General features: G+C 58.4%; 106 protein-coding genes and 2 riboswitches (1 of these 108 only partly in view). Of the genes, 41 read left to right on the top strand and 65 right to left on the bottom strand.

Translation table 11 applies throughout. The features are described from left to right. Nucleotides 1–27: 27 nt before the first annotated feature. Nucleotides 28–104: riboswitch (cyclic di-GMP riboswitch) on the bottom strand. A 126-nt stretch (nt 105–230) separates the two neighbouring features. Further along, nucleotides 231–449: a hypothetical protein gene (locus LDN12_RS17750; protein WP_223923983.1), complete on the bottom strand. Its 219-nt coding sequence runs from the start codon at nt 447–449 to the stop codon at nt 231–233. Between the two features lie 351 nt (nt 450–800). On the opposite strand from LDN12_RS17750, the gene LDN12_RS17745 reads away from it, so the two are divergent. Then, nucleotides 801–1979: a methyl-accepting chemotaxis protein gene (locus LDN12_RS17745; protein WP_223923982.1), complete on the top strand. Its 1179-nt coding sequence runs from the start codon at nt 801–803 to the stop codon at nt 1977–1979. A gap of 134 nt (nt 1980–2113) precedes the next feature. Here the strand turns inward: LDN12_RS17745 and LDN12_RS17740 are convergent, their stop codons facing one another. The 3 genes from LDN12_RS17740 to LDN12_RS17730 form a co-directional block, all read right to left on the bottom strand. Next, the gene (locus LDN12_RS17740) at nt 2114–2692 is read right to left on the bottom strand and encodes a PEP-CTERM sorting domain-containing protein (RefSeq protein WP_223923981.1); all 579 of its coding nucleotides are present in this window, start codon (nt 2690–2692) and stop codon (nt 2114–2116) included. Between the two features lie 385 nt (nt 2693–3077). After that, nucleotides 3078–4751, bottom strand: coding sequence for a cyclic nucleotide-binding domain-containing thioredoxin-disulfide reductase (locus tag LDN12_RS17735; RefSeq protein ID WP_223923980.1), 1674 nt, complete (start codon nt 4749–4751; stop codon nt 3078–3080). Between the two features lie 233 nt (nt 4752–4984). Further along, entirely contained in the window at nt 4985–6244 is a 1260-nt protein-coding gene (locus tag LDN12_RS17730; protein WP_223923979.1) for an MFS transporter, read from the bottom strand. A gap of 151 nt (nt 6245–6395) precedes the next feature. On the opposite strand from LDN12_RS17730, the gene LDN12_RS17725 reads away from it, so the two are divergent. Further along, nucleotides 6396–7301 carry a LysR substrate-binding domain-containing protein gene (locus LDN12_RS17725; RefSeq protein WP_223923978.1) on the top strand — a complete coding sequence of 302 codons (906 nt, stop codon included), beginning with the start codon at nt 6396–6398 and terminating at the stop codon, nt 7299–7301. A 120-nt stretch (nt 7302–7421) separates the two neighbouring features. Here LDN12_RS17725 and LDN12_RS17720 read toward each other — a convergent pair whose 3' ends face one another. From LDN12_RS17720 to LDN12_RS17710, 3 genes are all read right to left on the bottom strand, one after another. Continuing rightward, a complete protein-coding gene (locus LDN12_RS17720) occupies nt 7422–8351 on the bottom strand; it encodes a DMT family transporter (protein WP_374045099.1) in 930 nt (309 codons plus the stop codon). A gap of 194 nt (nt 8352–8545) precedes the next feature. Beyond that, the gene (locus LDN12_RS17715; RefSeq protein WP_223923976.1) at nt 8546–12469 is read right to left on the bottom strand and encodes a PAS domain S-box protein; all 3924 of its coding nucleotides are present in this window, start codon (nt 12467–12469) and stop codon (nt 8546–8548) included. 173 nt (nt 12470–12642) lie between these two features. Beyond that, on the bottom strand, nt 12643–12975 hold the full coding sequence (locus LDN12_RS17710; RefSeq protein WP_223923975.1) for a hypothetical protein: 333 nt from the start codon (nt 12973–12975) through the stop codon (nt 12643–12645). A gap of 426 nt (nt 12976–13401) precedes the next feature. Here LDN12_RS17710 and LDN12_RS17705 point away from each other — a divergent pair, with 426 nt between their 5' ends. Next, entirely contained in the window at nt 13402–14403 is a 1002-nt protein-coding gene (locus LDN12_RS17705) for a metalloregulator ArsR/SmtB family transcription factor (RefSeq protein ID WP_223923974.1), read from the top strand. A 208-nt stretch (nt 14404–14611) separates the two neighbouring features. On the opposite strand, the gene LDN12_RS17700 is transcribed toward LDN12_RS17705, so the two are convergent. The 3 genes from LDN12_RS17700 to LDN12_RS17690 all read right to left on the bottom strand — a co-directional run bounded on the left by LDN12_RS17700 (nt 14612) and on the right by LDN12_RS17690 (nt 18283). Then, the gene (locus tag LDN12_RS17700; RefSeq protein WP_223923973.1) at nt 14612–15832 is read right to left on the bottom strand and encodes an EAL and HDOD domain-containing protein; all 1221 of its coding nucleotides are present in this window, start codon (nt 15830–15832) and stop codon (nt 14612–14614) included. A gap of 282 nt (nt 15833–16114) precedes the next feature. Next, nucleotides 16115–17731, bottom strand: a complete 1617-nt coding sequence (locus LDN12_RS17695; RefSeq protein WP_223923972.1) for a sensor domain-containing diguanylate cyclase — start codon at nt 17729–17731, stop codon at nt 16115–16117. Between the two features lie 237 nt (nt 17732–17968). Next, nucleotides 17969–18283: a hypothetical protein gene (locus tag LDN12_RS17690; protein ID WP_223923971.1), complete on the bottom strand. Its 315-nt coding sequence runs from the start codon at nt 18281–18283 to the stop codon at nt 17969–17971. A gap of 384 nt (nt 18284–18667) precedes the next feature. Between LDN12_RS17690 and LDN12_RS17685 the strand changes: the two genes are divergently transcribed. After that, nucleotides 18668–21286, top strand: coding sequence for a hybrid sensor histidine kinase/response regulator (locus tag LDN12_RS17685; protein ID WP_223923970.1), 2619 nt, complete (start codon nt 18668–18670; stop codon nt 21284–21286). Between the two features lie 9 nt (nt 21287–21295). Here the strand turns inward: LDN12_RS17685 and LDN12_RS17680 are convergent, their stop codons facing one another. From LDN12_RS17680 to LDN12_RS17640, 9 genes are all read right to left on the bottom strand, one after another. Further along, a complete protein-coding gene (locus LDN12_RS17680) occupies nt 21296–21859 on the bottom strand; it encodes a glutaredoxin domain-containing protein (protein WP_223923969.1) in 564 nt (187 codons plus the stop codon). Between the two features lie 512 nt (nt 21860–22371). Continuing rightward, the gene (locus tag LDN12_RS17675; protein WP_223923968.1) at nt 22372–24621 is read right to left on the bottom strand and encodes a PAS domain-containing sensor histidine kinase; all 2250 of its coding nucleotides are present in this window, start codon (nt 24619–24621) and stop codon (nt 22372–22374) included. Next, the gene (locus LDN12_RS17670; protein ID WP_223923967.1) at nt 24621–25457 is read right to left on the bottom strand and encodes an ABC transporter substrate-binding protein; all 837 of its coding nucleotides are present in this window, start codon (nt 25455–25457) and stop codon (nt 24621–24623) included. The genes LDN12_RS17675 and LDN12_RS17670 overlap by 1 nt, the downstream gene beginning before the upstream one ends. A gap of 692 nt (nt 25458–26149) precedes the next feature. Then, nucleotides 26150–27154 carry an OmpA family protein gene (locus LDN12_RS17665; RefSeq protein ID WP_223923966.1) on the bottom strand — a complete coding sequence of 335 codons (1005 nt, stop codon included), beginning with the start codon at nt 27152–27154 and terminating at the stop codon, nt 26150–26152. 243 nt (nt 27155–27397) lie between these two features. After that, nucleotides 27398–27865: a hypothetical protein gene (locus LDN12_RS17660; protein WP_223923965.1), complete on the bottom strand. Its 468-nt coding sequence runs from the start codon at nt 27863–27865 to the stop codon at nt 27398–27400. 165 nt (nt 27866–28030) lie between these two features. Further along, on the bottom strand, nt 28031–29503 hold the full coding sequence (locus LDN12_RS17655; protein ID WP_223923964.1) for a hypothetical protein: 1473 nt from the start codon (nt 29501–29503) through the stop codon (nt 28031–28033). Nucleotides 29504–29701: 198 nt separating this feature from the next. After that, nucleotides 29702–31639 (bottom strand): TIGR03768 family metallophosphoesterase, encoded by a 1938-nt coding sequence (locus LDN12_RS17650; protein ID WP_223923963.1) that lies wholly within the window; start codon nt 31637–31639, stop codon nt 29702–29704. A 421-nt stretch (nt 31640–32060) separates the two neighbouring features. Beyond that, complete coding sequence (locus LDN12_RS17645; RefSeq protein ID WP_223923962.1) at nt 32061–32330, bottom strand: hypothetical protein; 270 nt, start codon at nt 32328–32330, stop codon at nt 32061–32063. A gap of 65 nt (nt 32331–32395) precedes the next feature. Next, nucleotides 32396–32857 carry a bacteriohemerythrin gene (locus LDN12_RS17640; protein ID WP_223923961.1) on the bottom strand — a complete coding sequence of 154 codons (462 nt, stop codon included), beginning with the start codon at nt 32855–32857 and terminating at the stop codon, nt 32396–32398. Between the two features lie 480 nt (nt 32858–33337). Between LDN12_RS17640 and LDN12_RS17635 the strand changes: the two genes are divergently transcribed. The 5 genes from LDN12_RS17635 (at nt 33338) to LDN12_RS17615 (ending at nt 36181) form a co-directional block, all read left to right on the top strand. Continuing rightward, nucleotides 33338–33667, top strand: coding sequence for a helix-turn-helix transcriptional regulator (locus tag LDN12_RS17635; protein ID WP_223923960.1), 330 nt, complete (start codon nt 33338–33340; stop codon nt 33665–33667). After that, a complete protein-coding gene (locus tag LDN12_RS17630; RefSeq protein ID WP_223923959.1) occupies nt 33664–34128 on the top strand; it encodes an SRPBCC family protein in 465 nt (154 codons plus the stop codon). The genes LDN12_RS17635 and LDN12_RS17630 overlap by 4 nt, the downstream gene beginning before the upstream one ends. Nucleotides 34129–34307: 179 nt before the next feature. Beyond that, nucleotides 34308–34652, top strand: a complete 345-nt coding sequence (locus tag LDN12_RS17625) for a cupin domain-containing protein (RefSeq protein ID WP_223923958.1) — start codon at nt 34308–34310, stop codon at nt 34650–34652. A 279-nt stretch (nt 34653–34931) separates the two neighbouring features. After that, on the top strand, nt 34932–35354 hold the full coding sequence (locus LDN12_RS17620) for a cupin domain-containing protein (protein WP_223923957.1): 423 nt from the start codon (nt 34932–34934) through the stop codon (nt 35352–35354). 482 nt (nt 35355–35836) lie between these two features. After that, complete coding sequence (locus LDN12_RS17615) at nt 35837–36181, top strand: cupin domain-containing protein (protein ID WP_223923956.1); 345 nt, start codon at nt 35837–35839, stop codon at nt 36179–36181. A gap of 97 nt (nt 36182–36278) precedes the next feature. Here LDN12_RS17615 and LDN12_RS17610 read toward each other — a convergent pair whose 3' ends face one another. From LDN12_RS17610 to LDN12_RS17590, 5 genes are all read right to left on the bottom strand, one after another. After that, complete coding sequence (locus LDN12_RS17610) at nt 36279–36581, bottom strand: hypothetical protein (RefSeq protein WP_223923955.1); 303 nt, start codon at nt 36579–36581, stop codon at nt 36279–36281. A 156-nt stretch (nt 36582–36737) separates the two neighbouring features. Then, complete coding sequence (locus tag LDN12_RS17605) at nt 36738–37280, bottom strand: tetratricopeptide repeat protein (RefSeq protein ID WP_223923954.1); 543 nt, start codon at nt 37278–37280, stop codon at nt 36738–36740. Between the two features lie 285 nt (nt 37281–37565). Beyond that, nucleotides 37566–41264: a PAS domain S-box protein gene (locus tag LDN12_RS17600; RefSeq protein ID WP_223923953.1), complete on the bottom strand. Its 3699-nt coding sequence runs from the start codon at nt 41262–41264 to the stop codon at nt 37566–37568. Nucleotides 41265–41397: 133 nt separating this feature from the next. Then, nucleotides 41398–41559, bottom strand: a complete 162-nt coding sequence (locus LDN12_RS17595; RefSeq protein ID WP_223923952.1) for a hypothetical protein — start codon at nt 41557–41559, stop codon at nt 41398–41400. A 32-nt stretch (nt 41560–41591) separates the two neighbouring features. Beyond that, the gene (locus LDN12_RS17590) at nt 41592–43220 is read right to left on the bottom strand and encodes a methyl-accepting chemotaxis protein (RefSeq protein ID WP_223923951.1); all 1629 of its coding nucleotides are present in this window, start codon (nt 43218–43220) and stop codon (nt 41592–41594) included. Nucleotides 43221–43744: 524 nt separating this feature from the next. Between LDN12_RS17590 and LDN12_RS17585 the strand changes: the two genes are divergently transcribed. From LDN12_RS17585 to LDN12_RS17560, 6 genes are all read left to right on the top strand, one after another. Further along, nucleotides 43745–44005, top strand: coding sequence for a BrnT family toxin (locus LDN12_RS17585; protein ID WP_374045098.1), 261 nt, complete (start codon nt 43745–43747; stop codon nt 44003–44005). Next, nucleotides 43995–44219: a type II toxin-antitoxin system BrnA family antitoxin gene (gene brnA, locus LDN12_RS17580; RefSeq protein ID WP_223923949.1), complete on the top strand. Its 225-nt coding sequence runs from the start codon at nt 43995–43997 to the stop codon at nt 44217–44219. Before LDN12_RS17585 ends, brnA begins: the two co-directional genes overlap by 11 nt. Nucleotides 44220–44549: 330 nt before the next feature. Then, complete coding sequence (locus LDN12_RS17575; RefSeq protein WP_223923948.1) at nt 44550–45410, top strand: hypothetical protein; 861 nt, start codon at nt 44550–44552, stop codon at nt 45408–45410. A 404-nt stretch (nt 45411–45814) separates the two neighbouring features. After that, on the top strand, nt 45815–47134 hold the full coding sequence (locus LDN12_RS17570) for an ATP-dependent endonuclease (RefSeq protein ID WP_223923947.1): 1320 nt from the start codon (nt 45815–45817) through the stop codon (nt 47132–47134). A 303-nt stretch (nt 47135–47437) separates the two neighbouring features. Beyond that, nucleotides 47438–47728: a hypothetical protein gene (locus LDN12_RS17565; RefSeq protein WP_223923946.1), complete on the top strand. Its 291-nt coding sequence runs from the start codon at nt 47438–47440 to the stop codon at nt 47726–47728. Between the two features lie 119 nt (nt 47729–47847). Continuing rightward, nucleotides 47848–48372 carry a murein L,D-transpeptidase family protein gene (locus LDN12_RS17560; RefSeq protein ID WP_223923945.1) on the top strand — a complete coding sequence of 175 codons (525 nt, stop codon included), beginning with the start codon at nt 47848–47850 and terminating at the stop codon, nt 48370–48372. 283 nt (nt 48373–48655) lie between these two features. On the opposite strand, the gene LDN12_RS17555 is transcribed toward LDN12_RS17560, so the two are convergent. The 7 genes from LDN12_RS17555 to LDN12_RS17525 form a co-directional block, all read right to left on the bottom strand. Continuing rightward, nucleotides 48656–49150 (bottom strand): N-acetyltransferase family protein, encoded by a 495-nt coding sequence (locus tag LDN12_RS17555; RefSeq protein ID WP_374045097.1) that lies wholly within the window; start codon nt 49148–49150, stop codon nt 48656–48658. Between the two features lie 207 nt (nt 49151–49357). Continuing rightward, entirely contained in the window at nt 49358–49579 is a 222-nt protein-coding gene (locus LDN12_RS17550; RefSeq protein ID WP_223923943.1) for a helix-turn-helix domain-containing protein, read from the bottom strand. A gap of 235 nt (nt 49580–49814) precedes the next feature. Continuing rightward, nucleotides 49815–51332 carry a hypothetical protein gene (locus LDN12_RS17545; RefSeq protein WP_223923942.1) on the bottom strand — a complete coding sequence of 506 codons (1518 nt, stop codon included), beginning with the start codon at nt 51330–51332 and terminating at the stop codon, nt 49815–49817. Then, a complete protein-coding gene (locus LDN12_RS17540; RefSeq protein ID WP_223923941.1) occupies nt 51322–51744 on the bottom strand; it encodes a terminase small subunit in 423 nt (140 codons plus the stop codon). The genes LDN12_RS17545 and LDN12_RS17540 overlap by 11 nt, the downstream gene beginning before the upstream one ends. A 231-nt stretch (nt 51745–51975) precedes the next feature. After that, entirely contained in the window at nt 51976–52134 is a 159-nt protein-coding gene (locus LDN12_RS17535; protein ID WP_223923940.1) for a hypothetical protein, read from the bottom strand. A 35-nt stretch (nt 52135–52169) separates the two neighbouring features. After that, nucleotides 52170–52427, bottom strand: coding sequence for a hypothetical protein (locus LDN12_RS17530; RefSeq protein ID WP_223923939.1), 258 nt, complete (start codon nt 52425–52427; stop codon nt 52170–52172). A gap of 48 nt (nt 52428–52475) precedes the next feature. Next, on the bottom strand, nt 52476–52652 hold the full coding sequence (locus LDN12_RS17525) for a hypothetical protein (RefSeq protein ID WP_223923938.1): 177 nt from the start codon (nt 52650–52652) through the stop codon (nt 52476–52478). 138 nt (nt 52653–52790) lie between these two features. Here LDN12_RS17525 and LDN12_RS17520 point away from each other — a divergent pair, with 138 nt between their 5' ends. The 3 genes from LDN12_RS17520 to LDN12_RS17510 all read left to right on the top strand — a co-directional run bounded on the left by LDN12_RS17520 (nt 52791) and on the right by LDN12_RS17510 (nt 54416). Next, nucleotides 52791–53189: a helix-turn-helix domain-containing protein gene (locus tag LDN12_RS17520; protein WP_223923937.1), complete on the top strand. Its 399-nt coding sequence runs from the start codon at nt 52791–52793 to the stop codon at nt 53187–53189. 116 nt (nt 53190–53305) lie between these two features. Continuing rightward, a complete protein-coding gene (locus LDN12_RS17515; protein WP_223923936.1) occupies nt 53306–53629 on the top strand; it encodes a helix-turn-helix domain-containing protein in 324 nt (107 codons plus the stop codon). A 232-nt stretch (nt 53630–53861) separates the two neighbouring features. Further along, nucleotides 53862–54416 (top strand): four helix bundle suffix domain-containing protein, encoded by a 555-nt coding sequence (locus LDN12_RS17510; RefSeq protein ID WP_223923935.1) that lies wholly within the window; start codon nt 53862–53864, stop codon nt 54414–54416. A 145-nt stretch (nt 54417–54561) separates the two neighbouring features. Here the strand turns inward: LDN12_RS17510 and LDN12_RS17505 are convergent, their stop codons facing one another. The 9 genes from LDN12_RS17505 to LDN12_RS17465 form a co-directional block, all read right to left on the bottom strand. Next, a complete protein-coding gene (locus LDN12_RS17505; protein WP_223923934.1) occupies nt 54562–55665 on the bottom strand; it encodes an acyltransferase in 1104 nt (367 codons plus the stop codon). 188 nt (nt 55666–55853) lie between these two features. After that, complete coding sequence (locus LDN12_RS17500; RefSeq protein WP_374045096.1) at nt 55854–56276, bottom strand: DUF1499 domain-containing protein; 423 nt, start codon at nt 56274–56276, stop codon at nt 55854–55856. 186 nt (nt 56277–56462) lie between these two features. Then, on the bottom strand, nt 56463–58214 hold the full coding sequence (locus LDN12_RS17495) for a DUF262 domain-containing protein (protein WP_223923932.1): 1752 nt from the start codon (nt 58212–58214) through the stop codon (nt 56463–56465). 222 nt (nt 58215–58436) lie between these two features. Continuing rightward, the gene (locus LDN12_RS17490) at nt 58437–59069 is read right to left on the bottom strand and encodes a hypothetical protein (RefSeq protein WP_223923931.1); all 633 of its coding nucleotides are present in this window, start codon (nt 59067–59069) and stop codon (nt 58437–58439) included. Nucleotides 59070–59552: 483 nt separating this feature from the next. Next, nucleotides 59553–59631, bottom strand: a riboswitch (cyclic di-GMP riboswitch). 424 nt (nt 59632–60055) lie between these two features. Continuing rightward, the gene (locus LDN12_RS17485; protein WP_223923930.1) at nt 60056–60598 is read right to left on the bottom strand and encodes a glycine zipper 2TM domain-containing protein; all 543 of its coding nucleotides are present in this window, start codon (nt 60596–60598) and stop codon (nt 60056–60058) included. Nucleotides 60599–60903: 305 nt separating this feature from the next. Further along, complete coding sequence (locus LDN12_RS17480) at nt 60904–61821, bottom strand: hypothetical protein (RefSeq protein ID WP_223924103.1); 918 nt, start codon at nt 61819–61821, stop codon at nt 60904–60906. A 485-nt stretch (nt 61822–62306) separates the two neighbouring features. Continuing rightward, nucleotides 62307–62837 carry a hypothetical protein gene (locus LDN12_RS17475; protein ID WP_223923929.1) on the bottom strand — a complete coding sequence of 177 codons (531 nt, stop codon included), beginning with the start codon at nt 62835–62837 and terminating at the stop codon, nt 62307–62309. Beyond that, a complete protein-coding gene (locus LDN12_RS17470; protein WP_223923928.1) occupies nt 62810–63226 on the bottom strand; it encodes a hypothetical protein in 417 nt (138 codons plus the stop codon). Before LDN12_RS17470 ends, LDN12_RS17475 begins: the two co-directional genes overlap by 28 nt. A gap of 67 nt (nt 63227–63293) precedes the next feature. After that, a complete protein-coding gene (locus LDN12_RS17465) occupies nt 63294–63560 on the bottom strand; it encodes a hypothetical protein (protein ID WP_223923927.1) in 267 nt (88 codons plus the stop codon). 251 nt (nt 63561–63811) lie between these two features. Between LDN12_RS17465 and LDN12_RS17460 the strand changes: the two genes are divergently transcribed. The 4 genes from LDN12_RS17460 to LDN12_RS17445 all read left to right on the top strand — a co-directional run bounded on the left by LDN12_RS17460 (nt 63812) and on the right by LDN12_RS17445 (nt 67049). Continuing rightward, the gene (locus LDN12_RS17460; RefSeq protein ID WP_223923926.1) at nt 63812–64501 is read left to right on the top strand and encodes a phosphatase PAP2 family protein; all 690 of its coding nucleotides are present in this window, start codon (nt 63812–63814) and stop codon (nt 64499–64501) included. 150 nt (nt 64502–64651) lie between these two features. Further along, a complete protein-coding gene (locus tag LDN12_RS17455) occupies nt 64652–65857 on the top strand; it encodes an aldo/keto reductase (protein ID WP_223923925.1) in 1206 nt (401 codons plus the stop codon). Between the two features lie 271 nt (nt 65858–66128). After that, nucleotides 66129–66269: a hypothetical protein gene (locus LDN12_RS17450; RefSeq protein ID WP_223923924.1), complete on the top strand. Its 141-nt coding sequence runs from the start codon at nt 66129–66131 to the stop codon at nt 66267–66269. A 339-nt stretch (nt 66270–66608) separates the two neighbouring features. Next, complete coding sequence (locus LDN12_RS17445; RefSeq protein WP_223923923.1) at nt 66609–67049, top strand: MarR family winged helix-turn-helix transcriptional regulator; 441 nt, start codon at nt 66609–66611, stop codon at nt 67047–67049. A 793-nt stretch (nt 67050–67842) separates the two neighbouring features. On the opposite strand, the gene LDN12_RS17440 is transcribed toward LDN12_RS17445, so the two are convergent. Further along, a complete protein-coding gene (locus tag LDN12_RS17440; RefSeq protein WP_223923922.1) occupies nt 67843–69312 on the bottom strand; it encodes an ELWxxDGT repeat protein in 1470 nt (489 codons plus the stop codon). A gap of 561 nt (nt 69313–69873) precedes the next feature. On the opposite strand from LDN12_RS17440, the gene LDN12_RS17435 reads away from it, so the two are divergent. Continuing rightward, nucleotides 69874–75198 (top strand): PAS domain-containing protein, encoded by a 5325-nt coding sequence (locus tag LDN12_RS17435; RefSeq protein WP_223923921.1) that lies wholly within the window; start codon nt 69874–69876, stop codon nt 75196–75198. Nucleotides 75199–75291: 93 nt separating this feature from the next. On the opposite strand, the gene LDN12_RS17430 is transcribed toward LDN12_RS17435, so the two are convergent. The 3 genes from LDN12_RS17430 to LDN12_RS17420 form a co-directional block, all read right to left on the bottom strand. Further along, nucleotides 75292–75819: a glycine zipper family protein gene (locus LDN12_RS17430; protein WP_223923920.1), complete on the bottom strand. Its 528-nt coding sequence runs from the start codon at nt 75817–75819 to the stop codon at nt 75292–75294. Next, nucleotides 75816–76244 (bottom strand): hypothetical protein, encoded by a 429-nt coding sequence (locus LDN12_RS17425; RefSeq protein ID WP_223923919.1) that lies wholly within the window; start codon nt 76242–76244, stop codon nt 75816–75818. Before LDN12_RS17425 ends, LDN12_RS17430 begins: the two co-directional genes overlap by 4 nt. Nucleotides 76245–76420: 176 nt before the next feature. Further along, the gene (locus tag LDN12_RS17420; RefSeq protein ID WP_223923918.1) at nt 76421–76762 is read right to left on the bottom strand and encodes a DUF3024 domain-containing protein; all 342 of its coding nucleotides are present in this window, start codon (nt 76760–76762) and stop codon (nt 76421–76423) included. Nucleotides 76763–77017: 255 nt separating this feature from the next. On the opposite strand from LDN12_RS17420, the gene LDN12_RS17415 reads away from it, so the two are divergent. Then, nucleotides 77018–77770, top strand: a complete 753-nt coding sequence (locus tag LDN12_RS17415) for an SDR family NAD(P)-dependent oxidoreductase (RefSeq protein ID WP_223923917.1) — start codon at nt 77018–77020, stop codon at nt 77768–77770. Between the two features lie 89 nt (nt 77771–77859). Here LDN12_RS17415 and LDN12_RS17410 read toward each other — a convergent pair whose 3' ends face one another. Beyond that, nucleotides 77860–78153: an NIPSNAP family protein gene (locus LDN12_RS17410; protein ID WP_223923916.1), complete on the bottom strand. Its 294-nt coding sequence runs from the start codon at nt 78151–78153 to the stop codon at nt 77860–77862. Nucleotides 78154–78529: 376 nt separating this feature from the next. Here LDN12_RS17410 and LDN12_RS17405 point away from each other — a divergent pair, with 376 nt between their 5' ends. Next, complete coding sequence (locus LDN12_RS17405; RefSeq protein ID WP_223923915.1) at nt 78530–78721, top strand: hypothetical protein; 192 nt, start codon at nt 78530–78532, stop codon at nt 78719–78721. 32 nt (nt 78722–78753) lie between these two features. On the opposite strand, the gene LDN12_RS17400 is transcribed toward LDN12_RS17405, so the two are convergent. The 3 genes from LDN12_RS17400 to LDN12_RS17390 all read right to left on the bottom strand — a co-directional run bounded on the left by LDN12_RS17400 (nt 78754) and on the right by LDN12_RS17390 (nt 81487). Further along, on the bottom strand, nt 78754–79293 hold the full coding sequence (locus LDN12_RS17400) for a PilZ domain-containing protein (RefSeq protein ID WP_223923914.1): 540 nt from the start codon (nt 79291–79293) through the stop codon (nt 78754–78756). 223 nt (nt 79294–79516) lie between these two features. Then, nucleotides 79517–80905 carry a ParA family protein gene (locus LDN12_RS17395; protein WP_223923913.1) on the bottom strand — a complete coding sequence of 463 codons (1389 nt, stop codon included), beginning with the start codon at nt 80903–80905 and terminating at the stop codon, nt 79517–79519. Between the two features lie 138 nt (nt 80906–81043). Then, nucleotides 81044–81487 carry a thiol-disulfide oxidoreductase DCC family protein gene (locus LDN12_RS17390; RefSeq protein WP_223923912.1) on the bottom strand — a complete coding sequence of 148 codons (444 nt, stop codon included), beginning with the start codon at nt 81485–81487 and terminating at the stop codon, nt 81044–81046. A 176-nt stretch (nt 81488–81663) separates the two neighbouring features. Here LDN12_RS17390 and LDN12_RS17385 point away from each other — a divergent pair, with 176 nt between their 5' ends. The 3 genes from LDN12_RS17385 to LDN12_RS17375 all read left to right on the top strand — a co-directional run bounded on the left by LDN12_RS17385 (nt 81664) and on the right by LDN12_RS17375 (nt 82963). After that, a complete protein-coding gene (locus LDN12_RS17385; protein WP_223923911.1) occupies nt 81664–81855 on the top strand; it encodes a hypothetical protein in 192 nt (63 codons plus the stop codon). A gap of 155 nt (nt 81856–82010) precedes the next feature. Continuing rightward, nucleotides 82011–82364: a PilZ domain-containing protein gene (locus tag LDN12_RS17380; RefSeq protein ID WP_223923910.1), complete on the top strand. Its 354-nt coding sequence runs from the start codon at nt 82011–82013 to the stop codon at nt 82362–82364. Nucleotides 82365–82681: 317 nt separating this feature from the next. Then, nucleotides 82682–82963, top strand: a complete 282-nt coding sequence (locus LDN12_RS17375) for a hypothetical protein (RefSeq protein WP_223923909.1) — start codon at nt 82682–82684, stop codon at nt 82961–82963. A 217-nt stretch (nt 82964–83180) separates the two neighbouring features. Here LDN12_RS17375 and LDN12_RS17370 read toward each other — a convergent pair whose 3' ends face one another. Together LDN12_RS17370 and LDN12_RS17365 are read right to left on the bottom strand one after the other, a co-directional pair. Further along, nucleotides 83181–83603: a bacteriohemerythrin gene (locus LDN12_RS17370; protein WP_223923908.1), complete on the bottom strand. Its 423-nt coding sequence runs from the start codon at nt 83601–83603 to the stop codon at nt 83181–83183. A 375-nt stretch (nt 83604–83978) separates the two neighbouring features. Next, a complete protein-coding gene (locus tag LDN12_RS17365) occupies nt 83979–84968 on the bottom strand; it encodes a zinc-dependent alcohol dehydrogenase family protein (protein ID WP_223923907.1) in 990 nt (329 codons plus the stop codon). Between the two features lie 398 nt (nt 84969–85366). Here LDN12_RS17365 and LDN12_RS17360 point away from each other — a divergent pair, with 398 nt between their 5' ends. The 9 genes from LDN12_RS17360 to LDN12_RS17320 all read left to right on the top strand — a co-directional run bounded on the left by LDN12_RS17360 (nt 85367) and on the right by LDN12_RS17320 (nt 93027). Next, entirely contained in the window at nt 85367–85657 is a 291-nt protein-coding gene (locus LDN12_RS17360) for a coiled coil domain-containing protein (protein ID WP_223923906.1), read from the top strand. A 64-nt stretch (nt 85658–85721) separates the two neighbouring features. Continuing rightward, nucleotides 85722–86339 (top strand): outer membrane beta-barrel protein, encoded by a 618-nt coding sequence (locus LDN12_RS17355; RefSeq protein WP_223923905.1) that lies wholly within the window; start codon nt 85722–85724, stop codon nt 86337–86339. A 162-nt stretch (nt 86340–86501) separates the two neighbouring features. Then, a complete protein-coding gene (locus tag LDN12_RS17350; RefSeq protein ID WP_223923904.1) occupies nt 86502–87095 on the top strand; it encodes a nitroreductase family protein in 594 nt (197 codons plus the stop codon). A 68-nt stretch (nt 87096–87163) separates the two neighbouring features. Next, nucleotides 87164–87592 carry a hypothetical protein gene (locus LDN12_RS17345; RefSeq protein WP_223923903.1) on the top strand — a complete coding sequence of 143 codons (429 nt, stop codon included), beginning with the start codon at nt 87164–87166 and terminating at the stop codon, nt 87590–87592. Nucleotides 87593–87604: 12 nt separating this feature from the next. Continuing rightward, nucleotides 87605–88030: a bacteriohemerythrin gene (locus LDN12_RS17340; protein ID WP_223923902.1), complete on the top strand. Its 426-nt coding sequence runs from the start codon at nt 87605–87607 to the stop codon at nt 88028–88030. Further along, on the top strand, nt 88014–88178 hold the full coding sequence (locus LDN12_RS17335) for a hypothetical protein (RefSeq protein ID WP_223923901.1): 165 nt from the start codon (nt 88014–88016) through the stop codon (nt 88176–88178). Before LDN12_RS17340 ends, LDN12_RS17335 begins: the two co-directional genes overlap by 17 nt. Before the next feature lie 185 nt (nt 88179–88363). Continuing rightward, nucleotides 88364–88861, top strand: coding sequence for a TlpA disulfide reductase family protein (locus tag LDN12_RS17330; RefSeq protein WP_223923900.1), 498 nt, complete (start codon nt 88364–88366; stop codon nt 88859–88861). 43 nt (nt 88862–88904) lie between these two features. After that, on the top strand, nt 88905–89471 hold the full coding sequence (locus LDN12_RS17325) for a peroxiredoxin (protein ID WP_223923899.1): 567 nt from the start codon (nt 88905–88907) through the stop codon (nt 89469–89471). A gap of 877 nt (nt 89472–90348) precedes the next feature. Continuing rightward, a complete protein-coding gene (locus tag LDN12_RS17320; RefSeq protein WP_223923898.1) occupies nt 90349–93027 on the top strand; it encodes a GAF domain-containing protein in 2679 nt (892 codons plus the stop codon). 190 nt (nt 93028–93217) lie between these two features. Here LDN12_RS17320 and LDN12_RS17315 read toward each other — a convergent pair whose 3' ends face one another. The 3 genes from LDN12_RS17315 to LDN12_RS17305 all read right to left on the bottom strand — a co-directional run bounded on the left by LDN12_RS17315 (nt 93218) and on the right by LDN12_RS17305 (nt 98062). Further along, the gene (locus tag LDN12_RS17315) at nt 93218–93739 is read right to left on the bottom strand and encodes a glutaredoxin domain-containing protein (RefSeq protein ID WP_223923897.1); all 522 of its coding nucleotides are present in this window, start codon (nt 93737–93739) and stop codon (nt 93218–93220) included. A gap of 132 nt (nt 93740–93871) precedes the next feature. Then, the gene (locus LDN12_RS17310) at nt 93872–97135 is read right to left on the bottom strand and encodes a kelch repeat-containing protein (RefSeq protein WP_223923896.1); all 3264 of its coding nucleotides are present in this window, start codon (nt 97133–97135) and stop codon (nt 93872–93874) included. Between the two features lie 696 nt (nt 97136–97831). Further along, on the bottom strand, nt 97832–98062 hold the full coding sequence (locus LDN12_RS17305) for a hypothetical protein (RefSeq protein ID WP_223923895.1): 231 nt from the start codon (nt 98060–98062) through the stop codon (nt 97832–97834). Nucleotides 98063–98536: 474 nt separating this feature from the next. On the opposite strand from LDN12_RS17305, the gene LDN12_RS17300 reads away from it, so the two are divergent. Next, a complete protein-coding gene (locus tag LDN12_RS17300) occupies nt 98537–100072 on the top strand; it encodes an ATP-binding protein (RefSeq protein ID WP_223923894.1) in 1536 nt (511 codons plus the stop codon). Between the two features lie 102 nt (nt 100073–100174). Here the strand turns inward: LDN12_RS17300 and LDN12_RS17295 are convergent, their stop codons facing one another. Together LDN12_RS17295 and LDN12_RS17290 are read right to left on the bottom strand one after the other, a co-directional pair. After that, entirely contained in the window at nt 100175–100456 is a 282-nt protein-coding gene (locus LDN12_RS17295) for a hypothetical protein (protein WP_223923893.1), read from the bottom strand. Nucleotides 100457–100648: 192 nt separating this feature from the next. Beyond that, nucleotides 100649–101848, bottom strand: a complete 1200-nt coding sequence (locus LDN12_RS17290; RefSeq protein ID WP_223923892.1) for an HD-GYP domain-containing protein — start codon at nt 101846–101848, stop codon at nt 100649–100651. A gap of 361 nt (nt 101849–102209) precedes the next feature. Between LDN12_RS17290 and nhaA the strand changes: the two genes are divergently transcribed. Next, a complete protein-coding gene (nhaA, locus tag LDN12_RS17285; RefSeq protein ID WP_223923891.1) occupies nt 102210–103385 on the top strand; it encodes a Na+/H+ antiporter NhaA in 1176 nt (391 codons plus the stop codon). Nucleotides 103386–103443: 58 nt separating this feature from the next. Here the strand turns inward: nhaA and LDN12_RS17280 are convergent, their stop codons facing one another. Both LDN12_RS17280 and LDN12_RS17275 read right to left on the bottom strand, forming a co-directional pair. After that, complete coding sequence (locus LDN12_RS17280; protein ID WP_223923890.1) at nt 103444–104067, bottom strand: LysE family translocator; 624 nt, start codon at nt 104065–104067, stop codon at nt 103444–103446. Nucleotides 104068–104174: 107 nt separating this feature from the next. After that, a complete protein-coding gene (locus LDN12_RS17275) occupies nt 104175–104993 on the bottom strand; it encodes an AraC family transcriptional regulator (RefSeq protein WP_223923889.1) in 819 nt (272 codons plus the stop codon). A gap of 365 nt (nt 104994–105358) precedes the next feature. On the opposite strand from LDN12_RS17275, the gene fdxB reads away from it, so the two are divergent. Next, nucleotides 105359–105643, top strand: a complete 285-nt coding sequence (gene fdxB / locus LDN12_RS17270; RefSeq protein WP_223923888.1) for a ferredoxin III, nif-specific — start codon at nt 105359–105361, stop codon at nt 105641–105643. Nucleotides 105644–105712: 69 nt separating this feature from the next. Here the strand turns inward: fdxB and LDN12_RS17265 are convergent, their stop codons facing one another. Beyond that, nucleotides 105713–106924, bottom strand: coding sequence for a peptidoglycan DD-metalloendopeptidase family protein (locus tag LDN12_RS17265; protein WP_223923887.1), 1212 nt, complete (start codon nt 106922–106924; stop codon nt 105713–105715). Nucleotides 106925–107388: 464 nt separating this feature from the next. On the opposite strand from LDN12_RS17265, the gene LDN12_RS17260 reads away from it, so the two are divergent. Then, a complete protein-coding gene (locus LDN12_RS17260) occupies nt 107389–108648 on the top strand; it encodes a hypothetical protein (protein WP_223923886.1) in 1260 nt (419 codons plus the stop codon). Nucleotides 108649–108742: 94 nt separating this feature from the next. Here LDN12_RS17260 and LDN12_RS17255 read toward each other — a convergent pair whose 3' ends face one another. The 7 genes from LDN12_RS17255 to LDN12_RS17225 form a co-directional block, all read right to left on the bottom strand. Further along, a complete protein-coding gene (locus tag LDN12_RS17255) occupies nt 108743–109468 on the bottom strand; it encodes a hypothetical protein (protein WP_223923885.1) in 726 nt (241 codons plus the stop codon). Between the two features lie 47 nt (nt 109469–109515). Beyond that, nucleotides 109516–109986, bottom strand: coding sequence for an SET domain-containing protein-lysine N-methyltransferase (locus tag LDN12_RS17250; protein WP_223923884.1), 471 nt, complete (start codon nt 109984–109986; stop codon nt 109516–109518). Between the two features lie 84 nt (nt 109987–110070). Then, nucleotides 110071–110847: a molybdopterin-binding protein gene (locus tag LDN12_RS17245; RefSeq protein ID WP_223923883.1), complete on the bottom strand. Its 777-nt coding sequence runs from the start codon at nt 110845–110847 to the stop codon at nt 110071–110073. Then, nucleotides 110834–111805 carry a cytochrome b/b6 domain-containing protein gene (locus LDN12_RS17240; RefSeq protein WP_223923882.1) on the bottom strand — a complete coding sequence of 324 codons (972 nt, stop codon included), beginning with the start codon at nt 111803–111805 and terminating at the stop codon, nt 110834–110836. The genes LDN12_RS17245 and LDN12_RS17240 overlap by 14 nt, the downstream gene beginning before the upstream one ends. Before the next feature lie 155 nt (nt 111806–111960). Then, the gene (locus LDN12_RS17235; RefSeq protein ID WP_223923881.1) at nt 111961–112809 is read right to left on the bottom strand and encodes a hypothetical protein; all 849 of its coding nucleotides are present in this window, start codon (nt 112807–112809) and stop codon (nt 111961–111963) included. Beyond that, nucleotides 112806–113558 carry a ParA family protein gene (locus LDN12_RS17230; RefSeq protein ID WP_223923880.1) on the bottom strand — a complete coding sequence of 251 codons (753 nt, stop codon included), beginning with the start codon at nt 113556–113558 and terminating at the stop codon, nt 112806–112808. The genes LDN12_RS17235 and LDN12_RS17230 overlap by 4 nt, the downstream gene beginning before the upstream one ends. A 16-nt stretch (nt 113559–113574) precedes the next feature. Next, nucleotides 113575–114863: the 3' portion of a CHAD domain-containing protein gene (locus tag LDN12_RS17225; protein WP_223923879.1), read on the bottom strand. Its footprint extends 259 nt past the window's final position; the window shows 1289 of its 1548 coding nt (coding positions 260–1548); its start codon lies off the right edge, out of view — the gene reads right to left on this strand; its stop codon occupies nt 113575–113577.

Below are 114863 nucleotides of genomic sequence, written 5' to 3'. Positions count from 1 at the left end.
AAGCCGGGGCCGAATATCGTGTGATATTTCGGCGACCCGGCTGTCTCGGTGAGACCCTGTAGGCTTTCCGCCCCATCCTCGCGGATGGTTTAGTATTTTCGTGTATCCGGTGCTGCTCTGAAAACGATTTTGTTCAGGTTACAAAACCATACAAAAATAATCAAGAACTTTTTCAACTTTTGTTGACTCGGCGGCATAATGGCGGCGCGGCGACTGCTTTTCCCCCTACCCTATGCCTTGCCCCTGGCGGATTCGCTTACCTTTTCGGTGGCGCTTTCCTGGGCTTCCAGGGCCGCCGGGTCGCCGTCGCTGGCTAACTGCCGGGCTTGCGGGGAGATGGTGACCGTATCGGTTTTCGGCGCCTGTTGCGGGGCCCTGGCGGCCTGCTGCACCGCCGGAGCCGTGTAGGCGGCGGTCACGGTGCCGGTTGTTATGGGCGATATGGTCATGTGAATACCCTCCTTATGCTCCATTTATTAACGTGTATTTATCTTATCGGCATTCCAAACAGGATGTAAAGGACTTTTTTTATCTTTTTTGGTTTCGGCCAAAAGTCGCTTTCGGGAGCGCCGTCCAGAGAGTACGCGCACGTATACCGTATATACCCTGTTCCAAGGCATGCAACCTATTGTTTTTATGATCAATAAATGTTACACCGGTACCACATTGCGGTAGTAACGGGAGAGATGTCTGCGCGGCTGAGGACCGCTTCCCCGGCACCGCCGCGATATGACGCGCACTTACGTGATCGCCGTCAACATACGAACGCGGGAACTCCATCCGTGCGAGAGGTACACATCATGTCATTCCTGTTGAACATCTATTTGCGGTTCACCATACGGACCCGCATCCTGGTTCTCTGCATTTGTTACAGCTTCTGCATTATCGCCGCCGTTGTTCTCGGCCGCTCCTTTTCCCTGACCTTGTCCATCATCTCCACGGCAATATTCGTCGTGCTCGGCATGTTCTTTTGCTTTCTGCTCTTTTGGACGATTCATAACGGCTTGAGCAGGATAAACGGTTATCTGGCCAATATAACGGCGGGCGACCTGACGCAAACCATAGCCGCCCGGAACAACAACGAGATCAGCGTGATCATCAGGTCCATAAACAATTTGCAGGAGACCATGCGCACCATGATCTCGCAGATATCCCACACCTCCGAGCAGGTGGCGAACGCTTCGCACACCCTCAGCAGCAATGCCGCAAGAATCGCCTCAAGTTCCGAGCGGGTCGCTTCCCAGGCCGCGAGCGTCGCTTCCGCCAGCGGGGAAATATCCGCAACATCGTCCGAGATTTCCCAAAACTGCGTCAATGCCGCCGAAAACGCCGGCAAAGCCAGCGACACCGCCAACTCGGGCGGGGAGATCGTGACCCAAACCATCGACCGGATGATGAGTACCGCGGACCAGGTCAAAAAGGTCGCAACCTCCATAGAAGGCCTGGACTCGCTTTCGGGCCGGATCGGCCAGATCGTCGGCACCATCGACGACATTGCGGACCAAACCAACCTGCTGGCATTGAACGCCGCCATCGAAGCCGCGCGCGCCGGAGAATCGGGACGGGGCTTTGCGGTGGTGGCGGACGAGGTGCGGGCGCTTGCCGAACGGACGACGCGCGCCACCGGGGAGATCAGCGAGATGATAAAAGCCGTCCAGGCGGGAACCAAAGAGGCTCTCCTCGTTATGGAGGAGGGGGTCGGCGAGGTGGAACGGGGCACCGAATCGTCGCTTGAGTCCGGCAAGGCGCTGAAGATCATCCTCGCCCAGATCAACGACCTGAATATGCAAATCAGCCAGATCGCCACGGCAACCGAAGAACAGACCGCGACAACCGCGGAGATGTCGCATAATCTCCAGGAGATAACCGTAACCATTCAAGAGGCTGCCGAGGAGGCGACGCAAGCGGCCTCGTCCGCGTCTACACTTTATAACCAATCGGAATTGCTCCAATCCCTGATCGGCAATTTCAAGGTGTGAGGTGGCGGCGGGAGCGCGGGCACGATGAAGCGCAGGGTGCGGCAGGGTTTGGCCGCGGGGGAATGAAAAAAGGGCCTTCCTTGCGGAAAGCCCTTTCGGACGGCATGGCAATGTCGCCAAATCTTACAAGGGATCTATCCCTTGATGCTTCTCCGCAGCAGGACGACACCGACGAGACCGGCGCCGAAAAGAATCAGCGTGGAAGGCTCGGGCACCGGGGCCGCGCCTGAAGAAACATACCCCGTAAAGTGGGAGACATCCAGCGCGCCATTGCCGCCGTAACCGGCGTGCCAAAGGTCATAGGTGCTCCAGGAGCCGGTGAGGTCCGCCGGCAATACCTCATACATGGCGTAGGCATTGGCCGCCTTGACGACGTAAAAACTGATCGTGGTGGTGGCCGAGTTCGTGTTCCACGTGCCGGAAGCGCCGCCGGAACCCGTGATGGTCACATTGGCGTCCTGCGTCAGCGTAATGTTTTGTCCCAGAAAAGTGTTCAGCTTCGTCTGGACAAGCTGAAGGGTCGCCGCATTGCCCAGATTGTTCCCGGACGCGATGTACAGGAATTGACCGCTATTGGCATACGTCGAATAAATCGAACCGTTGGTGTGGTCTTCAAAGCCGTCGTTCGCCACATTGAAGATGGGGGTGGCACCGGCAATCGATGCGAACAGCGAGATGGCGCCTGCCAATGATAGTGCTAATGTCCGTTTCATATGATGCTCCTTTTACTGTGAACCACACCGCGTATCCAGCATGTATCCACTACCCGGAGAGTTTATTGTCGAATCATCACAGCGGCGGTGATGTCACTCAACAAAGTTTAGAATATCTTAAGCAACTAACGGGCCAAAATAAAATACGCAGCAATATCGCTTCATAACAAATAAAATAACGATTGACACATTAATGTGTATAAATTTCCGACAAAATGATCCTTTTACTGTTTCGCATGCCGCGTTTACCCTGGGTGGCAGCCCCCTGTGGCGGTGGCGACCCCAACGGGAGCAGGCTGCTTTATTTACTTTCTTTCAATCCCGGCCACCGCGAAGCAGCATGTTTTTATGGTCTCTCGGGGTTCTGACGCGGCATCGCGGACAACTATTCCTGAAGGACATGATAAACGAATGACAATGCAATTGATCCTTCACCCACAGCGGAGGCAACCCGTTTGATGCTACCGCTGCGAACATCGCCCACGGCAAAAATCCGGGGTAAACTGGTTTCCAGCAAGTACGGTGGTCGTGCAAGAGGCCAGTGGGCGGCGCTTAAATCTTCCGCTGTCAAGTCTGCTCCCGTTTTGATAAACCCTTCGGTATTGAGTGCGACGCAACCATCAAGCCAGCGCGTGTTGGGAACAGCCCCAATCATGATAAAGACATGTCGTATGTCATGTTTTTCGACGTGCCCCGTAGTGTTGTTTCTCCATTGAACGGCTTCGAGGTGGTTGTCTCCTGTAAGCGAGACGATCTCGGAGGACGTCCGCAATTCGATCACAGGAGACTCTTCGATGCGCCGGATGAGATAGCGTGACATGGTATCGGCCAGGCCTTCAGACCTGACAAGCATGTAGACCCTCTTGGCCTTTTGTGCGAGAAAGACCGCCGCTTGGCCTGCGGAGTTCCCGCCGCCGACAACGATCACTTCTTCTCCTTCACAACATTGCGCCTCAATGTACGTGGCGCCGTAGTAGACTCCCGCCCCCTCGAAGTTCGACAAGTTCTCCAACGGAGGCCGCCGATACTTTGCCCCGGAAGCAATCGCTACGGCGCGCGTGGAAATGCGGGCGCCATTCTCCAATTCAGCAACGTATATGTTGCCCTCGCTGATGAGCCGGGTTGCCTTGGTTGTCATGAGTTGAGCGCCGAACTTCAGCGCCTGGTTATACCCCCGATCTGCGAGTTCCTGGCCTGTGATGCCGGTTGGAAATCCAAAGTAATTTTCGATTCTTGAACTCGATCCGGCTTGGCCGCCCGGCGAGTTTGTTTCGATTACCAAGACATCAAGCCCATCCGCCGCGCCGTAAACGGCTGCCGACAGCCCGGCGGGACCGGCGCCTATGATGATCAGGTCGCGCAGCACGGTCTGGCTGATCGCTTCGTTAAAGCCGAGCGATTCGGCCAGTTGCCGGTTACTCGGGTTCCTGAGCACCGTCTGACCGGCGCAAATCACTACGGGTATCTCGCTAACGGCAAAATGAAAACCATCCATGAAGGTCTGTACATCCGAGTCGCGTTCGAGATCAATGTACGTGTACGGGTGGCCGTTGCGCATCAGAAATTCTTTAATTCGCAGTGTACCGGCGGAATGAGTCGATCCGATGAGCACAACATTTCCAATCCCTGCAGATACCAATTCCACCCTGCGGAGAATGAATGCGCGCATCAGAATCTCGCCGAGCTCGGCGTCGGTCTTCACCAAAGCCAGCATGTGCTTGCGTTCAAGCTCGATAACCTCCCCGGACTCGGCGACACGTATTTGATGGATAGCCGGGCGGCCGGAGAGCAAATTGACTTCCCCCGTAAACTGCCCGGACCCGTATTCTACGATAAGGGTATCGGCGGCGCCCGCCGGGCGCACGACCTGTATTTTACCTGAAACGACCAGAAAGAACGGTACCGTCGTATCTCCCGGTTCTACCAACACCTCTCCTTGCAGAATCGCCCTCTTGGTTCCGTGCTCTGCAATACGAAGAATCTGGGATGAAGTCACTACGGGGAAAATCTGCTCAGCGCGAGAGCTGGTCAGCTGAATGGTGGTGAGTGGTTCGCTCATAATCAGCCCTTCCTGTGCGGTGTCTTCTCACGGAGTGCCTTCGAGAACACCGCGTTGGGTACTGGTATAAACTGCTTTGGGGAGTCGCTTTCTTGTTGGAGAATGTGCCGAAAAAGTTCCTCTCCGCTTCAAACAAGATACATATTGTCTTTTTTATTACTATAACCCTGCCCGATATGAATGCAAATTAATTATCACCTTCAACCGTGCGGAATACCGGAGTATCTGGTGTTTTATCCTTTTTCGATTTTTTGGCGCGTGGCAGCGGGCCAGAGCCGCGTCGCCAACGCACCGATGGCCGTCGTCGTAGCCAGAGCCGTTACCGCCATCCAGCCCCATTGTGCCTGCAGCATGCTGCCCAGTGCCGAACCGGCGGCCATGCCGATGAACATGCCCACGAACATAATCGCATTGAGCCGGCTGCGTGCGCCGGGGTCGATGCCGTAAATAATGGTCTGATGGGCGATCAATGTGGCCTGCACCCCCAGGTCGAAGCCCACGGCACTGGCTGCGAAGAGCCACAACCGGGCATGGGGCGATAGCAGCGGTGAAAAGAACATGGCCGCGAACGACAGGGCAACAAGACCTGCTCCCAGACGCGTGACCTGCTCCGGCCCGCGCCGGTCGGCGAGGTGCCCCGCCAGGGGAGCGGCCATGGCACCCGCGGCACCGGCCAGACCAAAGGTACCGGCTGCGGCACTGCCCAGATGGAACGGCGCGGCATGCAGCATCACGGCCAGGGTGGACCAGAAGGCACTGAAACCGATCGACAACAGCCCTTGTGCCAGTGCCGCGCGGCGCAAGGCGCCGTGACGCCGCCACAGGTGGACCAGGGAGTTCAACAGCTCGCCGTAGGAATCCTGAATGGTCGGCCGGAAGCTCGGCAGGCTGCGCCAGGCACCAAAGCCGACCAGAACGATACTGGCGGCTGCACCGTAAAAAACAACGCGCCAGCCGAAGTGTTCCGCCATGTAGCCGCTCACCACGCGGGACAGTACGATCCCCAGCAGCAGCCCGGTCATCACCGTCCCCACCACCTTGCCGCGTTGCGCTTCCGGCGCCAGGTGGGCGGCCGAGGGCACGATATCCTGAGCCAGCGTGGCGGCAAGACCGATCACCAGGCTGGCCGCCAGCAGGGACCCGATGGACGGCGCAACGGCGGCTACGAAGAGCGCCAGAACCAGCACCGCCGCCTTGGCAAGGATAATGCGCCGCCGGTCGTAACGGTCACCCAGCGGGGCGAGGAGCAGAATACCCAGGGCATATCCCAGTTGGGTCAAGGTCGGCACCCAGCCCACGGCGCGATCCGAGGCGCCGATGTCCGCCCCCAGCACGCCGAGCATCGGCTGGCTGTAATATAGCGAGGCAACGGACAGGCCGGCCCCGGCCGCCAGAAACAGCACCAGAGCCGCAGGCAACCTCTCGGCTACGGCGTGGGGTGGGTCGAGCGCTGTGACGCCATCAAGGGTTTTCGTCGTATCGAGGGAACTCATACTAAAATCTCCTTTGTCTGTGAGGTTGTTCGTGCGAACGTCCGAGCAGGTGAGGTGCTCACCGTCTCTACTTCACATCCTAAAGAAGCCTTATATATTTGTGAAATATATAATTATTGTAACACTTATACGTTTTTGATATAAATAAGCCATGGAACTGCGACATCTTCGTTATTTCGTGGCCGTGGCGTCGGAGCTGAACTTCTCGAAAGCGGCCGAGAAACTTCTGGTGGCCCAACCGGCGCTGAGCACGCAGATCTCGGATCTGGAGCGGCATATCGGCACGCCGCTGTTGTTCCGCAACACCCGCTCCGTCCAGTTGACGGCGGCCGGGAAGGTTTTTCTGGCGGATGCGCAATCGATTCTGGCGGCTGCGGAATCGGCAAAAGACAGGGCGTTGCGCACGTCGCGGGGCGAGGAAGGCGAACTGTCCATCGGCTTTTTTGCGGCGCCGACCATGCACATGCTCCCGGAACTGATTCGTTGTTATCGGGCGCAGTATCCAAACGTCACCATACGGATGCATGAGTTGACGCCGAATCGGCAGTTGGAAGCCTTTGCCCGGGAGGAGATCGATATCGGCTTCACCCGTCCGCTGCCGCCGGGCCATCCCGACCTGGCGGTTCAGGTCTTGTTCCGGGAGAAGGTGCTGGCCGTGATGGCCGAGACGCACCCGCTGGCCTCACGTCAGCGGATAAAACTTTCCGAGCTGGCCCGGGAACCGTTCGTGCTTCTGGATCGAATGGTGGCGGTCGGCATGTACGACCACATCATTACCGCCTGTCGAACGGCGGGTTTTTCACCGTCGGTCGTTCACAGCCCCGACCTGATGGCAACGGTCCTGACGATGGTGGCCGCCGAGCTGGGCGTCAGCATCGTTCCCGAAGGGGTCAGGAATCTTCGCAGCAGACAGGTGGCTTTTGTGCCGATCTCGCCGGCGCTGGACCCCATACCGCTGGTCCTGTGCTGGCGCGCGAAGGCGGATTCTCCCCCCCGCGACGCTTTTTTGCGCCTGGTCCGGGAGCGGGCCTCTGCTATTCAAGATGAGGTGAGGTAGAGTGGGAATGTGGACGAAAGGAGGGGATCAGGCGGAGGAAAATACCTGCTTACAACCAATGCTTGACCGGAAAACCGGACTGGTGACGGATGAGAACCCAACCATATTGGTGCTGCCCCGTCAGGCCTTTCTGCCCCCGAACAGCTGCTGCAACCACCCGTAACCGCTCACCAGCACGATCCCCGCGATGACCAGCACCGCCCCCACCAGGAAGCTCGCCTCCAGCGGTTCGTGGAGCAGCCACACCCCGAAACCGATGCCGAAGAACGGCGTCATGAACGAGAACACCCCCAGGCGGGACGCCAGATACTTGTGCAGCAGCCAGAGCCAGGTGAGATAGCTGGCAAAGGAGACCACCAGCGCCTGGAACAGGATGCTCCCGAAGGCCAGGGGGGTGGGATTGAAGGAGGTCTCGCCCAGGCCCCTGGCCGCCGCCAGCAACAGGATAAAGGCGGCGATCAACTGGTACAGCAGGGCTTTGGTGGCGGATGTCCGGGCAAGGCTGGAGCAGCGCAGCACCACCGTGGTGGCGCCCCAGGCGGCCCCGGCCATGAGCCCCAGGAAATCGCCCAGGAGGATGTTGGTCGCCGCCCCGCCCGCCGGTTGGTGGCCGCGCCCGAAGAACGCCGTGACGATGCCGGCGAAGGCCAGCAGGATGCCGAACCACTGGAAGCGTTGCAGCCGTTCCGCCGGCAGGCGCCAATGGAGCCCCAGGGCGGCGAACGCGGGCGCGGTGTACAGGAAGACCGCCATGTGGGAGGCGTTGGTATAGCGCAACCCCTGGCCCACGAACAGAAACTCCAGGGAAAACAGCAGTCCCACCACCAGGCCGGGCCGCCACGTACCGTCCCCCAGGGCGATGCGCTCCCCCCGCAGGAACATGGCCAGCCCCACCAGCGCCGCCGAGATCCCGGAGCGGAGCGCCAACTGCAACAGCGGCGCAACATCCGGGGCCGCCGCTTTCAACGCCACCTGCTGCAACCCCCAGATCATGCACAGGAGCAGCATCAGCCCCATGGCCAGCCCGTCTATCGCCTTATGCGTATCGATGACCTTCTCCTTCGTCTGCCTGAATGGAAATTATAGAAGATAGCAGATGCGGGGGAGCAGTCAATGGATTTGCGGGTTCGGCGGGCCGGGGGGGAAATATGAAGCCGCCCTCCCCTGCGGGAAGGCGGCTTGTTTTCGGGTGCGCCGGTGGTGATGCCGTCATTTCTGCCGGGTCGGCGGCCTCCTGGACCGGTTCATTTCGCCCCTGGGGCCGACGGCGCACCTTCCAGTGCCTTCCTCAGAACTTCCCGCAACTGGTTCGGGTTGTACGGCTTGCTGATCATGCCCGCCATATGCTCGGCTCCTATCCTGGAGATGACCTCGGCATCACCGAAACCGCTGGAAACGATGATCGGCAATCCGGGATTGAGCTTTTTCAGCTCTCTGAACAACTGGCAGCCGTCCATTACCGGCATGCCCATGTCGGTTACTACGAGGGCAATGTCGGCAGCGTTCTGCCGATACAACTCCAACGCCACCTTGCCGTTCACCGCTTCCATGACGGTAAACCCGAACTGTTGCAGCATGATCCTGGCTATCTGCCGGATCATATCCTCGTCCTCGACCAAAAGGACGGTCCCGCTCCCCTGCCAGGCAACCGCGGGAGCAAGCCGGGCTTGCTCTTCCCCTGCCGCTACGTCGCTTGCCGGAACGGGGAGATAGATCTCAAAGGTCGTGCCCTGGCCCGGCCGGCTGAAGAGCTGCAATGCGCCGTCATGCGAGTTGATTATACCGAGGACCGCCGACATCCCAAGTCCGCGCCCGGCGAATTTGGTGGTGAAGAACGGCTCGAAGATGCGCCACCTCGTTTCTTCATCCATGCCGCAACCGGTGTCCGAGACGGTCAAACAGACATATTCGCCGGGCGGCACTTCTTTGCCGTTATAGTCCTTCACGGGTTGCGAGGCCATGACCTTTGTCTTGGCGAGCGCCACCTGAATTTCACCCTGCTCCGTGCCGATCGCCTCGGAGGCGTTGATGATCAGGTTCATGACCACCTGCCTGATCTGGCTGGCATCGGCGGAAATAAGGGGAATATTCTTTGCGAGGTCTGTTTTGATGACCGCATTTTGCGGCAGGGTCGCCTTCAGCATGGAGACCATTTCGTCAACCAGCAGCCACATATTGGTCCGCGCCATGGAGAGCTGCGTCTTTCCGGCGTAAGCCAGCATCTGGCGGCATAATCCCGCGGCGCGTTCCGCCGCTTTTTCGATCTCCTGAATATATTGCCCGGCTGTTTCATGGTTCATCTTCATCAGTTCGCAATAACCGATGATCACCGCAAGGATATTGTTGAAATCGTGGGCGATGCCGCCGGACAAAACGCCGAGGCTTTCCAGTTTCTGGGTATGTTGCAGCTGCTGTTCGAACAGTTCCCTGTCTTCCTCGGCTTTTTTGCGGTCGGTGATGTCGAGAATGCACGAAATGTACGCTTTCCCATCGTCATAATTGAAACTGGTACTCTGGATTTCTCCGTCGAATTCGCTGCCGTCAAGCTTGATGAATTTGAACTCGATTGCCGGTATGCTCTTTCCCTGGTCGGCACTGTTTTTCCTGGCCAGTGAGATCTGATGAAAGTCCTTGCGGATCAGGTCCAGGATCGGCTGGCCTACCAGATCATGGACATCCGAGGCGCCGAACGTTTTGACCGCGATGGGATTGGCATACAGAATGCTCCCGTCGCGATGAACGAGGGTGGAAATCGGCGTCCACTCGAGGATGGAGTGGAGAGCTTCCTCATGCTTTTTGCGGTCGGCGATGTCCAGGGCAATCCCCGACGTACCGACGATCCGGCCTTGCTCGCTGAAAATAGGGGTCTTGCAGTAGAAGTGCCAGCGCAGGCCGAGGGGCGACGGTATAAGGGCTTCCCCCTCCAATCGCTCGCCCGTGGCCATCACCGTGCGGTCGCCGGCAAGATAACCTTCAGCCAGATCACGGGGGAACAGCTCCAGATCCGTCTTGCCGATGCACTCGTCGATTGAACATCCACAGGCTTTCGCGTACGGCTCGTTTACCATTTCCAGGCGGCATTCGGTGTCCTTGAGCCATGCCATCATGGGCAGATTGTCCAGGATCGCCCGCTGGCGCAGCATGAATCGCGTCGTTACCGCCTCGGCCTGCTTGCGGTCGGTGATGTTGCGCACGAAGGAACAGACGAGCTGTCTGGTATCGAACTCTATGAGATTCGTGACGATTTCGACGGGGAAACGCCTGCCGTCTTTAGTCGCGTGCTCCGTTTCAAATGCCAGCGTGCTTTTTTCGTGGAGTTCGACCATATGCTGCCGCCAGGTTTCCCTATCGCAGGTCGGGTCGATGTCGGAAATGGCGAGCTGCAGCAATTCCTCCCGGGAATAGCCGAGGGAGCGGCATGCGGCTTCATTGACGTCGGTGATGCGCGAATCCGGGGTCATCCAGAAAATACCGTCCGAGGAGTGGTCTATCGAGAACCGGGTAATGCGAAGGGATTCCACCATCCTCTTTTGCTCGGTAACGTCGATGATGAAATTGAGACTGCTCGGTTTTCCGCCAATTTCGATCAATTCACTGGAAACCAGAAAATTCCGCACCTCGCCATTGCGCATGCGAAAGTCGATTTCATAGTCCCGTAACGAGCCACGCCTATTCAAATCATCCAAATATTTTTGCCGGTCGCCGGGGCCCAGCCAGAAACCCAGCTCCGTTGACGTGCGACCGATCACCTCCCCTCTCCGGTAGCCGGTTGTTGCGTAAAAAACATCGTTAACGTCGATGTATCTGCCGTCATCCATCGTGGATATGGTGATTAATGCGGGACAGGCGCGGAATGCCTTGGAGAATTTATCCTCGCTTGCTCTTATGGCCTCTTCGGCAAGTTTGCGATCGGTTATGTCATAAAACACCGTGGCGAATTTTCCCGGTTCGGGCGAATAGGCCTTGACATGAAAATATCTGCCTAGGTCCCCGCTGAAATTCTCATAGCTGACGGATTCACCGGTCAACGCCACTTTTCCGTAAGTTTCGGCCCAGTACGGCTCGGAATTCGGCATGATCTCCAATTGCGTTTTGCCGATGAGATCGGCGGCCTTAAGGCCCGTCAGCCTTTCATAGGCGGGATTGATCTCCAGGAACCGGTAGTCGCAGGGCTTGCCTTCCTCATCGACAACAATTTCATGGAGGGCGAAACCCGTGGGCAGGTTATGGAAGAGTTGGCGATATTTTTTTTCACTCTCCGACAGCGTCCTTTCGGCACGTAACTTTTCCGTGATATCCCGGATAAAGGAGACCATCCTCCCGCCCTCGTCCGAATGGTACTGGGCACAGACTTCAACATCCATTACCGTTCCGTTCCTGCGGCGGTGCCTCGACACAAAATGCGCATGGCCGTGCGTCATGAGCATGCGGATACGGCGGGCGGTCTCCTGAGGCGTTTCTTCATCCTCAAGGTCGGAGATGCACATGGTCAACAGTTCCTGCTCGCTGTAGCCGCTCATCCGGCAATACGCCTCGTTGACCTCCAGCAGCCGGCCCTGGACATCCACCAGCCAAATGCCGTCAATGGCCGTAGAGAGGATCGAGCGGTGATGCTTATCGCTCAAACGCAACGCCTTCTCGGCTTCGAGCAGCCGTTTAAGCTGTAGCCCCTGTTCCGCCAGCATCTGCGCGAGGCTGTGAATAAAACCCAGGTACTTGCGAAGCATCTCCTCGGGGATGTACGGGACCTTGCGCATGGCCTCCAGGTACCCGGCCTCGTCGAAACCATACTTTCCGGCCTGTTCGACGAAGTGTTCCTCGTCGGGCGGCTCCATGAATACCTGGCCGCTGAAAACGTTGCCGAGGTGTTGCCCTTCTATGATTATGGGCATTGCCGCATCGACAAGCCCCATGGGGCATCGGTAGACGACATATGTTTTGTCCTTGTCGAGCTCGCCGCCGATATGGGTATCGCTCTTGATGCACATCCGTTCGGTTTCAGGGTTTACGCGGTGGAATTTCGTGCAGATGTCCTGCCAGGCGGTGGCGGTGAGGATATCCCCCTCCATGTCGACAATAGCCGAGGGCATGCGGTGAATTTCGTCCATGGCATCGAGCAATTGCCGTAACCTGGGGACATCAAGCAGTTCTTTCAGTGTGTATTTCATGCCGCCACCTCGCATAGCCCCTGCATGCCGGTAATGAAGACCAACTTTCGGTAAAACGGGAGGGGCGCCATACCCCTTTTCCGGCTCGCTGCTTTCCCTGGTATGGTGCCCCTCACTCGATTCACTACCATCATTGGTATGGTGTCCCGCAATGTCTTAGTGTTTCCCTGAAATCAGGGGATGCCGCTGCTGCTCACGATATCGGTTATCCAGCACGGCTCGGCCGGGACTGTTTTTGCCGTCTGGCCGCTCGCGGCCTTGTCGGGCTTGATGCCCAGGTATTTATCGACCGTTTTTACATCCACCCCCATCTGCTGCGCGATCTGCTGCGGATTTTGTCCCTGGAGCTTGAGCGATTTGGCACGGGCTGCGCCGGAAATCCTGACGGTATCCTGGGCGGTTTTGGGCGATGGGGCATTCCCCGGAACCGATCTTCCTTCCGCTAGCGGAGACCTGCCGACTATGGCATTTGAACCTGCCCCACCGGATATGGAAACGACACCCATGACGTTCTCCCCACGCTCCAACCGTTACGAACCAAACAACGCTCCCGCCTGACCCTCAACGACTCCGCACGTATTCTCCGGGGCGCTTCCCCCCGATTCCGAAGAAACGGAGCACGCGCCCCTCCCCCTGGCGAATACCGGCCGTGCTGGCCTTTATCGCAGGGAAACGGTACGTTCTGACTCTATTATTATCAATAGTAAATTATAATCCAATAATTTGAAAGCGGTTTAAGGGCACCCGCCGCATGCCGCTTTTACCGCCAATTACCGGGGGACGCCATCCCTCTTGTCCGGCGGCATGCCGCAACCGGCATGCCGCCGCTCGATCCGCACAATTTATTTCGATAATCATAAAAACATATTGACAGGCGGCCGGAGAGACCGTATATTTTATTTCGATACTTATCAAAACAGGAGCAGATCACCATGAACGCCGAACAAAGCCTTGCCATCATGAAAGCCCTGGCCGACGAATCCCGCCTGGCCATCGTCAGCTCGCTGCTGGAGCATCCCCAATACGTGGAGGAGTTGGCCAAACGCCACGCCCTGGCCCCCTCCACGGTATCGTTCCATCTCAAAAAACTGGAACAGGCCGGGCTGATCAGCAGCCGGAAGGAGCAATACTATGTGATGGTGGCGGCCAACGAGCCGGTGCTGGACACCACCCTGAAAGAACTGGTGGCGGCGTGCGCCACCGGCAAGGCGTTGCAGGATGAGCGCATCGACGCGTACCGCGCCAAGGTGATCGGCACCTTCTTCCCCCACGGGATGCTGGAAAAACTGCCGGCACAGCATAAAAAGCGCCTGATCGTGCTCGAACAGTTCGCGCTCCGCTTCGAGGCGGGGCGGCGCTATTCGGAGACCGAGGTTACCGGCCTGATACGGCCGTTGTTCGACGATTATTGTGCGATCCGCCGCTTTTTGGTGGATGAAGGGATGATCCGCCGGGACGACGGCAGCTACTGGCGGGAGGCGGGAGCCGCCGAAGCGGCGCCGCTGCCGGTGCCGAAGGCGGCCAAACCGGAAAGCGCCGCCACGCAGGCATCGCGGGGGCGGCGGGCGGAGTTGAAGCGCGCCTGCAAGGAACAGCGGCCTGCCATGGGGATTTACCAGATCAGGAACAAGGTGAACGGCAAACTGTTCGTCGATGGCAGTACGAACCTGGCCGGCAGCAAAACCAGCAGGGAGTTCCAACTGCGCATGGGGAAGATTCCGTCCAGTCCGGCCCTGCAAAAGGAGTTGGCCGCCTATGGTGCGGAGGCCTTCGAGGTGACGGTGCTGGAGGAGTTACCGCCCCCGCAGCCGGGAGAGCAGGCAGAACGGCTCCTGAGGGCCGCCAAGCTGCGCTGGCAGGAAAAGCTGCAACCTTTCGGCGATCACGGTTACAACAACCGCAAAGGGTTCGAGAGGGAAAAGGAACTGCCGTAAGCGGTCCGGCGCATTATCCGGATGGAGGGGTACCGTCGCGGCAAGCGTAAAAAGCAGATACCTGGGAGGGACACCACAGCCGTTCCGGACCTCTTTCCGGAACCCTGCGGCATCACACAAAAAAAGGCCCCCGGATTATCTCCGGGAGCCCTGTTTTGTATCATTTTATCCCACATTATTGGGTACTTGCGGCCGCCCTCCTCTGCCCTTACACCCCGAAACGCCAGCTATAGGCCTTCTTCTGGCAGTCCAGCACCGACAGAAGCGGTATCTCGAGCGCTTCCAGGCGTTCGGCGGCCTCCTCGAACTCCAGGTTTTCCACCAGTTCCACCAGGCTGAGCAGGCGGCCGTAATCCCCTTCCCGGCGCAACAGGGCGTCGATGGCCTCGTCGGGCAGGTGCAGGTTCCCCAGGATCTCCTCCATGGAGATGTCGAACACCTTGGTGAGGATGGACAGGATGCCGATCATGTATCCCTCGTCCGGGGCATGGCGGTCCTTGCGCACCAGGGGGGTCAGCTTCACCAGCTCTTCCAGGAACACCGCCCGCACCGCGGCCAGGTCCATAACCGGGTCGTTCAGGCAGGTATCCTCGTCCGTGGCGAAGACCGCCAGTTGGACCCAGCGCCTGAGCTGCCGCAGCCCGATCATCACGATGGCGTGGCGGAGGCTGGAGATCTTGGACCGCAGCCCCATGGAGATGGAGTTGACCAGGACCAGGAGTTTGTAGACCAGGGGCGGGCTTTCCTTGATGGTCCGCTCCACCTCGTCCAGATCGGCGTCGTCGGTAAGCTGCTGCATCAGCTTGAAGATGACGGAGGCCGAGCCGTCCCAGCGCCGTTTCTTCATGACCGACGGCTGGGAGAAGACATACCCCTGGAACAGGTCGAACCCCAGGCGCTGGCACTCCTGATAGCGTTCCGTGGTGTCCACCTTTTCCGCCAGGAGCTTCACGGGATACTCCCGGAGGCGCTCCATCGCGGCCGGCAGGGCGTTCAGGTCCGTCTCCAGCATGTCGATCTTTACGACGCTCACCACGCCGTCGTACAGCTCGTTGAAGCGGGGATCGTAGGTGTGGTCGTCCAGGGCCAGAACATATCCCTTGGCCTTGAGCTCGCGGCAGCGGTCGATCACCTGGGGGGTGATGTCCATGGTTTCCAGCAGTTCCAGCCCGAACAGGGAGGGGGGCAGGATCTCCAGGGCGTCGCTCATGAGCAGTTCCGCGTCCACGTTGACGAAGCCCCGGTGCCGCCCCATGACGGATTTGGTGCCGAAGCCGGAAAGGGCGTGCATGATCGTGTTGGACGTTGCCTGGACGTCGTCCTGCACATCGGCCCAGGCCGGGGATTGGGTCGTCCTGAACAGGAGTTCGTAGGCCACGACCTCCTCCGTCCTGCTCACGATGGCCTGTCTGCCGATCATATATTCCATTGTGTCGTATCTCCGTTCAAGGGAAACGCTGTGCGGCGCGCGCCCCAGGTGCCGCCGTAACGGCGCAGCCGGCGCAGGGAGCGCCGTGTTGCGCAAGCGGAATCGATTGCTTTACCGGAAACCGGCGGCGGCGACGGTTCCAGAGGAATAATTAAAAATATCTATAGCTGTTTTATCAATCGTATACTCAATTTTCAACGATAAAATCGATATGTGATTTTTTTGCCGCTCTCTCCGCAAGGATAAAAAAACCGGCCCGTCGGCAACCGCTGTCATTATGCCTCATCCCCGGAGGCCGGGGGGGGCGCCGGGAGCCGGCTCCGCCGGCGGCGCCAGGCAGACCCGGTTGCGGCCGCCCTTCTTGGCTTCGTAGAGCGCCTCGTCGGCGCGGGCCACGGCGTCCTGAAGGTCGCCAATATTTTCGGCAACATAGACCCCGATGCTGACGGTGGTTACGGACAGGACGTCGCCGGCCGCGCAGACGGGGGTGTCCTGGATGGTGCGCCTGATGCGCTCCGCCGCTTCCAGTGCCTCTTCCGTCGTGATCAGGGGCAAAAGCACCAGGAATTCCTCGCCGCCGTAACGCACCACCAGGTCGTAGGGGCGCACCGCTTTCCGCAGGACCACGCCGATATGGACCAGGACCGCATCCCCGGCCTCGTGGCCGTAGCTGTCGTTGACCTGCTTGAAGCGGTCCACGTCCACCATCAAAAGGGCGCTTGCGCCGTTTTCCCGTTCGGCCAGGGTCAAGAGCCGCGGCCCTTCCAGTTCCAGGTGGCGCCGGTTGAAGAGCCCGGTCAGGTGGTCGGTGCGCGTCAACTCCTCAAGCTGCTGGTGGGTCTCGTCCAGCTCCCCCATGAGGCCGTTGAAGGCGCTGGCCAGAAGGTTCACCTCGCCGCTCCCCTCGATGCGGATCTCGTGCCCCTCCTCGGGGTGTTCCCTGATGCGGCGGACCTGGTCGGTGAAGCTGGCGAGGCCGGCGGTGACTCTTCCGGTCAACAGCCACACCAGGACGATGGAGAAGAGGGTGACCAGGGCTGCGGCGCCGAGCAGGTAGGAACGCAGGTGCCTGATGGGGGCGTAGGCTTCGGCCTGGGGATAGGCGCTGGCCAGGATCCAGTCCACGGTCCTCAGGCGCTTGAACGAGACGATCTGGGGAACCCCCCGCGAGTTGATGGTCTCGCCGCTCCCCTCGAACCCCCGGATGGCCTGGTCGTAGAGTTTGTTGGCGCCCGGCGGGACGTCCCGCTTCATGATGCGTTTCTTGTCCGGGTGGATGATCATGGTGCGGTCGGTGTTGAACAGGTACAGGTAGCCGGTCTTGCCGATCTTGTAGCCCATGAGCTCTTCGACGAAGTAATCCTCGTTCAGGTTGATGCTCCCCACCAGGAAGCCCCGCGGCACGTCGTCGGGGCCGCAGACCGGGGAGGCCATGGCGATGGCCGGGGTTCCGGTCTTGGGAGAGAGATAGGGATTGGAGATGTCGGGGAAATTGTTTTTTTTCACGCTTTCCAGGAACGCCCGCAACCGCACCGCCCTGGTCTCCCGCCGTTCCTCGAAGACGGGTACCTCGGCCTTTAAGGTGTAGTCGGTGCCGAACAGGTAGATGCCGTTGTCGAAGATGCCGAGCAGGGCGCGGTGATTTTCCAGGAAGGTCCGGGCCTTTTCCGGGTCGTTGAGAATGCGGGGGTCGGCCTCCGCAGATATCATGGCGATGGTTGCCAGGTAGGTCCCCAGCTTGTCGTCGATGCTGCGGGCGATCAGCTCGGTCATGGCGAACTGCTGTTTCTGGATGTTGTCGCGGGTCAGACGGACCGAATAGGAGAGGAAACCCCACACGATGAGCGCAAAGACGACGATCAGAAAAGCGCTGAAGGTCAGCGCAAACCTCTTTTGCATACCGAGTCTCATGTCGCCCGCTCCCGAAGAGGCTGTTTCCATTATCCTGCTATAATGAATCGTGCTTAAATTTCTATTGTACACATATTCGGCGGGTCTGAGAAGTATTTGCGAGAGGTTTCGGATAAAAATGCGGGGACGTGCAAGGGGATATGGCGGCGGATCGGGGAAGGAACGGGGGGGACGGCCCCCAACCCCTTGAGTACGAGGGGGCTGGGGGCCGTCGGGGTCCGTTCCCTATTTCAGCTTGCTCAGCACGCTCTTGGTGCCTTCGATGCGCAGCTTGTTGTTGGTGAGTTTCAGGTAGAAGACCTTGCGGTCGGGGTCGGTGACCTGAACCCTGCCGTCCGCCAGGACGACCCAGGCAAAGGGCTGTTTCTTGTTTCTGAAATCGACGATCCCCACATGGTTCTCCGAGAAGGTGACGTAAAAACTCTCGCCGTCTTCCTTCCATTCGCCGCGCAGCTTTTGCTCCAGGCTGCCGCCGCCCTTCTCGCACCCCGCCAGAACCAGAAACATACCTGCCAGCAGCAATGAAATCCATGTACGCATCGGATGCCTTCTCCCCGCCTGTAATAGTGCGCATATCATACCATGTTATGCGGGAAATGACATGAATTCTTTCCCGCCCCGTCATCTTGCACCGATCCGGCGGGTTTTGCAAGACAGGCGGGCCGCCCGCATGCTCCCCACGCGCCATTTCCCCGTTTATTGTCATTTTGCCGCCGATAACGGCGCCCGCGGAACCCGGCACCTCCCCCGTCAGGCCGTTTCCGCCTTGCCCGGCCGTGGCGCTCCCCATTAAATTGTCTTTAACCGGCGGCGGAATTATGCTATTGACTGTCTTGTTTACAAGCCTTGTGCCCCGAACGGGGCGGTGGGGGGACCTTGCCCCGCCATACCCGTTGACCTTTTCCCTGGAGGCGATCAGAGGATATGGCCGAGACAACCGCCACGACAAAAGCCATGCCTTTCAACCGCCGCGACTTCATCGCCAGGCTTGCGGCCGGGGTGCTGGCCATCAACCTGATGGTTGCCGGACTGGCGGGATTTCACCTCCAACGGAGCCGGCAGCAGTACGAAAACCGCGCCACCACCCAGATCCAGAACCTTGCCCAATCCCTCAGCATCACCCTCGACAATCTCGTGGACCGGGCCAATCTGGCCATCTTCTCGGTGTCCCAGGAAGCGGAGCGGCAGCTCCGGCAGGGGGGCATCGACGGCCGCTCCCTGAACGCCTACATCCTCCGCCACAAGGAACGCCTGTTCGAGTTGGACGGCCTGAGGGTCGCCAACGCCCGCGGGGAGATCGTCTATGGCGACGGCGTGATACCCGAATTGCGCCGCAGCATGGCCACCCGCGACTACTTCATATACCTCAGGGACCATCCCCGGTCCGACTATGTCCTGACCAAGCCGCTGTTCGGCCTGGTGTCCAAAAAATGGGTCTTCGAGATCGTCCGGCGCATCGACAACCCGGACGGCAGCTTTGCCGGCGTCGTCTATGCCGCCATCTCCATAGATTACCTCCAGAAGATCTTTTCCTCCTTCGACCTGGGGAAAGACGGCGTCATCACCCTGCGCGACGCCGAGCTGACCGTCATCGCACGCTACCCGGAGTCGCACAGCATCGGCAGCAATACCGTATCCCCGCAGATGCGGGCGCTGGTCCGGGCGGGACGCACCTCCGCAACCTATCTGAGCCACGGCAGCATCGACACCACGGCGCGGATCTTCTCCTACCGCAAGGTGGACAACTATCCCCTGTACGTCAACGTGGGGCGCGCCCCCGACGTATTCATGGCCCCCTGGCGCGCCGAGGCCAAGGCCATAACCTTTCTGGTGGCGGTCTTTGCCGCGGGGACGCTGATGACGGCCCGGCTGATGTACCGCAACCGCAGGCGCGAAGCGGAAACCCAGGCCGAGTTGCTCCACCATCAGGAATGCCTGGAGGAGACGGTGCACAAGCGCACCGCCGAGCTGGAGGCCGGCAACGCCCGGCTCACCGGGGAGATCGCCCTGCGCAGGCAGGCGGAGGCCGATCTGAAGAGGGCGGCCGTCATCATGGACCGGATGCAGGACGCGGTGGACTGGCTCTCCCGGGACGGCACGTATCTCTACGTCAACGACGCCGCCTGCAGGATGCACGGGTACAGCCGCGAAGAGATGCTCGCCCTGTCGGTGTGGGATGTGGCCCCCCGGTTCCCGTCCGAGGCGTGGCCGGCCCACTGGGAGGAGTTGAAGCGGGAGGGACACCTTCATTTCGAGACCGTGAACCGGCGGCGGGACGGCCATGAGTTCCCGGTGGAGGTCTCGGCGAATTACCTGGAGATCGACGGCAGGGAATACAACTGCGCCATCATACGCGACATCTCGGAGCGCAAGGCGGCCGAGGCCGAGCGGCAGACCCTCATGACGCAACTGGGCCAGTCCCAGAAGATCGAATCCATCGGCCGTCTGGCCGGCGGCATCGCCCACGACTTCAACAACCTGCTGACGCCCATCCTGGTCTACGCCGAGATGGTCAGAAACCGCGTGCCGGACGGCACCCGCGACGCCGAACGGCTGGAGGGCATCATCCAGGCAGCCGACAAGGCCAGGATGCTCACCCAGCAACTCTTGAGCTTCGGCCGCAAGCAGGTCCTGGAGATGAAGATCCTGGACCTGAACAAGGTCATCCGCGCCTTCCACGACATCCTGCGCCGGACCATCCGGGAAAACATCGCCATCCACCTGCATCTGGCCGAGGGGGAGTACGGCATCCGCGCCGACCACAACCAGGTGGAGCAGATCATCATGAACCTGGCGATCAACGCCCAGGACGCCATGGACGACAAGGGTTCCATCGCCATCGAGACCGCGCCGGTGACCCTGGACGACGACTATGCCCGCCTGCATGCCGGCGTGACGCCGGGCCGGTACCTGATGCTCGCCGTTACCGACACCGGCAGCGGCATGTCCCCGGAAACCCTCGACCACCTGTTCGAGCCGTTCTTCACCACCAAGCCCGTGGGCAAGGGCACGGGCCTGGGGCTGGCCACGGTGTACGGCCTGGTCAGGCAGCATGAGGGGCACATCTGGGTCTACAGCGAGGTCGGCCGCGGCACGGTTTTCAAGATCTACTTCCCCCTGGCCGACGGGGCGCCGGCGGAGGAGGAAACACCCGCCGCCGACTTCGGGATGGTGCATGCCGGCGACCACGCCATCCTTCTGGTGGAGGACAACGACATGGTCCGGCAACTGGTGTGCGACCTGCTGAACACCTGCGGCTGCCAGGTGATCGTCGCGGAAGGCCCCCGGCAGGCGCTGGCCCTGAGCGCCGGCCGGCCGGTGGACCTGCTCCTGACCGACGTGGTCATGCCCGGCATGAACGGCCCGGAACTGTACCGCACGCTCCTGGAAACCCATAACGGCCTGAAGGTCCTGTACATGTCCGGCTACACCGACAACGCCATCGTCCACCACGGGGTGCTGGACGAGGGGATCAACTTCATCCAGAAGCCCTTCACCGTGAAAGACCTGGCCAGAAAGATCGACGCGGTGCTGCGGAGTTGACCCCCTCCGTCACTTCCACAGCCCCTTGGACTTGAGCACCTCCGTCAGCACCGCCTCGTCGTACCCCACCACCTTGCTGTCCGCCACCACCAGGATCGGCGTGCCCGCCGCGCCCAGTTTCTGGAAATCATCTTTCCCCCGCTCGCTGGTGATGACGTCGATCTCCTCGAAGTCGATCCCGTGCCGCTGGAGGAACTCCCGGGCCTTGTCGCAATAACCGCACCCGGCGCGGGAATAGAGGAGCACCGTCTTGTCCGGCGCCGCCACGGGGCTGGCCGCCACCATGCCGTTGGCGGTCTCGCTGGTGACGGCGGCGTTGTTGAAAAAGGCGTAGCCGAAATACGAGAGCCCACCCAGGAGCGCCACCACGATCACGACCTTGAGGCCCCACCACGACCCGGCCTCCCGCGGCGGATCGACGGCTCGGGCGGAAGAGGTAAACGCCCCCCGGTTCGCCGGCTCGAACGCCTTCTTGAGCGCCGCCTTCTCATACACCACCTGGCAGGCGGGACATTGCCATTCCGGGGCCAGATCCTCCGGCTTCCGCAGGTAACCACAGCTCGGGCAGCGCATGGGGGCTCCTTTTTCACAGGGCTCGACCGGTTCGGGTGCACCGCCGGACGCTCATGTCGGGGAAAGGCGGCGGGCGGCCCCGACTCCCTCCGTCCGGGCCCCCCGCGCAACAACAATCCCCCCTTGCAAGTCAATGACACCGCAAGGCACGAACAACCTTCTACGCCTTGTAAACACACATTTCAACAGCAATTTCAAAATGTTAAAAATATTAACACTCTTTTAAAAATGTTAAAAAAAGTAACATAAAAGGACTATTCCGGCCCGCTTCCCAAAAGGCCGCGTTATCACACGGCAATAGACAACCGGAACGCACGGGTTGTGTCGTTTCGACACAAAACGGCCCCATCCACCGCCCCCGCCCCAATCCAAAAGATTTGTGGTATCGCCCCTGATATGCCTGCTGGCTGTCCCCCTGCCGTTTTCACACAAAAAAAGGCCCCCGGAACGCCTCCGGGAACCTCCGATCATATCGTTTTCGCCCGTTCCCCCGGAAAGAGACCGGGGCTTGCCTACCCGTCCAGCGCTTCCCGCACCTTTACGGCCAGGTCGGACAGCGTGAACGGCTTCTGGATGAAATGGACACCGGGGTCCAGCACGCCGTGGGGGGCGATCACGTCGGCGGTATAGCCGGACGTGAACAGGCACCTGAGGTGCGGGTGCAGGGTCTGAAGGCTCTGCGCCAGATCCCGGCCGTTCATCTCCGGCATGACCACATCGGTCATGAGCAGGTGGATCTCCCCCCCGCTCTCCCCGGCGACCCGGATGGCCTCGCCCGGCAGATTCGCCTGGAGCACCGTATAGCCCAGGCTGGAGAGTATCATGGCGGCCATCTCCAGGATGGCCGGTTCGTCCTCCACCAGCAAAATGGTCTCCCGGCCGCCCGGCAACTCCGCTTCCACCGCATCCTGCGGGGCTTGCCCGGCTTCCCCCACATGCCGGGGGAGATGGATCGTGAACTTCGTTCCCATGCCCGGTTCGCTGTAGACCGTGACGAACCCGCCGTTTTGCTTCACGGCGCCGTACACCGTGGCCAGGCCGAGGCCGGTCCCCTCCCCCACCCCCTTGGTTGTGAAGAACGGTTCGAAGATGTGCTCCAGGGTCTCTTTGTCCATGCCGCAGCCGCTGTCGAGCACGGTGATGGCTACATACTCGCCGGGGGCTGCGTCCGGGTTATGGGCGCAGTAGTGTTCGTCGATGACGCAGTTTTTCGTTGCGATGTCGATCGTGCCCATGCCGGAGATGGAATCGCGGGCATTGACGCACAGGTTGGCCAGGATTTGATCGATCTGGGACGGATCGGCCTTGACGGGCCGGAGATCCGCCGCGGGCCGCCAGGTGAGCTGGATCTCCTCGCCGATCAGCCGTTGCAGCATGTTGAGCATCCCGCCCACGGTTTCGTTCAGGTCCACCACCTTCGGGCATATGGTCTGTTTGCGGGCAAAGGCCAGAAGCTGCCGGGTCAGGTCGGCGGAATGTTCCGCCGCCTTGCAGATCTCCTCCAGCTTGGCGTGGAGCGGCCGGTCCGGGTCCACTTCCCTGAGGGCGAGGCTGGTATAGCCCAAAATGACGCTCAGCATGTTATTGAAATCATGGGCCACGCCGCCCGCCAGGCGCCCCACCGATTCGATCCGCTGGGCCTGGTGGAGCTGGCCCTCCAGCTTGGCCCGCTCCTCCTCGCCCCGCCTGATCTCGCCGATATCCCGGCCGACCCCCAGGATGCCGATCAAAACGCCCCCATCGTCGTACATGGGGATCTTCGTGGTGTACAGCAGGGCTCTCTGCCCGGTGTCGGCAAACGTGACCCATTCCTCGTTGCTGCTGGGACCGCCCGCCGCCGCGGCCTTGCGGTCGTGCTCGCGGAAGAAGTCGGCCAGCTCCTTGTCCACGAAGTCGTAGTCGGTCTTGCCGACAATATCCGCCTCCCTGGCGCCGTAGAGGCGTTCGAAGGGCCGGTTGCAGGAGAGGTACACGCCGTCGGCATCCTTCAGCCAGATCAGATCGGGGATGGTATCCATCAGGCTGCGAAAGCGGTTCTCGCTCTCGCTGAAACGCCGGGCCTCCTGCTGAAGCTCGGCATAGCGGCTTTCCAGCAGCGTGACCATGTTTTCCATGGACGAACGGAGCACCTCCATCTCCCCGCTAAAGGAGAAACGGCCCAGGTCGGCCCCCTCCTTATCGCCGTTACACACGGAGACGGCGCAGGTTTCCAGGGTTCTCAGCGGCCTGAGAATGATCCGGTTCAGGAGCAGGTACAGGGAGGCGATCAGGACCAGGTCCATCAGCAGGATGTTGGCGGCCAGAGCATAATTGTCGCTTTTAAGCCTGTCGTTCATGAACCGGGTGGTGGCAGAGAGGGTCATGGTCCCCAGGGCATGCCCGGCATAGACGATATCCTCGGTATGGGAGATGTGCCCGGCCGTGTTTGCGGCAGGCTCGCGGGAAACCGGCTCCCAGTCGTCGTTCCGCGTCCTGGCGTACACCTTGCCGCCCGATTTCACCACGATCCCGGTCAGCGTCGTGTCCTTCATCCCCCCGTCCAGCACCCGGTCGAGCTGGTTCAGGTCGAAATTCCACAAGGCCGAGGCCGCCGCGGTCTGAAGCTGCTCCGCCGTCACGGCGAGCCGGGCGTCGAGCGCCGCCGTCTCCTGGCTGCGGTGCAGATGGGAACGCACGACCGCATAGACCGACAGGATGAAGGTCGTGCTCACCACCAGCGCGGCGATCACCTGGACCGTCAGGGAACGCTTCAAGGGGGGCATCACTTCCCTCCAGGCATGGCCGGATGTCCGGGAACATCCGGCGCCGAGCCGCGATAACGTTGCAAATACTTTTGCAGGAGCCTTTCGGGCGTTCCCGCGCCATCGAGTTCCGCAAGCCGCCGGCTCACGTACTCCGCAAGCGGTGCGCAGGCGGAGCGCTTGCTGAAACCGAAATGGATATCGAACGACGATATGGCCGGGGACAGGGGGACGATCACATGCGCCGGCGGGAACTTTGCCAGATACGCCTCCCCGGCATAACGGCTGGTGACGAAATAATCGATCCGCCCGCTGTCCAGTTTTTGGAAATTTTCACGCATGGTGGGGGCTTCCTCCACGGTCAGGGATGCACGCCAATACTCGTCGAAACCGCCGCCGAACGTATCGCCCGCGCTGATGCCCCCCCGCAGCCCTTTCAGGTCGTGCCGGGAGGCATAAGGGAACTTCCGGTCCTTGCGCGCAAAGACGACGATGGGGTTCGGGAAGGCCCGGTGGGGGGCGAACACGAGGTAGCGGGACCGTTCGGGGGTGATCCGCAGGCTGACCACCAGGTCTATCTCCCCCTGTTTGGCCAGATACAGGACGCGCTTCCAGGGGTAGACCGCCGGTCTCAGGGGCAGTCCCGGCGGCATGGCCATCCTGAGCAGTTCGATGCTCGCCCCGTCGAACCCGCCGGGGATTCCCCAGTCATAGGGGGGGTACTGGGGATTGGTCGAATAGACCACCTCGCGGCACCCCTCGGGGATAACCGGCTTTGCGGCGGCGGACGCCGCCCCGGACCCGATACCCAGGATGAACGAGGCCGCAATGGCTATGTACGTCATCAGCCGGATCATCTTCGCTCCCGAGAGGCATATCACAGGGAAAGCCCGTACAGAGGGGCTTTGGTACAAGTATCGCCCGAACGGACGAAAAATGCAAATATTGGCATAATTCAATTTGTAACGTCTTATAATGGCGGATAAAAAAGCGGATCGACGATTCGCCGGTCCGGGCAAACCGCACAAATGGTGGTATAATTAAGATGTCTATGGTGTGAATGGCCGGTTAAGCCACGGTCGGCGGGTAGACCGGGGAGAGTACAGCGCAACGGAGCGGGCGGGCGGTTCGGTTTGCCCGGAGCCGAACAGGGTCCGCACGGGGAATCTTGTGGGAGGGACACCATGCCGTTATCCCGGATTTCTCTTTATGTGATCATAGCACTGATCGCCGCGGTGATAGGGATTTCTTACCTGCACTGCGAAACAAAGGCCGACAGGAACTGCCCTGTCAATGTCATCCAGCTTTTCACAAAATATTAGCGAGCCGCACTTCATCCGGCCACGGGAAGAGAAAGTGCCCCCCCCGGTTCCACCGCGAACCGCGGGGATGCCGCCAGGGGACTACCCGTATCTCGTGAAGGCCGATACGGGAACATAATGAAAGGGGCATCCATACCTGATTTTCCGACTGCATGCGTCGCCAGGTATGGTGCCCCTCGATTATTCACAAAAGCGTCCGCGGATCAGTCATGCCGCAGACTCGCGATTTACTTGCCTGCGCAGGTGAAATTGGACTCGATGCGGCGGTTTTGCTGTTTGCCCGCGGCGGTCTTGTTGTCCGCAACCGGCCTGTCGGGACCGAAACCCTTGGCGCCGATGCGCTCCGAAGCTATCCCGAAATGCTTGATGAGATACGTGCGAACGCTGTCGGCGCGGCGCTGGGAGAGCTTAATGTTCATTTCCCGCCCGCCGACGTTGTCGGTATAGCCCTCGATAACGCCCCTGGCCTCGGGGAACTCCTTGAGGAAATCGGCCAGTTTTTTCAGTTCTTCATGATACCGGGGTTTGATGTCTGCTTTGCCCGTATCGAACTTGATATCGATGACCGTGGGGCTGCACAGCTTGGCCGGGACCGGTACGGGAGCGGGGACGATCACGGCAACATGGGCCGTGCTCTCAGCCGCACCGCCCTCGCCGTTGCAGGTCAGGGTATAGGTGGTCGTGTCCTGAGGCGTTATCGCCTGGGAACCCTCGGGGGCCACCGGGCCCACATCCGGCTGGATGGCGCATTTATCCGCGTTCTTCGATGTCCATGCGAGCGTTGCCGGCTGGCCCTTCATCACCGAATCGGGGGCTATGGTCAACCGGCTCGAAGGAGCAGGAGGCGCCGGGGCCGGGGCGGGAGCCGGAGCCGGGATAACCGGTGCGGGCATTTCCTTGACCGCCTGGGGAGGACACAGGGCGTTGGCTTTCGCCGTTGCCTCTTTTGCCAGCGCCACGCCCTCCTCGGTGTGACATGCCCTGAAAACATCATAGGCCTTGTTCCTGGCATCCTCGGCAGCCTTGAATTCAGCGGGGCAGGTCTTGTCCTTTCCGGCCTGCCGCGCGGCCTCCACGGCCCGATCCGCTTCCTGCATCTCGGCGCGGATATAGCGGCCCGGAACATTACCCCGGCCGGTGTTCACTTCGTAATGGGCACACCCGGACAACGCCCCCAATGAGGTCACCGCGACAAGAAAAGATGCCGCCTTCAACATTTTCGACAGACTCATGTTCGCCTCCTGTAATGAATGAATCACCCCGCCGCACCCAGCGGGGTATCTGTAACCCTGGTCGATAGTTTGGATCGCCCCAAGGGGCGGGAGATTGGACACCGCGAGATTAGTTTTTTTAAACCCTATCATCAAAAAATAGTTTGTCAATTACGGAATTAGGGAATTTGAGTCTTATTGGTCCGATTGGGGTGCCTTCCCGAAGGCCCGGCCCGGCTTTCGGCGCTGCACGGCCGGGACCGTCTACGGAAGTTTTTTCGCCCCGCAGAGTTCCCCCAGGTGCACAAAGGCCTTGAACAATACGGTTGCGCTTGCATCGTCGAAGGTATTGATCACGACGGAATGGATGGGGGTGTCGGTCCCGTTGATCCGGTATATGGCCGGTGCGGTGAAGTTCAATATGACGAACGCGGTGTAATCGTGGCCGGTTTCCGACAGGCGGGGATTCAGGCTCGCGAAGTCGATCCCGCTGAACCGTATGTCGTACGGGGTGCCGACCGGGAACGTCCCCAGGACCCGGTAGTCCATCACGCATGCGTCGATTTTTATGGAGGCATAGCGTTCCTGCCGGGCGACGGAGGTATTAGCCGCCATGGTCCGGGCGATCAAAGCGACGGTGGCGTCATGGGAAAGAGCGTCCCCGGCGCGGGCAATGCCACCCATGGCCAAAAACGACACGACAACGACAAGTGCGCGGCCTGCACGCTTCATGCAACCTCCAGGGCGCCGGGCCCGTACTGCTCATGTGCTTCGAGTGGGGATATCCGTCGGGATCTCCGTTCAGTCGTTTCCGCTTTCATTCCGCAACCGGGGCGCAGGGGCTTCCGCCAAAGAAGCGCAATCCCGTGCCAGGCGCGAGCCTTGTTGCGGAGAACGTCAGAACGCCGGCGGCATCTCCGGCAAAGCGGAAGAACTGATACCTTCGCATTGCGAAAAATCTGCCGTCAGGTTTCCGGCAGCATCTATCGTGATAACCCACAGGGAGTCGTAGTCAAAAGGAGACCACCCCGGAGCGGTCGGTGCGCCGCCGTTCGGAAAATAACTTGAGAGCAGCGCATTAACTATCAATGGGTTCTGCGTGTACATCCATCCGACGAGCAGCTTGTGGTTGGAGAACGTGCCGCCCGTGAAAAAATAATCACTGATGTTCGCCGGCGCCGACGATAAACCGGTATCGATAGACGATACCAGATTGAACGGGAGGCCGTTCGCGATCGCATACGGCTGCACCGTCAGGGCGGGCGCGACGCTCGACCACTGGGACAGGCCCGTGGCGCTCACCGTGCCGACACTCGACTGGGCGGGGTCCACCGACCACACCTGATCGGGAGCGATCTTGCCAAGTAGCGCAGACGGGAGATCCAAGGCCCGCCATTGGCCGGCGCCCACATAATTGTTGTCGGACCAATACCCGTGAGGATGCGCTTCGGCGTGCCGCACAAGATAGATCGTCTCATTCTTGTTGATATTCGCCGGGACCACGGCCCCGCCAACGCCGCCCGTTATGGTTATGGCGGCCGGCGACGGTGTTGAGCATGCCGCGCTCACGAACGCCGACGGCTCCAATTTCGGGTACGCGGGTGACGGCATAATCCGGCTGTCGTAGGTGGCAAGGCGCGGCGTTCCCGTAGCGGGCGCGATTGAAAGCGCATAAACATGGTTTGGGCTTACATAGCCGGCCGGAACGGACAAATTATAGTTGTGATCCGTATTCAGCTTCGCAAGCAAGCTGCTGACGGTCTTCCAGGGCGCGGCAAAAACGTAGAATCCAGGGGTCCCCGCGCCGATGATGCCGTTGACCAGCGCCTCGTTGTTTCCGTTGGTATCGTTATAATCAAGACCCTGGCACGTCGGGTAAAACTGGGCCGGTACCGCAACGCCGTCCGGCACGGCGCCGGAAGCGTACGAGACGTTAATCGGGTAGTTCTGGCCGGTATACGGAGAACCGCCCGCAAGGTCGCTCGACAGCGTGATTTGGTTAAGAAGCGCGAACTGTTGCACGGACATGAGCGCATTCAGGTCCGGGTAATGGTTTGCGGTTTGCAGGTGAGTCGTCGGTTCGAGAGCATAAATCGCCGTGACGTTGTTTCCTCCCAAAACCGAGTTCCGCAAAAAGGCACCCATGGCCAGCGACCGCTGCAATCCTTGATTGGTCAGGGTTGCGGTGACCGGGTTGACATCGCCCTGCCCGGAATGATCCAGATCTTCGCTGACGACGAATACCAGGTTGACGTCGCTTGCGAGTAACGGGGACGGATTCGACGCCGGCGGGGAGGAACCGCATCCGGCGCATAACGCCGCAATAGACAATACCAGGTTTTTCGCAGCTCTGCCCAACGATAGCTTCATACTCCCCTCCATAGCGGATTGCCGCAGTGCCGAAGCGAATAAATCATTTTCCCCAAGGTGGAATAAACGTCTCCTCGTGTGCCGTCCGGTCAGTTGTCGGAAATAATTCCCGGCTATTCTGCCTGATGCCAAGGCGCGGCGACGCAGGCGGCAGGCAAAAGAGCCGGAATTACGACAACGGATTAACCGGACAGTCCACTAGGCGGGAAATTGTTTCTGCAATGCGGCTGTCATGGCCGGGCTAAGCTGCTTGAACAGTTCCGCATTGTACGAACCGGTCGGCATCGGGCGGATGCTTGGATCGACCACGCCCGTTGAAGCCTGGGTGACCGGGTCCACCAGGCAGTTGGTGGACACATCGGCTTGGTAGATGCCCGCCGACTTGACTATCTGCTGCGCCGCGACGGCATATTTCAGCGACTTCGCGGCCGGCGTTCCGTCCTTGACCGCCGGGTCCACGTTGGTCGTGACGATCGAAACGGAGTAGTCGCTGTTGAGGTTGATGTCGAATGTGCGGAACTGCTGCGGGAAATCGTGGAGCGATGAGGTCTCGACCTGCCAGAATCCGTTCTCGGGGGCGCTCGGGTCGGGTGACGCAAACGCTTTCACGGCATTGACATGGCGATGCCCGGCGATCCACATCAGGAGGTTCGGGTGGCTATGGAGTTCCGCGAGCAAGTCCGCCAGCGTCACGGCGTTGGCCATTGGGGACGGGCTGGCGGGAGAAGCGGGAGCGGCCGTATTGTCGAACCACTCCATCCAGGTGCCTGCTTTCTGGACGCTGATGGGTATATGGGCTGCAATGATCATCAACTGGCCGGCGTCGGTGGCGGTGGCATCTCCAGCGGCAAGCTCGGCCTTGAGCCAGTCCCAGCGCGCCTGGTCGAGGAAGCCGTGCCCGTGGATGCTTATCGAACCGTCGTCCTCCCGCTGGGTATTGTCCAGGACAATGACCTTGATCGGGATGTCGGATTTCGGGACGAAGCTGTAGCAGGCGAAACCGGCCTCCTGGCCGGCCGGGACCAGATTGAAACCGTGCCCCGCCGGGCGGGTGGACGTATTGAAGAATTCCCTGACCCACTCGGCGGAAGCGAGCGATCGGCGGTCCGGGTCGGCAACGACCTTGGGGGGGCTGCTTAAGCCGGAGACGGCGCCATACTTGATGATGTTGCCGTTTGGCGTCGAACCGTCGATGACCCCCATGTAATACTGGGGCCACGAGGTATTGTAGATATTGTTGGGGCTGGCGAGAAGGTCGACTATGGCGAGAACTTCATCACTCGCGCAGGAGCCGCGCAGGCTGCGGCCATTGCCGTCTTGGACATCGGGGGGGACCGAGCCGAGCCAGAAACTGTCGTGATTGCCCCTGGCCTGATACCAGGGGATCGACGGGTCGAGCCCCGCTGCTTTGAACGGCTTCTGGTAGTCAATGGTGCCGGTACCGGCATGGGCGCCGGAGCTGGGGTCGATGACCTTGCCGTCGATGACGTCAATGTACCACCGCAACTCATTGTACTGGGTACTGTTGCAACTGTCGCCGAGGGAGATGCCGAAATCGATCGGGTCCTGTTTATGGAGGGCATTTACCGTCTGGATGACGGCATCAAGCATCTGGGTCGTGTACATCATCGTCGGCGAATAGACCGACGTGACGCCGGCTTCGACGCCGTATTTGTCCAGCGGCTGCATGTAGATCAACTGGGAAGGCGATTCCTTGTCCGTGATGTGGACATCCGTCATGGCGAAGAATCGCAAAAGCTTTGCCGGGTTGTTGATTGCCGGGGCCTGATAGGCCGGCGGCATGATGTCGGTGCGCTTCTCGCTGGGGAGAGGGGCTCCATACGACCACTCGCCATAGCCATTCTGGTCGTAAAGCGAAATCTGGTTCAGGTACGGGGGTGCGAGCGCTCCGGTGGTCGTACCGGGCACAATCGTTTTCTGAAGCGTCGTGTAGGCGGTGGAACTGATCGGGTACCCCGCAACCTGAGACCCGCCACTCGTACCGCAGCCAAACAGCACCGGACTGATGGAAGCGCATGCAAGCGCGCCGGCGGAAACCTTGATGAACTCCCGCCGATTCACGCTGCTGTTGAAGGTTGAATCGATGCTGTCGTGTGCCGGATCATCCTTTACCATGTGGGCTCCCTCTCGTTCTTTGGCAGATGAATGGTGCAATTAATGAGCACCGAATCCATTGGATTTACCATATTCTTTCACGATTGTCCGGTATATTTTGCGGGCACCGGGGTACGCCGGAGACATAATCCAACGATTGCCTTGACGAGAGAATTAATCCGGGGACCGTATACTTAATTCTCAGCCCGCAAGCCTTACCCCAAAAACGCCCCGCCAACCTTCTCCATCCCATCCCCCCTTCTACTCCCTGAAATCGCAAATTTCAATTGTAAAATCAACGTGTTAAAAATATTAACGCCGTCCCGGAAATGTTAATTTTTTTAACATTTTCCCGTCCTCCCCGAACCTGCCGATATTGCAAGAAAAAAGGCCCCCGGATCGCCTCCGGAGGCCTTTTTTGTATCGTTTTGACCCACCCGCCCTAACAGATCTCCGCAACCTCCAGGGTCCAGGTGAACGCTTTCGTATTGAGGGCCAGGACGTATTTGTTGGCCCCGTCCCACACGGCGAAGCTGATGACCTTGGCCGCACCCTCCATGTGGTCCCACAGGGAGCAGACCTCTTTGATGAAGATCCGTTCGCGGCTCAGCCGGTCGGTCTGCTCGAACCAGACCGGTTTGATCCTGCCCTGCTCGATGACCACGGCAACCCGGATCGGGCCGGGGAGTTGTATCGTTTTTACGGTAGGCATGATTACAGGTTGCCATATGACTACCATATCATGTCAATTGTTTTTTTCCGGGACCCTGCCCCGCGTCAGTCCCGGTCCGCCATGAACAGGGCCAGGTACGGCACGTAGCGCCGGTCCTCGTTCTCCAGATGGTCCACCCACCAGTTTCGCAAAAAGGTCAGCAACTCCAGGGAGAGGTCGTCGCGATCATCGAGACCGGCCTCGCAGATGGCCTGCGTCTTTTGCGCCATCCCGTAATGGACTTCCTGGTGCTCGGTAAACTTGGGATAGCCCACAAGGCGGAGAAGCCCCTCCTCGTCGGCGAAATGGGTCCTGGTGTACAACAGCAGATCGTTCAGGATGTTTTCCAGATCGAGCGGGCCGGCCTTTTCCTTCCGGTAGTTGTGGATGTCGTTGAGGATGTTGATGATCTTCATGTGCTGCTTGTCGAGCTTTTTGACGCCGACGCTGTACTCGTGCTTCCAAGCGATGAATTGCGTTTCGTCCTCCGGCTGCTCCCGGCTTGCGTCGATCTCCGGCATTTCCATGGCACCTCCAGTTTATGCGGGCGGCCTCGCCGAATCCGGGGTCCGGAGGCCAATCGGGGGACGGGACATGAAACTCAAGCAGATTACTATCCCCGGCATCCCTTTGTTCTTTATAAAATCAGTTTAGTAACCCCTTCCCATCTTACCCGTACAGCCGCAAACTTCAACAACAAAATCAATATGTTAAAATATTTAACACAATCCCGGAAATGTTAAAAAAATTACCATAAAAAGACCATTTCAGCCGTCTTCACCGAACCGGCCGTTATCACACGCAAAAAAACCACGGAACACCTCCGGGGGCCGCCGACTGTATCATTATGACCCATTCCCGCTGCGCCCCATCGAACCGGCCCGGCACAAAAAACCACGGATCGGCCGGGGCTCGGACACGTGCCGCGTCATTCCCCAAGACCCCGCCTGCCGCCGTGCGGCACGCCGCTCTTGACATGTAACCATGTGGTTACATATAATGAAGTCATGGACACGGATACCCTCTTCAAAGCGCTTGCGCACCAGAGCCGCAGGAAACTGCTGGACGCCCTGTGCGAGCGGAACGGCCAGACGCTCGGAGAGTTGTGCGAGCATCTGAGCACGAGCAGGCAGGCGGTGATGAAACACCTGGCGATCCTGGAGGATGCGAACCTCGTCACCGTGAAGTGGGAGGGGCGGGAGAAGTTCCACTTCCTGAACCCGGCCCCGATCCAGGAGACCTATGGCCGCTGGGTGGATAAATTCCAGCGGCACCGGGTGCAGGCCCTGGACTCTTTGAAGCGGAACCTTGAAGCAGAGAAAGGAGCATTACCATGAACAGCCCGATATTTCTGTACGTGAGCTATATCAGAACGACCCCCGAGGAGCTCTGGGAGGCCCTGACCAGCTCGGAATTCACCCGCGAATACTGGATGGGACTCACGGTGGAATCCGACTGGAAAACCGGCTCTTCCGTCCGCTTCATCAAGCCGGACGGCAGCAGCGTCCTCAGCGGCGCCATCCTCGCCGCCGAAAAGCCCCAGGTGCTCTCCTACACCTGGAGCTACCAGGGGACCGAGCAGGCGCGGGCCGAAAAACCCTCGCGGGTCACGTTTCTTCTGGAGCGCTTCGAGCCCGATCCGAACCTCGTGAAGCTCACGGTCACCCACGACGAGTTCCCGGAAAACACCACGGTGTTCAAGGACATCAGCAACGGCTGGCCGATGGTGCTGAGCAGCCTGAAGACCCTGCTCGAAACGAAACAGGCGATGCATTTTACGGGCAACTGCGGCAAATAACCGCAGCAGCAAGAACCGCACAGGGGCCGCGCCGGCATCTTTCCCTTCGGGGGGGAAGGCAGGCCCGGCCCCAAAGGCATCTGGTCCCCCCCGTTCCGGGCGCCGGGCGGGTGTGGGCATGCGGGACGATTTGCGGTACACTGTGGGAAAGGAGTCGAACGGCACAAGGAGGCGACGCTATGGATAGCGGGCAGGCGGCACTCGAAACGAAAGGCGTTACGGTAAAGTTACTGTCAACGGTCGACCTCGGCCCCGAGATCGAGGGCATGGAGGGGCGCCAACTGCGGATGCGCATGGTGACCATCGAACCCGGCGGCGTCTTCGGCCCGGTGCACGACCACAAGGACCGGCCGGGCACCGTCTATATCCTGCAGGGAACGATCACCGACCACCGGGATGGGGTCGCCACGGACTACGGGCCGGGGGTGGGCTGGCCCGAGGACCGGAACACCCTGCACTGGCTGGAGAACCGGGGAACGGTTCCGGCGGTGGAGATCTCGGTGGATATCGTCAGGCGATGGTAGGCGCAGGCGGGATGGGGAAGCCGAATTACCGGGGCATCATGCCTGTTTTTCCGGCGGCATGGATCAACCGGCGTGGTGTCCCTCTGTTCTTCCTACGCTACTTGAGTTATGATATATTTAAAAAAAGTAAGCTGAATATTAGCTGTTATAAAGTGACTAGCCATATGTTCCCGATTTGGGAATCTAAGTTCAGGGAGATATGCTCTCAGTCCCTAATCTGGCTTTTACTTTATGTGTGCCGGCTAGTTTCACTTTTACAGCCGAAAGGATGTGAAGGTGATGAAAGCACGTAACTTGTTTTACTCGTTCATGGTATCTGTGGGCTTGTTGCTTTTCTGCGGATACCCGGCAGCCAATTCCCAGGAAACGGCTCCCAGGGGCAATAAGGATTTTAAAGCGGAAGTAAAACAGGCAGTCGATCTGGGACCGGAAATTGAAGGTATGAACGGCCGCCAGTTGCGCATGCGGACTCTGACGATAGAACCAGGCGGATACATTGGGATTCATAGTCACAAAGACCGGCCGGCCGTTGTTTATTTCCTGCATGGCGAAGACACGGTAACTTCCGAAGACGGCACCGTAAAGGTCTTTCACCCTGGCGACACCTCTTCCGCAGACAAGGATACGATACATTGGCACCGTAACGATGGAAAAGAGCCGGTAACGCTCATTGCCGTCGATGTGTTTCATAAGGTAAAATGAACACACATCCGCATATGTATTGACCAAAACACATTGGCTTTCAGACCGCTACGGGGAGAGGCCCCTTAGTGGCGCCGTTGCCGCCTGTTTGGTGACTGCCGCTTTATCGGCTCCGGCATGTTGGCTCCTTAATAAGCAGCGTGTCCTCATATTCCCGCCTGTATCTCTTCCGGCCGGTAATTCCCCTGTCGCGGCCCGCCATATATGGTGGCTATGCCACATATGATGGATAGCGCTGACGGCTTCCCCCTCGCCACACCCCCATTTTATCCATTTATCCCTGTATAATCAGATTCTTGCATCCGAGGTTACTATTTGTTCCCTTCGGCATGTTCATTGCGATACACCTTTTCTGGAGACTCAAGATCAATCTGTTGGGATCAGACCTGCAAATTTCAAATTTTCTGCGAGAACCAGTGAACATTTTTGAAATTTGCAGACCTGACCCCTGGACTTTTTACTGTGGAAAAGGAGGCGACACTATGGATAGCGGGCAGGCGGCACCCGAGACGAAAGGCGTTACGGTGAAGTTACTGACAACGGTCCACCTTGGCCCCGAGGTCGAGGGCATGGCGGGGCGCCAACTGCGGATGCGCATGGTGACCATAGAACCCGGCGGCATCTTCGGCCCGGTGCACGACAATAAGGACCTGCCGGGCACCGCCTATGTCGTGCAGGGAACGATCACCGCGCACCGGGATGGGGTCGCCACGGACTACGGGCCGGGGGCGGGCTGGCCCGAGGACCGGAACACCATGCACTGGCTGGAGAACAGGGGAACGGTTCCGGCGGTGGAGATCTCGGTGGATATCGTCAGGCGATGGTAGACGCAGGCGGGATAGGGAAGCCGAATTACCGGGGCATCATGCCTGCTTTCCCGCGGCATGGATCAACCGGCGTGGCGTCCCACAATTCTTCCGTTTCCTACTTTCCCTTATAGGCGACTATGGTGCCCGCCTCAATGCGGACCGAGGGCCCAAGCACCGAACCCAGGCGGTCCTTCACCCAGAGCCTTGCTTTCTCGTTCGCGTTTATCGCCTCGGAAAGCGATTTGAAGATGGTAAGGGACATCATTGCGCCATCTCCCAGATCGATCCAGAAATATTCGACGAACCCCGGCAAAGAGGATATGAGCGGCACAAACACCTCATCCACCTTCTTCGCAGCGGCTTCCGGGTCCTTCACCCCTTCATAACGTCTCGCGGTGGCAAACATATTCCGTTTCATACTGCCCTCCCCCAACATTCCCCTGCGTTCCCGGACAGTATTACTCTACCACGGGGGGGCAAATATGAGAACAGGGGATTTGGCGACGTTTCTGTGGCTTGTTTGGTGATTGCCGCCTTATTCTGTTCCAGCGGTTGGGTTACAAGTCCTCTCAGCCTATAGCTCAGATGCCTTCTTCTCGAAGGTTGAAGCCAGATCATGTTGATTTGTTTTACGCAACTGATCTGCGTATTGACGCAAAACTTCGGACGTCCAGGTACGGTCCTGTCCCTCAAACTGCTTGGCTATTGGCAGAACTCGCTCAAGTAAGCGAGAACCATCCGTCCATTTCCCTTGTGCTGCAAGATTTACTGAGAGTTCTACCTCTCGCCGGCCAATCCTCAAGCTTGATGGCTGCGAAAACCTCTCTTCTATTGTTAACGATTGATTCAACAAGTCCTCAGCTTCTTGGAACTTGGCCAGCCTCCGTTTTATGAGAGCCAGATTGTAAAGCCTTTGAGATTTCAGCTCCTGTCCAAGATCACCCCAGTCAACATTTACAAGGGCTCGATAACAAGCTTGTTCCGCGTCATCCAATTGGCCCTCACTCATCGCTATATGGCATATTTCTGCGTAATTGTCGGATGTTGCACGGTTAATCGGATTTGCACATCCAGCGATCAAAAGTGTGAAAAGTAAGATAATGAGTGCATTTTTCATATGTATCCTATTTACCCAACGTCGTTGGAAGAATTTGTTAGGCTCAGGCCTACGAACTTCAAATTTTCAGCGAGAACCAGTGGACATTTTGAAATTTGTAGGCCTGATCCCTGGGTTTTCATTAACTAAAAAGGTTGTTTAAAATTAGATCAATAATTTAAAACTTGGGGGTGCACCAGCGGTGCGGGTTCATCGTGCCGACTCTGGGTAATCCACGAGGGGTCAGGTCTACACTCTACACAAAATGAAAAATACAGCCCCCGGCAACCTCCACTATGCCCCATCTCACTCCCCATCCAACACCTCGCGCACCTTTACCGCCAGCTCCTGGGCCGAGAAGGGCTTGGAAATGAAGTTCACCCCTTTGTCCAGCACCCCGTGATGGGCGATCACATTGGCCGTGTATCCCGACATGAACAGGCTTTTCCGCACCAGACCCAGGCTTCTCAGCTCATCTGCCAGTTCCCTGCCGTTCATCTCGGGCATGACCACGTCCGTCAGCAGCAGGCTGATCACGCCGTCGTATGCTTTGGCCAGCGCGATCGCCTTGCCCGGCGTTCCCGCCGTCAGCACCGTGTAACCGAACTTTTCGAGCAGGGCCTTGGTCATGCTCAGGATACCCGCCTCGTCTTCCACCAGCAGGATGCATTCGTGTCCGTGCGAGGGGAGCAAAACCGGGGCTTTGTCCTGATCCTGCCCGGCGTCGCCCGTATAGCGCGGCAGATAGATCTTGAACGTGGTGCCCTGCCCCGGCTCGCTGTATACCTTGATGAAGCCGTTGTTCTGCCTGACGATGCCGTAGACCATGGCCAGCCCCAGGCCGGTCCCTTCACCGAGCGCCTTGGTCGTGAAAAACGGCTCGAAAATATGCGCCTGGGTTTCCCTGTCCATGCCGCACCCGTCGTCGCTCACCACGAGCAGCACATAATCGCCCGGGATGAATCCCAGGTTGGCGGCGCAATACTCCGCGTCGTAGCTGCCGTTTGCGGTCTCGATGGTGATCTTGCCGGTGTCCTTGATGGCGTCGCGGGCGTTGACGCACAGGTTCGCCAGGATCTGGTCGATCTGGGTCGGGTCCATATGGACCTTCCAAAGCTCGGCCGCCGGATGCCATTTGAGCTGGACATCCTCGCCGATGAGCCGTTGGAGCATCTTGAGCAGGCTTGCCGTGGTCCCGTTCAGGTCCACCACCTTGGGGGCGATGGTCTGCCTGCGGGCGAAGGCCAGGAGTTGTCCCGTCAGTTCGGCCGAACGCTGCGCCGTTTTCGAGATCTCCGTGAAGTCGGCGCGCGCGGGATGATCCAGCCCCAGACGCATGAGCCCCAGCTCCGCATGGCCTAAGATGATGGTCAGCATATTGTTGAAGTCATGGGCCACGCCGCCGGCCAGACGGCCGATGGACTCCATCTTCTGGGCCTGGTTGAGCTGGGCTTCGAGCCGGGATTTCTCCGCCTCCGCGAGCACAATATCCGTGACATCGGCATTGACGCCGATCATGCGCACCGCCGTGCCGTCCCTATCCCGTATGACGATGGCATTGCCCTTGATATGCCTGACCGTGCCGTCCGGGCGGCGGATGCGGAACACGATGTCGAACTCGCCCGTACCGTCCAGCGCGGCCTGCCGTGCGGCAAGAGCCGTTTCCCGGTCCTCCGGGTGGATTCCCGCCAGCCACGGGTCGACACCTTCCGCGTAGGTATCGCGGGTAATGCCGTACATTTCGTACAGCCGGTCGTCCCAGAGTTTATGGTTGTCGCGGATATTCCAGTCCCAGATCCCCAGGCCGGCGGACGAGGTCGCCAATTGCAGCCGCTGGGAGATGTTCGTCAACTGCTCGAAGGTGCGCTTGCGCTCCGTGATGTCCGAAAAGGTTATGACGGCCCCGTGCAACTCGCCGTCGTCCAGGATGGGATACGAAGAGTATTCGACGGGAAAGAACGTGCCGTCGCGGCGCCACAGCACTTCATTGTCCACGCGGCACCCTTCGCCGCCCAGGCTCGCGGGATGAAAGATCGGGCAGTTTACGATCGGGTACGGCCGGCCGTCGGCACGGCGATGGTGAATGAGGGCGTGTATGTTCTTGCCGATGCACTCATCCGACTCATAGCCCAGCATCGTAAGGGCCGACCGGTTGATGAAGGTGCAGGTTCCGGCCGGGTCGATGCCGTAGATGCCCTGGTCCGTATTCTGGAGCAGGTTCAGGATCAGTTCGTTGCTCTCTTTCAGCTTCTCCTCGGCCTGCTTGCGCAGCATGGACTCGCCGATATTTTCGGCGACTTTTTCCAGGCTTTCTATTCCTTCGAGGGTGAAACGCCCTTTCCTGCGGTCGTTCAATTGGAGCAGACCGGCAATGCGCCCCTTGGCCCGGATCGGGATCAGTGCTATGGATGCGTACCCTTGATGTATGCACTCGTTGCGGGGATTGGTCCGGGGGTCGTCGTCGGCCGGCACGTGAAGAAAGGGGAAGGAGTCGTTCGTCCAGGCGCTGCCGCCTTTGGTGAAAAGGGGATTGGTTGGGTCGGTCCTGCACGTGACGACCAGCCCGCAGGTGCATTCCAGGCAGATGTTGCCGCACTCGTCCCGGCAAATCCCCCCGTCCTTCGCCCTGGCCAGCAATGAATTCTCTCTTAGCAGAAAGTCCTGGGGGAACCCCTCCTGGTAGAAATAGGGGTAGTCGTCCTCATCCTGGAGGCGGATACCCACGGCATCGACGCCCGTTGCCGATTTGATTATTTCGATGACACCCTGGATTGCCGCTTTCCGGTCGTTCTTTTCATTCAATACCAGCAGGATATCCTGCCCCATGTTGCGATAGGCTTCCGCCCGCTTGAGCCCGGTGATGTCGCGGCAGGTGACGACCGACCCGATGATCAGGCCGTCGTTGTTCCGGATGGGCCCGAAACTGAAACTGCCGGCCCAGGTCTCGCCGGTGTCTTTGCGGCGGAGGGTATATTCGGCGTTTTTGACCGTTTCCCCCCGGAGCGCCCGCGGGACCGCCCACATGTCCAGCGGCGCCAATTCGCCATTATCCATGAAGACGTCGATAAGGTCCGGGTAGTCGGCAAGCCTTTTCGAACACTCCTCCTTGTCCCCGAACCGGTGGAAGGTGGCAAAGGCTTCATTCAACTCGATAAACTCGCCGTCCGCATTGGAGATGAAGACCGCATCGGTCATACTGGACAGCGCCGCTTCCAGAAAGACCTTTTTCTCCAGCAGGTCGTCTTCGGCCTTCTTGCGTTTGGATATATCGACCGCAACGCCGAAAATGCGGGTCACCTTTCCGGAAGGGTCGAAATAGGCCTGCGCCTTTACCTCCAATGTCACCTGATTCCCATCGCTCAGCACGAGCCTGACCTCGGCCGTGTAGGTGTCCGCGCCCGGCTTCAGGCCGCCGATGGCCTTCTCAAGCTTCGGCCGGTCGTCGGGGTGGACATATTCGAAGAATTTCCGGGCGGTGGCCTTGGCCAATACCTCGTGATCGACGCCGAAGACATTCCGGCAACTCTCGGAGCGGAGCACGGTGTCCGCGGCCATGTCCCAGTCGAAGGTGAACAGGTTGGAAACGCTCAATACCTGCTGGGTTACGCTCTCGTTCTCCTGCAACCTTTTCTGGATGCGTACCCGCTCGGTGATATCGAACGAATAGTGGAAATAAAGATCGTCCGTGACCGGCACCCAGTGCGCTTCGAATACCCTGGAGCCCACTTCTATTTCTATGCACTGCTCCTTCCCGGTGGCCCACAGGTCCTCAGCCAGACACCAGGAACAGGGGGCTTCTTTCTTCCGCCAGGACTCGAAGCATGTCGAGCCGCCGACCATGCCGATCTCCTTTGCGGCCCGGTTCGACAGGACGACCTCCCGCGTCGCCTTTCTCAGAAGGCCCGCAACGCCGGGGAAATGGTCCAGCAATAACTGGTATCCCCTCATTTCGCCCGGGAGGCGATCATCGGCGCCGGCGGCGGGCGCGAACAAGTTTGTGGACATGATTGCCTCCAGAACTACCTGCCGGGGGAGCGGCAAGCCCCCCTCTGCCGCACACCGGCATCCCGGACCGGCAAGGGGATACGCTGCTTATCCGCCCCTCTCCGGTCCGCCGCGGCTTGCCCGCGACCGTACGCTAGTGCTCCCCCCGGGCCAGTACGGCCAGGGCCGTGAGCGAAACACAGACCTTCGCAATTACCGGCTCGGCGGGGCTTGTGCCAAGCACCCCCACGCCGGCTACGATCAGCAGGGTGATACCCACACCCGCAACAACCCAACCCGTCAGTATCTTGAACATGGTACGACTCCAATCCGGCCCGGCCTCTTCCCTTACGTCAATCTGAACCTGCCGACCAACTCCTGGAGAATCACGGCGTTCGACGACAGTTGCGACGCCGCGGCGGCCGTCTCGCTCGCCCCCCGGGAGGACTGATGGACGACCTCGGTAATCTCCTGAATGTTCGACGTTATCTCGCTGGTGGTGGCGGTCTGTTCCTCCGCCGCCGTCGCTATCTGGTTGATCTGCATGGTCACTTCATTGATCCGGGACAAGATCTCTTCCAGGGCCTGCCCCGATTTTTCCGAGCTTGCCGCCCCCTTCTCGACCTCCGAAACACCCTCCTCCATTGCGGAGACGGCGGATTTGGTCTCGTTCTGGATGGTTTTTATCATGTCGGAGATCTCTTTGGTCGCCTTGGTCGTCCGCTCCGCAAGCGCGCGCACCTCGTCCGCGACCACGGCAAAGCCCCTCCCCTGTTCGCCCGCCCTGGCGGCCTCGATGGCGGCGTTCAATGCCAGCAGGTTGGTTTGATCCGCAATATCCTCGATCGTGCCGACGATCGCCCCGATCTGCTCGGAGCGCGCGCCGAGGCTTTCAACGGTTTGGGCCGATTGCTTCACGCGTTCCGCAATCCTGCCCATGCCGTTGATGGTCTCCTGGACGACACTCGCCCCGTTTGTGGCGGAGCGGCTCGTCTGCTGCGAGCTTTCCGCCGCCATGGTGCAGTTGCGGGCGATATCGGTGCTGGTTGCGGCCATCTCCTCGCTCGCCGTGGCCACGGTATTCGTCTGCGAGGCGACCTCCTCCGCCCCGGTGGCGATATGCTCCGCGGTGGCCTGAAGCTGGCTTGCGGCGGAGGCCACCTGGCTGGAGGTGTCCGCCACCTTGCCGAGTATATCCCGCAGGTTGCCGATCACCCTGCGCGACGACTCCGCCAGGTGGCCGATCTCGTCGGCGCCGGTCACCGCAATCGTTACGGTCAGGTCGCCGTTGGCAAGCCTCTCGTTCGCGGCCACAAGCTCGGATATGGGGCGGATGATGCTCCTCATGATGAAGAGCGTCGTGAACACGGAAAGAACGCCGGAGAGGACGAGGATGATGACGGTGATGCTGCTTGTTCGTTTCACCGACGCCGCAACGTCGTCACCCGCCTTGTCCATCTGCTTCCCCTGGAACAGGATGATATCGTCGATAGCCTTGAAATATTCGCCCTGGGTCTTGCGGACGCTCGTGAAAAGCTCTTTTCCGGCCTCATCCTTTTTCCGGTTTTCGATCAGTTCGATTATCAGGTCTTGGGATTTGACATAGGCGGCGCGCTTTTCCTGGAGCCTTGCCATCATGGCCTTGCCCTCGCCGGACTGGATGCCCTTGTCCAACTCGTCGATTTTTTTCGTGATCGCCTCGCGCGCTTCCAGAATCCTTTTCTTCTCCTTCTGGTTGTCGGCCGGGTCGTCGCTCAGGATCATGTTCCGCACCGCCCTGGCGATCACGTTCATATTATCTTTGACCTCCGCCAGGGAACGGGCCTTCGGCCAGCGGTCGTCGGTGACCCGCTGGACCTCGCCGTTTATGGACGACAGGCGGCTGATGGAATAGACCCCCAGGATGACGAGGAACAGCAGAACGACACCGAACCCGATAGTTAGCCTGACCCCGATTTTCATGTTCGAGCTGTTCATGACGGTATAGTCCTTTCAGATTGGTTGACTGAACACGGTTGCACCAGGGGCCGGACAGGCCCGGCTCGCGCACGTAACATCGGCAAAGGGCGGCATGGCGGAGAGCGCATGCGAAACCCAGGAAGGGAATTACGGGGACGGGAGACGTGACCGCCGGCCCCGGAAACCCTTCCGCACAGCCCCCCGCACGCCTTCGCCAATCCTGTTAAAACCCACTCACCTTCTACTCTCCGTATTCACAAATTTCAATCGCAAAATCAATATGTTAAAATAATTAACACTCACCCCGAAAGTGTTAAAAAAATTAACATAAAAAGACCATTTCAGACTGCTTCCCCGAACACCACGGTATCACACGAAAAAAGGCCCCCGGATCGCCGCCGGAGGCCTTGTTTTGTATCATTATGACCCATTGCGCCCGCTACGGCCTCCCGATGGGAACACCGCACCTCCTGTGCACAACCATCCGCACCGGCACGGAAAAAGGTTTGCCGTGGCGGTTGCAAAGGTATACTATCTATACCATGACATTCGAGTACGATTCCGAAAAAAGCGACGCCAACAGGAAGAAGCATGGGATTGATTTCACTGCTGCGCAGGCGTTATGGGACGACCCGGATCGTATCGAGATACCGGCACTGACGACCGGTGAACCACGGTTTCTGGTACTAGGCAGGATCGACGGTAAACACTGGTCGGGGGTCATAACGTATCGGGGGGAGAACGTCAGGATCATCTCGGTGCGCCGTTCGAGGAAAGAGGAGGTCCATATCTATGAAGGCTGAAGAGTTCGACAGGAAATTCGACGACAACGAGGATATTTCCGCCTATCTGGACGTCTCCAGGGCTCATCGGCCCGGACAGGAGCAAAAGAGGGTGAATGTGGATTTCCCGGTGTGGATGATCCGGGAACTGGACAAGGAAGCAAAGCGCCTGGGGGTGCCCCGGCAATCCATCATCAAGGTCTGGGTGGCCGAACGGCTCCGAAAGGCGGCCTGATGCCCTCCCGGCTGTCCGGGTGCGAGGCACACGGGGGACAGGCCGCTTATCGGTGCCTGACGTTACGCCGGCCTTGGGGATTATCGGCTCTGCAAGATTCAAAACGCCTTACAATTCCCCGCTGAAATGTGAAATGCGCCGACCTGCCCCGATGAGTTTTACCGGAATTCGGCACCTTGAATTATCGGGCCGATATATTACAATAACCTCACAGGCACCTGACCGGCAGCCGTACCCGGTCCCCGAATCTCCCCTGCGCGCCGCGCGCCGGGCTTTCACGGGGGGCGGAGGGAGACCGGCAGCGGGAACGATGTGAGAGGGGGTCATACCATGAAAAGATTACTCGTGCTGACGATGCTATCGGCGTTGACATGCGTTGTTCCGCCGGCGGCGATGGCCGGGGTGAATGTGGACATCAGCATTTCCCTGCCGCCACCCGTCGTATTTTCCGCGCCTCCCGAGGTGGTGGTGATACCGGGGACCTATGTCTATGCCGTGCCCGACATGGATGCGGACATCTTCTTCTACAACGGCTGGTGGTGGCGTCTGTGGGACGGGCGCTGGTACCGCTCCCATTACTATGACTCGGACTGGGTCTACTATCGACGGATTCCATCCTTTTATACCTGGGTACCGCCGGGGTGGAGGAACGACTACCGGGAGCATCGCTGGCAAGGGCGTCAGTGGAACTACCGGCGCATACCGCCCCAACAGGTCCAGCGCAACTGGAGGAATTGGGAAAAGAACCGGCATTGGGAGAAACAGCAGACGTGGGGTGTCCAGGGCATGAGGCCCCAGGCGCGGCCGCAACCGCAAAGGCCGCAGCAGACCCGGCCGCAACCGCAAACGGTCAGACCGCAACCCAGGGAGGCCCAGCCGCAGCGCATGCAGCCGCAACAACAGCAACACATACAGCAACAGCAACACATACAACAACAGCAACACATACAACAACAGCAACACATACAACAACAGCAACACATGCAGCAACAGCAACACATGCAACAACAGCAACACATGCAACAACAGCAACACATGCAACAACAGCAACACATGCAACAGCAACGCGTACAGCCGCAGCAACAGCAGCAACATATGCAACAGCCGCAACGCCGCGAAGCGCCGCAACAGCCCGGACCTCGGCAGGAAAACCCCGGAAGGGGGGCGGACGAAAGGAACGAGAGAAGGTAGGAACCCACGGCTCGGAAAGGCGGCCTGATCCCCACCCGGCAATCCGGGGGTGATTATCCGCCGGCGGGAATAGGCACGCCCCCTGAAAGCGTGTATCATAACGACACAAAAAAGGCGCCCGGAGACGATCCGGGGGCCTTTTTTCGTATGAAAACAGCGGGTTCGGCGGATGGCCGTTCATGTTAATTTTTTTAACACTTTCGGGATAGTGTTAATATTTTTAACATACTGATTTTGCAATTGAATTTTGCATTCGCGGGGAGTAGAAGGGTGGGTGATCGTGATGTTGTTCTTTTGCGGCGGAAGTGGGGGCGGTGCGGGTTGGGGGATGGATACCAATAAGTAGCCTGTCCCCGTATTGGTCCCTTAGTCTCTCCGAGTTAGCCAACATCAAAGGATAAATTATGTATCAATATGATCAAAAGCCAGGAACTCGCTTATCAGATGAATCAGCCTCTGCTCTCCAACAAATACATGATTCGGAATACTCTGTGCTTGTTGGCAGAAATAATTGCGGGAAGTCTTTTCTGTTGAAGGCGTTAACTCAGCAATGGGGAAAGAATTCTTCTTACCTAGGGCCGGCGAGATATCAGAATTTTAATTTGCTGGGCTATTACATTCCAAACAGGAATAGGAAAGATGAGAAGTGGCAGCAATGGCAGCAGCAATGGCAGCAGCAACAGCAAAATATTGATAATTCGCCGGTCAATCTCCAACAAGCAATTTCAGAACTGTCTGACGAAAAAAGAGAACACTTAATAGAGATAATTTATGAACTTATGGGTGTTAAACTCGAAATTCGTCATACTGTCTATGATAATTCAATGTCTCAGAAATATATTTCATGTGGAGGGCACAACATTTCATATACAAGCTCTGGTTTTAGGTTGATAGCAACTCTTGTTACAAGCCTTATGGATACTGATTATGAAAAATTTCTTATTGATGAGCCTGAGCTTGGTATTAGCCCAGAAGCACAAGGAATATTAGCTGATTTTCTTTTCGATCGTAAACACCGTGAAAAATATTTTCCTCATATTAAGACTATTGTTTTTGCAACACATTCAACAATATTTTTAGATAGGAATAACATCTATAATAACTTCACTGTTGAAAAAAATGGTGACGAAATATCTGTTAGAAAAGTTGAGACACAAACTGATTTTAATGACATCCATTTCTTTTTACTAGGTAATCGCTTCGAAACTCTTTACTTGCCTTCTGCAATAATATTGGTTGAAGGTAAATCTGATCATAGCTTCATTGATCGTGTGCTCGCTCTTCGTTATCCAGGATACTTAATAAGTGTTGTACCTGCACACTCCGACAGCAGAATTAAAGAAATATTGAGTATTGCGAAAGGGCTCTTTTCTGATTTACAGAAAAGTCCATATAGAGACAGAATCTTTGTGATCCTTGACTCGACCCATACCGCTGGTTTGCCGGAGCAGTTGATCACAATGGGACTAACTTCTAACCACATTGTTAAGTGGCCTAAAAATGGCATCGAGTATTACTATCCTCCCTCCATCGTCGACAAGATTTTTGGCATTGGTCCAGAGATACAAATTACAGGAGATATTATTTCCCGCAACGGCATCTCGCATTCAAAGGCAGTGTTGGCAGAAAAAATAGTTTCACTCTTGGACTCGGTCACACCTATGCAAGCTGATTTTACGCAGCTTTTTCTGGTGCCACTTGAGGCAAAGATTGGGGTACTATAAGGCGTCAGAGGAGAATTCCGGGGACAGTATACTTAATTGGGAACAGGCACCAAATGAGTAGCAGAGAGCCAATAAGTAGCCTGTCCCCTTTTCTGTCTTCGAGAGTGGTGGCTGCGTAATGAGAATACGGTCGTGCTCGTAACCTACACAACCGGCCTTGAGCACCGCGGGCAAGAAGATTCTGTTATCGACCAAATTCTTGCCACACTCGAAGTGGCATGACGCCCAACAGCGGCGCAGACACTGACGCGGCTCCTCGCCGCGTAGGTCACGCCGCGACACGTTGGCGAATTGAGTTTCACTATGACCGAAATAGATAAAATTCTTGCACAAGAGGAAGAGACTTGGCGAGACAGAACATATGAGGAAATTCTGAGTCTGTTAAATAACACTCAGTGTTATTCAATACGCAAGGGGCGTAAAAATTACTATTTAGAAGTTGATGGCGAACAGAGTACCAACCAAGGCGAGATAATTGTCAGAATTGAATGTTCTCGCGTGTTTTTATTTTTCCTGTGGTCTGGCAAGGCCAGATATTTTGCATTTTCGCAATCTTTAGAAACAAGAAGCGTAGACAAAAGCGAGTATTTTTAATAGACGTACGGGCAGGCGCAGGCAGGATTGACCTTAAACATTTTGCGAGACAGGAATTGCCAACAAGGCCAGTGGAGCGGTGAACCCGCTCACCGGCCAGCCGTTGAACGAAAGAAAAAATGAAAAAGCTGATCATCATCGCATTAATTATCGTGTCGGTGGGCATTGCCGCCCTTTCCTTCAAGGCCGGACGGCTTGAGAACCCCTTACCAGCAAATGCGACGGCAGACAAGATTCTAATCGAAAAGAGCAAGCGTCGCCTGACATTGTTGAACAAGAATATTCCGCTGAAAACCTATGAAGTATCGCTAGGCAAAGAGCCTGTTGGAAAGAAAACAGAAGAAGGCGATGGACGAACCCCGGAAGGAATTTATTCAATCGACAGAAGAAAGCTCAACAGCAAATATCATCGGGCGCTACACGTCTCCTATCCAAACGCTGAAGATACCGCGCAGGCAAGAGCACGAGGAGTTTCTCCGGGCGGCGACATCATGATTCATGGGTTGCCGAATGGCATTGGCTTCATCGGCAAACTTCATACGAAAAGAGACTGGACACTCGGCTGCATCGCCGTGACAGACCCTGAAATCGAGGAGATTTGGCGCGTGGTTCCAGATGGGTCTACAGTGGAAATTGTGCACTAAAATCGGACGTTCAACCGGCCGGCCATGCGCCGCCCCGAGAAGCCGGACGGTGCAGCCGGGCTCACCGTTGGGCAAAAGATGAACAACAGAAATGGGCACCAATTTACCGTCTGCTCTTCATGCCCGTATTCCCATACTTACCGGAAGAAATGGAGTTACTATGAAATTGCTCGGAAAACCGATTCTACTCCTTCTCATCCTGCTTTTGACCGGAAAGCAATAAGGGGACATCTCCTTATCGCTCCCCGGCCCCCCGGTTTCTTTCGATGCGAGTTTCCGGCTGTCATGCTTCCAGCAGCTTGTACATGACGAACGCATCCACAAAGCCGAGCTTCGCGTGGCGGAACGCGCCGGGGATGGTACCCACTATGGCGAAGCCCAGCTTCTGCCAGAGACGCACGGCGCCCTCATTGGTGGAGACCACGAAATTGAACTGCATCGCGCGGAATCCCAACCGCGTGCCCTCCTGCTGGGAATGCTCGCACATGAGCGTCGCCACCCCCTTGCCCCGGGCGTTATCGCCGACAATATACCCGCAGTTGCACACATGCGACCCCAACCCCGGCTGATTCGGCTTGAGGAAGTACGTGCCGAGCACGGCGCCGTCCTCGTCCTTGGCCACATAGGTTGCGGCCGGGACCTCGACCCACAGCCTGCGGGCCTCGGCCTCCGTTATATCCGGTGCATACGAATAGGTTTCGCCCGCGCGGAATACGGGCGCGATGATGTCCCAGACCAATGGCCAATCTGCCTGTTCGAACGGTGCTATGGTGATCATGCGGCGCGCTCTCCTGGTGAGATATAATGAGTCGATTCCGGCAGTGTACCCAAAACGCGCCGATTGCGATAGAGTTATGCGCAAATTATGGACCGAATGAGCGAATGGCGGGAAACAATTCATTATCTTGTGTCCTCCAAATATCCAACAGAGGCCCCCGGATCACCTCCGGGGGCTTTCACTTGCGTCGTCACGGCCCGCCCTCCCCTACGGCTCCTCGAACCCGCCCTGCACGAACTCGATGGCCGAGGCCGCGGTGAAGCGGATAAATCGCGTATCCCCATAGGCCATCCACGCCTTGAGCGGGGTCTTGCGCGAGTACCACCAGTTGCGCACCGTGCGGGTGGTCACCTCCATGGCCTGGGCCAACTCCTGGGCGCTCACCCACCGCCGCCTGCGCCACGTATCCATGCTCTCGTCGATATTCATCGCTCAACCTCCATTCAAAGTCAAAACCTGCCACAGAGACACGGATAACATTAAAGATTACCACCTGCCACGGAGACACAGAGACACAGAGGAAACCAGAAACAAGGCAAATAAAAATATCGAATCCCGCTGCTGGTTTTACCCCGAAAAAGTCTTGTGCATTTTCTTGTGCCTTTCTCTGTGTCTCTGTGTCTCTGTGGCGGGTTTAAGATTTTTCCGTTCCTTGGTATTTTGGTTATTTCCACGGGTCGTATTCCACCACATGCCCCGCCCTTCCGCCCAGCGCCGCGCGCTTGGGGGTTTCCACCGAGGCGTACACCAGGGCGTCCCCCTTGTCCGGGGAGCGGCCGATGCGGGCCATGAGGTCTTCCTTGGATTCGATGAGGATCTTGCCCGCGCGCAGGGTCCAGGTGGGAGCGCACAGGTCGGCGCGGACGGCCTGGCCCGGCGGCAGGGCCACGGGGGGCACGGCGGCGGGGTCCAGGGCTTCGCGCATCTTCCACCACAATTCGGCCCGCAGGTTGTGGAAGCGGAGCTTGCCGCTTTTGTCCGCGCCGTAGCTGGCCGCCGCGCCGTTGATCGCCACCACGTGCACCCCGGCCTGGTTCAGGTGATCGTAGGGGCTGGTGCCGCAGCCGATGACGTCCACGTGGATGGGTGCGCCGTCCCGCGCGGCGGACATGGCCACGGCGGCGGCGCTGGGGCCGTCCGGGGTGGCGCTGCCGGGATAGCAGAGGAGCGTGTCGTACCATGCCCCGTGACGGCGGGCGACGACCGTCTCGGCCCTTCCGCCCCGCGCCACGTCCTGCCCCACGGCGTCCATGGGGCCTTGGCGGCCCTGCTCGCTCCACCGGGCCTGGGCCGCCGCCACCCAGGCGTTGGGGATCACCTGGAAGGGGTTCTCGTCCCGGCCCGCGCTGAAATCCCCCTCCAGCATCCGGGAGCGGAGCGGTTCGGGCAGCGCCTGGAGGGTGGCCTCGTAGCCGGTCTCCATGAGGAAGGGGTTGTCCTGCACCTTTGATGGGATAAAGGTGCGGGATTGGGGCGTGATCCGCCGCCCCCGGTGGAGGAACGGCTCGCCGCTCTCCAGCTCCACGTCCTTGCCCTCCTGCACGGCGAACCAGCGCAGCTCCCCCGGCGCGGCCGGGTTGGGATGGTCCTTGTCCAGCCAGGGCGCCCAGTAGCGCACCACCCACTCCCCCTGGCTGTCCACGGGCGGGTTGCCGGTGCAGATGACCCGGCAGCGCTGCCCCCTGCTCGTGGTGCGCAGCCAGGTGATGAGGAAGCGGAACTGGGCCTCGGGGAAGGAGGTGATCTCGTCGAAGACCTTGAGGTCGTGGGGGCGGCCCTGGTATTTCTTCTCGTCCCCCGGCACCGGTACGGCCCCGAACTCCACCTGGCGGCCCGGCAGCCGCCACACGTTGCGCTGGGCGTTGAAGCCGTCGGCCGTGCCCAGGATCTCGCCCATGCGGTCGATGATGGCCTGCAACTCGGTGCCGACCCGGCGGAAGATGATGGAGCGCCGGTGCCGGGTCAGGGCCGCGCCGATCACCAGGTCGGTCTTGCCCCCGCCGGCCGCCCCGCCGTAGAAGAGCACGTCCGCCGCCGAATCGTAGGCCGCCTGTTGCGGCCCCTGGAACAAAGGCACCCAGGCCGGGGTGAGCCGCCTGGCGATGGCCGCCAGCTCGGCCCGCTCCTCGGGGGTGGCATAGCCCAGAAGCCCTTTCAGCTTTTCCAGCGCATCATGGGACATTGGCGCGCCCCTCAAGGATGGCGATGAGGGTCAGGAGCCGGTTGGACAGCTCCGTGTCCGACAGCTCCACGGCCCCCTCCGTCCCGGCGTGCTCCACCCGGTCGGTGAAGAGCTTCAGGTGCTTGCCCAACAGCTCGTTGGCCTTCAGCGCCTGGGTGAGGCTCCCCCTGGTCACGGCCTTGCTCCGGATCTCCACGATGGAGCGGATAATGTCCTCGCTGCTCACCTGCGGCTTTTTGCTCCGGGTCGTCAACGCCTGGCGGATCGCCGCGCCGACCTCCGGCTGGTGCAGCAGCTCGCTGCCGGTCGAACCGGCCCGGCGCGGGCTGTACCCGGCCCGGAGGGCCGCCTGGGTGGCGTTCAGGTCCACCAGATATTCGTTCACGAACAGCAGTTGTTTTTTGTTCAGCACAGGTACCTCCTTTAAAGGCTGATGGGACTTATAGGGATTATGGGACCTATGGGACAAATAGGAAACCATGGGACTTATGGGACCAATAGGACAAATAGGAGCCCCGATTTCCCATAAGCCCCATAAATCCCATAAGTCCCATAACCCATAAGTCCTATAAATCCCATAAGTCCCATAACCCATAAATCCCATGATTTCCCATAAACCCCACAATTTCCCATAGCCACCCATTCACGGCAGCTCCGGGACCGCATCCGCCCAAAAACCGCACATGAGGCAGCTATACCCCTCCACCCAGGCCTGATCGTCGGCGTCGCGCTCCAGGGTCGAAGGGGTGGTGATCACCGCCACCAGACGGATATGCCGGGAGCGGCACTTGGGACATTCCATGTCGTAACCTCCTCAATCAATACCATCAAAAAGACCTACATCTGCCACAGAGACACGGAGACACAGAGGTACACAGAGAAGGCAAAGAAAAACAAAAAGATTTTTTGGGGGGAAACCTGCATACCGAATTGTTCTTTGCCTTCCTCCCGGTTTTCTCCGTGTCTCTGTGTCTCCGTGGCGGATTCAAGTTTTTGCCCGTGTCCCTGCCCCTGCCGCTCCGCCTCCGCCTGCCAGCTCCGCCCGTGGGGGGAGGCCAGCCAGGCCTGGTGATTGTGCCGCTGCGGGTCCTTCATGGCGGCGGCCCCGTTGACCGCGCGGCGGTCGCGGAAACCGGTTCCGGGCTAACCGCACGGCGCATGGGCTTCCTCCTCGGCCAGGCGGGAGTAGATCAGGCCCCTCACGATGCTCCCCACGGAGATGCCGGTGCGCCGGGACAGGTTGTGCAATTCCCGTTTCTTGGTCAGGGGCAGGCGCAGCGACATGCTTGCGGTATGATCCGGTTGATCTGGTTCCGTCATGTACCACCTCCTTTTTGATTCAAAACTAAATCTATTTGATTTAGTAGTCAAGCTAAAAATAAACATATTGATTTTTTTATTTGACAAACGGCAGGATTAAATTAAGCTTCACAATAATTCACTGAGGGGGCGATCATCATGGACACCGGGAACAGCATACGGGAACTCCGTCTGGAGGCGGGCTACACGCAACAACAACTGGGCGCGGTCATCGGGGTCAAGGCGGCCTACATATCGGCCCTGGAGCGGGGACAGCGCCGTCCGGGGAAAAAGCTCCTCCCCCTCCTGTGCGACGCCCTCGCCGTGGACGAGATGACCATCCTCTTCGGCCCGCGCAAGGCGCAACACCACCGGGAAGACCAGGAGAAAACGGAACTGCGGGCCATAATCGAGCGCCTCACCCGCAACCAGATACTCCACGTGCTCCGGTACATACAAGACCTGCTGGCCGCCGGCGAACGGAACGATACCTACAGGCCCTTCATCCTGCGCCAACCCTTCACCAACCGTCCGGTCCGGTCCCGTCCCGTCACCTGACCGCACATCCTTTTTGATTAAGCAAACATGTGCGTACAATGCATTATGCTTTTGGTTTGCCATGCCCCCGTGTTAGATTAAGCTTAGAATCACATCAACAGGGAGGGTAACCGGTAATGTCTGTCGGGGAAAACATCAGGAGATTGCGCGAGGAAGCGGGCTACACGCAGAAGCAGTTGGCCGAGATCATCCAGGTGAAGGAGCCGTACATATCGGCCATGGAACGGGGACAGCGCCGTCCGGGGAAGAAGATCCTCCCCCGGCTGTGCGACGCCCTCGCCGTGGACGAAAAGACCATACTGTACGGCCCGCGGGAGGCGGAGCAACGCCCGTTGAGCTACGAGGAAAAGGTCCTGCTGGCGGCGACCGAAGGCCTGTCCAGCATGCAGGTGCGCCAGGTGATACAGTATATGATGAAACTGAAAGCGGCGGACGAATGAGGGAAAGAGTGACCCCTGAGAACCATGGGACTAATGAGAACCATGGGACTTATAGGACCAATGGGACTTATGGGACCAATGGGACTTATGGGAAGGCCTTGCGAGCCCAGTCTTTTCATAAGTCCTATTTGTCCCATAGGTCCCATAAAACTGCCGCTGCCACGACCACCACCCCCGCTGCCACCACCCCCGCTGCCACCACCACCCCCGCTGCCCCTACCCCCACCCTCCCATGACCTCCATCATCCTGCCCCACGGCGACTACCGGAATCTGCTCTCCTACCAAAAGGCTTTAGTTGTCTACGACCTCACCTTCCGCTTTTGCGCCCGGTTCCTCACCAGGGGCGACCGCACCATCGACCAGATGGTGCAGGCGGCCCGCTCGGGCAAGCAGAATATCGTGGAAGGGAGCAAGGCGGCGGGGACGTCGAAGGAGATGGAGATCAAGCTGACCAACGTGGCGCGGGCCAGCCTGGAGGAGTTGCTGGAGGATTACCGGGATTACCTGCGGGTGCGGGATCTGGAGATCTGGGCCAAGGATTCCCCCGAGGCCCGGTATGTGAGGAAACTGGGGAATACCACCCCTGCGGATTTCGCGACCTATCGCCCGTTCGTGGAGACCCGCCCCGCCCAGGTGGTGGCCAACATGGCCCTGTGCCTGATCCACCAGACCAACTACCTGCTGGACCGGCAGATACAATCACTGGAACGGGATTTCCTGAAAGACGGCGGCCTGCGCGAAAGGATGACCAGGGCGAGGGTGGAGGCGAGAAAGGAAAAATCGTAAGATCAAAATCATGGGACTTATGGGAAATCATGGGACTTATGGGACCAATGGGACTTATGGGAAATCGGGGTTCCCATAGCTCCTATAAGTCCTATAGCTCCTATAAGTCCTATAAGTCCTATAAATCCCATTAGTCCCATATACTTCAATCAGGCGAAAGCTCCTTCTTTTCGGCTGCGGCCGATGCGACAAACCTTTTTTTCAGCGACAGAAACGGCATCTCCACGGCATAATAGGACAGGGCCGCCGTAGCGAAGGACAAGCCGATGTCGGCGGCATAGACCCTCCACCCCCAAATAAAACCCATGTGTACTTTTCCAATCAACTTGATGATCGGGTAATGCCACAGATAAAGGCTGTAGGACAGCTTTCCGGTCCACTTCAAAAATGACTGATCGAGCACGGCGTTTGAAAGGGTATTCCTTTGCAGATAAACCGCGGGCATCAGGATCGCGAGGGTGCAAACGCCGACCAGGGTGAAGCCCAGGGACAGCATCCCGGGCTGCTCTTCGCGCCCGAAAAAAACGATGAAAAAAAGCCCGAGCCAGCCAAAGTAAGCGCTCCATTTGAGAAAACCGTCTCCCGGCGTTTGAAAGAGCTTGCAGAAGACCGCTGCCAGGCTGCCCAAAAGAAGGTTGTCGATTCTGGTGTCGCTGCCGAAATAGACCCTGAACACGCCGGCCTGATGCATGACGAGATAACATCTTGAACCGATTGACAGACCGAGCAGGAGTAATACGGCAATAAGCACAAACGATCGACGCTTGACGGTGTTCAGCAGAAGCAGGAGCAAAAGCGGCCAAAAGAGGTAATACTGCTCCTCTATGGAGAGCGACCACAAGTGCCCCGCATTTATGTGCAATTTATCTATGAACAGGTTATGGTTGAAGGCCAGGAAAAGATTCAGGCAATAGGTCAGCGCGGCTAATAATTCGGAAATGTGTTGAAAAGGCTTCTGAAAGACGAAATCCAGAATTACATAGAACAACAGGACAAAACACAAGGCGGGAAATAATCTGATGATTCTCCGCATATAAAACTTTTTCAGCTTTATCGAGCCGTAATTTTCATTTTCCGCGAGCAGCATCGAAGTTATGAGGAAACCGCTCAAGGCGAAGAAAACGTCGACGCCGATGAATCCGCCTTTGAACTGAAGAAACCCGCAGTGATAAAAAAGCACCAGGAGGATGGCGACGCCCCGCAGGCCATCAAGACGGGGACAATAATTATCGTGAGCTTTTGCCGTCATACCGGCTCCACACGATGCCATGGCTGGCTTGCCATTTAAAGGCCGATAAAAGGATATCCGTTTATGGAGCGCTCGGCGACGTAGTTGTTGCCCCTTATTTTTTCCCCAAATATACCATATCTGTTTTATGATTTCATAGCTAAATTAGTGTGTTGTCTCTCAATGACCCCAAACCAGCCCCAGCCCCCCTACTTGTCCGCCGCTGCCGCGAACTCGCGGCGAATCTCCTCCATGCGGCTGCGGTTCTTGCCCAGGTCCGAATACCCCAGGCGCGAGGCCGAGCGGACCTGGATCGCCCGTGCATCCCGGTCCAGCAGAAATTCCCCGTCGTCCACAAACAGGGTGGTGTGCAACTCGGCCCGAAGATAGCCGGGCTGCTCCTCGATGATATTCGTGTCGCTGCGGTGGGAGAGAACCCGCTTCAACCGGGCAAAGGCCGCGTCGGCATCGCCGGTGAAGGTCAACGGCGCGATCCGGTGCCGTTCATCGGCCGCCTGGCTGGAAACGCAATTGGGGGACGACGGGCACGCGGACAACCGGTTGTCGTGCACGCCCAGGTTGGTCGGGCGCTCACCCGCGCAAGCGGTAAGGAGGGTGGATAGTATGCCCATGAGTATGGCCTTTGCGAAGTGGTGTGGCATTGGTTGGGTTCCTGTTGGTGCGCGTGTGGGTTGGGGGAGTGCCGGGAGGGGGCGGACGGCATTAAGGATGACCCCCGGAATTATCTGGGTGGATCGATAGGCAGCCTGTTTCCTTATTAGTTCCCTGGTTGAGACGTAACCACTGTTTGGCTTCTCCTAAGCGAGTTGAAGTAGCAAGCCTTTGAGAAGCTCCTTTCTGGCGTAGATGAATTCTTTGAATTGAGAAACTTCAAGCAGCTCAGGTATCAAATGCCTCACACAGAACTCTTTCTGAGTAAGGTTTTTTTTCTTGGACTCGCCCAATACCCACGTCTTAAGGTCGATATCTTGTTTTGACATATTTTCATTGCTGTCTAGTAATTGTAGGTTAGCTATACCATTGTAATTGTTACGGTCCAAGTAAAACTCAAAATCAACATCACCTATTCCAAGTTTGGTTAATTTTCTCTTCATAAACATAGATTCTGGGAATATGTGGTCTTTGTGAAAGTCTCCATTCCTATAGTCTAGGTGAGGGTAAAGTACTGCAAGTATTGAGAAACATAGAGAATCATCTTTTTGAATTTGTAATAGCTTATCGATATAATCTTCATCAAATGTCATGTCTTTTGTAGTGCCACGCAATTCCTTGACAATCAAGTCATGAGGAAACTCCTGAATTGACAGCTTAATTTTTTCTATACCTATATCGTCAGTAAAAACATTTCTTATCTTTGATAGTATGGCGTCTGCTTGTCCGCCGAAAGTTCTCTTTATTAAAACAACATGGAGCCACTTCTTAATGACATTCCTGTCTGCCTCATAACATTTTTTTCTGTGAAAATCAGTGTAAATGTTCTTGTGATAAAGATAGTATATAATAGGAATAATAGCGTTTTTAGATGTCAGTGTGGTTTCTGTAAATCCGAATGATTTAATCAAATCAAATACACTATGAAATGAACACTTAATATTATCCCATTTTTCTTCAAAATCTTGAGCGTTGCCCTTAGAGAAATTTGTCACTTTAAATCTAATGTCGTTACTATAAAGAACGAGGAAAGTCTTTAATATTAAATCTTTGTTAATAAAGAAACCTTTGTCTCTAATTTCATCTACCAATAAATTCAGTTCTTTGCGAGCATCTTTCTTTGACCAATTTGCTATAGCAATAGACATAAGCAAGTCGGAAAAATTAAGAGGCTCTCCCCCGCTATTAATCCTAATAAAAATATTAAGAGCTTTATCTATATTTTGTTCTTTTTCGAGAAAATAGTTAATCATTCTATCAGTATGTATTGATTCTTGCAACCTAGACAGGGTCTCATAGCTAAATTCATTATCCTTATAACTATTTTCATCTAAATACTTATTAAATTCAAAAAGGCTTTTGAGGTTTAATATATCACCAACCTTAAACCACTTTCTTTTATCTTGACTATATTCGTCTCTGGTTAGAAATTTAAAATCATACACTCTACCATCTTCTTCATCATTTAAAGGCGTTAGTATGTTGAGATAAAGGAGCCTTGTGGGAATGCTGTATTCATCATTATTCCACCAAAGCCGTGGCATCTTGTAGGCATAACTCCCCTTCAGGCCAATATATATTGATGCAAGTCTTTGCTGCCCATCAAGGACCGCCATGAAATCGTTAACACCGTTAGTGCTAAATTCAGCATTATGTGTCTGATATCTCTCTCGGTAGTTATTGAGGAAGCTATAAAACTTATACTGACTTTTTGTCTCTCCTTCAACTTTCCAAAACAAGAAAGAACTAATTGGGTAGTGACGCATTATAGAGTCAAACAACCACTCAATCTGTGAATTTGACCAAACAAATTCTCTTTGAATTGCAGGCAAGAGAAGCCTATTATACTCAACATCCTCTATAGCATTGGCAATTGTAATTGGTGTTTGGAATGACATTTTTGATCCTTTAAAATGAATTACCCGGAACATCAATATGGGGACAGGCTACTTATTGCCATTTGAAACCTCTTGCTATCCTCGGCATGTTGACACCTCAATAAGTAGCCTGTCCCCATATTGGTCGCGTGCTTTCAGATTGAGGCGAAGAAATATGGGCCTGACTTTCAAGCAAGCTAGACCCATTTCAAAACCAATATATTCGCAGTTCAACAAAAGATATCAACTTCTATTATACTTAGCAAATTCAGCCATCCAGTAGCTTCTTCTAATCGCGTTAGAAACCGCTAGGACCCCCTCATCTGATGGTCCAAATTGTATTGCAAATTGGTGAATGTATTCTTTAGCCTTTGGTGAATCGCCAGATATATAGTCAGAGAAAAACTTCTCATACGTCCTAAGGTCTTCTGATTTGCCCGTTGCTACCGCTGCAATTCCCTTGACGGCAACCCCAGCTGCCATACTAAATAACTTACCACCTATTCCCTTCTCTTCCCAGGCAGCTTGTTTCCTGTCCGCCTTTGCATCTATTTTCTCATTAAATCTATCCACAAATTTACTAAATTCAACTTGATCTTTCCTTCCAAGCTCAATGTTAGCGGCTCTTAGATTTTCAGGAATACCTAGCCGTTCTTCTTCTAAATGGTAACTCAACATGAAACTACCCAATATTTCAATTACAGGAAAATCGTGAGCTTGATACTGTAAACATTCATTGTCTTTAGCAATAGTCTTGTATATTTCTTTATATTCACTATCTTCCTTAACCAATTTATTTGCCTTTGCGAAACTATCGTCAGTAATACGTATGTGGTGTCGACCTCCAGGTTCATATGCCTTCGAAAAAAATCCCATTGCATCCTCCTTGTGGATTATGCTGCTTCTACTGTAAAGGTGCCATCCATAGCAAAAATGGTGGTTTAGAACCAAACTCTTATTTTGCCTTAGTACCTTTAATTGGTGAACCGCATTTCTTACAGGATGTTGTTTTGAACGGATCGACCCAATTCTCAGTCTTGCAACTACCGCATTTGATTTTTTCCTCGGCCATTGTTCTTCCTCCTAAGTTAGTTTTGCGGCTTATTTGCCGGTGCTGCCTGAACATCAATAAGGAGACAGGTTAATTATTGTCTGAAAACTCTTGATATCCTCGGCATGGTGGCCCCTAATAAGTAGCCTGTCCCCTTATTGGTTCCTCGCGCTATTTTTTCCCCTTCCGAACCGGGTACTTCCGGGGATACGAAAGCTTCGTCAGTACACTTCGCTTCAAAATTGCAAATTGAAGTGATGCTTATTGGGGCTGAACGCAAAATGGCCGAACTACAAGAAGAAATCTCCTTCGGCAGTTCGGCCATCTTCATAGCGAAGACCCGTAGCTTTCCGCCCCCTCCTCACGGAGAGTTAGGCTTTATCGGGAATACGGATATGTCCAGCTTGAGGCTTGTTACTTTCTCCTTTTCCATGACACTGGTTTTTACAACGCAGAGAGGTAGAGGCCTATAAAATTTAAGTATTTTAGCGTTACCCGCTTAATCCTCTATATGATGTAAATACAAAAATCAATCGAAAAATCAATATGTTAAAATAATTAACACTTTTTTAAAAATGTTAAAAAAATTAACATAAAAAGACCATTCCGGCCTCTTTTACCCGAACCCACCGTTATCACACAAAAAATAACCCCCGGAACTTTTCCGGAGGCCTCTGTTTGTATCTTTTTGACGCAATCATACACTTAGGGGTGCATTGCATGCGCCCCGTATCGGCCCCTCTTCCTGGGGAGCTATGGGACTACCGCACCCCTGGGAATTCCGGGACAGCCATCTTCCCGGATGCACCCGTCACTGGGTCGTTACCGGCGGAGCAGCGACCACCTGCCCGTTCTCCACCGGCAGCGTGGCGCCCGGCCGGTAGGCCAGCCTTACCACGTCTTCCTTGCCCTTGAGGCGATAGGTGACGTCATAGCCCACCACCTGCATCGTCTTGTCGTAGACCGTCTTGCAGATGCGTTTCGTGGCGGTGACTATATCGTTTCTCTGCATGCCGCCCTGCACCTGGTTGCCCACATAGGCTCCGCCGGCGGCCCCGGCAATCGTGGCCACGGCATTGCCCGCGCCCCTGCCGATCTGGTTACCCAGCAGGCCGCCCGCCAGGCCGCCGATCACCGTCCCGGCGATCCGGTTGGGGTCGGAGGTCGGCGCACGCCGTTGTACCTGCACATCCCGGCATTCCCGGCGCGGGGTTTCGACCGTCCTGGTGATCTCCTTCACTGCGACGACATCCGCAGACGTGGGGTGCATTGTCTTGTAGCCTGCCACTCCGGCAACCGCAAGCGCCACCGTCGCTATACCGACCATGACGCCCTTGATAATGGACTGGTTCATGGCGTTCTCCTTTTTTGTTTTTGCTTGATAAGTATAGTATACGCCAAATCGGGGGATAGGGGTACCGGGGGGCTGGGCTTTATGGGACTAATAGGAATAATGGGACTTATGGGAAACCAGGAGGGGGGATGAGCTTTATGGGACCAATGGGACCTATAGGACCAATAGGACCTATGGGAAACCATGAGGGGGGATGAGCTTTCCCATGAGTCCTATAATTCCTATAAGTCCCATTTTCCTATTTTTCCTATAATCCCCATCAATCCCACAAAAAAAAGCCCCGGTCGCCGGGGCTTTTCTGGTTGTTATCTCCGATATACGGGGCGGTGGAAGCGCCCCTGGTAGCGGGTGCCGTACCGGCGCCACTGGCCGTACTCGTAGTTGCGGTAGTGGCGGATATAGCCGATGCGGTACTGGAGCAGCGGCCGGGGGTAGTAGGCGCGGGTTGCATAGGTCCACGGGCCGTTGTAGTAGGGGCCGCGATACCAGTTGCCGCCGTACCAGTAGAAATACTCCGAGCCGGTGTAGACCAGGTCGTAGGGGACGCCCACGGCGACGTACATGCCGATCTGGGGCGAGTAGACGAATTGGGGGGCCTGCTCGATATACACCGGCGGCGGGGCGGCGTATTGCGTGGCAGGGGGTGCGACCTCGGGCGGCGCGGGCGGCGGGGTGTCTTCCGGCGGGGCCACGGCGTCGTCGGGCACGTCGTAAGCCTGATCGGCTGCGACCGGCGGGGTTGGGGGCGGCGGCGGGACGGCGGCGGGTTTGGTCTGTGCGACCATGGGATGGTAGCCGGGCACCTGGTTGCCGTAGCTGTACATGCACTGCATGTAGGCGTTGTCGTAGCGGCGCTGGACCTCGCGGCTGCTTTCCTGCGCCGCGCCGGAGCCGATGGCCGAGCCGAAGAGCAGGCCGGTGGCGGCGCCCACGGCGGCACCCGCGCCCACATGGCCGGAGGCGGAGCCGATGGCCGCGCCCAGCCCGGTGCCCACGGCGGTGCCGGCAATGGCCCCGGTGGCCAGGTCCTTATCGTAGGTGTCCTGGGTGGAGTTGCCGGTCTGCCGTTCGGCCCACTGGCGGCAGGCCGCGTCCTCCTTCATAAAGGTTTCGAACGGCTTGCCCTGGGCGGGCAGGACATTGACGCTGGGACCGGCGGGGAGCGTGGCGCACGCGCTCAGCGCCAGGATGGAGAGCAATGAGGTAAGTTTTGAGTATTTCATGGTTTTAACCCCTTTCCGGCTGATAATCTACCGCAATCGGGGGGGCTTCTCAACAAAAAAACTGTGGAAAGAATGGGGGGGAGGAGGGAGGATAATGGGAGTTATAGGACTTATGGGAAATCATGGGACTTATGGGACCTATGGGACTTATGGGAAACCAGGAAGGGGGATGAGCTTTCCTATAAGTCCTATTGGTCCTATTTGTCCTATTGGGAAACCATGGGATCTATGGAAAACCATGGGACCTATAGGACCTATGGGACAAATGGGAAATCAGAGGGTTTATGAGCTTTCCCATGAGTCCTATTTGTCCCATAAGTCCCATAGCCTATAACTCCCATGGTTTTCCCCATAACCTATAACTCCCATGATTTTCCCCATAACCTATAACTCCCATGATTTTCCCCATAACCTATAACTCCCATGATTTTCCCCATAACCTATAACTCCCATGATTTTCCCCATAACCTATAACTCCCATGGTTTTACCCCTTCCCCCGGTACTCCTCCAGGGGGGCCAGCAGTTGCTGCAACACCTCCCCCTGGATGGTCCCGTGGGCCAGCAGGGCTTGGGCCACCTGCTCCACCACCACCCAGATGCCGTCGTCGGCCATCCATTCCCCCAGCTTGCGCATGACGTTCAGGCTGACGATCCCTACCCTGGCCTCGTCCTGGAGGGCGTCCCAGGCCTGTTCCTGCCATTCGGCCAGGTCGCTGAGGGCCACCACGGGGTCGTCGGCCGGTTCGTCCTGGGCCAGGTAGCGTTCTTCGGCGGCGATGCCCGCCAGGGTGACCAGCCCGAATTCGTAGAGCCCCAGGAAGGTCTCCCGGTCCAGCAGGGCCTGGCCCTGGGCGGGCAGCCCGTGGCGGCTCCGGGCCGGTTCGGCGTCGATGGAGACGCTGGCCACGGTAAAGCGGCGCCGTCCCACGAGGGTTTGCGCGACGGCATGGCCGGCCTGGTGGATGGCGATCCGCTGCGGTTCGGGGATCACGGCGCGGCGGTCCGGGTGACGCACGGGCAGTTCCTGGGGTCCCGTTCGCCGACACTGTCCAGGGCGAGGCCGATCCAGTTGTGCACCTGTTCCACCTCGAACCCGGCCAGCCGTTCGTCGCCTACCTGCATGAGGGGCCGCACGATGTACAGCGGTTCGGCCACCATGAGGGCGAGCGCCTCCTGCCGGCTGAAATCGCCGGGGACGACCTCCCCGGATTTGACCTTTGGGTGGGCCGGGTTGAACCATTCCCCCACGGGACGCTCCCCGAAGAAGAGCGCCAGGGTGTCCGCGCTCCACGGTTCGGTGAGCAGGTCGCGCACCTCCAGCTCGTGCCCGGAGGCGAGGAGGATCTCTTTTTGCCGGGCGTTTCCCTGGCAGCCCGTTTTTTCCCAGAATGTGATTGCGGCCATGGGCCCTCCTTGGTTGGGTGCGCGGTCCGGCGACCCGTCGGCGACGCCGGGACCGCGCCGTCCTGCCTTATTTCCGCTTGCGTCCGGCCTCTTCCTGCTCGCTGTAGGTGCGTACCGACTCCACCTTGTTCCAATCGACGTAGGTGTTGATCGCCTCGCCCTGCCCTTCCTCTTCGGAGATGCGCACGTATTCCTCCCCCAGGAACAGGGTGGCCTCGGAATAGATCTTCCCTTCGTTGATCTGGACCCTGATCCCCTTGCGCAGTTTGCGCGACAGGCTGCCGTGCACCGGCATCGATGCATACTCGAATACTTTTTCCCACACTGCTTTCATACGCTTCCTCCTTTTCCGGGTAGGCCGGCCGGCGGCAAAAAAAAATGCCCGGCCACCGGGTGAGGGTGTGCCGAGCATCGTTGCGTGGCCGACGGGTGTCGTTATGGTGGTTGGATTATACACGGGAAGGGGGGGCTTTGCAAGAAGCGGGGGATGTTTCCCGCATTCCGCCGGGAAATCCGAGGGCAACTTGCAAAGGACGGCGAACAACCGTATAGTACCGTAGTACCACCGTAACATCGTACCGTAACATGAACCGGCCAAAGGGGACGCCTATTCCAGCTCAGAAGGTGCCGCACACATCCGCCCGAAAACGCCCCGGCTACGAAGCCGCCCTCCTGGCGGGCCTGGTCCCCGCGGCCCTGGCGACCTGGCTCTGCGTGGCCCGCCTGGACATCCCCGTCGCCCGCTTCGTCTGGCGCGCGCTCTACGCAAACAAGGCCTGGGCGCACTACACCTCGACCCTCCCCGACGCCCTGCTCCTCCTGGTGGCCTGCGTCTCGGCCGCCTCCTACGCCCTGTTCCGCCAGCGAATTTCCCGCCACGGCATCGACGCCGCCGCGCTCAGTTACAAGATGCTCGCCATCGCCGCCCCCGCGGCCTTTGCGGCAAAAGCGCTCCTGAAACCGGTCTTCGGCAGGATCAACACCAGGGAATGGCTCATGGCCCCGCAGGAGTACGGGTTCCAGTGGTTCGGGGCGGATGGGCGGCATTCCGGCTTCCCCTCCGGGCACATGGTGGTCGTCACCGCCATGGCGGCGGTGGTGTGGCGCTTCCATCCGCGCTGTCGCCCGGCATGCCTGGCGCTGCTGTTGCTCCTGGCGCTGGCCCTGATCGCGACCGATTACCATTTTCTGAGCGACGTGATCGCCGGGGCGTATGCGGGACTGGTGGTGGAGGCGGTCACCTGGCGCACGGCGGGCCGGGGTCCCGCACCATAAGCGCGGACGCCTGACGCCTTTCCCCTCGCGGAATCCCGGAGAAACAGGCAAGTTATCGGCAGGAACAGGTATTGAATTTTCGGCCCGTTGCAGCCTACTATGACGGCAAACCATGACGTGCGACGCGCGGGACGCAAAGGAGAGATAGCCATGCAATACAGAACCATGCCGAAGAATGGGGATAAGCTTTCCGTGCTGGGATTCGGGTGCATGCGCCTCCCCATGAAGGACGGCCGGATCGACGAGGCGCGGGCGATTGCCCAGATCCGCCATGCCATCGACAACGGCGTGAACTACATGGACACGGCGTGGCCCTATCACGGGGGCGAGAGCGAGATCCTGCTGGGGAAGGCCCTGAAGGACGGTTACCGGGACCGGGTGAAGGTGGCGACCAAACTCCCCTCGTGGATGATCAGGAGCCGCGCCGACATGGACCGGTACCTGGCGGCCCAACTGGAAAAACTGGGCACCGACCGCATCGACTACTACCTCGTCCATAGCCTGGACGGCCCCCAGTGGGACACCATGGCGAGCCTGGGCGTCGCGGACTTTCTGGACCGGGCCCGGGCGGACGGGCGGATCGTCAACGCCGGTTTTTCCTTCCACGGGCTGGGGCCGGATTTCAGCCGGATCGTGGATGCCTACCCCTGGGTGTTTTGCCAGATCCAGTACAATTTCCTGGACCGGGAATTCCAGGCCGGTGCCGCCGGAATGCGCTACGCCGCCGCCAGAGGTCTGGGGGTGATCGCCATGGAACCGCTGCGCGGAGGGAACCTGGGCCTACCCACTCCGCCGCCCGCCGTGGCCGGGATCTGGAGCGAGGCCGCCGTCCGGCGCACCCCCGTGGAATGGGCGCTGCGCTGGGTGTGGAACCACCCGGAGGTCACGCTGCTGCTCTCCGGCATGAACGAGGAGCGCCACATCGAGGAGAACCTGGCCATCGCCGATTCTGCCGAAAGCGGGGCCTTGACCGGGGAGGAATTGTCCCTGGTGGACCGGGTCAGCCGGAAATATCAGGAGCTGATGAAGGTCGGCTGCACCGGTTGCGGGTACTGCATGCCCTGCCCCGCGGGCGTGGATATCCCCGGCTGTTTCGATGTCTACAACAAGATGCATATGTTCGGCAACGAGATGGAGGCAAAGTTCATCTATGCCCTGCGGATGAGCGACGAACTGCTCAGCGCCAAACCGGGGTACGCCTCCCTGTGCACGGCCTGCGGCGCCTGCCTGGACAAATGCCCCCAGCAGATCCCGATCCCGGACCTTTTGACCGACGTCGCTGCCGAGATGGAAGGGCCGTCACTGAAGGAACTCGTGGCCGCCGGCAAAGAAAAATTCAGGATCGAGGCCGACTAAGCCGCCGGCCACGGTGCCCGCCTTGAGCGCCCAGGCCAAATAACCTATTGAAAAGTATCATAAAAAAAGATCACCCCGCACGAGCAAAGGGGGTGATCTTTTTTATTCTACGTTCATGTAAAATAAACTTGACTATAGTACGTAAGCGTACTATAGTTGTAAACAGGATGAGGGAATGACTGGCGGTGCATGCAGCCCCACGCAAGGTTCATTCCTGGGAAATTTGCCACCAAGGGTACGACAAACTAATATTCCAAAAGGAGAAAAAGTTATGAAAAAGCAATCGACAATTATGGTCATGGTGTGTTTCCTGGTAACCGTTCTGTGCACGTTGGCCTACGGATGGAGCGAGAGGACCGATACCTCCGTCACCGATGTAAAGAACTATGATGCAATGTTTTACATCTATTAACCCGACAAACCCGAGCCCTGTCACACAACACGCAAAGCCTGCACCTCCCGCAGCACAATAAAGGCCTCTTGACGGTCAACACCGTCGAGAGGCCTTTATTTATGGACCGGCAAAGCCGAGATCCATCAAAAACGGCATGCCGCAACCGCTGCCCGGAAACAACGTATACGGTCGAGACCTAATGCTGCCGATTCAGCCGGCGTGCAGGTTTCACCGCCAGATCGAGAACTTTCCAGAATCCCCCCGTAAGCGTACCGGCCAAAAGGCGCTTGATTTTATTACGTCTACAAACTATACCTAATGATATTGTTTGTGGACGTATGTTACGAGGGGGTAACAATGCTAACTGCCGATGACGCTTTGGGGTTTGTTATAAACGCAGTCGCCAGAAAATTCAGCCAATTGTTCAACATACGGTTCAAGGCTTTCGACATTACGGCAGAGCAGTGGTCCATCCTGAGCAAACTGGTCGAGCACAATGGGATAACACAGCGGGAACTTGCCTCTATTACCGAAAAAGACGCCAATAATATTACAAAACTGTTAGACCGGCTGGAGAAAAAGGGGTGGGTGAGAAGGGTCGACCACCCACTGGACCGCCGCTCATATGCCTTGCATGTCACGGAAGAGGGAGAGCAATTGGCGGCCAAGCTCAAGCCGCTGGATCAGAAATTCGCCATGGAGTTGCTGACTACCTTAACGGTGGATGAAGTCGAACACTTCCAGAAAACCCTCCGCAAAATAAATCTCGTCCTGAGCGACAAAATTTCAAAGCCGTAGATACATAGTGTTCCCCAAGCGTCGTGACGCCTGGAGATTACCCACCCGCAAGATTTATCACTCAGGGCATTGGCCCGCCGCCACCGCTACTCCTCCGATCTCAAAGCCATCACTGTCCAGAGGTCTACCGATCCCGGCCTCCCTACCCGGATTCCGCTCTTTTTCGCACATCGGGCAGCTAAAATACGTCGCCGGGAGATTCATGCCGCAACACGTCCATGAAGCGGAATGGGAAAGGATTTCGGCGCCGTCCCACGGATAGGGGTCCCTCGTGTAGTTGTGACCAATCTTTTTTATCATGGCGTTCCTCTCAGGCAAAGATGTGCGCAGGAATGGAATCCCTTATGAACAGCCTCCGGTACAGCGACGCCAGGGTCGTGTCCGTCTTGGCCTGGCCGTAAAGGTGCGGCCGTGGGCTCGTTAAAGCAATGATGAATATATGTATCAAATAGTTACCCAAACGGCTGTTACATTTTGGTGAATATTCCGTGTCGTTTTCGGATCGGCGAGGGGATGGAACAAAAGCGAGATGTGGGACGCCACCGGCACGGTCCCGCTTGAAAGGGAGGAGATCGGTTGGAAGGTCAGAAATCCGGTGGCGGCGCCCGAGCTGTCCCCATTCATGCATGATGACGTAGGCCCGGGGCCTCCCTGCCCCCTCCGTATCAGCCATACAAAAAGCCCCCGGCGGACCCGAGGGCTTTTTGTATGACGTTCTTCTCCGGGAAAACGGCGCCCGAAGCACATTCCTCCTGCCTATACACGGTACGTACAGACAGGAGGGCTTTTGCTATTATTTGATGTTGGGCGAGGCGATGCCGTCACCCGTTCCAGGGTTCAGGTCCGTCAACAGCTTTGTCCCGCTTGCCGTGCCGTCGGTGCTCCATATCTCCAGGCCATGAGCGGCGTCATAAGCCCCGAGCAGGAAGGTCTTGAAGTCCCCGTGCAGGCAGGCCGACCCGGTCATGCTGGCAAAATACTGGAGTGACGCAGCATGTGAACCACTTGATCCCGAAAATATGTCCGCCACCATGACGGTGCCGGCTGTGGTGCCGTCTGTAACCCACAGCTCAGCGCCATTGGTGCTGTCTTCGGCAGAGAAATAGAGTTTGCCGTTGTAGACCGTAAATCCCGAGGGATAGGAACTGCTGCCCGCAGCCGGGTTGATGTCCGCCACCATGGCGGTGCCGGCTGCGGTGCCGTCCGTAGCCCATAGTTCAGCGCCATTGGTGCCGTCGTCGGCAGAGAAATAGAGCTTGCCGTTGAAGACCGTAAATCCCGAGGGATAGGAACTGCTGCCCGCAGTTGGCTTGATGTCCGCCACCATGACAGTGCCGACCGTGGTGCCGTCCGTAGCCCACAGTTCGGTACCGTTGGTGCCGTCATCAGCCCGGAAATAGAGTTTGCCGTTGAAGACCGTAAATCCCGAGGGATAGGAATCGCTGCCCGCAGTCGGGTTGATGTCCGCCACCATGGCGGTGCCGGCCGTGGTGCCGTCCGTAACCCACAATTCGGTACCGTTGGTGCCGTCATCAGCCTGGAAATAGAGTTTGCCGTTGAAGGCCGCAAATCCCGAGGGATAGGAACCTTTGCCCGCGGCCGGGTTGATGTCCGCCACCATGGCGGTGCCGGCCGTGGTGCCGTCCGTGGCCCACAATTCGGTACCGTTGGTGCCGTCACCAGCACGGAAATAGAGCTTGCCGTTGAAGACCGTAAATCCTGTGGGATAGGAACTGCTGCCCGCGGTCGGGTTGATGTCCGCCACCATGGCGGTGCCTGCCGTGGTGCCGTCCGTGGCCCACAATTCGGTACCGTTGGTGCCGTCGTCGGCAGCAAAATAGAGTTTGCCGTTGAATACCGCAAAACCTGAGAAATTGCTCGATTTGGAAGCCGTTGTAACCACCATGTCCGTGGTTTTGGTTATGGTGGTTGTATGAAAGGCCTTTACCTGGGTGGTCCCGGCCGAGGTACCGTCGGTAGCCCAGAGTCCATACGACGTATTATCGGTGGCAAAGAAATAAATTTTGCCGTTAAAGGCGGTAAAGCCGATAGGGCTGGAATCGCCGGTTCCCGGGTTGATGTCCTTGATCAGGGTTATGGCGCCGTCTCTCACCAGGTACGGTTCGGCACCGGTCGTACCGTCGGTCATGGCCACAACAGCAAAGGGGCCAGCCTGGGTCGTGGAGTCGTTCGCGCAGCCGGCCATGAGCAGATATGCCGCGACCAGTGCCCCGGTAAGGGCCAGATAATGTTTCTTGTACATTACAGTCATCCTCCTTTTTGTGTATCTTTCTCGGTTTTTTCGGATCGCTTCACCTTGGAAAGGCGTTGGGGATAATCCGTAGCTTGGACACTACAACAGAATGTGCAAAAAATATGTCCGTGGAGTTACGTTTTTTGTGTGGGGGGTTTCCCGGACACGGCGAGGGGGCGTTGAGGCGGATGATGTCGGTGAGGCACCGCGTTACGTCGTGCAATCAATTTTTTTCCACATGGTTATCAACACATGTGGAAAAAAGACAAAAAAAATCCGAATAGCCTTATGCCGGGGATGACGCCTGAATGGTCGCCACCATTGCACGATCCTGGAGGTGGGACACAAACGTTGCTCATATTCCCCGTCGGTTACCGTCATATGACGTTTTTAGCGCTCCTCCGGTGTGAATCCGATCTTTTCTGAACTATCCGCTTGCTATTGGTTTTTTTTATTTTGTGTGCTAATTTTTCTTTGATTCACGAGTCTCCGACCCACCAGAGAGGCGCATCGGCTTTAGCCCTCACCACGGGGCCGGAGCGAAACCTCACCAGACCAAGGCGCACCACCATGTCCATCAAGAAAACATCATCCTCGGAAAAAAGCAGCGCGGCCTCCACTGCGGAAGCACCACCACCCTGCCTCGTCGTCGCCATCGGCGCCTCCGCAGGCGGTCAGGAAGCCCTGGAGCAGCTCTTTACCGCCATGCCCACCGACTGCGGTGTCGCCTTCGTGGTGGTCATGCACCTCCCGGCAAGCGGCCCGTCGTTTCTGGCCGAGATGCTGGGCCGCTATACCACCATGGAGGTCGTGACGGCCGAGGACGAGATGCCGCTGGCTCCCGACCGGATCCACGTGATCCCGGCAGGCAGAGGGCTGACCGTGAGCGGAGACCGGCTGCTGCTCCACCTTGCCGACCCCGCAGAGCCGCTCAGGGCGCACCATCCCATCGACCGCCTGTTCCACTCCCTGGCCGAGGCGCGGGGAGGGAACGTGATTGCCGTGGTCCTGTCCGGTTTCGGCACCGACGGGACGGTGGGGGCGCGGGCGATCCGGGCGGCGGGCGGCACGGTCATCGCGCAGGACCCGGCCTCGGCCGTCAGCCCCGCCATGCCCCGGAGCGTCATTGCCGCCGGTGCGGCGAGCCTGGTCCTGCCGGCGGAGGCGATCCCGGTGAAGCTCGCCGAGATCGCCCGCGGGGTCTGCAGCCTCGCCGCCCAGGCCTGCCATCCCGCCACCATGGAGGACGACCTGCACGCCATCTTTACCGTCGTGAAGGCCGTCACCGGCCACGACTTCAGTTCCTACAAGACAAGCACCGTGATCCGGCGCATCGAGCGGCGCATGGCGGTGAACGACGCGGCGGGGATCGGGAAGTACATCGCCCTGCTGCGGAAAAACCACCAGGAGGCCCACGCCCTGTGCCAGGACATCCTCATCGGCGTGACCGGCTTCTTCCGCGACCCGGAGGCGTTCGACACCCTGCGCCGGGAGGTCATCCCGCGACTGTTCGCGGACCGGGACCCGGATGACCCGGTCCGGATCTGGCATACCTGTTGCGCCACCGGCGAGGAGGCCTACTCCATGGCCATGCTGATCCGGGAATACCTGGACGAGCACCGGCTTGCCGCCAGGGCGCAGATCTTTGCCACCGACATCGACGAGGTTGCGGTCGCCCAGGCCCGGGCCGGCCTGTACGACGACGCCGCCGTATCCGACGTGGGCGAGGAGCGCCTGAAGGCCTTCTTCACCGGGGGCGACGGCCACTGGCAGGTGGCGAAAGCCCTGCGGGAGATGGTCGTCTTCGCCCACCACAGCCTGATCAAGGACCCCCCGTTCTCGCGCCTCGACTTTCTGGCCTGCCGCAACTTCCTCATCTACCTCAACCCGGACATGCAGAAACGGCTCATCACCCTGTTCCACCAGGTCCTGAAACCGGGGGGCGTCCTCTTCCTCGGCAGCGCGGAATCGGTGGGGCACCGGAGCGAGCTGTTCACCACGCTCGACAAGAAGTGGAAGATCTTCATCCGCCGCGAAGGTGCGCACCGCGTCGAGAACCCGTTCCCCCTCGCCACGTCGATCCGGCTGCCGGGGAAACAGCGCCCCGCCCGCCCGGCCGAAATCCGGGAGCCGTCCCCCGACGCCATGGCCGACCGGTTCCTGGTGGAGCGCTACGCCCCGCCGGGGGTGGTGATCAACGAGAAGTACGAGGTGATCCATACCTCCTCCCGCACGGGCCGCTTCCTGGAGGTCCCGGTGGGCGAGCAGAGCCGCGACATCCTGAAGATGGCCCGGGAGGAGCTGCGGCCGGCCCTGAGGGCGGCGATCTACAAGGGGTTCGCCGAGCAGGGCGAGGTGAACTTCCGGGGCGTGAAGGTCAACGACGGGGACGGGACGACGGTCAATATCCTGGTCAAGCCGCTGGGCGCCTCTCCGTCGGGCGGGAAGCTGCTGATGGTCGTCTTCGAGCCGGCCGCCTCGTCGGCCGCCCCATCGCTCCCGGCCGGGGAAGAGGAGGCATCCGAGGGCGAGACCTCGCGGGAACAGTTGATCCGCCAGCTGGAAGAGCAGTTGCACATCACCCACGAACAGCTCCAGGCCACCACCGAGCAGTTGGAGAGCTCCAACGAGGGGTTCCTGTCGGCCAGCGAGGAGTTGATGTCCATCAACGAGGAGTTCCAGTCCGCCAACGAGGAACTCCAGTCCACCAACGAGGAGTTGGAGACCTCCAAGGAGGAGTTGCAGGCCCTGAACGAGGAGCTGGTGACGGTCAACGCCGAATTGCAGGGCAAGGTTGAGGAACTGAACCAGGCCAACAGCAACATGGAGAACCTGCTGGCCACCTCGGGGATCGCCACGATCTTCCTCGACCGCAGGCTGGACCTCAAGGGCTTCACCCCGGCCGCCGCCACCCTCTTCAACCTGATCCCGGCCGACAGCGGCCGCCCCTTCCGGCACTTTGCGGGCAAGATCGATTGGCCCACCTTCACCCGCGACGCGGAGACCGTCCTGGCGGGGCAGCCCTTCGCCGAGCGCGAGGTGACGACCCTGGACAGCGACCGGTGCTACCTGAAGCGCCTCTTCCCCTACCGGACCCCGGCGGGGGTTATCGACGGCCTGGTGGTCACCCTCATCGACATCACCGAGCGCAAGCGGATGATCGATGAGCTGCGCAAAAACGAAGAGCGGTACCGCGGTCTCGTGGAGACCGCTCCGATCGCCATCTTCATCAACCGCGACAACCGCATCGAATACGCGAACCGGGCGGCGCTGGAGCTGTTCGGGGCCGACGGCGCCGCCGTTATCGGCCGGACGCCCTATGATTTCGTCCACCCGGATTTCCATGCCGCCATGACCGAGCGGATCAAGACCCTCCTGCGCGGCGGCGGTGTACCGCTGACGGAAACCAGCGTCCTGCGGCCGGACGGCAGCGAGCGGCAGGTGGAGGTGGCGGCGGTGACCTTCGTGGACCGGCAGGGGGTCGCCATCCAGGTGATGATGCACGACATCACCGAGCGCAAGCGGGCCGAGGCCGAGGCGGCCGAGAGCAGGACCAAGCTGGAGGCGGCCCTTGCCAGCATGAACGACGCCCTGTTCATCACCGATGCGGAGGCGCGGTTCGTCGAATTCAACGACGCCTTTGCCACCTATCTCCGGTTTCGCAGCAAGGACGAATGCATCACCTCCTTTGCCGAATACTCCGACATCCTGGAGGTGTTCCAGGCCAACGGCGAGCCGTCGCCCACGGAACAGTGGGCGGTCCCCCGCGCGCTCCGCGGAGAGTCGGCCACCAACGCGGAGTATACCTTGCGCCGCAAGGACACCGGCGAAACATGGACAGGAAGCTACAGCTTCGCCCCCATTCGCGATCGGGACGGCGTAATCGTGGGGTCGATAGTGACCTGCCGGGACATCACCGAGATCAAGCGTGCCGAGGCAGAGTTGCAACGTACCAGGGACGAATGGGAACTGACCTTCAACAGCGTTCCCGACCTGATCGCCATCATCGACCACCACCACCGGGTGGTGCGCGTCAACCGGGCCATGGCGGAGCAGCTCGGCCGGACGCCCGAGGAGTGCGTGGGCCTGCGCTGCTACGAGGCGATCCACGGGTCGGACCTGCCGCCGGGATTCTGTCCCCACGTCCGGACCCTTACCGACGGCGGGGAACACCGGGAAGAAGTATATGAGGAGAGCCTGGGCGGGGACTATCTCGTCTCCACGACCCCGCTTCTGGACCACGCGGGGCTGATGATCGGGTCGGTGCACGTGGCGCGCAACATCTCCGAGCGCAAGCAGGCCGAGGAGGCCCTACGGGAGAGCGAAGAGCGGTTCCGCACCCTCGCCGATGCCATACCCCAGCTTTGTTGGATGGCAAACGCCGACGGCTGGATAACCTGGTACAACCAGCGCTGGTACGAGTACACCGGCACCGGCCCCGAACAAATGGAGGGTTGGGGATGGCAGTCGGTCCACGATCCCCAGGTGTTGCCACAGGTCGTTGAACAATGGCAGGACTCGATCGCTACCGGTAAACCGTTCGATATGATATTCCCCCTCCTCGGTGCGGACGGCGTGTTTCGCCCTTTCCTCACGCGGGTGATGCCACTGCGCGACCGGGAAGGCACGGTGGTCCGCTGGTTCGGCACGAACACCGACATCTCCGAGCAGCGTAAAGCCGAAGCGGCACTGCAACTGGCGAAGGAGGCGGCCGAGTCGGGGACCCGGACCAAGAGCCGTTTTCTGGCCAACATGAGCCATGAGCTGCGAACTCCCATGACCGGAGTCCTCGGCATGCTCGACCTCGTCCTATCCGGCAATCTTGAGGCTGAACAACGGGAATTCATCTCCGCGGCCCACACCTCGGCCGGTTCACTGCTCAGGATCTTGAACGACATCCTTGACCTGACCAAAATCGAAGCGGGCAAGCTATCCATTGACCCGAAACCGTTCTCCATCCGGGAATGCGTAAAAAATGCGGCAAACATCTTGTTCCCGGCCGCGAAGAACAAGAAAATCACCCTCACGTTTACCGTGGCCGATGCCGTGCCCGATACGCTGATCGGTGACCAGACCCGGCTCAGTCAGGTATTGACGAACCTGACGGGTAATGCGATCAAGTTTACCGAGGTGGGCACGGTGGCAATCAACGTCTCAACAGGCGACAGCACCGACGGCGGGGGGAGGGAGGTCATCTTCGCCATTACCGACACCGGCATCGGTATCCCGGAGGACAAAAAGAACCTTCTCTTCCGCGAATTCAGCCAGATAGACGATTCCCACTCCCGTATCCACGGCGGCACCGGCCTGGGCCTGGCCATCAGCAAGGAGATTGTGGAGCGCATGGGGGGAAAGATTACCTTCAAGAGCGAAGAAGGGAAGGGAAGCACCTTTTTCTGCTATATCCCGTTCGCCGAGGCGGAGCCGGAGCGCGATACCGCCCCCACGCCGCAGAAGACCGCGCCGACAGCGGCGACCCCCGGTAGCGGAGCGCAGGCAAGCCCGCGTCTCCTCCTCGCCGAGGATGACCAGACCATCAGAAAGATGCTTGGGGTAATGCTCCGGCGAACCAACTACGAGATCGACCTTGCCGAAAACGGCCAGAAGGTGGTCGAGATGTGGGAGGGAGGGGAGTACGACCTGATCCTGATGGACGTGCAGATGCCCTACATGAACGGCTTTGAGGCCACCGGCGCCATACGCGGAAAGGAACGCAGCCGCGGCGGTCATATCCCCATCATCGCCATGACGGCACATGCCCTCAAGGAAGACGAGGAGCGATGCCTCGCCGCCGGCATGGACGCCTATATCTCCAAACCGATCGACTTCAACGCGTGCCGGGAACTGATCCGGGAGACATTGGCGAAGGCGGAGTCTGAGGAAGGGGCGGTGTAGGGGGTATAAAGTTTATAGGACAAATGGGACCGATGGGACTTATAAAAGGCTTATTTGTCCCATTTGTCCCATAAATCCCCTGGCCCGGCCAGCTTATTGTTCCGGCGGCACATAGTCGGGCGGTACGGATGACGGTGGCGGCGGAGTGGTGCGTTTCCGTATCCGGTACTGGTGCACCGCGCCGGGGATTTCATTACCTTTGGAATACATGCACTGCACATAGGCGTAGTCGTATCTCCGCTGGGATTCCCAGCCATATTCCTCACCGGAGCCGGCACCCACAGCCGTTCCCATCAAGAGCCCGCTGCCCGCGCCAATGGCCGCACCGGCACCCGCATGGCCGCTGGCCGCCCCCAGGAGCGCGCCGGCGCCGGCACCAATCATGGTCCCGACCGCAGCCCCCTTAACCGTATTGTCCTGAGCGGTCTGCTGGGCCGTCATGCCTATCTGTTGTTCCGCCCAGCGCCTGCACACATAGTCATCGGTCTGGAATTGTTCGAACGATTTTCCCGCCCCCGGCAGCACGAGCACGCTGGGGCCCGCCGGTATGGTCGCACAACCGCTCACCACCAGCACCGCAGCTACTGCCGCCCGCATTCGCATGAATTTGATAAGTATCATTTTTCTCCTCCCCCCTCCGGCGGATTTGCAGGAGGAACCACCTTCAGCCAACCCTTCGGGCACTTTTTGACATAGGGATAATATCCCTGCGGGTCCGGACAGAAATACCAGTAACTCGGCGTTTCCTCCTGGGGCGCGGGATCGACATAAATCTCGGGCGGCTGCACTACAACGGGCGGCGAGGGGTAATAGGGATAATAATAGTAGGGGTAATAGGGATAGGGATAACCCGCCCACCCCGGCCCCCACCATCCCGGCCCGATATAGACCCCCACCCCGCCGTGACCGCCGCCATAGCCGCCATGCCCGAAACGCCCGCCTCCGCGCACCACCACCTGCCCGCCCCGGTCGGCCTGCGCCGGCAGGGCGTGAACCGCGGCTGTCGCTATCAGGAGTACCGCCAGTATGCGAATGAGCTTTTTCATACCAGCCACCTCGCGTCATCCATGATCTCTCAAATGCCTTACTTTATTATACCCCTCTCCTAAAGATAATGGGGCACAAAAACGAATGCCCCCGGCATTGCTGCCGGGGGCTCTGCTGTTGCTGGCGTCAGGATCCATGGGATTCATAGGTCCTATAAGTCCAATAAAGATTCCGGTCAGTCCCAGAAGATGCCGGTGGGATCGGCCGCCACCTCCGCGACCAGCTTTTCCAGGCTGTCCCGGTTACGCCCCGTGGGGTACGGCTGGCGCCGGTTCTTCCGGTCGTACCAGTACAGGGTCCAGACCTTGAGGTCCGGGACAAACTCGAACTGGGCCACGTTCACGCTGTTCATGATCGATGGGTCGATAAACAGAGGACGGGTCTCCACCAGGGTCACCCGGTTCCCCCGGACCTGGCAGGCGACCGTGACCGAATCGCCGCTCCGCGTCCGGCAGAACGGTTCCAGCACCTCCCCCACCCTTGTCAGTTCCTCATCGGGCAGCGCCATCGTCAGCATACCTTTCCCTGATTTCACCCATGGCCTGTTATCGCCCGAAACCGGACCGTTTTTCAATGAGAAACTTCCCGAATCCTATTTGACCCTTCCCGAGCCCGCCTCAAATGTTTTGCGCTCGCGTAGCGAAAAAAATGTGGCACACTGGAGAAACAGGCAAGCATTCCGCACGATCATGCCTTCACCCGGGACGTGTGGGGGCGTATAGTAGGATTATGACATGAACAGCCCGACACTAACCTGAGAAAGGAACCGCAAATGAGCATCGCACTTGTAACCGGCGCCAGCCGCGGCCTGGGCAAGAGCATCGCCCTGCACTTGGCCGACGCAGGCAATGACGTCATCATCACCTACAACAGCAAGCAGGCCGAGGCGGCGGAGGTTGTCGCCAAGGTGACGGCCGCGGGCCGCAAGGCCGTAGCCCTGCGCCTGGACGCGGGGGACCACAAGGGTTTCCCTGCCTTCGCAGACAGGGTCAAAACAGCCCTGGCACAGACGTGGCAGCGAAACGACTTCGACTTTCTGGTCAACAACGCAGGCGTCGGCGTCAACGCACCCTTCGCCGAAACCACCGAGGAGCAGTTCGACCTGTTGATGAACATCCATTTCAAGGGGGTGTTCTTCCTGACCCAGCGGCTTCTGCCGCTCATCAAGGACGGCGGGAGGATCGTGAACATCTCGTCCGGCCTGGCCCGGTTCTCCCTGCCCGGCTACAGCGCCTACGGCGCCATGAAGGGAGGCATCGAGACCCTGACCCGCTACCTGGCCCTGGAGTTGGGGCCGCGGGGGATCGCCGTGAACGCGGTGGCCCCCGGCGCCATCGAGACCGACTTCGGCGGCGGTGCGGTGCGGGATAATGCCGAGATCAACCGCTTCATCGCGTCCCAGACCGCCTTGGGCCGGGTCGGCCTGCCGGACGACATCGGCGGCGCGGTGGCCGCCCTGTTGTCCGACGGTTGCCGCTGGATCAACGGCCAGCGGGTGGAGGTCTCGGGAGGAATCCACCTCTGAGGGGGGAACGGGGTTGGGAGAGAGATTGACAGAAGTTCCATACCGGGCAAGTCCCCTGGGATTCAAGGGTCCTGGGGGACTTGTGCGCCTTACAGGACCGGCTCCGCAAAGTATTGTTCCATCCTGGCGATCAGGCGCGCCGGGTCCGGCTCCATGGCCCGCCTCTCGTCCGAGGCGAAATACGCTTGGTCCTGCTCTTCCCAGTTTTTGTCCCCTTCGTACCTCTGAACCCATACAAACTGGTTGGTGGCTTCCACGGCCCACGCCCCGATTATCCTGAAACCGAGCTTTTCCCTGAGCGGCCGGATCTTCCCGCGCCACTCTTCGACAAACTGGTGCAGGCAACCTTTATTGATGGTATAGATACGTATCTGTTCGCGCATGATGACACTCTCCTTTCCCGGTTGTTTCGAGGAGTGAAGAATCCCGGTCGCGGGCGCACGGTCGTGTTCCCCGAATCGGCCCGGACAGTTTAGCACGTCTCCCGCAAGGATACACCACCCGGCAAGCTCCCGCGGAGACCGAAACCATCGAAAACCTGGGCCAGCCATTGTTCAGCCAAGCTTGCCCGCGTCGATAGCCTGTTGGTCGGCAGGCGTACGTTTGTTCAGACAAAGGCCGTAACGGAGTCCAGGAAAATCGTGCGGCAACATTTCTTCGAACCGGAAAACGGAGGGATCATCTCTGGGAAGGATTGAGAGGCATACTACGACCAATAGGATATCTACTATTTCACGGGACTTGTGAGGAGGAAATACCATGTACATCGCCAGAGACAAGAACAACGACCTGTATCTCTTCAACGAAGCCCCTCACCGGGGAAAAGAATGCTGGTGGGCTCCTTCGGGGCTCGACGGCACCTACCTCCGCCTCGATAAATCCCTTTACCCTGAGGTCACCTGGGATTCCGAGCCGTTACGGGCAGAACTCGTGACGGTCCCGCCGCCCTGATCCCCGCGGGATCCTATGGAAGAAACGAACCGTTACCGGGAAGTGCAAACACAGTCCGTACCCGCAGCGCAGCCCGGCCGGAAGCGGTTCCCTTGCCGATGCGTCCTTATGATATCCATTTCCCGATGCCCGATCTCTTTCATCTCCGGGTCATCGAAATCGCACAATTTCCCCACCAACTCTTCCCATTCGTGCCTGATGAATGCCGGCGCCTGGAATAACTCGTTAAGGGAGGTAAACAATAACGCATGGAGATGGTTCTGTTCGGTGGGGTTGTAAAAATAAATCCCCATGGCGACGGACCCATCCTGCTCTTTCTCGGCATGGACACACATGCCGGTAAACCACAGTTGTGCACCTCCGGTAACCGGCAGAAGAACCCTCACGGTGTCGTTTTTCTTTGGAGGATCGTCAGGAATAACGGCTGGGGGAATTATGACCTTCATCCCAAGGGCGCAGTAATTGACCACCTGCGATTCCAGGGAACGGTCTTCTCCCAGCAAAATGGTGGTCGTGGCCAGTTTTTTCGGCAATAGTTCGGAATCGTACCGAATCGCATGTCTCTGATCCATATCTCACCCCTCCTTGTCTCTTTCCATTACGTTATTACAACGATACCACAAGTCTCTCAGCCCCGATGTGACGGTTTTGAAAACATTTCGTAACCGGCCCGAAACCATGGTTGGCAATGCTGTGTCAAGGGATTCGAAGAGGAGGGGGAAAGAGCGGCTGAGGGGTAGAGAAACGGCGGGTTCCGGCAGGGGAATTCCCGGTTTTCGTGCGAGCCCCCCTTGCTCAGGAGAGGCCGGCAGCTCCGCTGATGACGGACTGCACGTGGTGGACGGCGCGGTACTGTTCTTCCCCCAGGACCGATTCGGGGTATTCGGGATCAACCGGGTGCACGGCCAACCATGCGCCCGTGCCCTCTCCGGGCAGGGCTCCGCTCAGCAACTGCATGAGCCGGTCATAGGTTCCCACGGCCTCCCCCTCCCCCGGTTCGTCCAGGCTCAACTCCTTCTGAAACTGTTGTTCACCTTCGGCGTCGAACAGCCGGATATCGACCCGGTCTGAGTCGCCGACCCGCCTGGAGCGAATCAAGGTTACCTGTTTGCGGGCCTTTTCGGCGACCACCAGGCGGGCTATGCCGTACCCCTGGGAATCGCGGGTCAGTCCGTAGAGCGCGGCGCAGAGCACGTCCACAAAGCAGGAACTGTGCAGAAAGCCGCGCCGGGTCCAATCCGATGTCTCGTAGTAGAAGCCGCGTCCCTCGGGATGCTCCGCCAGCAGCATTCCGCAGATCAGGCAGCGCTCCGCCAGCCCTTCTGCGCGCACCGGAAAATCCTGCATCGGCCTGAACCCCTGCTCGGCCGGTCCGGGCAGGTACAAAAAGGATGCGCGGGGCGCGGGAAGGGCATCCAGGGCCTTAAGCACGTCCAGGGCGATCTCCCGGAACTGTCCGTGGACCTCCGTCCCTCTGGCATGAGTCAGGATCGGATAGATCTTACCGTCCGGGTTGGTGGTAAGGCTCTCCACCTTGGGACTTTTGGAGATGCAGATATCCAGGCAGCGGTAGCCCCGTTCTGCGGCGAAAGCCCTCAGCAGGGTCTTCTGGTCCCTGGTGTCCCCCTCATATTTGATCCGCTCGTCCACCAGGCAGGGGATCAGGGCCAGGGCCTCCCTCTCCATGCCGCGCCGCTCCGCCAGGGCGATGATGTTCTTGCAGTTCTCCATGCTGGCCATGTCCTTAACCGGGATCAACACCCGGTCGGCGGCGTAAAGGGCATTCTGGGTCAGGGGATTCAGGTCGGGACGCGTATCGATGATCACCACGCCCGGCAATCCGGATTCCGCCAGCAGGCGCGTCAGGGTCATGGGGTCCGTGAAGCGGGCATGAAGGGCATTCAGGCCGGCGGAGGAAGGGATATAGCCGACGCCGTACTGGCCGCTACGCACCAAGCTACCGGCCGGTTCCCCCTCCAACATCTCCAGAACGGAGCCTTCCGACCTCTGCCCATCCCGGGCGAACATCCGGTCAATGGTGAAGTGGTTGTCGAAGGAGAGGATAGTGACCGGCAGGTTCTCTCGCAGGGCCTTCAGGAATACGGCCAGATTGCTGGCCAGGGTGGTCTTGCCCACCCCCCCTTTTTCCGAGGAGATGGTTATGATGTAGGGATACGGCTTCATTCGCGTGTCCGGCGTCCATAGTGTGGTACGGCTTGTCGTGTCTGGCGGTTCTCATTATAACCCACGGGACCGTCGGATGCCATGCCCGTTTTTCTTCTCAACGAAAAAACCCTTTTTTTTCACATTTCCTCGACAAAATCACGGGCGCCCGCCTCCGTTAGCCGACCCTCCCCCGTCGGTCCGGCAGGAACCGCTCGTGCAGTCCCGGCGACGTTTCGGAAGATAGACCCGGAGGCGGGCAAACACCCGGTAAAAGAGCCTGGCCAAGGGGTTCACCAGCGGCAGAGTGATCAGGACGCCGCACAGGCCCAGGAACCGCGAGGCCGGGAAGGCCTGCCAGATGGCCCAGAAGGCGTCCACCCCGCGGTAGAGCCGGCCGGAATTATCCAGGACGTGCATCTGGTACATGAAATCCGCCAGGGTGATATTGTAGGGGGAGGCGTCGAAGTCAGGCGAGCTCACATCCACCAGGATCAGGCGACCCGCCCGGTCCTTGCGCCCGTATCCCTCCACCTCGGCATTGCAGACCGGGCACGAGCCGTCGTAGAAGATGCGTATGGGAAAATCGGGCTTGGCGCGCATGGAGAGGAATCCTTTCTGCCGAGGTTCGTGTCCCGGGATTATCCGTATGGAGCACCACTATACCTCAAAGGCACCTCGTCAGGGCGATCAAATTGTGAACGATCCCGACAATTCGTGATATGATAAAATTGTTAACATACATCCACGCGGGATCGCAAGAAACGGAGGTAATGGATATGGCACGCTTCTACGACGCGATGAGCGATTCTGACGCGAGGCGGATAACGGACCTCCTGAAAGAAGGAGGCATCGAGTATTCGTTACAGATCCTGGGCGAAGGGGCCAAGGTGAAGGAGGTCATGGTGGCCGAGGAGGACCTGGCGGCTGCCGAACGGCTCCTGGACAGCCCGGCGCATCACAACACCTGAAACGGCCCGCTTTTCATTCGAGGCTACGGACGGTAACAATGGGCGGGGGGCGCCCCCTGATGCCCTGACGCATCAAACAATTGGAATCTTTTATGTATCATGTTATGTTAAAAAAAGGCAGCATGTAGACACGATCTAAGTGAGGCGACATGACCGTGAACACGAGAAGATTTTCGAGGGTCGAAGTCTCGGCACAGGCGACCATCGAGTACGGTGAACAAACCATATCCTGCGAGATTATGGAGATCAGCTTGCGGGGCCTGTTCATAAAAACCGACGCAAAAATCCCCGTCAATCAGCCGGTACATGTGAAAGCCAGCTATTTTCAGAGGGAATTTCAATTCCCCGCCACGGTAATCTACGAGAATGATCAGGGATTGGGACTAAAAATCAACGAGATTGACCTCCCCTCTTTCATTCAGTTACGTGAACTCATCGCTTCGAAGATCGAATACCCTGACGCCGTCATCCAGGAAACAATCATTATGGCCGATCTCATCACCGGGTAGCCTGGCAGGAGGAGCCAGCGGTAGAGAGAAATGTGCACGGTCGTTGCGGCTCTATCAAAATGATACAAACTAAGGCTTCCGGGAATGTTCCGGGAGCTTTTTTCATGTGAAAACGGTTAGTTCGCACACAGCTCCGTTTACGGTCATATCTTTCACAAAATCGAGAGTGTTAATTTTTTTAACATACTGTTTTTTCTATTGAAAATTGAATATGTATTGTGTAAACTGAATATATTACATTATCCATGTGGACGCGGAAACAAATCAGATGATATGTCAATAGCAGCTCAGGCTGCGTATGAGGAAAGGTGAAACCGATGCCGAGATTCAAAGTGGCCCATGTGAAAGAACAGGGCGCAGACCTTATAATATTCCCACTGGACCCTGCTTTTGGCTCTAAAAACAATGAAGAGCAACAGGAGATCATTAAAGAATTGCAAACGCACACACAAGGCGCCGGTCTTGCCGGCACCGTGGTGCCGATCTGGAAAAAAGGCGACTGCTTGTTTTTCAACGCCCCCCGGAATTGGCACCCCTTTTTAAAAAAGCTGAGCTGGAACGATGCCATAAAAAACATAAACAAAGAGATTTACTGGTAAAAAAGTTTCAAGGTTCAGAAAAGACGAAGGAGAACCGGAAGGGAAGACGGACCGCGGGTGGGTGAAGCGTTGTCCAGAATCATACAAAGAGAGGCCCGCGGGACTGATCCGGGGGCCTCTCTTTGTATAATAACGGGGCGTAACGAATTACACCGTTTATGTGGCTTTTGCGACTCTACGAAACGTATCCCCCAATGTCACTCCTCAACGATGTTCCTCAAGGATCCTCCTGGGCGACCGGCAACAACCCCTGGGCAAAGCGCCCATATCCGGCATCGGTCTTGAGGATATGGTCGGTTAGCCAGCCATTGAGAAATTGCAGGACCTCAAAAGACAGGTCCGCTTTTTCCTGGTAAAAGTCCTTCTGAAATTCCATAATCCTTGTACTGAATTTTTTGTGTTCCTCGCAGTGCTGGGGGGCATCGGGGTAGTCGTGTACCTCCATCCAGTGTTCTTCGGCGGCAAAGTGATAGCCGGCATAATTGATCAGTTCGTCAAGAACCGCCCCAAGCTCATCGCGAGGCGCTTCACAGGTAAGGCCGTCATAGGTCATGTTCAGCAGGTCCACAAGGAACTTGTGGTGGTGGTCGAATTCTTCGATACCAAGTTCAAATGTGGCGTTCCATTCCAGATAAGGCACGATACCTCCTTCTTATGCCGCTTTTATTCGCCGTCGGCAAGCCAACGGTCCCGGCCGTGATGTTTTCCACCGGGGCCGGTTTCTCTCCACCACGTTCCATATCACCACGACTGCGGAAAATACAGTAGTATCTTACCAATTAACTCAAGAAAATACAAAGGCTCCGCGCCACCCCCTGCCATTCCTCCGGGACCTGTTCCCACAGGCTATGCTGCCACGCTAAAAGTGCCGTCAAGGTGATTAGCGCGGTTTGCTTCGGCAGCGGAAAGAGCAGGCACGGAGTACTCGTGTCCGGCTCACACGCCAGGGAAAAGAGAATGGGGGGCAGGTGTGCATGTACTTTGCCGGAATGCGCAACTGCCCCTCTCACCCCCGTTACACCGTCACCACTATCTTGCCTTTCTGCTGGTTGGACTCCATGTACCGGTGGGCTTCCACAATACTCTCCAGCGGGAATGTGCGGTCGATGACGGGTTTCAGCGCGCCGGATTCGAGGCCGCTGTAGACGAAGTGCTTGCCGCGGGCCAGCCGTTCGGGGTCCTTCACGATCTCGAACAGGGTGTACCCCCGCACGGAGAGTCCTTTTCCCAGCGCCGCGAACAACGGAAAGGGCGTCGGCTCGGGCGACAATGCGCCGTACTCGAAGATCGTCGCGCCTTGACCGGCGGCGGCGGCAAGCGTTTCCAAGAGCGGCCCGCCCACGGGGTCGAAGACCATGTCGACGCCTTTCCCGGAGGTAGGGGCCATGGCGCCCGCAACCAGATCTTCTTCATCGGTCACGATGACGTGATCCGCCCCCGCGCCCAGGAGAAAGGCCTTCTTCCCTCTGCCCCGGGTGGCGGCGACGGCGGTGGCCCCGACGGATTTTGCGATCTGGATGGCGGCCAGGCCCACGCTGCTGGTCGCCGCGGTGATCAGTACTGAGCCGCCTTTCTGCAATTTGCCGAATTCGACAAGCGCCCCGAAAGCCGTCAGGTACTGCATCCAGATCGCCGCCCCCTCGACCGGCGACAGCCCCGACGGATACGGGACCGCGGCATAGGCCGGCACGATGGCGCTTTCGCCGTAGACCCCATAGGCGCCGACGGAAAATGAGGGTATGGTGCTTACCCGGTCGCCGATCTTGACGCTGCCGACGCCGGGTCCCACGGCGTCTACGGTTCCCGCCGCTTCATAGCCGAGCCGCGAGGGAAGGTTGGGAGCTTCCAGATACCGTCCCTGCCGGAACATGACCTCGGCGCGATTTAAGCCGATGGCCTCGACCTTCAGGCGAATCTCTCCCTCTCCCGGCTCCACAAGGGGCAACTCCTCGATCCTGAGCACCCCGGCATCTCCTGTTTCATAAAAACGTACTATCTTCGGCATGGTGTTTCTCCTTTATGGTATAATTTCCGTGGAATGGGTATCCATCCTCTGTCGTCAAGGTAATTGTACCACTATATGAAATTGTCGCAGGAGTTCTTCGGGGGGCTTCGGTTCCCGGCGCCACTGTCTGGGGCACGCGTAAAGACGCGGGCGAGCATATCGTCGCCGATCCCAAAGGGTTCGCCATATATGGCGGATATGTCAAACTTGACGGCTTCCCGCTGACGGCTTTTCCCCACCCCGCGCACGTGCCTGGTTTTTATCCCGCACATCCGGCCCGTTACGTGCACCGCGACCACCGCCCTCCTCCGGCATGCTCATTGCGTTACCAACCCCTGGACCGAGGCGGGCACTATCGCACTGTCCGCCATTATTTGAATGAACCGGAGGTGATTGTCATGAGTGATCGACGAAAGGCGTATGAGGAAAGACTCGATGCGCAATTGAAGGAATGGAATGCGCAGATCACCCTGCTCAAAGCCAAGGCGGAAAAGATGACGGCCGATATGAAGGTCGAGTACTACAAGGCCATCGAATCCTTGCAGCACAAGCAGGGCGAAGCAGGGATAAGGCTGCGCGAACTAAAGGCATCCGGCGATGAGGCCTGGGAAGATATGAAGACCGGGCTGGAAAAGGCCTGGACGGAAGTCAAAGCCGCCTTCCACGAGGCGACCTCGAAGTTCAAATAGTTCCACCCAGGGCGCCCTGTAGTTGCTATGTGGACGCCTACGAAAAAACATGGAGGTAAAGAGCATGAAAAAGGAAATGATTGCGGCATGTCTGGTGTTGGTTTGCAGCTTGGTTGGCACGAGTGCCATGGCGGCGGACGCGAATAGTACGGAGAGTATCAAGGACAGATTTGGCATAACGGGCGAAATCGGCTTCCTGGTGCCCGCGGACAGCGATGCGGTCGGCACCGGCTTCGTGATCGGAAGGGGGCATACGGATACGGGCTTCGTCGGCGGCGGCGGCCTTATCTACGGCATTCTCAATAATTACGCGGCCGAGTTCGAGGTTACCCATACCGGCTTCGGTACGGATGCTGGTACGGATTTCGATACCACCAATATCTCTCTGGGGGCACAGTACCGCTATCTCAACCTCCCGGTCAAAAAGTTGGTCCCCTATGCCGGGTTCGGGCTGGACATCCTCGTCAATGGCGCCAATAACGGCCTGGATGTGGATACCGTGGCAGGGGTCCATGTGAAGGCTGGAGCGGATTATTTCCTTCTGCGGCAACTGGCCCTGACCTCCGAGATCAAGGGGGTTATCGCCCCGAACGCCGATATCAAGGCCGGTGGCGCCAAGGTAGGTGAGTTTGATCCGGACAGTTTTTCCATGACGTTCGGTGTGCGGTATTTCTTCAACTGATTTCCGTCCGGAAAGGGTTCTTTTCCGCCCATGCGGCGACCGAGATTCCCCGAGCCGGTCAGTTAATCCGTTGACAAAGATATCCGGACCATAGCACAATCGCCCATTGTTTCCGCAATGGGCGTTTTTTTTTGAAAAGCATCTTCATTGGAGGGTTGGGACATGAGAATTGCCTTTATCTGCCTGGTGGCCGCCTTGTTGTCGGCGGGGGCTGTTTCGGCCAAAGCGGCCGACACGGCGAAAGATACGTTTTCCGTCATCCATTCCCGGAAGAGCGTCCGCTCCTTTACCGGGGCGACGGTCGGTACGGAAGACCTGGACAAGATCATCCGGGCCGGCATGGCCGCGCCCACAGCCGTCAACAAGCAGCCGTGGTCGTTCGTGGTGGTGACCGACAAGCAGAAGCGGGATGCCCTGGGTGCCGGTCTGCCGAACGCGCGGGGTATCTACAAGGCGGGGGCGGTCATTGTCGTCTGCGCGGAACCGGAAATAGCCAACCTGAAGAGCAAGGACTTCGCGGTCATCGACGCCTCGCTGGCCAGCGAGAATATCCTGCTGGCCACCGAGGCGCTGGGACTCGGCGGGCACTGGACCGCCTCATATCCCTATGAGGAAAAGATGAAACACGTGCGCAGTGTGCTCGGCATACCGGCCAACGTCATCCCTCTGAACGTCATACTGATCGGCGTCCCGACCGGCGAGGACAAGCCCAAGGACAAGTACCGGAAGGACAAGATCCATTTGGAGAAGTGGTAGCGGGGCATTCGCTCCCGGTCCGGCCGGGACGACGTACAGATACAAAGGGAGGTAGGCCGAGGTCCGGGATGAAGCCATTCGTTATCTTCATATTCATTGCCGCGGGCGGCAATGCCATCTACCATATAGGGCAAAAAACCCTGGCGGCGACGGCTAACCCCATGGTCATTCTCATGGGCGCCTATGGTTTTGCGTTCCTGCTTTCGGCCGCGGCTGCGCCGTTCTTTCAGGGCACAGCCGTCACCTCCTATAGCGCCCAGGTGCTGAACTGGCCTGTCGCAGCTCTTGGCGCCGGAGCGTTCCTGATCGAGATCGGCTTTCTGTTTTTCTACCGGACCGGCGGCTCTCTCCAATGGTCCGGCATAGCGGTCAACGGCCTGGCGGCGCTCATGCTCATCCCGGTCGCCATCATCGTCTACCGGGAGCCCTTGTCGGTCGGACGTCTCCTGGGCATCCTGCTGACACTCGCCGGCCTTGCCCTGATCATACGCAAATAACCGGAGCACCGTATGGAACATTTTACCTGGAGCAGGAAATATTCCGTGGGCAACGAAGAGCTGGACAACCATCACAAGAACCTGTTCGAAGTGTTCAACAAGCTCTACGACAGTTGCCTGAACAAGAACAGAACAAAACTCAGTGCCGTCATCGAGGAACTGGTCGCCTACAGCACCTACCATTTCCATGCGGAAGAGCAGCACATGAAGAGCATCGAATACCCCGATATCAACAAGCATCTCTCGGAACACCGGTCGTTCTCCGCCATGATAGGCAAATACCACCATACCCACGGCGCAAATGAGGTGATGGTGTCGAAGGAAATAGTGTTGCACCTGTGGAAGTGGCTCATCGATCACGTCATGACCGAGGACAGGAAGTATTCCATCAAATCAAAACGGCCCGTGCAAAGGATCATCCATGACGAACAAGCTTGACGACGAACAGATGCTGTCCCTGGAGGAGTTGGTGGTTTCCCACAGCTATGAGATGCTGGCCCTGATAACGGTCCTGGAAAAGAAGGGCATCCTGACCAGGGGAGAGATCATCGAGGTAATCAAGGAGATGAGGGACAGCCAGGGGTAAAGCGGCGGGCAATGTCCCGGAAAGCCGTTGCCGGTGCGGCGGAGGCGCGAACGTCTCGCTCCAAAGGTTCGTTGACACCGGAACGGGAAGGATCGTAAGCTGGAAGGAAGCCGAACCAAAGCCGCGTTAAGTTATTCCTGAAAGCCTCCTGCGACATGCCGGGGCTTTGGGAAAGGGAGCAGATCATGGCGTATCGTTCAACCGCATTGACCCTTGTGGCATTCCTTTGCCTGTTTGCCCTCGCCTTGCCCGGACCGGCAAAGGCGGAAACCGGCGGTACCCGGGAGGCAGCCAGGCCGATCCTGGGCGAACTCGACCTCAGGACGCCAACCGGGGAGCAGGTTACCCTGATACCCTTCATCGGCAGGAAGGCGGTAATTGTCGCCTTCTGGGCGGCTTGGTGCCCGATCTGCCGGAAAGAGGTGCCCCATCTCAACTCCCTGAACTCCGACCCGCTCCTGAAGGTGATCGGTGTCAACGAGGGTGAGAGCCTTGAGGATATCCAGAGCTTCGTCGCCGATAACAAACCCGGCTACGAAATAGTCGTCGATCCCAGGGGTGATGTGGCAAAGTCCTTCGGGGTGCCGGGGATGCCCTACTGCGTCATCATCGGCAGATCGGGCGTGGTGGCTTACCGCGGCTATGGGCTGCCTGCGGACCTGGAGTCATATTTCAGACAATGATGCGTATGAAACACAGGGGCGATCCATCACGGAGCTTGAAAAAATGAAACCATCCTCACCGCGCCCGACCATGTTCAGGCCGATCTTTGGAGCCGCCCTGCTTATGGCGGCAATCCTCTGTCTTTGCCCCGGCTGCGACAACAAGCAGGGGGTCGTGATCGGCGAAAAACCGCCCTCATCCCCGGGCAGCGACCTCCGGGGCGAGCCCGTGGACATCGGCCGGTTCAAGGGCAAGGTCGTTGTCCTGTACTTCTGGGCCAATACCTGCTGCAGCGACCGGGTGAAACTGCTCGAACCTTTCTACCGCCGCGTCAGGGACAAGGGCCTGGCGATCCTGGCCGTCAACGTGGGAAGTCCGGCGAAGCTGGTGGAGTCATTCGCGAAAGACAACGGGCTGACCTTCACGTTGCTCACGGACGAACACACCACGACTTCGGAACAATATGGGGTGTTCGGCTTCCCCACCGTTTTCATCCTGGACGGCAACGGCATCGTGCGGCAGAAGGTTTTGGGAGAGATTTCGGCGGAGCAGTTGCAAAAGCTGGTCGAGCGTCAGTTCGACATGCAAAAGGAAGTACAGGCACAATTCGAAAAAAGCCGGCCCCGCTAGCCTCTCGTATTTTTGCGGCCGTGCGGGGCCCGAAGCGGCCCGGCGTGCCGGTCATGGAGAGCGGCATGAGATAGCCCACAAGATCGATGCCGTGCTCATCCCGTGTTCATCAGCCATGTGCGCAAGCTCGGCCGGGAAGTGACCGGTTACATCCCTGCCCATTCAGAATTTCCCGCACCGGAGGATTCCTTCCCCCGGTAACCCCAGCCAACTACCAACTTGCCAGGCGACCACCCGACGCAGAATTATGATGACGCCCCCCGGATTCACCACGCCGGCGCCGCGGGTTTGTTGTCCGGCCCCAAGGGAAATAGCGAGGTGGAGCGCTTGTTCGCGCCGCATATCTATTGATATCTGTTTATAATCATATTTTAATAATTTGTTGAGTATTTGACTACGTGGTGGTATACATAATTAAATGTAGTTTTATTGCACCTTTAGCAACATTACTACATCCAAACAATTAATATAATCAATAGAAACCTGAAGACATGGACATGGTCTCGGCAGTGCCGTTTTGCAAGCCCGTTGTTACCGAGATGATACTTTAAAAGCGGTTCACTTGCCGCGGCGAACCGGTAGCATGTCGATCCGGTCTCAAATACGTGCCCGTTGTTTCTGATCATGGCATCCCGGCGGCCTGTCGACCAGACAGACAGGATCGTGGATTGTTTGAACAGATCGGGCTTCTCCGGCAGACCGTTTCCCGGTGCCTCTCCCAATTCACAAGGGACGGAACGCGGGGTTTGCGCTGAAAAGCGCCGTGCGGCACACAGCGGGCGGGGCCAGTACCCACCATCCAGCCACAAATGCCCGTCGGCCCCCTGCAAGGCGACCAACCAGCGCAAACCGATACAAACTGAAATCGAGCGAATCCATGACGAAATCCTTTGATCCCCAAAATAGCCGGGAAGAGTTCCATGAGCAAATAGCAGGACGTGGCGACCAGTCATCACAGAAAAGCTACTACCCGGAACTGTTGAAGAAACTTCGGGAGTTGGAAGAGGAAATCCAGCGGCGGGAGTTGATTGAAAACGAACTGCACCTTCAAACGAACATATTGGAAGCCGAGATAGCATCCCGCCAGCACGCTGAAGAGGCTGCAGCCACTGAAAGGGACAATGCCAGGTCCATCTTTGAAGCGGCGCCTGTCGGCATGATGATCATCAGTGAATCATGCCGGGTTATCGAGGCGAACCGCGCCATGGAGGCAATCTGCGACAAGGGGGCTGCGAGCATTATCGGTCTTGTGCCCGGCCAGGTTTTCGATTGCGCCTACACGACACAGGACAACCATGAATGCGGTCATGCCCCGGAGTGTTCCGTCTGTAGCCTGCGGGAGATGGTTCAGAGTATCATGAAGTCACGTCAGGCCCGCTATGGCGTTGAAATTCAACTGGAGCGATCCAGTGACGCCGTCAAAAAACACATGTGGCTGAAAATCAGCATTGAACCGATTGTGGCTTCAGGCCAGGCATGCGCCATCATTGCCGTTGATGACGTCACAGAACACAAGGAGACTGACAAAAAGCTTTCAATGATCGTGCAGGAGTGGCAGCAGACCTTCGATGCCTCCGCCGATGCCATCTGGCTTCTCGATATGAATCGGGCCATTCTCCGGGCCAACAGTGCCACTCAGAGCATCTTTGGGCGTCCGCCGCAGGATATCTGCGGGGACCGCTGCTGCGACGTCGCCCATGGGGGCTCACCTCCCATGGGTCAGTGCCCGTTCAACGAAATGATAGCGACAGGGCGGCGCGCCTCCGTGCAGTTTCAGGCGGCCGACAAGTGGTTCGATGTTTCACTGGACCCGGTCTTTGATGAATACGGAAAGATATTCAGGGCCGTTCATGTGGTCAAGGACATCACCGAACTGAAAAAGTCGGAAGTACGTGAACATACCCGTTCAGAGATACTGGAGCGGATCGCCCGCGGAGAATCGCTTCCCGATCTTCTGGGCTTCATTGCCTCGGCCATCGAGAGGGAGCGGCCGGAAGCGCTCTGTTCGATCCTTCTGGTCAGTGAAGATGGCAAGCGGCTTTTGAACGGGGCGGCGCCGAGCCTGCCGGATGCTTATAATGCCGCGGTGAATCTGACCAGGATCGGTGAGGGGATCGGCTCCTGCGGCACGGCGGCATACCGAAATGAACGGGTGGTCGTCGAAGACATTGCCACCCACCCTTTCTGGGAAGGCTTCACCTCTGCCGGGGAGGCCGGTCTGCGTTCATGCTGGTCGGAACCGATACGGTCATCTTCCGGCAAGGTACTTGGCACATTCGCCGTCTATCACCGCCATCCGGCATCGCCGGGTGAGGAGGAACTCCGTCTCGTCGAGCAGGCATCGGCCTTTGCCGGCATTGCCATCGAGCGCAACCGCGTCGAGGCGGAACGAGTGGCCCTTGAGGAACAACTGCACCAGTCCCAGAAGATGGAGGCCATTGGCCACTTGGCCGGAGGAGTGGCCCATGATTTCAACAACCTTCTCACACCGATCATAATTTATGCCGACATGCTGAAAAAGGTGATTCCCAAGGACGATAAAAAGGCTTACGGAAAGCTCGAATCGATCATTTCGGCCTCGCATAAGGCACGGGACCTGACACAGCAACTGCTCAGCTTCGGCCGCAAGCAGGTCATGCTCATCAAAGCCACGGACATCAACGAAACCATTCGGTCATTTTACCCTATTATCCGGCGCACCTTGCGCGAAAACATCGATATACGGCTCAATCTCTCCCCACTGCCTGAAGTAATCCTGGCTGACCAGTCAAAGCTGGAACAGGTCCTTCTGAATTTGGCTATCAATGCCAAGGATGCCATCGCCGCGCAAGGCGTTATCGCCATTGAGACCGGCAAGGCCCTGATCGATGACGAGTATGCCCAGAATCATCCTGGAATGGTAGCCGGCTGTTATGTCCTGCTTTCCTTTGAGGACAACGGTTGCGGCATGTCCGAGAAAACCGCGAAGCATATATTCGAACCGTTTTTCACCACGAAAGAAGCCGGACATGGTACCGGACTCGGCCTGGCAAATGTCTATGGAATAGTCAGGCAGCACAACGGGCATATCGAGGTGAGCAGTACCGAGGGCAACGGCTCGACATTCAAAATGTATTTCCCGTGTTACGACCAGAACCCCGAACTGCCCGTCAGCATGGCGAAAACGGTTTCAAAAGATTTCACCGGAAATGAGACAATCCTGCTGGTCGAGGACAATGACTCGGTGCGTAGAATGATTTCTGAACTGATGGGCGAGTTGGGCTACACGATACATGTGGCGGAGGGGCCGGACCAGGCATTTACCATTGCCCGACAACTTTCGGGAAAGATCGATCTTTTGATCTCCGACCTGGTTATGCCCGGCATGGACGGCAGGCAGTTGTTTACCAGGCTGAAGGAAGCGCGGCAAGATATTGGTGCGGTACTGTACATCTCGGGATACGACAAAAGCGGGATCACCAATATCAAATTGGAAGACAGCGAGCACTTTCTCGCCAAACCATTCACCTGCGATACGTTTATGGGAAAGGTGAGGGAGTTATTGACAAAGTCATGACTACCAAGGTGCAACAAAAGAGAGAACACGGGGTCGAGCTTACCGTTGTCCTGGCCACGGGCTAGCCCGCGCACGAGACCTCCCTCAAGATCACTATCGTATCAATCAGTTACTTCATGGATCAACGACCGGAATCCGGCTTGATGTCCTTGAACCACCTCTCAGGAAACCGGATGCCCTTCCCCCGCCCCTACCTGCCGTTGTTCAGATAATAATCCATCTCCTCCGGAGAAAAGCCGTTCATCTTGTGCGAGCCGATGATGATCAGCGGCACGCCGTGGCCGCCCAGGTCCTTGTGCCGCTGTCTGGCGGCGCTGTCCTGTTCGATGTCGTAGGCCACATACGGGACGCCCTTGCTCTTCAGATAACTTTGGGCCCGTTTGCAGTAGCCGCACCAGGAGGTAACGTACAACTCCACTGTGCCGGTGAAATGCACCTGAGGGGATGGCGCCGGTTGCGCTACCTGTGCGGCGGCACTCTTGCCGGTGGGCTTTGCGGACACCGGCTGGGGGGGCGGGGCGGGGGCGAAGTCGTTGTCCCGGTAGACCTTAACCTTTTTCTTTTTCTTGGATGCGGGAGGCGGCGTATCCTTGAAGGTCACCGCGCCGTTCTCGTCCACCCATTGGTACATCTCCGCCCCGGCGATGGAGAAAGCGAGCAGCACGGTAGCCACGGCAAGCAGTACTCTCATGGTCATCACCCCGATCTTCATACCCACCCCCGGATTGTATTCAATGACACCTCTTCTCTACAGCACGTGACCATACGTTTCAACGCAAAAATGCCATTAATATAAACAAACCACCCTATCCCGCCGGTATCACACGAATTGCCCATAGGGCGCCTACCAGCTCGCCAGCCCGGCCGCCCGGCGCAGAAGCACGAGCACGTCCCCCAGATCCACCACGCCGTTGCCGAGCGGCATGCCGTCCGGTCCCAGGGGGGCCACGTCGGCATGGGCTTTCTGGGCCGGGGTCAGGGACGCCAGCCCGGTCACGTGGCGCAAGACCGCGAGGACATCCCCCACATTGGGCGTAGCGCCCCCGGATACCACGACGCCGTCGGGCAGCGGCAGAAAGTTTGCCGTGACGGTCATACCGGCCGTTACCGCAGCCACGCTCAGGGGGTTGGCTGTGCTTGGGGCGAAACCATTCGTGCCGGTCCAGTCGACGAACCGGTAGCCGGTGACCGGGACGGCAACGACCGTTGTGGCGCTCCCTCCCCGAGCGATCCGCTGGGCCGCGACCCCGGTGACGGAGCCGTTGCCGCCGCTGACGAAGATGACCGCGTAGTCCGGGGTCTGGCCGTTGTCGTAGACCTGGGCATCCGTGACGGCGGAGGCCACCTCCGAATTGCCTCCTGCCAGCAGCACCAGGCCGTTAGTAAGCAGGGTGGCGCTGTGGTACATCTGGGCGACGGCCAGGGGGCCGGAGGCGATCCAGGCGTTGCCCGCCGGGTCGTACACTTCGGCCGTGGCCAGGGAGCCGGAGGCCCCCTGGCCTCCGGCCGCCAGAACCAGGCCGCGACTCAACAGGGTGGAGGTATGAAAGGCGCGCTGGGACGACATGGGGGCGGCCGCGTTCCATCGGTCGGCCACCGGGTCGTAGCGTTCGGCAGTGGCGGAAGTGGCGTAATTCTCGTCGAAACCGCCGCAGGCCAGGACCGTGCCGTCCGGGAGCAGGTTTGCCGCGTGGTTGGCCCTGGCCTGGTGCATGGCGGAAGCCTGGCTCCAGGTGTTGGCGGCCGGGTCGTACAACTCGGCACTGGGGATTATGGCCACATCGGCGTCATACCCGCCGGCCACCAGGACCTTACCGTTATTGAGCAGTACGGCGCTATGGTAGGAGCGGGCTGTTGCCATGGGGGGCGTCGCTTGCCACGTCTTGCTCGCCGGGTCGTACAGTTCGGCCCCGGCGATGCTCATGCCGCCGACCATGCCGCCTGCCGCCAGTACCGCGCCGCTTGGCAGCAGGATTGCCGTATGGCCGCTGCGGGAGGAGGCCATGGCTCCTACGGCGCTCCAGGTATCGGTGATCGGGTCGTACAGCTCCGAGCTCTCCAGGGTGGCGTAATTGTCGTCGTATCCCCCCGTCACCAGTACCGTTCCGTCATGCAGCAGGGTGGCGGTATGTCCGGCCCGAGGAGAGGTCATGGCCGCGGCCGGGCTCCAGGTTGCGGTGGCCGGATCGTACAGCTCCACCGTGGCGGTCGACGTATTGAGCCAGTCGTACCCGCCCGCCACCAGCACCTTGCCGTTACTGAGCAGGGTGGCGGTGTGCTCCTCCCGGCCGGTGTTCAGGGATCCGGTGGCGGCAAAGCTGCCCACCGGGGCCGTGGCCGTGATGGTGAAACCGGGGAGCGCCGCAGACAGATTGCCGTTCAACGCAGAGATGACAAGGGGGCCGTAACTGCCGGCAACACCCAAGGTGCCGCTCAGGCTGCCGGTGGCCGGGTCGAAGGTAAGTCCTGCGGGCAGTGTGCCGCTGATGGTGAAGGAGACGGCGTTTGCGGAGGCGGGGGTGAATGAGTAGGGAACGGAGGTCATGACCGCCGTGGCCGGAGAGCCGGAGATGGTCGGTTGGGCCGGAATGCGGGTGGTGACGCTGAAGGTGGCGGAGACGCCACCGATGGTCAGCACCGCATCGGTTTGGATGCCGTAGGAGGCGGAGGAGGTTTGGCGCACAACCACCGTGTCGTTGTTATGCACCACGCCCGGTGCCGAGCCGTAGGCACCGCCGTTGATCGCGTATTCCCCGCCGGCCACGGTGACCGGCGCGCCCCAATTGATGCCGTTCACCGTGGCCCCGGCCGAGACGGTGACGGTGGATATCTCCACACCGGTTTCAGCGGCAAAGGAGAACGCCGCCGGGGTGGTGTCCACGCTGGCCGCCACCAGGGGGAGCGTGAAGTCCCAAAGATAAGCGTCGTCGCATTTGGCATACCCCGGCAGGGCGGCGGCGGTGCCATACACGTCGTTGCAGCCGCTCTCCATCCCCCTGGGCAGGTCCGTGTCGTACTCCAGCCCCATGAACACGTTGTCCTTCAGCCAGTCGTACTTCCGGGCGATAGTGGCATTGGCCTGGGCCGCACTACGGAAGTCCCGCCCCGCGGCCACGTACATGGAGAACGCTTCGGCCCACTCCTCCTCCGCGTAGGAACTGCCGGCCGGGCAGGTGCCGACGCCGGCGGTGAAGCCGTACTTGCTGATCCACTCCATGGGGTCGGAGCTTCTCCGGGGGCAACAGCCGTTGGCGCAGGCGGCCATGTCGTAGGAGATGTCGGAGAAGCCCGTGGTATCCAGGACGCCGAACAGCGGCTGACCGGCGCGGTTGATGTTCCGGTACAGATGACCGTCCAGATAGTGGGCGTACTCGTGCAGCACTGTATCCGCGTCCACGGCGGCGCTGGGAAAGCGCGTACTGGATACCGCCGGGTCGAAATAGGCCCCCACGAAGCGGTAGTCGCTGGTCACATCCACCGGTGTGGCGTAGATGGAGAGGTCCACACCCTGGGCATCCTTGATGGTGCCCACGCACTGCCCCACGATGCACTGAACCGTCTCGTAGCCGGACATCCGGAGGTAATGGGGCAGCACGGCCATGGGAAGACTGTAGATGGTGGCCAGGGTGTCCTTGGAGACGTCGTTGGCCAGGAGCTGCTGCATGTGGTTGTATAGCAGAAACCCTTGTCCGGTGACAGCCAACGCCTGCTCACGGGACACCAGTTGCTGGTCGATCATGCTCAGACAGGTACTGTCCACCACGCTGGTCACCGGCAAGCCGTTACGGGCCTGGAAGGCCGTGATGGCCCGTACCTGCTGGTCATTGAGGCCGTAGTTGTACCCCATCTCGGTCTGGTAGCCGAGCATGAACAACCCGGAGAAGACCTTGAAGGCAAAGATATTTCGATTCTCCTTGGTGGCGACGATCCAGTTCGGGTCGTTCATGTCGTAGGTGATGCCGGTCATGATCTGGGCAGCCGTGGGGTCGGTAGCGAAGAATTGGGATGCCAGGGGCGCAGCCATGACCGGTAGCGGGGAGAAAACGAGCCAGAGGGCGATAACAGTCCCGGTCAGGAGTGTGGAAACAAATGCGCGTGCGCTGTTCATGGGGTACCTTCTCATGGATTCGACATCTGCCACAGAGACACGAAGACACAGGAAACGTTAAAACAAAACGGCTTATATCGAGTGCGCAAAGATAAAGGGGATCGATGTCGTACCCCCGCTTCTGGGGTTACCCGCCCCTTGTACCGTATATTCCCTTCCACCTTCTAAACTGGTTCCAGCCGTCGAAGTGCTCAGTGTCCCTGTGGCAGATGTTTGTGTGACTTATGGTTCGTTCTGGTTCGCACGTGCACCCAATTTGCACATTCGATGCCGCCGGACCGGCTTGTTGACCATTTTAATAGTCGGCCCCACGGATAGCGCCGCCAGCGGCCCTCTGGTGTTTCGTTGTTCCGGTGGTAGCGGGTATGGTCGGGGGGTTAATGAGGAAAATGGGGGTTATAAAGGCGCAAAATTTGCGGAGGCGGTGACAATTCGGAGGACCTGGGAAGGGCATCAAGCGGGTTTGCAAGCAGTGCGGTCCGAAAAGGGTTTCTGCCGGATCAGGAATACCGTCAATTGCTCAATCTTAGTCGACATCAGTGCAAAGGACCACCCGAACGGCTGCAACAGCCTGACTTCATGGGGATAGAGTCAGGCCGGCCTATTGTTTCGGGAGACATGTCGATACCAAGGAAAAACGACCAAAAAAAAGCCGCATCTTTCGATGCGGCCTTTTTCATTCCGGTGAAGGAAAAATTACTTGGCAGCCGGAGCAGCCGGAGCTTCTTCTTTTTTCTCTTCTTTTTTCACTTTTTTGGCTTTTTTGGCTTTTTTGGCTTTTTTGGCCGGTTTCTTCGTTTCTTTCTTCATTTCAGCAGCCGGAGCAGCGGCGTCAGCAGCAGGAGCAGCAGCGTCAGCAGCGAAAACAACGGCGGAGAAGGACAGAGCAACGATAGCGGCTACGATGGTGGAGAGAACTTTTTTCATTGGTATTACCTCCAGATAAATTTAAAAGCTTGCTCTAGGTATTGCACAGGTGGTGCCAAATGCATTTTTAAAGAAATATTGTTATAATTCAGTATATTACAAAACAAAATACCGCCCCGATGCCAGCCGAATCGCCCCAAAGCAGGCACTCCATACCGCAAATAAGGTATGAAATTCGGACATTCCGGCAAGGCAACACGCCGCTGGCGCATACCGGGTGTCGCCCTTCGGAACCTGGTACATCAGTAACAACTGCCATGGACCGTCCAGGCCGGGGCGGCATCAATGACAGAGGTCCGGCAGTCTCGACAAAACCATTGTGACACCGTGGAAAAACATGTTATTGAGACTATTATTCTCACATCCGGGCCAGTTTTTCCGGCTATGGTCTCCCTGCAACGATGCCTCCCGGTCAAGCGACACGCTTCCAAGGTTTCACGTTTCCAGGGAGCCCCTGCCCCAGGATGGCACACCATGAAACTATCCGACATTGCAACATCCCAAAGTACGGAACGGAGCTTCACGTACCGCTACGGCATTGCCGTGGCGGCCACCGCACTGGCGGCGCTGTTCGGCTGGCTGGTGCCGGAGGCGGTGGACCCGGAGCAGTACCTGGGCTTCTACCCGGCGGTCGTGGTGGCCGCGGCCCTGGGAGGCGTGGGGCCGGGCTTGATCGCAACCTTTGGTGCCCTGTTCCTGGTCAACGTCGTGTTCGACCGGTTCAACCCCTCCGACCATGGTGAAGTAATGAGGCAGGTCATCTGGGTGGCCGCCAGCGTCGGAGTGAGCCTGCTGGCCGGGAAGCTGCGCACGGCGCGCCATCGGGCCGAGCGGGAAGCGGCGGCGGCGCGGCAAGGCGACGAGCAGCTGCGGGAGTTGACGCAACGGCTGAACTACCATATCGATAACTCCCCGCTGGCGGTGATCGAATGGGGGCCGGATATGCGGCTTACCCGCTGGTCCGGCGCCGCCGAACGCATCTTCGGCTGGAAGGCAGGGGAGGTGTTGGGCAAGCGCCTGGAAGATTTCCGCTGGATCTATGACGATGACTCGCCCCAGGTGGCCCAGGTCGTTTCCGACCTGCAAAACGGCAAGAATCCCAGCAGGTTTTCGGCCAACCGCAACTACCGCAAGGACGGTTCGGTCGTCCATTGCGAATGGTACAACTCATCGCTACTGGACGATTCGGGGAACCTGCGGTCGATCCTCTCCCTGGCACTGGAGGTCACGGACCGCATCAAACTGGAGGAAGCCCTGCAGCAGTACAGCGAAATGCTGGAGATCAGGGTCGCCGAGCGCACCGCCGAACTCCGGGAAAAGGACCGGCTTCTTTTGTACCAGAGCCGCCTTGCGATCATGGGGGAGATGCTCAACAATATAGCCCACCAGTGGCGCCAGCCTCTGAATGTCCTGGGTTTGAACATCCAGCGCCTGGCCCTGTTTTACGAGACGGGCGATTTCAGCAAGGAGCTTCTCGACAGCAGCACCAGGGATGCCATGAAGCTGATCCACCACATGTCCCAGACCATCGACGACTTCAGGAACTTCTTCAAGCCCGACAAGGAGAAAAGCGACTTTAGCGTGGCCTCGGCGATTCAACAGTCCATCAGCCTGGTAGTGGATGGTTTCAGGCACCATCAGATAGCGCTCAAGACCCGGCTCGACGGCAACGCACGGATCAACGGTTATCCCAACGAGTTCTCCCAGGTGATCCTGAACATCCTGCAGAATGCCCGCGACGCGCTTGTGGAACGCGAGATTGCCGATGGAACGATAACCGTAACCTCCACGGTCCGGGACGGCATATCGGTGATAACCATCAGCGACAATGCCGGCGGCATCCCCGGGGAGATCATCGACAACATATTCGAACCGTACTTCAGCACCAAAGGGATGAACGGCACGGGGATCGGGCTCTTCCTGTCGAAGAACATCATCGAGACCAACATGGGAGGGAGTCTGACGGTGAGGAACGGCCCCGACGGGGCGGAATTCATGATTGAAATCTGACGGGCGCCGGCGTGATTCGCCCGGAGCGCCCCCAGGAATTACGTGCAGCGGCCGGTTTTCCGACCTGCAGACACTGCCTTTCCCTGGGCGCAGGCCTTCATTTCAGTAGTATTCATCGCGCTCGCGAGCGGGCTTCTTGTCCGGCCGCTCCGGGTCGAAATATTCGTGGGGCTGCAACGCGGCCGTTTCCTGCGCCAACTCCACGATATCGCTATGCCAGGACGTAACCGCGTTTGTGGAGGTACTGACGACGTACCATTCGCCCAGGTTCAGCTTGTCGCTATCGCTGCGCGACCTCACCAGGCGGTGTTTCCCCTTGGTCAATACCCTGTTGATCCGCTGCGCCAATTCTTTCGCATCTATCGCCACCTTGACATTTTCCATAAGCACCTCAAGTACCACAGTATGCCAATTGGGACACAATACCAAGCTAATTACGTTTGCGGCCACAAAGGAGTCTTCCCGCTCTGGGTAATTTGGGGGGGCCAGCCGGGACGCGGCAACCGACTCTGCCTGATCGGTAGCCGTCCCCTGGGGAGAGAAAAGGGCGCTTCGGGGGCCTTTCCCATCGGTTCTTTATCTTTTTTCCGGCCCTTCCGCAAACAGCGATCTGAGCAGATTCTTCAATTCCGTTCTCAGTTCGGTCAAGGCCAGACGTTCTTCGCCAAACGAGTTATTGATGTTATCCGTTATGATGGAATGCATCCTGACCAGCTTGTTGCGATCGACGTTCGGGTTCCGCATCTGCTTTCTCATCTCCCGGATCTCGGCCATATCGAGGGTCTTGACCATTTCGGGCGTTTTTTTCTCCTCCACAACCGCTTCCTTATGGGATTTATCCTCCATAATCGCCAAAAAGCCCCCAAAGATATCCGGGTCGAAGAGTTGCTTTTGACTCTTCATGGTCCGCAGGGCTTCGGCAGGGGTTGATGCGGCCTTGTACGGGCGGTTCATGGTCAGGGCGCAGTAGATGTCGCAGATGGACACCAGCATCGCGTACCTGGGGATATCAGGGCCAACCAGCGCCCTCGGATACCCGCTGCCGTCATGCCGTTCGTGATGGTTCAGGGTAATGTCATGCACGATCCGGCTCTTGACCCCTGCGTTATTGAGCAGGTCAACGCCGTATTTCGGGTGGAGCTTGACCCGGTAATATTCGTCCTCCGAGAGGACGTCCATCTTGTCGGTAATATCGCTCGACACGGACAACATCCCGATATCGTGCAGCATGGCCCCCACACCGATGCCGACAAGTTCGTCCTTCCCGGCATTGAACAGTTTGTCGCACATGAACATCGAAAGGATCGTGGTCTGCGCCGAGTGATTGATGAGGTATTTATCGAAATTGTCTTCGAGCTTGGCAAAGAGGTTGATCAACTCGTTCCTGTCCCCGAACTGGAGAGACACCTTTCCCAGCATGGTGCGGCATTTTTCGAACGGAGCGGCCTGGTTGGGTTTCTTGAAAACGTCGTCGATACATTTGATGATCATCTGGCAGCAGATGAGGTTCTTCGAATATTGCGACAGGATATTGACGGCACGGGAATCGTCCAGTCTCTTTTCCACATGCGCCTGGACTTCTTCCGAATCCTTGCTGTTGATGTAGACGAACTCCGTCCCGTTTTCGCGCAACCGTTCGATATTGTGGATAGTGAGCTTGGTATTTTCCGGTTTATAGAGCGTGTATTTCGCGTCGAGCTTGACGAACAGCTCTACCTTCGGAAAATTCTCGTGGTTGATCGAGTCGAGCACGATAGGTGAATACTCCAAGGCCATTGCCTCTCCCCTTTTCAGCGTTTCAGATGCACTGCCCGCTCCAGCGGCAGCAGGTCCCAATAGTTACCATTCAATTTATAATAATCGGCAGAATGCCCCACAAACTGTAGCACGTCACCAAAGGCAGCATTAAATGATTCCAATATGTTGCCGGTCTACCAAGTTTCTCTCACGAAAAGGAGATTGTCAACGACACAAACGTTTCCCGGCCGGAAAAATGGCATGGCCGGGCTTGACCGGATGCACGAAGCTGTATTAGATTGACCATAGTTATTCCTCTAATCGGGTGGCATAAAATCAGTGCCGCCACATGGTATCCTCACCCCGAACGGAAGCAAAAACCGGAGGATATTTCAAATATATGAAAATAAAACTAACCAAACTCTTTATTGAATTTTTCAATAACGAGAAAACGTCCGGAATCATCCTGATCCTCTGCACCATTACCTCGATTGGCATCGCCAATTCACCTTTCGGGCAAGACTATCTGGATTTCTGGCACACCAAGATCGCTCTGGGCGTCGGCGATACCTTTATCCTGAAGTATAGCCTGGAACATTGGATCAATGACGGCCTGATGTCCATTTTTTTCCTGTTGATCGGGTTGGAAATCGAGAGGGAAATCTACATCGGGGAGCTGTCCCGCCCAAAAAATGCGTCATTGCCGATTATCGCGGCCATAGGCGGCATGATAATGCCCGCGCTGCTGCACTTCCTGTTCAATTCCGGCACCGCGACGCAAGCCGGCGCCGGCATCCCCATGGCGACCGACATTGCCTTCGCCATCGGGGTGCTTGCCCTGCTCGGGGACAGGGTCCCCGTATCGCTCAAGATCTTTCTGACCGCATTGGCCATCATAGACGACCTGGGTGCAATCCTGGTGATCGCCCTGTTTTATCAAAGCGACTTCTCCCTCCCGTATTTCATCTTGTCCCTGGGGGTATATGCCGGATTACTGGCCTTGAATCGTTTCGGCGTGAACAGGTTGAGCGCCTATCTCATACCCGGCGTCGTCATGTGGTACTTTATGCTGCAATCCGGTGTTCATGCCACGATCGCCGGGGTGCTGCTCGCCTTTGCCATCCCCTTCCGCAACGGGGATGAAAAATCGCCGTCCTACCAATTGCAGCATTTCATGCACAAACCGGTGGCCTTCCTGATCATGCCGGTCTTCGCCCTGGCAAACACTGGAATCGCCCTGACCGGCAATTGGGTTCCGCAACTGGCGTCGCCGAACAGCCTGGGCGTCTTTGCCGGCCTGGTCGCCGGCAAACCGCTGGGCATCACCCTGTTCAGCCTGTTGGCCGTCAAATGGGGCATCTCCCGCCTGCCCGAGGATGTCCGATGGAACCATATCGTCGGTGCGGGTTTTCTGAGCGGCATCGGATTTACCATGTCGATATTCATAACCCTGCTGGCATTCGACACCCCTGAGATCGTCCAGAACTCGAAAACAAGCATCCTGCTCAGTTCGCTGGTAGCGGGAACCATCGGCTTTCTGATTTTGCGCGGGAAGCCCGTTGGGAAGCATACCTGACACCCTCCCTCCGACGCCGCCGTCATCCCGCACTCTCCCTGAATAAAATGCGCCGCCGCTACCGGACCAGCATGATGATCCCCAGGATGAACAGGACGATCCCGGAGCCCTTTTCCAGCCAGTGCGCGGAGCCGTCCACATAGCGTGTGACACGCCCGTTACCGATTGTCCGGGCGACGAGCAGATCCCAGCCCAGCACCGCGCAGAACATCCATGCGCCATACACGGCCTGAACCCCGGCCGGGGTTTTCGGGTCCACGATCAGGGCGAAGAGGCTGAGATAGAAAACGGCGTTCTTGGGATTGAGCGCCGCCGAGAGAAACCCGGCGCCGAAGGAGCGGAAACGGGAGGAGGCTGCCACCTTCTCCGGGACCGCGGCGCCGCGGTCGGCCCGTGGGGGCGCTCTCAGCAGCAGCACGGCCAGGTAGAGCAGATAGAGCGCACCCGCCGTCTTCAGGGACGCCCAGAGCAGCGGGCGGTTCTTGACGACGGCGCAACCGGTAAGGGCAAGCAGAATATACAGGCCATTGGCTGCGGCGATACCGAAACAGACGGCGGCCGCCCGCGCCCTGCCCTGCCGGGCCGCGGTCCCCACGATGAGGAAGAAATCCGGCCCCGGACTGATCAAGGCCAGGAAATGCGCGACGGCGATCGCGCCGAACTCCAGTAAGTATTTGGACACGACACCTCCCCTGATGCTCGCGTAGTCGGCAAGCGCCGTCATGAACGATCACGGCGGCAGGGGGATGATGCCCGGATTCCGGTCCTGAAATATTGTACGAAATTGACTTATTTGACGAAACCGTGCTGATACTGGCGGGGGGTAGCGGCAAGGGTGCGGCGAAAGACCCGGTGGAAATGGCTCTGATCGGCAAAACCGGTCTCCACGGCGACGCGGGACACGGGGACGCCGTCCAGCAGGAGCTGCTTGGCCCGCTCGATACGGGCGATCAGCATGTAGGCGTGGGGCGGCAGGCCCACAAACTTCTTGAAACTGCGCAGCAGGTGGCAGGGGTTGCAGCGAAAGGTGGCGGCCAGTTCGTCCAGGCTTATGTTCCGCTCGGGCCGCTGCGCCAAATAATTCCTGACCTCGCGAATAATACCTTCGGACACCTCTTCGTCACGGGCCTCGACCGGGTCGCAGGCCGCGGCGAAGAGGTCGCCGGCAAACCTGGTCAGCCCCACGGTCTTTTCCCGGGACGAGGCATTACCGGCGAGAAGGTCCGCCAACTCAAGGAAGGCAGCGAACAGGGCTTCGTTTTCCAGGAGGACCGGAACAGGGGAGAGGAACCTCTCCAGCGGGCCGAATAACGACTCCTGGACGGATCGGCACCACCGCACATCCAGGTACGCCATGATGTAGGAGCGGGCCGCGCCCGCCGGGGGGTTGCAACTGTGCACCGATTCCGGGGCGATGAGGACGAGCGAGCCCGGGGACGCGGCATACCCCGTATCCCGGATCGTCGTCAGGGTGACGCCCTCGGTGACCGCGCCGACACAGAACTCCCGGTGGCAGTGCGCGGTATAGGACACGGTGCTCCGCAGCGTGCGGCGCATTTCCACAAACGGCAGATCGGCGTCGTTCCAGAAAGTATGGCTGGGTTTCATCGCTTTGGTCCTGTAGGCCTTCAGGGTGGAACGTGTACGGCCTGCTCGCCGAATAGTATGGGAGGAGGACCGGGGTGTCAAGCCTGCCCATCGGCACCCGGCTTTCCCCCGTTCGGGCCGTTGGCCGTTTCGCTCCCCCACCACCGCCTCGCCGGCAACGGTTCATCGCACAAAAAATCAGAGCTTGTCTTCCTGTAACCTTCTCATATATACTTGACCAAATTGATAGTAGACGGTCAAGCAACGAAGCTCGGCATGCCTTTCAGGTATTTCGGGCTTTTTTTGTGCCCGAACGGCTGATGGGTTGGAGAAGGCTGTTCAACAGGCTGTTTGCACCAAAAAACCACACAAAGGAGCAACAGAACATGGCATTGATCACAGGGTTGACCAGAGACGGGCACGAGTGGACACCGGATTTCATCAAAACGCTGGATAAAGAGCTGTGCATCGGCTGCGGCCGTTGCTACAAGTCGTGCACAAGGAACGTCCTGGCATACGAAGAGGTGGATACGGAAGACACGGTAAAGGCGTATATGAAGATCGCCAACGGCGGGAACTGTATCGGCTGCAAGGCCTGCGGGCAGAACTGTCCCAAGGGTTGTTTCTCCTTTGAGCCGGTCGAAGCCCACGCCTACGGCTATACCTCCTAGACGGGATCGGGCGGTTCCGGGGAGTGGTGTCTACCTTCCCCGGAATCGCCTTCTATCGAATATCCCGCCTCAACTCCCCCCACCCTTGCGCACTGCCGGTCTTGTCCCGCGCTTACCCTGTTTCTTCACGTCGGCTGCCCCGTTCCTCGCCACCCATTGGCTTTGGGTCAGAACCCTGCACCCGCCGGTATCCGTGGTGCAGAACTCCAGGGGGAACGAAACGAGGTCATAGCCCGGATTCGGCCCGTTTGCCAGGGGCGAGGCGCTGGGCCGCGGCTCCGGCCGCCACACGGTAAGCTGGAAGAACACGACTTCCCGATTATCCGCCGCACCCGCCGTGCCGATGGCCTCACCGGCCGCAACGGCCTTCCCCGCCGCGACCCCCGCGCCGATCCCGCCGAGATGACTGTAGGATGCAATCGTCCCATCGTCGTGGAGTATGTCGATCTTGTCGTCGGACGGGTCGATCCGGACCACCGCGCCTTTGCGCGCGGCAAGCACGGGGGTGCCGGCGGGCAGGGAGAAGACGACGGCATAGCGGGTATAGGACGTGGAACCGGCGGGATCGCCCACGCTCGCGAAGGCCCGTACCTTCTCCCCGAAGGGGAACCGGTAGTGTTCCGGGCACTGGTGGCGCGCCCTATGGTCGCCAATGCTCCACGAGGTGGTGTACCCGAACCGGTAGGCCTTGTTCTTCATCCTGGCCGATACCCGCACCAGGACCTGATCCGTATGGGGTGGCACGACCGCCGTAACGGGCAGGGGCTTGTCCGTGGCCATGTTTTCCGACGCAGTACCGCCACCGATGGTGACCGAGACCGGGGCGTTGCCGCGATTGCAGGCAACGATGTCGTAGGCCTCGCGGACCGAACCCGTGGGCACATACGACGGCGACAGTATCTTCGTCTCGGCCACGGTAAAGTCGTAGCCCCGTTGTGCCTGGCCGGTAACCGCGCCCGGACCCGGTTTACGGGCCGGGGACGCCGGGGGAGGTGGAGTCTTCGCCGACGCCGCCCCGGCGGGAGAGGCTGCGGCGGGTGCGGGCGGCGCAAGGGATTCCGGGGTCACCGGCTTCACGGCCTTGGGCGCATCCCCGAAATTGGCCACCGGCCCGCTGACGGCAACATAATCGCCGGTCGGGTACCTTCCCTCCTGTCTGTTGTACTCCCACGGCCAACTCCCCTTCTGCTGCTGCGCTCCGCTCACACAGCCGGACAGGATGCAGACCGCCAGAAACGGGAACAAACGGGCATAGTTCATTGCATAATCCGCCAATCTCATGGGTTATCCTTTGGGAGAGCGCGTTGGAGAATCCGGGATACGGAGTAACTATAGCCCCAGGTGTTTCCGGTGGCAATATCTGAATTGGCCGGGATTTGACCATCGCGTGCATTCAGGATTCGGGCGACGTTGGGTCAAAATGATACAAAGAGAGACATCCGGTAGTGGTCCGGGTTTCTTTTTTTGTGTGATGTCGGGGGGTTGAGTGGGATGTGGCGGGATGGCCCGGAATGGTAATTTTTTTAACACTTTTGCAATAGTGTTAATTTTTTTAACATGCTGATTTTACGGTTGAAATTTGCGGGGGCGGGGAGTAGAAGGGGGTGTAGGGGTCGGAGGCAATGCCGGAAAACGCATAAGGGTCGCGTCCACATTTTCCATTTTATGTAGAATGCAGACGCGACACGTGGGGAAAATCTGGAGTGTGAATGATTAGTTTTAGAAGCAATATACCGAATATCCTTATGACAATAGCAGTTTTTGCTGCGACCATTTTTCGCAAGCCCCAATTGTTGTATCATCCGCGTTTTTACGCCGAAGAGGGTTCCATTTTCTTCCAATTTGCATTCAATAATTCATTTCTGCATTATCTGTTAACGCCGCATTTTGGTTATTACGCATTATATAATGTTATTTCTACTTCATTAGCAGCCCTATTCCCTCTGGAAATTTCACCCTTGATAACAACCTACGAGGCCTTAATTTTACAACTATCTGTGTCGCTCTATGTTGTGTGGAGTGACATTTCACTATTTAATACGCATTTCAAGCGATATTTGATTGCCATCTCTTTCCCTCTGCTTTGTCCGGGTCAGATATGGCTGACAACAGTTGGAATACAATATTGGCTTTGTATATTAACAGTCATTATTTTATTGGATAAATATCCAACTGAAAATGACAGGATATCTAAAACAGAATTGTCACTATTAGCATTGGCCGGTTTGACCGGAATACTCTCCTGCATTATGACGCCATTGTTTATTATCAAGGCAGTCGAAACAAAATCGAAAAAATATATGACATATGCTTATTGTTTAACATCATGCTCAATCTTGCAGATATCAGTATTCGTATATACCCTATTGCATAATGCTAATGAATTAACAGAACGTTTCATATCTGTCGATGAAACTTATGTTAAAATAATTAAACAAACAACCTTGTTAACAAGTAAATTGTTGGCCAGCGATAATACGCTTAATTATGATTTTGTTGATAAAATAGATAAAATGACAATGCATCTTATGATCACGTTATGGAATATGCCCGTACTTGAAAAATATGTAGCAGTATATTTTTTGACCGGTTTCGTAATGCTCTTGATTATACTCCCGCTGCTGGTAATACACCGAAACAACACAGATATGTTGTTCATCATATTCTCGGCAATCACTGTTTATACAATATCTGTCAAGCTATCTATCAACGGTGTTGGAGGCCCACGCTACATTTTTGCTCCAAGTGCCATGATAATGATCTTTTTGGTTTCTGCGTATGGCAATAAAGGCGCAAATTCCATTTTCAACTGCCTGATACTGATGCTGATAAGCTTGATAATGGTAAATAATTGTATAAATTATATCCCTTCCATGGATAAGTACTACAATGACGAGTGGCCAAGATGGGAAGAAGAAGTTGGTATTTGGCGGCGTGATGGAAACCATCAGTTGAAGATCTGGCCCCCTCCCTGGCAAATGAGCTTAAAAAGAGAGTCGTTATGAGGCTTTGGCTCATCCCTAGAGAGAGATAAACGGGGGCGGGCCCGTAAATCTCAAAATCTGAACAGCCCCTCCCCTCTCTCCAGCTACCTCCTCCCTACTCCCCCAACACCTCGGCATACATCACCGCCAGGTCCCGCAGGGCCTTCTCCCCGTCGCCGCTGAAGCACGAGCCGTGCATGACGGCGAGACGCTTGGGCTTGAGGTCGGCCAGCATGTGCAGGGTGGTGTCGGTCAGGCGGGAATAGGGATAGGGATGGGCCAGCGGCCCCGCCTCGTAGGTGGTGAGCGCCTTCCGGGCCGGCCCGACCACGTCGTTTTCCGTCACGGGGGGGAGGTCGCCGTTATGGAGGAAGAGGTCGGAGCAGAACAGGGTCGAGCCGGTCTCCTCGAACAGGAGGCTGGCATCCCAGGCATGGGGGACCTGGGGCGTCTCCAGAAATCGGAACCGGTGGCGGCCGGTGGCCAGTATCTCGCCGGTGGCCATGATGTGCGCCCGGCCGCAGATGAAATCGTCGATGTTGACCATGGCCCCGATCATGCCGCACACCGGCTTTGCGTGGGGGGCCAGGGCCAGCCAGTCGTTCAGGGAGCCGCATTCGTCGGCCTCGAAATGGCTGAAGCCTATCCAGCGGATGCGCGCCGGGTCCAGGACCGTGGCCACGGCATCGCGGATCAGCGGGAACATGCCCCGCAGGCCGGTGTGGTACAGGAGCGGCTCGTCGTCATCCACGAGGAACTGGTTGAACTGGAGGTCGATCTTGGCGATGTAGGTGGAGAGGCGGTAGAGGTGGGGTGCGATTTCGTCGATCCTGGTTTCCATGCCGTGCTCCTTTGGGTGCCGTGGGGGCGCATCCTCGCGGAAGGCGGTCAGGCCGAATCCCCCGTGGCCGAACGCTTCTTCCAGTAGCCCGTGCCGTAGGCGCAGTAGATCTCCCCACCGGCCGGGATCCTCCTGTTCGCCACGATACAGACATGGCCCTTTTCGTCCAGGGTTATCGTTGCATTGTTCCGGTACGCGGTTTTGACCGCCCCGGTGGCATCGTTGGCATATTTGGCAAAGCACTTCACATCCATGGAATCCAGTATGGTGCCGTCCGGCATGTTCATGAAATAGGCGTCCTGGCCGTTTTCCACCCTGCGTTGCGCCTCTTTCTCCGAGAGGGTCCTCCCTTTGAAAAGAGAGATCACCTCATCCCGGTAGATCGGTATCGCGGTAAACAACCCATTGCCTGCGCCGGGTATCCGGGATTCCCGGATATACAGGTATTCCTCCTCGTCGGCCTCGATTTCAAGCGTCGACGTATTTGCATAGTCCTTAAAACGGGGAGTCTTCTTCATGGGGTAGTTGCCTCCGGGTCCAGCGGAATCGGGAGAATCACCGTGTATCGGGACCGCACGTGAGCGTCTTGGGGTTCTCCGGGCTCAGACCCCCGCGTACCACTCATACCCCTGGTCCTCCCAGTACCCGCCCCTGCCGCCGCCTATGGCGGAAAAATCCTCCACCAGCTCGATGCGCATGACGTACTTGGCCATCTTGTACCCCAATTGCCGTTCCAGCCGCAGCCGAAGCGGCGCACCGTTGGCGACGGGCAGCGTCTTGCCGTTCATTTCGTAGGCCAGGATCGTCTGGGGGTGGAATGCGTCCTCCATGTCGATGCTCTCGTAGTAGGGCGAGGTCCCGTCGTCCTCCATGGGGTCGGCGCAGTGGAAGACCACGTAGCGGGCGTTGGGCTTGGGCCGCACCTCCTCCAGAAGCGCCCCCAGGCGCGCCCCTTTCCACTCGGCGATGGCGCTCCATCCCTCCACGCAGTCGTGGCGCGTGGTCTGAACCCGGCTGGGGAGCAACCGGAGGTCGGCCAGGGCAAAGCTCATGGGGCGCTCCACCAGCCCTCCCACTTTCAGGCGATATCCGGCAAACCCGCTCTCCGCAAGGGCCTGATATTCCGGATTGTCAGGCATGGCCGTGCCGTTGCTCCTGAACTGCGGGGAACGGTCGGCGTCCGTGAACTCCTGGGCCATGGCCTTGTGGGGCAGGAACAGCCGGTGCGTCCTGTAGCTCACCTTCTCCCCCACCCCCAGGATCTTGGGAAACCACGTGGATTCCGAGAGTTTCTGGCACCCCGCAAGGGTCAGCGCGGTTACTCCGGCAAACGCGCGGGCCAGAAGGCTGCGCCGGGTGAGTCCCTTATCTTCGTTCATGATCCGTCTCCGTATCCGCTTTGGTCTCGGGCGCCTTCTCCGCTTCCGGCTCCGGCCCTGGCTCCGTCACGGGTGCCGGTTCGGGCTCGGGCACCGCTGCCGGCTCCGGCACGGTCTCCGGTATCGGCATGGGCTCCGTCACCCAATAGTTGCCGGTGATGATGGAGCGCAGGTTGTTCCAGAAGCCGGTGACCACCACCTGGAACAGGTGCACGGCGGTAAAGGCCACCAGCGCCCAGGTGATGATGAAATGGATCGTCCGCATGGACTGCCGGCCGCCGAAGATATCGACCCACCCCGGCACCAGCGCGTCCAGTGCGGGGGACAAACCGAGGCCGTTCACGATGGCCAGCGGGAACAGGAGGAAGATCACGCTGAGGTAGGCCAGCTTTTGCAGCACGTTGTAACGCTTGGCCGCCTCACCGGTGGCGTGGCGGAGCAGCAGGTGGTCCCTGAGGGTCGGGCCGATGGAACGCCAGTCCTGGCCGGTGGGCAGCAGGTCCCGCCGCAGGTGCCCGCTGAAGAGAGAATACCCGACCAGGCAGATGCCGTTGATCGCGAACACCCAGGCAAAGGTCAGGTGCCAGCGGCGCGCCATGGCCAGCCATCTGCTCCCCGGAATGGTGAGCCAGGCAGGGAAGCCGCGCCGCTCCGGCATGCCGTCACCGCGGTCGGAGACACCCAGGAATCCGGTCGTATCGAACTCGTGCCCGAAGATCCTGGTGACGCCGATCAACCCGCCATTGGCGTCTTGCCTGCTCCGCATCTCCAGGAGCGGCGGGGCGCCGGTATAGGAGGACTTGCCCCAGTGCAGTTCGGGATCGGCATTGAAGATATTGAGGCCGCTCATAAGAAGGATGGGAAGTGTGACGACGGCGAGCCAATGCATGATGCGCACAGCCAGCGAGTGGCGGCGGTACAAGGTACCCTGGGGTTTTGAGGGATTAGGCTCGGTCATAATTGCTCTCCAGGGATGAGGACCAACAATGAGGATCTCCACGTCCTCCAGGTCCCATAAGTCCTATAAGTCCTATAAGTCCCATAAATCCCATGAACCACGTTTTCCTCCTACCACCTTACCCCGCCGCCATGAAAAGTCAAATGGACCACAACTCAGGCAACCAGGCGGGAGGCCAGGCGCTGGAGGCACTGGGCGAGGTCCGGGTCGCTGATCATCTTCAGGGCCTTGTTGAGGGGCAGCACCGCGCGCTTGCGCCATTCCATCTCCGGCCACTTCTTCAGCAGGGTCGTGACCTTCAGCGGATAGACATAAAGCGTCTTCTCCCCCTTGCGCTGACAGAGCACGCGGAATCCGGGGAGACAGTTGCCGATGACCCCGGCCTCCTCCATGGCCTCCATGACGGCCACGTCCTGCCGGGACATATCCGGCTCCGGCTGCCCTTTGGGGATGATCCAGCGGGTCTGGGCGGTATTGGTAACGATCACCAGGTGCAAACGCCCGCCGCGGAACAGGAAGGGGAGCGCGCCGATCTGGTATTCCAGGGCCGGGCCGGGGATGCCGTGGATGGCGAGGGAGATGCTCTTGTAGGCCTCCACGTCCGTGATCTCCTGCCCCAGGTAGTCCGGCTGCCGGAACAGTTCGCTCTCCTCCACCGAGGCAAACCCCACCTTGGCGACCAGCAGCGGTTCCAGGTCTCCCTGGTAACGGTCCACCGCCACCCGGTACGGGCCGTGTTGGGCCAGGAAGCGCACCTTTTCCAGACGCCGCCCCTCGGTGGACGGCCACAGGGCGCGGAACTGGTTGAGGGTGATCTCGATCTCGGTCTCCCGCCGCAAGAGCCCCGGCCCCTCCTTGACGGTCAGGAAGTGCTTGTCGCCGTACTGGCGGATGCGCACCTCCAGGTGTTCCTCGTAGGCCAGATACCCTTGCAGGATCGGCGTCCCGCCCCCCATTCCGGCGGGCAGGGACGTTACCAGGAATTTCCGCTCGATCTCGATCATGGCCGCGAACCGGACAGGGAAAGGATTTCGTCGCACAGCGCCCGGTAGGCCACGGCCGCCGCGCAGGCGCGGGAATAGGCCAGAAGCGGCATCCGGTGCAGGCCCATCTTCTCCACGTCGGCGGAGAACGGGATTACCGTCTCCAGGAAGCCGGGATATTCCGCCGGAAGCTCGTCCATGATCTCCCGGTGCATCCTGTTCCGCTTCTGGACCATGGAGAAAAACGGGCGGAGCAGGCCGCCGGGCAACTCCTCGTCCCGGAAGAATCCGGCCAACTGTTCGAGCGTCCGCCGGGAGAGCACGGTAGGGATGACCGGCACCAGGATGGCGTCCGACGTCCGGAACACGTTTTCCGAGAGCAGCGTGATGTTCGGCGGGCAATCCATGAGGATCACGTCGTAATCGGGTTTGAACTCCTCCAGCACCTTGCGGAGCTGGCGGCGGCGCTTGGCCATGCCGTCGAGCAGGATGTCGAAGTGCCGGTAGCCCAGGTTGGAGGGGACGATGTCCAGGCCGGGGAAGTCGGACTCCCGGATGTTCCTGCGGAGCCCCTCGGCCAGGGAACCGGCGTCGCGCATGCGGAACTTCTCCGCGCTGGCCACCCGGAAATAGAAGGTGGCGGCCCCCTGGGGGTCCAGGTCCAGGAGCAGGGTCCTGCGCCCCGCCTCCCGGAAGGCGAACGCCAGGTTGACCGCCAGGGCCGTCTTCCCCACCCCGCCTTTGATGCTGTATGAAGAGAGTATTTTCATGGTCGTGCCGGCCTTTTCACGTCTGTTGTGCGGCGGAAGCCCCGCCGGGCTTGAAGGTGCGCCTGAAGAGCGCGGCCGTGGCGCCGCCGCAGAAGCCCTCCAGGGCCTTTTCGATCTGACCGCGCGCCTCCTGCTGCCGGCGGTAGAGGACCGCCACGAGTCCCCCCACCCCCAGGGCGGCTTGGGAACCGGGCCGTTTCCGTTCCCCATAGCTCATCAGGGATTTCTGCTGCACCAGGGCGTCGTTGAACTCGCCGAGCCGGTTTTGCAGGCGCCGCAACAACCCCAGCATCCTGGCCCCCTCCTCCCTCGGAATGAGTTCGTCGAAAAACTCCATGAGATAGCGGAGCTTCTTGCACTCGATACGGAGCCGGTGCACCGCCTCATCGGGCGTCTCCGCCCCGATCCCGGCCGCCATCCCGCGGATCTTGCGGTAACGTCTGTAGATGCGGCGAAAGGCCAACGGCCCCACGGGAAGGTCGGCAGCCTCCGTGGGTTCATGGAGGGCAGAGGCGGAGAAGAACTCCTCCACCTCCCGGAGAAGCCGTCGGGTGGATGCGGAGCGCAGCTTCGCGGCCATGCGCCGCACCTCCCGTTCCCGCTCCGCCGAAAAATCCGCGAACATCCCGTCCAGGGCCGGACGGAGCGCGGGGGGCAACAGCCCCAGGTATTCGTCCCGCGCCAGGAGGTACACGTCCAGATCGCGCAGCCGGTTGGTCTGCCGGGCCAGGTCGCCCAGGATCGTGCGCATGCGCGCGGTCTCCCCGGCCGGATACACGCCCTTCACCAGGCTCAGCACCGAGCGGACCTTCCGCAGGCAGATCCGGTAATCGTGGAGAAACTCCGTGTCCAGATCCTCCAGAAGCCCCGGCACGTTTCCTTCGGCGATCTCCAGGATCGAGCGTACGATCCTTCCTACGGCCTCACGGGCGGGCGTGTCCGTCTCCAGGCCGAAGACCGGCCGCAGGGTGTACTTTCGGGGCACGCGTCCGGCAAGGCGCAGCAGGGCCGCCACCGGGCCGTCCCCGGAGGTGCGCGCCCCGCGCCGGATGAGGAGTTCCGCCACCCGTACGGCTTCCGCTTCGTAGCCCACAAGCGGCATGACCCGGCAGGAGTGGAGCAGAGCATCCTCTCCCCGCGTGCCGGAGGAGACCGTAGACCACTCCAGGCGGCAGACGATCTTCCCCGTTTCATTGCGCAGGTCGCACCGGCGCAGGCGAAAGATCCCCTCCGCCACCGGCGCGAGCCCCCGCAGCCCGAGCATCCCCCTCAGCGCGGTCCGCATGACCCCGGTCCCGAAGTCAT

Source organism: Geobacter sp. AOG2, from assembly GCF_019972295.1.
In the GTDB taxonomy this organism is placed as follows: Bacteria; Desulfobacterota; Desulfuromonadia; order Geobacterales; family Pseudopelobacteraceae; genus Oryzomonas.
The sequence above is the reverse complement of the archived record's forward strand: the minus strand, read 5'-3'. Positions and strand labels throughout refer to the sequence as shown.

Excerpts from the sequence above, each read along its gene's own strand:
- LDN12_RS17600 (WP_223923953.1), bottom strand. The coding sequence starts at position 41,264 with ATGTCCACAAACTTGTTCGCGCCCGCCGCCGGCGCCGATGATCGCCTC.
- LDN12_RS17590 (WP_223923951.1), bottom strand. The coding sequence starts at position 43,220 with ATGAACAGCTCGAACATGAAAATCGGGGTCAGGCTAACTATCGGGTTC.
- LDN12_RS17615 (WP_223923956.1), top strand. The coding sequence starts at position 35,837 with ATGGATAGCGGGCAGGCGGCACCCGAGACGAAAGGCGTTACGGTGAAG.
- LDN12_RS17560 (WP_223923945.1), top strand. The coding sequence starts at position 47,848 with ATGAAAAAGCTGATCATCATCGCATTAATTATCGTGTCGGTGGGCATT.
- LDN12_RS17665 (WP_223923966.1), bottom strand. The coding sequence starts at position 27,154 with ATGAGTCTGTCGAAAATGTTGAAGGCGGCATCTTTTCTTGTCGCGGTG.
- LDN12_RS17650 (WP_223923963.1), bottom strand. The coding sequence starts at position 31,639 with ATGGTAAAGGATGATCCGGCACACGACAGCATCGATTCAACCTTCAAC.
- LDN12_RS17260 (WP_223923886.1), top strand. The coding sequence starts at position 107,389 with ATGACAATAGCAGTTTTTGCTGCGACCATTTTTCGCAAGCCCCAATTG.
- LDN12_RS17695 (WP_223923972.1), bottom strand. The coding sequence starts at position 17,731 with ATGCAAAAGAGGTTTGCGCTGACCTTCAGCGCTTTTCTGATCGTCGTC.
- LDN12_RS17425 (WP_223923919.1), bottom strand. The coding sequence starts at position 76,244 with ATGAAAAAGCTCATTCGCATACTGGCGGTACTCCTGATAGCGACAGCC.
- LDN12_RS17500 (WP_374045096.1), bottom strand. The coding sequence starts at position 56,276 with ATGGGCATACTATCCACCCTCCTTACCGCTTGCGCGGGTGAGCGCCCG.
- LDN12_RS17490 (WP_223923931.1), bottom strand. The coding sequence starts at position 59,069 with ATGGGATTTTTTTCGAAGGCATATGAACCTGGAGGTCGACACCACATA.
- LDN12_RS17430 (WP_223923920.1), bottom strand. The coding sequence starts at position 75,819 with ATGATACTTATCAAATTCATGCGAATGCGGGCGGCAGTAGCTGCGGTG.
- LDN12_RS17400 (WP_223923914.1), bottom strand. The coding sequence starts at position 79,293 with ATGGATCAGAGACATGCGATTCGGTACGATTCCGAACTATTGCCGAAA.
- LDN12_RS17340 (WP_223923902.1), top strand. The coding sequence starts at position 87,605 with ATGGAACATTTTACCTGGAGCAGGAAATATTCCGTGGGCAACGAAGAG.
- LDN12_RS17555 (WP_374045097.1), bottom strand. The coding sequence starts at position 49,150 with ATGATCACCATAGCACCGTTCGAACAGGCAGATTGGCCATTGGTCTGG.
- LDN12_RS17685 (WP_223923970.1), top strand. The coding sequence starts at position 18,668 with ATGGCCGAGACAACCGCCACGACAAAAGCCATGCCTTTCAACCGCCGC.
- LDN12_RS17750 (WP_223923983.1), bottom strand. The coding sequence starts at position 449 with ATGACCATATCGCCCATAACAACCGGCACCGTGACCGCCGCCTACACG.
- LDN12_RS17745 (WP_223923982.1), top strand. The coding sequence starts at position 801 with ATGTCATTCCTGTTGAACATCTATTTGCGGTTCACCATACGGACCCGC.
- LDN12_RS17640 (WP_223923961.1), bottom strand. The coding sequence starts at position 32,857 with ATGGAAATGCCGGAGATCGACGCAAGCCGGGAGCAGCCGGAGGACGAA.
- LDN12_RS17305 (WP_223923895.1), bottom strand. The coding sequence starts at position 98,062 with ATGAAAAAAGTTCTCTCCACCATCGTAGCCGCTATCGTTGCTCTGTCC.
- LDN12_RS17330 (WP_223923900.1), top strand. The coding sequence starts at position 88,364 with ATGGCGTATCGTTCAACCGCATTGACCCTTGTGGCATTCCTTTGCCTG.
- LDN12_RS17515 (WP_223923936.1), top strand. The coding sequence starts at position 53,306 with ATGTCTGTCGGGGAAAACATCAGGAGATTGCGCGAGGAAGCGGGCTAC.
- LDN12_RS17310 (WP_223923896.1), bottom strand. The coding sequence starts at position 97,135 with ATGAACAGCGCACGCGCATTTGTTTCCACACTCCTGACCGGGACTGTT.
- LDN12_RS17345 (WP_223923903.1), top strand. The coding sequence starts at position 87,164 with ATGAAGCCATTCGTTATCTTCATATTCATTGCCGCGGGCGGCAATGCC.
- nhaA (WP_223923891.1), top strand. The coding sequence starts at position 102,210 with ATGAAAATAAAACTAACCAAACTCTTTATTGAATTTTTCAATAACGAG.
- LDN12_RS17445 (WP_223923923.1), top strand. The coding sequence starts at position 66,609 with ATGCTAACTGCCGATGACGCTTTGGGGTTTGTTATAAACGCAGTCGCC.
- LDN12_RS17610 (WP_223923955.1), bottom strand. The coding sequence starts at position 36,581 with ATGAAACGGAATATGTTTGCCACCGCGAGACGTTATGAAGGGGTGAAG.
- LDN12_RS17595 (WP_223923952.1), bottom strand. The coding sequence starts at position 41,559 with ATGTTCAAGATACTGACGGGTTGGGTTGTTGCGGGTGTGGGTATCACC.
- LDN12_RS17575 (WP_223923948.1), top strand. The coding sequence starts at position 44,550 with ATGAAAAGATTACTCGTGCTGACGATGCTATCGGCGTTGACATGCGTT.
- LDN12_RS17480 (WP_223924103.1), bottom strand. The coding sequence starts at position 61,821 with ATGAAATACTCAAAACTTACCTCATTGCTCTCCATCCTGGCGCTGAGC.
- LDN12_RS17410 (WP_223923916.1), bottom strand. The coding sequence starts at position 78,153 with ATGCGCGAACAGATACGTATCTATACCATCAATAAAGGTTGCCTGCAC.
- LDN12_RS17470 (WP_223923928.1), bottom strand. The coding sequence starts at position 63,226 with ATGGCCGCAATCACATTCTGGGAAAAAACGGGCTGCCAGGGAAACGCC.
- LDN12_RS17630 (WP_223923959.1), top strand. The coding sequence starts at position 33,664 with ATGAACAGCCCGATATTTCTGTACGTGAGCTATATCAGAACGACCCCC.
- LDN12_RS17440 (WP_223923922.1), bottom strand. The coding sequence starts at position 69,312 with ATGTACAAGAAACATTATCTGGCCCTTACCGGGGCACTGGTCGCGGCA.
- LDN12_RS17570 (WP_223923947.1), top strand. The coding sequence starts at position 45,815 with ATGTATCAATATGATCAAAAGCCAGGAACTCGCTTATCAGATGAATCA.
- LDN12_RS17625 (WP_223923958.1), top strand. The coding sequence starts at position 34,308 with ATGGATAGCGGGCAGGCGGCACTCGAAACGAAAGGCGTTACGGTAAAG.
- LDN12_RS17635 (WP_223923960.1), top strand. The coding sequence starts at position 33,338 with ATGGACACGGATACCCTCTTCAAAGCGCTTGCGCACCAGAGCCGCAGG.
- LDN12_RS17405 (WP_223923915.1), top strand. The coding sequence starts at position 78,530 with ATGTACATCGCCAGAGACAAGAACAACGACCTGTATCTCTTCAACGAA.
- LDN12_RS17230 (WP_223923880.1), bottom strand. The coding sequence starts at position 113,558 with ATGAAAATACTCTCTTCATACAGCATCAAAGGCGGGGTGGGGAAGACG.
- LDN12_RS17605 (WP_223923954.1), bottom strand. The coding sequence starts at position 37,280 with ATGAAAAATGCACTCATTATCTTACTTTTCACACTTTTGATCGCTGGA.
- LDN12_RS17535 (WP_223923940.1), bottom strand. The coding sequence starts at position 52,134 with ATGGAATGTCCCAAGTGCCGCTCCCGGCATATCCGTCTGGTGGCGGTG.
- LDN12_RS17360 (WP_223923906.1), top strand. The coding sequence starts at position 85,367 with ATGAGTGATCGACGAAAGGCGTATGAGGAAAGACTCGATGCGCAATTG.
- LDN12_RS17300 (WP_223923894.1), top strand. The coding sequence starts at position 98,537 with ATGAAACTATCCGACATTGCAACATCCCAAAGTACGGAACGGAGCTTC.
- LDN12_RS17585 (WP_374045098.1), top strand. The coding sequence starts at position 43,745 with ATGACATTCGAGTACGATTCCGAAAAAAGCGACGCCAACAGGAAGAAG.
- LDN12_RS17315 (WP_223923897.1), bottom strand. The coding sequence starts at position 93,739 with ATGAAGATCGGGGTGATGACCATGAGAGTACTGCTTGCCGTGGCTACC.
- brnA (WP_223923949.1), top strand. The coding sequence starts at position 43,995 with ATGAAGGCTGAAGAGTTCGACAGGAAATTCGACGACAACGAGGATATT.
- LDN12_RS17670 (WP_223923967.1), bottom strand. The coding sequence starts at position 25,457 with ATGATCCGGCTGATGACGTACATAGCCATTGCGGCCTCGTTCATCCTG.
- LDN12_RS17450 (WP_223923924.1), top strand. The coding sequence starts at position 66,129 with ATGAAAAAGCAATCGACAATTATGGTCATGGTGTGTTTCCTGGTAACC.
- LDN12_RS17275 (WP_223923889.1), bottom strand. The coding sequence starts at position 104,993 with ATGAAACCCAGCCATACTTTCTGGAACGACGCCGATCTGCCGTTTGTG.
- LDN12_RS17290 (WP_223923892.1), bottom strand. The coding sequence starts at position 101,848 with ATGGCCTTGGAGTATTCACCTATCGTGCTCGACTCGATCAACCACGAG.
- LDN12_RS17700 (WP_223923973.1), bottom strand. The coding sequence starts at position 15,832 with ATGGAATATATGATCGGCAGACAGGCCATCGTGAGCAGGACGGAGGAG.
- LDN12_RS17365 (WP_223923907.1), bottom strand. The coding sequence starts at position 84,968 with ATGCCGAAGATAGTACGTTTTTATGAAACAGGAGATGCCGGGGTGCTC.
- LDN12_RS17350 (WP_223923904.1), top strand. The coding sequence starts at position 86,502 with ATGAGAATTGCCTTTATCTGCCTGGTGGCCGCCTTGTTGTCGGCGGGG.
- LDN12_RS17520 (WP_223923937.1), top strand. The coding sequence starts at position 52,791 with ATGGACACCGGGAACAGCATACGGGAACTCCGTCTGGAGGCGGGCTAC.
- LDN12_RS17455 (WP_223923925.1), top strand. The coding sequence starts at position 64,652 with ATGCAATACAGAACCATGCCGAAGAATGGGGATAAGCTTTCCGTGCTG.
- LDN12_RS17295 (WP_223923893.1), bottom strand. The coding sequence starts at position 100,456 with ATGGAAAATGTCAAGGTGGCGATAGATGCGAAAGAATTGGCGCAGCGG.
- LDN12_RS17485 (WP_223923930.1), bottom strand. The coding sequence starts at position 60,598 with ATGAACCAGTCCATTATCAAGGGCGTCATGGTCGGTATAGCGACGGTG.
- LDN12_RS17390 (WP_223923912.1), bottom strand. The coding sequence starts at position 81,487 with ATGCGCGCCAAGCCCGATTTTCCCATACGCATCTTCTACGACGGCTCG.
- LDN12_RS17415 (WP_223923917.1), top strand. The coding sequence starts at position 77,018 with ATGAGCATCGCACTTGTAACCGGCGCCAGCCGCGGCCTGGGCAAGAGC.
- LDN12_RS17715 (WP_223923976.1), bottom strand. The coding sequence starts at position 12,469 with ATGAAATACACACTGAAAGAACTGCTTGATGTCCCCAGGTTACGGCAA.
- LDN12_RS17255 (WP_223923885.1), bottom strand. The coding sequence starts at position 109,468 with ATGGAAACCAGGATCGACGAAATCGCACCCCACCTCTACCGCCTCTCC.
- LDN12_RS17525 (WP_223923938.1), bottom strand. The coding sequence starts at position 52,652 with ATGACGGAACCAGATCAACCGGATCATACCGCAAGCATGTCGCTGCGC.
- LDN12_RS17265 (WP_223923887.1), bottom strand. The coding sequence starts at position 106,924 with ATGAGATTGGCGGATTATGCAATGAACTATGCCCGTTTGTTCCCGTTT.
- LDN12_RS17550 (WP_223923943.1), bottom strand. The coding sequence starts at position 49,579 with ATGAATATCGACGAGAGCATGGATACGTGGCGCAGGCGGCGGTGGGTG.
- LDN12_RS17710 (WP_223923975.1), bottom strand. The coding sequence starts at position 12,975 with ATGGGTGTCGTTTCCATATCCGGTGGGGCAGGTTCAAATGCCATAGTC.
- LDN12_RS17655 (WP_223923964.1), bottom strand. The coding sequence starts at position 29,503 with ATGAAGCTATCGTTGGGCAGAGCTGCGAAAAACCTGGTATTGTCTATT.
- LDN12_RS17505 (WP_223923934.1), bottom strand. The coding sequence starts at position 55,665 with ATGACGGCAAAAGCTCACGATAATTATTGTCCCCGTCTTGATGGCCTG.
- LDN12_RS17435 (WP_223923921.1), top strand. The coding sequence starts at position 69,874 with ATGTCCATCAAGAAAACATCATCCTCGGAAAAAAGCAGCGCGGCCTCC.
- LDN12_RS17460 (WP_223923926.1), top strand. The coding sequence starts at position 63,812 with ATGAACCGGCCAAAGGGGACGCCTATTCCAGCTCAGAAGGTGCCGCAC.
- LDN12_RS17735 (WP_223923980.1), bottom strand. The coding sequence starts at position 4,751 with ATGAGCGAACCACTCACCACCATTCAGCTGACCAGCTCTCGCGCTGAG.
- LDN12_RS17645 (WP_223923962.1), bottom strand. The coding sequence starts at position 32,330 with ATGCCTACCGTAAAAACGATACAACTCCCCGGCCCGATCCGGGTTGCC.
- LDN12_RS17740 (WP_223923981.1), bottom strand. The coding sequence starts at position 2,692 with ATGAAACGGACATTAGCACTATCATTGGCAGGCGCCATCTCGCTGTTC.
- LDN12_RS17320 (WP_223923898.1), top strand. The coding sequence starts at position 90,349 with ATGACGAAATCCTTTGATCCCCAAAATAGCCGGGAAGAGTTCCATGAG.
- LDN12_RS17395 (WP_223923913.1), bottom strand. The coding sequence starts at position 80,905 with ATGAAGCCGTATCCCTACATCATAACCATCTCCTCGGAAAAAGGGGGG.
- LDN12_RS17250 (WP_223923884.1), bottom strand. The coding sequence starts at position 109,986 with ATGAAGAAGACTCCCCGTTTTAAGGACTATGCAAATACGTCGACGCTT.
- LDN12_RS17530 (WP_223923939.1), bottom strand. The coding sequence starts at position 52,427 with ATGAAGGACCCGCAGCGGCACAATCACCAGGCCTGGCTGGCCTCCCCC.
- LDN12_RS17240 (WP_223923882.1), bottom strand. The coding sequence starts at position 111,805 with ATGACCGAGCCTAATCCCTCAAAACCCCAGGGTACCTTGTACCGCCGC.
- LDN12_RS17235 (WP_223923881.1), bottom strand. The coding sequence starts at position 112,809 with ATGATCGAGATCGAGCGGAAATTCCTGGTAACGTCCCTGCCCGCCGGA.
- LDN12_RS17495 (WP_223923932.1), bottom strand. The coding sequence starts at position 58,214 with ATGTCATTCCAAACACCAATTACAATTGCCAATGCTATAGAGGATGTT.
- LDN12_RS17705 (WP_223923974.1), top strand. The coding sequence starts at position 13,402 with ATGAACGCCGAACAAAGCCTTGCCATCATGAAAGCCCTGGCCGACGAA.
- LDN12_RS17245 (WP_223923883.1), bottom strand. The coding sequence starts at position 110,847 with ATGAACGAAGATAAGGGACTCACCCGGCGCAGCCTTCTGGCCCGCGCG.
- fdxB (WP_223923888.1), top strand. The coding sequence starts at position 105,359 with ATGGCATTGATCACAGGGTTGACCAGAGACGGGCACGAGTGGACACCG.
- LDN12_RS17675 (WP_223923968.1), bottom strand. The coding sequence starts at position 24,621 with ATGCCCCCCTTGAAGCGTTCCCTGACGGTCCAGGTGATCGCCGCGCTG.
- LDN12_RS17465 (WP_223923927.1), bottom strand. The coding sequence starts at position 63,560 with ATGAAAGCAGTGTGGGAAAAAGTATTCGAGTATGCATCGATGCCGGTG.
- LDN12_RS17690 (WP_223923971.1), bottom strand. The coding sequence starts at position 18,283 with ATGCGTACATGGATTTCATTGCTGCTGGCAGGTATGTTTCTGGTTCTG.
- LDN12_RS17660 (WP_223923965.1), bottom strand. The coding sequence starts at position 27,865 with ATGAAGCGTGCAGGCCGCGCACTTGTCGTTGTCGTGTCGTTTTTGGCC.
- LDN12_RS17420 (WP_223923918.1), bottom strand. The coding sequence starts at position 76,762 with ATGCTGACGATGGCGCTGCCCGATGAGGAACTGACAAGGGTGGGGGAG.
- LDN12_RS17565 (WP_223923946.1), top strand. The coding sequence starts at position 47,438 with ATGACCGAAATAGATAAAATTCTTGCACAAGAGGAAGAGACTTGGCGA.
- LDN12_RS17725 (WP_223923978.1), top strand. The coding sequence starts at position 6,396 with ATGGAACTGCGACATCTTCGTTATTTCGTGGCCGTGGCGTCGGAGCTG.
- LDN12_RS17620 (WP_223923957.1), top strand. The coding sequence starts at position 34,932 with ATGAAAGCACGTAACTTGTTTTACTCGTTCATGGTATCTGTGGGCTTG.
- LDN12_RS17680 (WP_223923969.1), bottom strand. The coding sequence starts at position 21,859 with ATGCGCTGCCCGAGCTGTGGTTACCTGCGGAAGCCGGAGGATCTGGCC.
- LDN12_RS17545 (WP_223923942.1), bottom strand. The coding sequence starts at position 51,332 with ATGTCCCATGATGCGCTGGAAAAGCTGAAAGGGCTTCTGGGCTATGCC.
- LDN12_RS17335 (WP_223923901.1), top strand. The coding sequence starts at position 88,014 with ATGACGAACAAGCTTGACGACGAACAGATGCTGTCCCTGGAGGAGTTG.
- LDN12_RS17730 (WP_223923979.1), bottom strand. The coding sequence starts at position 6,244 with ATGAGTTCCCTCGATACGACGAAAACCCTTGATGGCGTCACAGCGCTC.
- LDN12_RS17355 (WP_223923905.1), top strand. The coding sequence starts at position 85,722 with ATGAAAAAGGAAATGATTGCGGCATGTCTGGTGTTGGTTTGCAGCTTG.
- LDN12_RS17510 (WP_223923935.1), top strand. The coding sequence starts at position 53,862 with ATGACCTCCATCATCCTGCCCCACGGCGACTACCGGAATCTGCTCTCC.
- LDN12_RS17325 (WP_223923899.1), top strand. The coding sequence starts at position 88,905 with ATGAAACCATCCTCACCGCGCCCGACCATGTTCAGGCCGATCTTTGGA.
- LDN12_RS17375 (WP_223923909.1), top strand. The coding sequence starts at position 82,682 with ATGCCGAGATTCAAAGTGGCCCATGTGAAAGAACAGGGCGCAGACCTT.
- LDN12_RS17385 (WP_223923911.1), top strand. The coding sequence starts at position 81,664 with ATGGCACGCTTCTACGACGCGATGAGCGATTCTGACGCGAGGCGGATA.